The sequence below is a fragment of the Streptomyces sp. NPDC127595 genome (genome assembly GCF_042671685.1).
Lineage (GTDB): Bacteria > Actinomycetota > Actinomycetes > Streptomycetales > Streptomycetaceae > Streptomyces.
Window position 1 is genome coordinate 1 of sequence record NZ_JBHXWK010000004.1, and the last position, 115,343, is coordinate 115,343.

The following is a 115,343-nucleotide window of genomic DNA, read 5'->3' on the forward strand; positions in this document are numbered from 1 at the left end:
CTCGCCGCGGTCTCCACGTACGCCGGGACCGTCACCTCCGCCCGGGACGCCGGCCGCGTCCTGCGCGAGGCGTCCGCCGCCGCGCTCCAAACGGGGCCGGCGGGGCCGCGTGGCCCCCCCCGCCCGCCCCCCGCTCCTGGTTGAGCACGTACGAGGGTCAGACTTCGACGACGACCGGGAGGATCATCGGGCGCCGGCGGTAGTTGTCCGAGACCCACTTGCCCAGCGTGCGGCGGATGAGCTGCTGCATCTGGTGGGGCTCGACGACACCGTCCTGGGCCGACTTCTCCAGGACTTCCCGGACCTTGGGGATCACGTCGGTGAAGGCCGAGTCGTCGATACCTGAGCCGCGGGCCTGGACATGCGGGCCGCCGGTGATCTTGCCGGTGCTGGCGTCCATCACCACGAAGACCGAGATGATGCCCTCGTCGCCGAGGATGCGCCGGTCCTTCAGCGCGGGCTCGCCCACATCGCCGACCGAGAGGCCGTCGACGTACACGTATCCCGCCTGGACCTTGCCGGAGATCTTGGCCTTGCCCCCGATGAGGTCGACGACGACGCCGTCCTCGGCGATCACGATGCGGTCGTGCGGGACGCCGGTGAGGGCGCCCAGCTCGGCGTTGGCCCGTAGGTGGCGCCATTCGCCGTGGACCGGCATCAGGTTCTTCGGCCTGCAGATGTTGTAGAAGTACACGAGCTCGCCTGCGGACGCGTGGCCCGAGACGTGCACCTTGGCGTTGCCCTTGTGGACGACGTTCGCGCCCCAGCGGGTGAGGCCGTTGATGACGCGGTAGACCGCGTTCTCGTTGCCCGGGATGAGCGACGACGCGAGGATCACCGTGTCGCCCTGGACGATGCGGATCTGGTGGTCGCGGTTGGCCATGCGGGACAGCGCGGCCATCGGCTCGCCCTGGGATCCCGTGCAGACCAGCACGACCTCGCTGTCGGGCAGGTCGTCGAGCGTCTTGACGTCGACGACGAGGCCCGGCGGGACCTTCAGGTAGCCCAGGTCTCTGGCGATGCCCATGTTGCGGACCATCGAGCGACCGACGAAGGCGACCCTGCGGCGGTTCTCGTGGGCGGCGTCCAGGACCTGCTGGATGCGGTGCACATGGCTGGCGAAGCTCGCCACGATGATCCGCTTGCGGGCGCCGGCGAAGACCTGGCGCAGCACGTTCGAGATGTCGCGCTCGGGCGGGACGAAGCCCGGGACCTCGGCGTTCGTCGAATCCGAGAGAAGAAGGTCGATGCCTTCCTCGCTCAGCCGTGCGAAGGCGTGCAGGTCCGTGAGGCGGCCGTCCAGCGGGAGCTGGTCCATCTTGAAGTCGCCGGTGTGGACCACCATGCCCGCGGGGGTGCGGATGGCGACCGCGAGGGCGTCCGGGATGGAGTGGTTGACCGCGACGAACTCGCAGTCGAAGGGGCCGATGCGCTCGCGGTGCCCCTCCGCGACTTCAAGGGTGTAAGGGCGGATGCGGTGCTCCTGGAGCTTCGCCTCGATGAGAGCGAGGGTCAGCTTGGAGCCGATCAGCGGGATGTCCGGCTTCTCGCGCAGGAGGAAGGGGACGCCGCCAATGTGGTCCTCGTGGCCGTGCGTGAGGACAATGCCCTCGATGTCGTCGAGGCGGTCTCTGATGGACGTGAAGTCCGGCAGGATCAGGTCGATTCCGGGCTGCTCCTCCTCGGGGAAGAGCACTCCGCAGTCGACGATCAGCAGACGACCGCCGTACTCGAAGACCGTCATGTTCCGGCCGATTTCACCGAGGCCGCCGAGCGGGGTGACCCGCAGGCCGCCCTTCGGGAGCTTCGGCGGGGCGCCGAGTTCAGGATGCGGATGACTCAAAAGACTCTCCTCACCACACGCGCCACGTACCTGGCAAGGCACGTGGCGCGCGTGACGTTCGTGCAGTAGCAGTTGTCATGTGGGCTGCAGGCCCGTGGCCTGCGTTGTCGTGCGTATTCAGTTGTGAAGTCTGTAGTTAGAGCTGTACCCCGCCGGCGGCAAGATCGATCTTGAGCTGGGCGGTCTCCTCGGGTGACAGCTCGACCATCGGGGCGCGCAGCGGTCCGGCGGGCAGGCCCTGGAGGGCGAGCGCGGCCTTGGTCGTGATGACGCCCTGGGTACGGAACATGCCGGTGAAGACGGGGAGCAGCTTCTGGTGGATCTCGGTGGCCTTGTGGACGTCACCGCTCGCGAAGGCGTCCGCCAGGGCACGCAGCTCCGGGGTGACGACATGCCCGACGACGGAGACGAAGCCGACGGCTCCTACGGAGAGCAGCGGCAGGTTCAGCATGTCGTCGCCGGAGTACCAGGCAAGGCCGGAGCGGGCGATGGCCCAGCTCGCGCGGCCGAGGTCTCCCTTGGCGTCCTTGTTGGCGACGATACGCGGGTGCTCGGCGAGGCGCACCAGGGTTTCGGTGTTGATCGGTACGCCGCTGCGGCCGGGGATGTCGTAGAGCATCACCGGCAGTTCGGTGGCGTCGGCGATGGCTGTGAAGTGCCGGTACAGGCCCTCCTGCGGGGGCTTGTTGTAGTACGGCGTGACGGTCAGCAGGCCGTGTGCGCCGGTCTTCTCCGCGGCTCGGGCGAGTTCGATGCTGTGCCGGGTGTCGTTCGTGCCGACGCCGGCGACGATGTGGGCCCGGTCGCCGACCGCCTCCAGTACGGCTCGCAGAAGATCCGCTTTCTCCGCGTCGCTGGTGGTCGGGGACTCGCCGGTGGTGCCGTTGATGACCAGGCCGTCGTTGCCTGCGTCCACCAAGTGGGTTGCGAGCCGCTGCGCGCCGTCGAGGTCGAGCGCGCCGTCCGCCGTGAAGGGCGTGACCATGGCGGTGAGGACCCGCCCGAAGGGGGTCTGCGGAGTGGAGGTCGGAGCCATGGGTAATACGCTACTCGCTGCTCAACGCGGGGTCTGCCCTAGGGGCAGGCGACAAGTCGTGACAAAGGTGGAGCCCGGCACTGCCTGCTCGGGGGTTCAAGCAGTGCCGGGTCCGTTTGATCAGGCTAGATGAACTTCTCGAAATGCCGCAATACGGACACTTCGCTCGGTCCACCCGTACATCTGTGCCGGAAGGCGTGTGGAAGCGCGCTACGGCGCCACGCGCCCATTGGCGTTGAAGGCCGCATACGTGAGCGGCATCAGCTTCGCCCACTCCGCTTCCATCTTCTCCCCGACCATCTCGATCTCGCGCTGCGGGAAAGACGGGACCTTGGCCAGCTCGTGCTGGGTGCGCAGGCCCAGGAAGTGCATCAGCGAGCGGGCGTTGCACGTGGCGTACATCGAGGAGAAGAGGCCCACCGGGAGGACCGCACGGGCGACCTCGCGGGCTACGCCGGCGGCGAGCATTTCCTGGTACGCCTCGTACGCCTGACGGTATGAGTCCTCCATGACGCGGCCGGTGAGTTCCTGCTGCGCGGGGGTGCCCTCGACGAAGACGTACTTGCCGGGGCGGCCCTCCTGGATCAGCTTGCGGGACTCGCCCGGGACGTAGAAGACGGGCTGGAGCTCCCTGTACCGGCCGGACTCCTCGTTGTACGACCAGCCGACCCGGTGGCGCATGAACTCACGGAAGACGAAGATCGGGGCGCTGATGAGGAACGTCATCGAGTTGTGCTCGAAGGGGCTGCCGTGCCGGTCCCGCATCAGGTAGTTGAGCAGGCCCTTCGATCGCTCCGGGTCCTTTTTCAGCTCATCCAGCGACTGCTCACCGAGGGTCGAGACGCGGGCGGCGAACAGCACGTCCGAGTCGGACGCGGTGTGCTTGACCAGCTCGACAGTGACATCGCTGCGGAAGCTGGGCTTGAGGTCGTCGGCGGGGGTGTCGGTCACGGTGGAGAGGGTCCTTCCCATCACAGGCTCGGGCGGCGCCCACTCTACGGCCCGGCACTGACAACGGGGCGTTCGGTGGCGTGCCGCGACATTAGTCCTCGAACTTCTGCGAATTCGGCGAAACAGGGCACCTCTTGGGGCGTTCGCTCGTCTGTATTGGTGACACCGATTCGTTCGAGTCCCCAGAGGAGAAGCAGTCCCCATGCTCCGTCGGCGCGAGCCCGTACCCTTCGCCTTCCTCGCCGAAGCAGACCAGTTCCGCAGCAATGTCACTCCCCCGCCCCGTGAGCGTCCGTCCGCCAGTCAGCTGGTCGGCCGATGGCTGATAGGACTCACCGTGGTCGCGGGGCTCGTGGGTTCCCTGATCATCGGGATGCCCGCGTTGTCCTTGCACAAGTCGTCCGCGGATCAGACGTCCGCGACGACGCAGCAGTCCGAGGCCTCGCACGGCCAATGACTCATCCGGACCCCCAAGGGTGGTGAGCGGGGACCCGGCTCGATAACCTCACCGGGCACAGCCAGCCCATGCGTGGATTGAGTGAGGACCGATCGTGCCCCTGCCCTTCCTGACGGCGGACCGCGCTTTTGACGAGGCGGCGGACGACCTCGCGCTGCCGTTCGACGACCGCGACCACTGGCGGCGTCCCTACCGGCCCGGGCCGTGGCGGGTGGGCGCGGCCGCGCTCGTCCTGCTGCTGGCCTCGTACGTGCTCTTCGCCGCGGTCATCATCGCGGTCACCGGCACCCCGGCCGGCGCCGCGGCCTGCCTCGGCGGGGCCGCGCTCGCCATACTCTGCGCGCTGCGACTGCTGCGAGTGGGTGTGTGGGTGAGCGCTCAGGGGCTGCGCCGGGTGAGCTTCCTCCGTACGAGCACGACGCCCTGGGCGCAGGTCGTCGCCGTACGTACGGTGCAGCAGCCGGTGCGCTGGCTCGGACTGCCGCGCACCGTTCAAGGGCAGGCGCTGGTCCTCGTACGGGGGGATCGTGCGCCCGACGGCCTGCCGCCGCTGCTTACCTCGCACAACCCCGACTTCCTGGCGCGTGTGGAGGCCTTCGACCGGGCGGCGGACGCCATCGAGGTGTGGGCGGACGAGTACCGGCGGGTCTGAGGCCCACGACCTGCGGGACACACGAAGGGGCCGATCCGCGGTATGCGGACCGGCCCCTTCGTCGTACGTCTTCGTCGTACGTCTTCGTCGTACGTCTTCGGGGTCGTCGTACCTCTCAGGCCTCCACCGGTGGCCTGCCCTCGTGCAGGGCGATCGCTCGCTGCATCGCCTTGCGGGCGCGGGGGGTGTCGCGGGCATCGTGGTAGGCGACCGCGAGGCGGAACCAGCTGCGCCAGTCGTCCGGGGCGTCCTCCGTCTCGGCCTTGCGCTTGGCGAAGACCTCGTCGGCCGAGTCGCGGTCGATGCGGCCGCCCGCCGTGCGCTTCAACTCGTCGACGGGCAGGCCGCCTTCGGCGTCGAGCTCGGCGGCGAGGCGGTTGGCCTTGCGGACGAACTGGGTGTTCTTCCAGAGGAACCAGACGCCGATGACCGGCAGGATCAGCACCGCGACGCCGAAGGTGACGGTGAGGAGCGTGCCGGCCTGGATGAGCAGGAATCCGCGCCAGCCGACCAGCACGAAGTAGGCGACCAGTACGGCCGCCGTGATGGCGTATGTGAGCTTCGCGCGCATGGCTTCTAGTTCAGGTCCAGGAAGTGTTCCAGGCCGAAGGTGAGGCCTGGGGTGGTCACCACGCGGCGGGCGCCGAGCAGGATGCCCGGCATGAAGCTGCTGTGGTGCAGGGAGTCGTGGCGGATGGTGAGGGTCTCGCCCTCGCCGCCGAGCAGGACCTCCTGGTGGGCGAGGAGGCCACGGAGGCGTACGGAGTGCACGGGCACCCCGTCGACGTTCGCTCCGCGGGCGCCGTCCAGGGCGGTCGCCGTGGCGTCCGGCTGCGCGGCGCTGCCCGCGCGCTCACGGGCCGCGGCGATGAGCTGGGCGGTGCGCGTGGCGGTGCCGCTGGGGGCGTCCACCTTGTTCGGGTGGTGCAGTTCGATGACCTCGACGGACTCGAAGTACGGCGCGGCGACCTCGGCGAACTTCATGGTCAGTACGGCGCCGATGGAGAAGTTGGGCGCGATGAGCACGCCGGTCTCCGGGGAGCCGGACAGCCAGGTCTTCAGCTGCGCGAGGCGCTCGTCGGTCCAGCCCGTCGTGCCGACGACGGCGTGGATGCCGTGCCGTACGCAGAAGTCGAGGTTGTCCATCACCGAGGCGGGTGTGGTCAGTTCGACGGCGACCTGGGCGCCGGTCTCGGTCAGCGTCTCCAGTTTGTCGCCCCGGCCGAGCGCGGCCACCAGCTCCAGGTCCTCGGCGGCCTCGACGGCTCGTACCGCCTCGGCTCCGATACGGCCCTTGGCACCGAGGACCGCCACGCGCAGCTTGCTCATCTTCTTGCTTCCTTAGTCGAGGACTTACGCGACCGCTTCGTGCAGACGGGAGGCCTGCTTGTCCTTGAGGGGACCGATGACCGACAACGAAGGCCGCTGTCCCAGGATGTCGTGGGCCACCGAGCGGACCTCGTCCGGGGTGACCGACGCGATCCGGACCAGCATGTCGTCGACGGACATCTGCTCGCCCCAGCACAGTTCGCTCTTGCCGATACGGTTCATCAGCGCGCCGGTGTCCTCGAGGCCGAGGACGGTGGAGCCCTGGAGCTGGCCGATGGCGCGGCCGATCTCGTCGTCCGAGAGGCCGTGCTCGGCGACGTGGTCGAGCTCGTCGCGGCAGATCTTGAGCACGTCGTGGACCTGGCTCGGGCGGCAGCCCGCGTACACGCCGAAGAGGCCGCAGTCGGCGAAGCCCGAGGTGTACGAGTACACGCTGTAGGCCAGACCGCGCTTCTCACGGACCTCCTGGAAGAGGCGGGAGGACATGCCGCCGCCGAGGGCGGTGTTCAGCACGCCGAGCGCCCAGCGACGCTCGTCCGTGCGGGCCAGGCCCGGCATGCCGAGGACGACATGGGCCTGCTCGGTCTTGCGGCCGAGCAGTTCGACACGGCCCGCGGTGCGGATGGCACGGCTGCCCTCGCGCGGGGCGAACGGCGTGGCGTCGGGGCCCTTGAGGGCGCCCGCCTTCTCGAAGGCGGCGCGGACCTGGCGTACGACCTTGTTGTGGTCGACGTTGCCCGCGCAGGCCACGACGAGGTGCGTCGGGTCGTAGTGCTTCTTGTAGAAGCGGCGGATGCGGTCGGCGCCGAGGGCGTTGACCGTGTCGACCGTGCCGAGGACCGGACGGCCGAGGGGCGTGTCGCCGAGCATGGTGTGCGCGAACAGGTCGTGCACGCAGTCGCCCGGGTCGTCCTCGGTCATCGCGATCTCTTCGAGGATCACACCGCGCTCGGCGTCGACGTCCGCCTGCTCGATCAGCGAGCCGGTGAGCATGTCGCACACGACGTCGATGGCGAGCGGGAGGTCGGTGTCGAGCACACGGGCGTAGTAGCAGGTGTACTCCTTCGCCGTGAACGCGTTCATCTCGCCGCCGACCGCGTCGATGGCGGACGAGATGTCCAGGGCCGACCTGCGCTGGGTGCCCTTGAAGAGCAGGTGTTCCAGGTAGTGCGTCGCGCCGTTCAGTGTCGGGGTCTCGTCGCGGGAGCCGACGTGCGCCCAGATGCCGAAGGTGGCGGAGCGTACGGAGGGGAGGGTTTCGGTGACGATGCGCAGGCCGCCGGGGAGGGTGGTCTTGCGGACCGTACCGATGCCGTTCTCGCCCTTGATGAGGGTTTGGGTACGGGCGACGGCCCGCGCCTCGGGAGAGGTGCGGGCCGTCGCCGTGGAGCTGGTGGACGTCACTGGTCGGTGTCGTCCTTCTTGTCGTCGCCCTCTTCGCCCTCGACCACGGGGATCAGGGAGAGCTTGCCGCGGGAGTCGATCTCGGCGATCTCGACCTGGACCTTGGAGCCCACGGCGAGTACGTCCTCGACGTTCTCCACGCGCTTGCCGCCGGCGAGCTTGCGGATCTGCGAGATGTGCAGCAGACCGTCCTTGCCCGGGAGCAGCGACACGAACGCACCGAAGGTGGTGGTCTTGACGACCGTACCCAGGTAGCGCTCGCCGACCTCCGGCATGGTCGGGTTGGCGATCGAGTTGATCGTGGCGCGCGCGGCCTCGGCCTGCGAACCCTGCTGGGCACCGATGTAGATGGTGCCGTCATCCTCGATCGTGATGTCGGCGCCGGTGTCCTCCTGGATCTGGTTGATCATCTTGCCCTTGGGGCCGATGACCTCACCGATCTTGTCCACGGGGATCTTGACGGTGATGATCCGCGGGGCGTTCGGGGACATCTCGTCCGGCGTGTCGATCGCTTCCATCATCACGTCGAGGATGTGGAGGCGGGCGTCGCGGGCCTGCTTGAGGGCCGCGGCCAGGACAGAGGCCGGGATGCCGTCCAGCTTGGTGTCGAGCTGGAGGGCGGTCACGAACTCCTTGGTGCCGGCGACCTTGAAGTCCATGTCGCCGAAGGCGTCCTCCGCACCGAGGATGTCGGTGAGGGCGACGTAGTGCGTCTGGCCGTCGATCTCCTGGGAGATCAGACCCATGGCGATACCGGCGACGGGAGCCTTGAGGGGCACACCGGCGTTGAGCAGCGACATGGTGGAGGCGCAGACCGAGCCCATGGACGTCGAGCCGTTGGAGCCGAGGGCCTCGGACACCTGACGGATCGCGTACGGGAAGTCCTCGCGCGACGGCAGGACCGGCACGATCGCGCGCTCGGCGAGCGCGCCGTGGCCGATCTCGCGGCGCTTCGGGGAACCGACGCGGCCCGTCTCACCGACGGAGTACGGCGGGAAGTTGTAGTTGTGCATGTAGCGCTTGCGGGTCACCGGGGAGAGGGTGTCCAGCTGCTGCTCCATGCGGAGCATGTTGAGGGTGGTGACGCCCAGGATCTGGGTCTCGCCACGCTCGAACAGCGCCGAGCCGTGCACGCGCGGGATGGCCTCGACCTCGGCGGCGAGCGTACGGATGTCCGTGACGCCTCGGCCGTCGATGCGGACCTTGTCCTTGATGACGCGCTCGCGCACCAGGGACTTGGTCAGCGAGCGGTACGCGGCGGAGATCTCCTTCTCGCGGCCCTCGAACTGCGGGAGCAGCTTCTCGGCGGCGATCTCCTTGATGCGGTCCAGCTCGGCCTCGCGGTCCTGCTTGCCGGCGATGGTGAGCGCCTGGGAGAGCTCGCTCTTGACCGCGGCGGTCAGGGCCTCCAGGACGTCGTCCTGGTAGTCGAGGAAGACCGGGAACTCGCCGGTGGGCTTGGCGGCCTTGGCGGCGAGGTCGGCCTGGGCCCTGCAGAGCACCTTGATGAAGGGCTTCGCGGCGTCCAGACCGGAGGCGACGATCTCCTCGGTCGGCGCCTCGGCGCCGCCCGCGACCAGCGCGATGGTCTTCTCGGTGGCCTCGGCCTCGACCATCATGATCGCGACGTCACCGTCCTCCAGGACGCGGCCCGCGACGACCATGTCGAAGACGGCGTCCTCGAGCTCGGTGTGCGTCGGGAACGCGACCCACTGGCCGTTGATCAGCGCGACGCGGACGCCGCCGATCGGGCCGGAGAAGGGCAGACCGGCCAGCTGCGTGGACGCGGAGGCGGCGTTGATCGCCACGACGTCGTACAGGTGGTCGGGGTTGAGCGCCATGATCGTGGCGACGACCTGGATCTCGTTGCGCAGGCCCTTCTTGAAGGACGGGCGCAGCGGACGGTCGATCAGACGACAGGTGAGGATGGCGTCCTCGGAGGGACGGCCCTCGCGGCGGAAGAAGCTGCCGGGGATCTTGCCGGCGGCGTACATCCGCTCCTCGACGTCCACCGTGAGGGGGAAGAAGTCGAGGTTTTCCTTGGGCTTCTTGGAGGCGGTGGTGGCCGACAGCACCATGGTGTCGTCGTCCAGATACGCGACGGCGGATCCGGCGGCCTGCCTGGCCAGCCGGCCCGTCTCGAAGCGGATGGTGCGGGTGCCGAAGGATCCGTTGTCGATAACGGCCTCGGCGTAGTGGGTCTCGTTCTCCACTAGCGTTTTCTCCGATACTTTTCGTCTTTAGCCCCGTCCTGCCCGTGTGGCAGGGGGACAGTGGCGGAGAAGCGCTCCTTCTGGTGCTGGCCGGTCTTCGATCGAAGCACCCGGGTTCGTGTTTCCCCGGGGGCCACTACCGAGGACCGGCGGCGGCGAGGTGCGCTTCTCCTCGTTCAGTGTCGTGACGGTGCTCTGCCCGGCGGGCGGGGCGTCGTCACGCTGTGTTCGTACGTACTTCTGTCCTACCTACTGTGTCCTGCGTATTGCGTCGTGCCACCACAGTACAAAGCGTCGGTGACACTCCGCACCTAGAGCACGTACAGCAAAAGGGAGCGGCCCCCCTGAATCGTGGGAACCGCTCCCTCTCACGGCGTCTTACTTGGCGCCCGCCGCACCGCGGCGGATGCCCAGGCGGTCGACCAGCGCACGGAAGCGCTGGATGTCCTTCTTGGCCAGGTACTGCAGCAGGCGGCGGCGCTGACCGACCAGGATCAGCAGACCACGGCGGGAGTGGTGGTCGTGCTTGTGGGTCTTGAGGTGCTCGGTCAGGTCCGAGATACGGCGCGAGAGCATGGCGACCTGGACCTCGGGGGAGCCGGTGTCGCCCTCCTTCTGACCGAACTCGCCGATGATCTGCTTCTTCGTTGCGGCGTCGAGCGACACGCGTACTCCTCGTAGTCTGTGATGTGCCACCGAGTGCCCCTGGTCCACATCTCAGGGGAGCTTCCGATACTCGGGAGGCGGGATCCGCTGGGCGCGGCCTCCAGAGCGCTGGGCTCCGGGGGTGCGTACACAAACGGCCGTTTCACAGGTTACCAGCCCGGAAGGACCCGGCTGACCGGTCCCCGAACCCGCCCGTATGGCGAGGACCAGGCCACTAGGGTGAGCGGACAGGTCTTTCGTATGTGGGGAAGGGGCCGCCGGAACATGGCCGAGGAAGCGGACAAGGACGTCAAGGCGCGCAAGGAGCGGGAGAAGGACGAGCTCTACGCCCTCGACATCTCGGGCGTCGAGTGGCTGAGCGCGCCGGGCACGGAGGAGCACGAGGAGCGGGTGGAGATCGCGTACCTGCCCGAGGGCGCGGTGGCCATGCGTTCCTCTCTCGACCCCGACACGGTCCTGCGGTACACGGAGGCGGAGTGGCGGGCCTTTGTGCTCGGGGCCCGGGACGGGGAGTTCGATCTGGAGCCGGCACCGCACAACGGCGGGACTGCGGCGGAGTAGGGCGGGCGGTTGAGCAGGGCCCGCGGCTCACAGCCGGGCGGGAGGGTGAGGCGGTCGATGCGGCGCGATGCCGCGCCGGCCGCCTTTTTCGTGCACCTGGTGAGGATCTTGCCGGCCGCCCAAGTACCCGGCGCGCGGCGGGACTTGTTCACCGGCCTTTCCAAGGGCTGTTGTCGGCTTGCCGGCGGCCGTCGGCGCGGAGGGGGTAGAAGGGGAGGGCGGGCCGTGGCTCACTCGCGACGGGATCACCTTGATGACACTGTTTGTCCGCATTGCCGGTCAATAGTGCACGTACGTACGCCACTTCTGGGCAGGGTGTGACGTAGCGGGCAGCCGCGGTGGGGCGGACGGGCCTGCCCTATTGACAGTCGTGGTGATTAGGCTGGGGCCGGGCGCGACGCCAGAGCCCATGGACGGATCGACCATGTCCCGCCCCGGCACGGCGCCGCTACAGGGGGCTCGACCACACCAGGAGGAACTGTGAACAGCGATCGGGACGGCATCCGCGGGGGCTGGGCCACACCCGGCGATGACCACTCCGACGCGGAGTCCGCCGTCGAGACGACGGGCGAGTTCACCATCGACTACGCACCGCCGGCCTGGTACACGCAGAACGCCTCGGGGAGTTCGAAGGACGGAGCTTCGGAGCCGAAGCCGGAGGCTGCGGACCCGGAGGGCTCTGTGGATTCGGGGGATCCGGAGGAATCGGCGGGTGCGGGTGCTGGTGCCGATGGCTCCGAAGCGTCCGAGGTCTCGGACGCTTCGGGAGCCTTCGAGGACTCGGAGACTTCGGGTACTTCGGAGGTTGCCGAGGCGGAGGCTTCGGCCTCGGTGGGTTCGGACGCCCCTGCCGCGCCGGGACCAGCTGCTTGGGGCACGTCTTCCGTGCCGCCGGTGGTGGGTCCTGTCGCGGGCGGTCCGGCCGCGCTGCCGAATCTGCCACTCCAGTCGGTGCCCGTCGCGCCTCCGGCATCGCCCGTCGCTGTGCCTGCCGCTGCGCCTGTTGCCCTGCCTGTCGCTACGCCCGGCACTGCTCCCGGCACTGCTCCCGTTACCGCTTCTGAGGAAGCGGAGACAGGCGACGGCGATCTGGAGAGCGGCGCGACCATGCGGATCTCCGCTCGGGCTGTGAAGCGTGAGGTCGCGGAGCGGGTGACACCGGGGGCTGCTGACGCCGCTGCCGACACCCCTGCGGAGGGTGCTCCTGACCCGTCCGACGGCTCGGGCGGCGGCGGTGCCGCAGAGGTGGTCGCGGAAGTGGACGTCGTACCTGACGTGGACGTCGTACCGGTCGTGGACGTCGTACCGGACGAAGCGGCGGCTGACGCCGAGTTGGGCTCCTCCGTTGGCGGCGATGTCGTAGAACTGCAGGGCGCGGGAGCCGACGACGACACAGTCGAAGAGGTCGACGAGGCTGGTGACGCCGGGTCGCGGCAGGACGACGTCAACGACGCGGTGCCCCAGGACGCCGGGTCTCAGGACGTGGTCCACGAGTCCGGGTCGAGCGAGGAAGCCTCCGTGCAGGACGCTCCCCCCGCGTGGGCTCCGCCGCCGCTCCCTCAGGGTGGGTTGCCGCCGTTGCCGCCCGCCTATCAGCCTGCGGCGCCCGCTCCCGCGGCGGAGTGGCCCGCGTCCACGGCCCCCGCTGCGGCGGACGCCGGTCAGGTACAGGAGCCGCCGCGGGCGCAACCGCCCGCGCCCGCACCGGGTCAGCCGTTCCAGCCGCCGGCGCCGTCACCGGCCCCAGGTCAGCCGTTCCAGGCACAGCCGCCCGCGTGGTCCGCCCCCGGTGCGCCCGTTTCGGCCGGGCCGGCGCAGGGGCCCGCACCTGTCTACCCGCCCACCTTCGAGAACCCGGTTCCGGCGCCGCCGCAGGTTCCGTCCCCGGTCGTGGCACCGCCGTCTCCGGCGGCCGACGTTCCGGCGCAGGCGCCCCACCCACAGCCACAGCTTCAGCCGCAGCCGCAGCCGCAGCCGCAGCCGCAGGGAAGCTACGGCTTCCCGCAGCCCAGCGTTCCGGCCCCGAGCCCCACCCCGCAAGGCAGCTACGGCTTCCCGCAACCCGGAGCCTCCGCACCGGCACCGTCACCGTCACCGACGGCGCCCACCCCGCCTGCCCCCGCACCCAGCCAGCCCGCCCCAGCGCCCGGTTACGGCTTCCCTCCCCAGGGAGCACCCGCGGTTCCGCAGCCGGGATACGGCTTCCCGCACCAGCCGTCCGCGCCGCAGGCGCCCAACATCCCCGCGCCCCAGGCCGGTTACGGCTTCCCCCACCAGCCCGCGCCCCCAGCCGATTCACTCCCGCCGACGCAAGCGGCCCCGCCGTACCCGCAGCAGGGGCAGCCCCAGCCGCAGCCGGGCCACCCGCCCGTACCGCAGCAGTACGACGTGCAGCACCCGCAGGGTCCCCCCCTTCCGCCCGCCGCACAGGCGCACGCGCCTGTCGACCCGCGGGCCGGGTCCGCCTGGCCGCAGCCCGTGCAGCACGACCAGCGCCAGCCCATCAACCCCGGTGCTGCTCCGCTGGGTTACACCGCGGCGGTGGAGCTTTCCTCCGACCGGTTGCTCAACAACAAGAGGCAGAAGGCCAAGAGCGGTCGCCCGGCTGCCGCGTCGTCGCGGTTCAAGCTCGGCGGGAAGAAGGAAGAGGCGGAGCGCCAGCGGAAACTGGAGCTGATCCGTACGCCGGTGCTGTCGTGCTACCGGATCGCCGTCATCAGCCTCAAGGGCGGCGTGGGCAAGACGACCACGACCACCGCGCTCGGTTCGACGCTCGCCACCGAGCGGCAGGACAAGATCCTCGCGATCGACGCCAACCCGGACGCGGGCACGCTCGGGCGCCGTGTGCGCCGCGAGACCGGGGCCACCATCCGTGACCTCGTGCAGGCGATCCCGCACCTCAACTCTTACATGGACATCCGGCGGTTCACGTCGCAGGCCGCGTCCGGCCTGGAGATCATCGCCAATGACGTCGACCCGGCGGTGTCGACCACGTTCAACGACGAGGACTACCGGCGCGCGATCGACGTACTGGGCAAGCAGTACCCGATCATCCTGACCGACTCGGGCACGGGTCTGCTGTACAGCGCGATGCGCGGTGTCCTGGACCTCGCCGACCAGCTCATCATCATCTCGACGCCGTCGGTCGACGGCGCGAGCAGTGCGAGTACGACGCTGGACTGGCTGTCGGCGCACGGGTACGCGGATCTCGTCTCGCGGTCCATCACCGTCATCTCGGGTGTACGGGAGACCGGCAAGATGATCAAGGTGGAAGACATCGTCTCCCATTTCGAGACGCGGTGCCGGGGCGTCATCACCGTGCCCTTCGACGAGCACCTCGCCGCGGGCGCCGAGGTCGACCTCGACATGATGCGGCCCAAGGTGCGGGAGGCGTACTTCAACCTCTCCGCATTGGTGGCCGAGGACATCGCGCGCCACCAGCAGTCGCACGGGCTCTGGACCTCCGACGGCAACCCGCCGCCGGTGGCCGCGCCGCCGCTGCCCGGTCAGCAGTACCAGCAGGGGCCGGGCCAGTCGTACCAAGGCCAGCAGTACCCGGCTCAGCCGTATCCCGGACAGCCGGCACCGGGCCAGGCCCCACAACAGCCGCAGCAGCCCGCACAGCCGTATCCGCCGCAGCCCGGCCAGCCCCACTCCCAGCCGCCCCAGCAGCCGGGGCAGGGCTACCCCCAGCAACCCCAACAGCCGGGACAGGGCGGCTACCCGCAGCAACCGCCCCAGCAGTACCCGCCGCACCAGGGACAGCCGTACCCGGCTCAGCCCGGCCAGCCGTACCCGCCCCAGCCCGGTCAGCCCTTCCAGCCACCGGCGCCGCCTCAGCAGTAACCCGATCGGACCCTTTCGGGGGACCGATTCCCGCCAGGGCCCGCACCGTCTCCGTACGGTGCGGGCCCTTCGCGTCTTCGTGTGTCCGCAGGTGTGTTTCGCGCCGTCAGGCCCCCACCTGGAGGGCTTCAGCGGTCTGAACCAATGAGTGAAAAATCCGCGTCAACTCGTTATTTCCGCAGGCCACATGGGGTTCATGCGCCGTTGACGTTCGCAGAGCGCCGCTGGTAGACACACAGATCAACCCCGCCGGCGTCCCCCGATCAACCGTGTTCCATCGGTTCCATCAGTCCCCTTCGGTTCAACAAGCCATCCCTGTGCGAGCGATGACGCGAGGTCACCGACCCATGAACACACAAGACCAGCACGGCAGCCGTGACGTACGCGCCGGATGGCTGCGGCTCATCGCCGCCGCGGGAGCCGCGGCCCTCACCCTCACCGCCGGTCTCGCGACCCCCCTCAACCCGGCGCCCCAGCAGGCCCAGGCCAAGGAGGGCAAGAAGACCCTCACCGTCGCGGTGGCGCAGAGCGTCGACTCGCTGAGCCCGTTCCTGGCGAGCCGCCTGGTCAGTACGAGCATTCACCGGCTGATGTACGAGTACCTGACGAACTACGACCCGGCGGACAACCATGCCATCCCCGGCCTCGCCACCAAGTGGGAACCCTCGGCCGACAAGCTCACCTGGACGTACACGATCCGCTCCGACTCCAAGTGGTCGGACGGCGAGCAGGCCACCGCCGAGGACGCGGCCTGGACGTTCAACAAGATGATGACGGACGACGGCGCGGCCACCGCCAACGGCAGCTTCGTCGCCAACTTCAGGAAGGTCACGGCCCCCAGCCCCACCGAGCTCGTCATCGAACTGAAGAAGCCGCAGGCCACGATGACCGCGCTCGACGTACCGATCGTGCCCAAGCACGTCTGGGAGAAGGTCGGGGACTTCTCGAAGTTCAACAACGACAAGAGCTTCCCGATCGTCGGCAACGGACCGTTCATCCTGACCGACTACAAGGCCGACAGTTACGTACGGCTCAAGGCCAACAAGAGTTTCTGGCGCGGCTCCCCCAAGTTCGACGAGCTGGTCTTCAGGTACTACAAGGACAACGACGCAGCCGTCGCCGCCCTGCAGAAGGGCGAGGTGTCCTTCACCTTCGGTCTGACGCCCGCTCAGGCGGCCACCCTGGAGACCCAGAAGAACATCAAGGTCAACGACGCGCCGGGCCGCCGCTTCTACGCGCTCGCCGTCAACCCGGGCGCCCAGGCCAAGAACGGGCAGAAGTTCGGTGACGGGCATGAGTCGCTGCTCAACGAGAAGGTGCGGCAGGCGCTGTTCATGGCTGTCGACCGCAAGGCCCTCATCGACAAGGTGTTCCAGGGCCACGCCGTCGAGGGCGCCGGCTACATCCCGCCTCGCTTCTCCGACTACTTCTGGGAGCCGTCCGCGAGCCAGGAGCTGTCGTACGACCCGGCCGAGGCGGCCCGGCTCCTCGACGAGGCGGGCTACAAGAAGAACGGGGACGGCAAGCGCGTCGGCAAGAACGGCAAGCCGATCAACTACCGCGTCCTGTGCCACGCCACCGACCCGAACGACAAGGCGGTCGGACAGTACCTGAAAGAGTGGTGGGGCGAGCTCGGTATCGGTGTCACCCTCAACTGCCTGGACAACGTGACCGATCCCTGGCTCGCGGGCACCTACGACCTCGCCTTCGACGGCTGGTCCGCCAACCCCGACCCCGACTTCCTCCTGTCGATCCAGACCTGCGGCGCGCTTCCGGCGACCCCCAAGGACACCGGTGCGACGGACAACTTCATCTGCGACAAGCAGTTCGACGACCTGTACGACCAGCAGCTCGCCGAGTACGACACCGCCAAACGGGCGGACCTCGTCAAGCAGATGGAATCGCGGCTGTACGACACCGGGTACATGAACGTCATGGCGTACCCGAACGCGGTCGAGGCCTACCGCACCGACCAGATCGCGTCGATCGAGACGATGCCGAAGGCGGCGGGCAACATCTACGGCCAGGACGGTTACTGGAGCTGGTGGTCGGCGGTTCCGGCGGCCTCCTCCGGTGAGTCCTCCGACGGTTCGAGCTCGACGGGGGTCATCATCGGCATCGTCGGGGGCGTCGTCGTCCTTGTGGGCGCCGGGACGTTCTTCGCGATGCGACGCCGCTCGACCGCCGAGGACCGCGAGTAGCGACCCACCACCGACCCGCGAGCCGCGAGCAGCCCCCACCAAGTGAGAGTTCATGACCGCTGAAGCAACACCCTCGCCGGCCACGGCGACCGGCGGTCCGGCTGAGGCCGGGCCGTCGGTCCGCGGGCCGCGGGCGCGCAGCAGGACCGCCTATCCGCGGTATGTGGCGGGCAAGTTGGGCGGCGCGGCCGTCTCGCTGCTCGCCGTCCTCGTCACCAGCTTCTTCCTCTTCCGGCTCATCCCGGGCGACCCCGTCAAGTACATGACGGGCGGCCGTCAGGTGTCGGCGGAGCAACTCGCCAACTACCGCAAGGAGTTCGGTCTCGACCTGCCTCTGTGGGAGCAGTTCACGGACTACTGCGCCAAGGCGCTCAGCGGTGATCTCGGCACGTCGTACCAGTTCCGGGCCCCCGTCATCGACAAGATCACCGAGGCGCTGCCGAACACCCTCCTCCTCACCGGCACGTCGTTCGTCCTCTTCACGGCACTGGGTATCTTCACCGGCACCCGCTCCGCGTGGCGCAACGGCGGCATCAGCGACCGGCTCAACACCGGTCTGGCGCTCACCCTTTACTCCATCCCGTCCTTCTGGCTCGGGCTGCTGCTGATCATCGTCTTCTCGGTGGGCATTGGCCCGATCCCCGGCCTGTTCCCGACCGGCGGCATGGAGTCGGGGAACGGGGAGACCGGATTCGCGTACGTCGTCGATGTCGCCCACCATCTCGTCCTCCCGGTGGTGACGCTGGTCGCCGTCGAGTACGGGCAGACGCTGCTGGTGACGCGCTCGGCGCTGCTCGACGAGATGGGCAGCGACTATCTGACGACCGCCCGGGCCAAGGGCCTACGGGACGACCTCGTACGACGCCGCCACGCCGTGCCCAACGCCCTGCTGCCGACCGTGACGCTGATCTTCATCAACCTCGGCCGGACCGTCGCCGGCGTCATCCTCGTCGAGACCGTCTTCTCCTGGCCGGGCCTCGGCGGCCTCTTCTACCAGGCGCTGAGCGTGCCCGATCTGCCCCTGGTGCAGGGGCTGTTCTTCTTCTTCGCGGCGGCGGTGATCGTGATGAACACGCTGGCCGATCTGATCTATCCGCTGCTGGATCCACGGGTGGGCCGATGACAACCGAATCCACCGCGGCCGAGCAGGCAGCACCGGTGTCCGCGAAGAGCCCCCGCGCTCTGACCCGGCAACGCCGCCGCGCCTCCGCCGCCCGCTTCTGGAAGCAGTACCGAAGCCACCGCGCCGGCGTCCTCGGACTCGTCACCCTCGGCCTCTTCGCGCTCCTCGCGCTGACCGCACCGCTGACCGTCGGCTCCGACGTGCAGAGTGTGACGAACGCGCCGGGCGGGCCGATGGAGAGTCCGAGCGCCGAATTCCCCCTGGGGACAGACCAGTTCGGGCGGAATCTGCTCGGCCTCGTGGTCTGGGGCGCGCGCGTGTCGCTTCTCGTCGGGCTGCTCGCCGCCGTGCTCTCCGTCGCGATCGGCGCGCTCATCGGGATCACCGCGGGTCACTTCCGCGGGTGGTTCGCGACCGTCATGATGCGGATCACGGACTGGTTCCTGGTCATGCCGACCCTCGTCCTCGCGATCGCGCTGGCGACCGTGCTGTCCCGTTCGCTCGGCACGATCATCCTGGCGATCGGTGTCACGACCTGGCCGACGACGGCCCGGCTTGTCCGTGCGCAGACCCTGGCGGTGGAGTCACGGCCGTACATCGAGCGGGCGAAGGCGCTCGGCGGCGGGCACTGGCACATCATGTCCCGCCATGTGCTGCCCAATGTGATGCCGCTGGTGCTGGCCCAGACGACGCTGATCATCTCCTCCGCGATCCTCGCCGAGGCGACGCTCGCGTTCCTCGGGCTCGGCGATCCGACGGTCGTCTCGTGGGGCGGACTGCTCCAGGACGCACGGGGGGCGGGCGCGGTCAGCGCCGGGAAGTGGTGGTATCTGGTGCCGCCGGGTATCGCGATCGCGGGGGTGGCGCTGGCGTTCACGCTGTGCGGACGCGCGGTCGAATCGGTCCTCAACCCCAAGCTGGGGGCGGCACGTTGAGCACTCCGACCGAACCGAATGCGACCTCGACCTCGACCTCGACCTCGACCGCGACCGGCCACCGCCTCCTTGAGGTCCGCAACCTCGAAGTGACGTACGCCGGCGGGGCGGCCGCCGTACGCGGTGTGGACCTCGCCCTCGACGCGGGCCAGAAGCTCGGCATCGCGGGCGAGTCGGGATGCGGGAAGTCCACGCTCGCACTCGCGCTGCTCCGGCTGCTGCCCGCCGGGACGCGCACCACCGGCGAGATCCTGCTCGACGGCGAGGACGTGCTGACGATGAAGTGGGGCCGGGTGCGGGCGGTCCGCTGGGCGGGCGCCTCGATCGTCTTCCAGGGCGCCATGCACTCACTGAACCCCGTGCACCGCATCGGCGACCAGATCGCCGAGCCGATCCTGCTGCACAAGAAGGCGACCGCGGCGGGCGCGAAACGGAGGACCGGCGAACTGCTCGAACACGTCGGCCTCCCCGCCGCCCGCGCGGACGCCTACCCGCACGAACTCTCCGGCGGCCAGCGCCAACGCGTCATGATCGCCATGGCCTTGGCCTGCGACCCCCGGCTCGTCATCGCCGACGAGCCGACCACCGCGCTCGACGTGATGATCCAGGCACAGATCCTCCGCCTCATCCAACAGCTCGTCACCGAGCAGGAGTTGGGCCTCATCATGATCAGCCACGATCTCGCGGTCCTGTCCGACACCTGCGACCGGCTGGCGGTGATGTACGCGGGCCGCGTGGTCGAGGAAGGCCCCGCACAACAGGTCTACGAGGATGCCCGGCACCCGTACGGCAAGGCCCTGTCGGCCGCCTTCCCGCGTATCGGCGACACGGCCTCCCGGTTCGCGCCGCGCGGCCTGCCCGGCGACCCGCCGGACCCGTCGGCGCTGCCGTCCGGCTGTACGTTCCACTCCCGGTGCCCGGTCGCCCTGGACTCCTGCGTGACCGAGGACCAGGCACTGCGGGACGCGGGCGCGGGGCGGTGGGCGGCCTGCGTGCACATGGACGCGGCCGCAGAAGCGGAACCAGCGAGGAGCACGCCATGACCACAACTCCCGTTACGAAAGCTCCCGTTACGACAGCGCCGCTGCTCAGCGCCGAGGGCCTGCACATCACCTTCCCCGGGCGCCACGGCGCCGACCCCGCCCGCGCCGTCGACGGAGTCGACCTCGACATCCGGCGCGGCGAAATCGTCGCGCTGGTGGGCGAGTCGGGCTGCGGCAAGACGACGCTGGCGCGCTCGCTCCTCGGTCTCGTCCCGCCGACCGGAGGCCGCGTCACCTTCGACGGCAAGCCCCTCGACTACTCCTCACGCGCGCTGAAGGCGTACCGCAAACGCGTCCAGCTGGTCCTCCAGGACCCGAGCGGCTCGCTCAACCCCCGTCACACGGTGTACGACGCGGTCGCCGAGGGCCTGCGCATCCACCGGTACGGCGGCGACGAGCGGGCGGCGGTCGCGGATGCCCTCTCCCGGGCGGGACTTCGCCCACCGGAACGCTTCTTCCTCCGCTATCCGCACGAGCTGTCCGGCGGACAGCGCCAGCGGGTCGTCATCGCGGGCGCCCTCGTCCTGGAGCCCGAACTCATCGTCGCCGACGAGCCGGTGGCCTCCCTGGACGCCTCGGTGCGCGGCGAGATCCTCGCCCTGCTTCTGCGGCTGCGCACCGAACTCGGCCTGTCCGCCCTGGTGGTGACCCATGATCTGGGCCTGGCGTGGAACATCGCCGACCGGGTCGCGGTCATGTACCTGGGCCGCATCGTGGAGACGGGCGAGGTCGAGCAGGTCCTGACGGCCCCTCAACACCCGTACACCCAAGCCCTGTTGTCCGTCCTGCCGGAAGCCCCGGACGCCCCGGTGGTGCTGACCGGCGAGCCCCCGGACCCGTCCCGCATCCCCTCCGGCTGCCGTTTCCACGCCCGCTGCCAGATCCTGGCGAGCGGGGAGGCGGAGCGGGCGGGGGTGGCGGACGCGTGCCGGAGCCTGGATCTGGCGGTGCTCGGCGGGGGCGCCGAGACGCAGGTGGCGTGCCATTGGGCGGGAGTTCGGGTCGCCACATGAAAAGGCCGGCGCCCTTGAAAGGCGCCGGCCGCACCCACCGACGTACTCAGCAGACCTACTCTCCGCCGTACGCCTCGATCAGTTCCCGCGACCGCTTCACATCGTCCCGGATGGCCACAAGGAGCGACTCGATGGAGTCGAACCTGGCCTGGCCGCGCACGAAGGCGAGGAAGTCGACGGCGACGTGCAGGCCGTACAGGTCGAGGCCGACGCGGTCGATGGCGTACGCCTCGACGGTGCGCTCGGTGCCGTCGAACTGGGGGTTCGTGCCGACGGAGATCGCGGCGGGCATCGCCTCGCCCGCGACGTGCAGCCAGCCCGCGTAGACACCGTCGGCGGGAATGGCGGTGTGCGGGAGGGTCTCGACGTTGGCCGTCGGGAAGCCGAGTTCGCGGCCGCGCTGGGCGCCGCGTACGACGATGCCCTCGACGCGGTGCGGACGACCGAGGATCTCGCGCGCGCCCTCGACATCGCCCTCGGCGACGAGCCGCCGGGTGAGGGTCGAGGAGAAGGGCTCGCCGCCGCCCGCATCGCCGGTCACGTACAGGTCGACGACCTCGACCTCGAAGTCGTAGGTCTCGCCCTGCTCACGCAGGAAGTCGACATTTCCGGCGGCCTTGTGGCCGAAGCGGAAGTTGGGACCTTCCACGACCGCCTTCGCGTGCAGCTTGTCGACGAGAACCTTCGCCACGAAGTCGGCGGGCGACAGCTTCGAGAACTCCTTGGTGAACGGAAGGATGAGAAGGGCGTCCACGCCCAGCTCGGCCATCAGTTCGGCGCGGCGGTGGTGCGGGGCGAGCAGCGGAGGATGGCTGCCGGGCCGCACGACCTCGCTGGGGTGCGGGTCGAAGGTGACGACGACGGAGGGAACGCCCAGATCACGGGCGTGGTCCACGGCATGCCGGATGATCAGCTGGTGTCCGCGGTGCACCCCGTCGTAGGAACCGATGGTGACCACGCTGCGCCCCCAGTCCTCGGGGATGTCCTCCAAGCCACGCCAGCGCTGCACTGTGTCTGCTCCTTGTCGCAAACTCGTCGAACCTGCGTCCGTGATTGCCTCATTCGCAGCTCTAAGAGTGCCATGCCGGGTGCCCTCAGCTTGCATCGGCATCGGGCTGTGACGCATCCCGCACCGCCGCGCGCGGGTCAGGCGGAGACCCGCACTCCGGCCAGGTTCTCGATCATGCGGCGGGTACTCGGGCCGACCACGCCGGCCCACTCCTCGGGTGCGCCGGTCAGCCAGCGGGCCACCAGGGCGGCGAAGCCGGGGACGGTGCGGGCCAGGTCGACGAGGGCGCGGTCGAAGCCGGTCGCGCCGGCCGGAGTACGGACCAGGAGGAGGCCCGTGCGGTGCACGAGCTCGCGGGTGCGTTCCTCCCCTCTGCGGGCCGCACCGGCCGCCGCGGCCCGCAGCAGGGCTTCGAGGACGGCAAGGTCCCGCTCGTGCGCGAGGAGAAGGTCGAGCAGTTCGCGCCGCAGCGGCCGGGAGACCGGGCTGCCCGCCGCTGCCAGCACGCTCGCGAGCGCCGACCGTACCGGTGCGGGGCAGCCGGTGACCAGCCCGGTGACCAGCGGAAAGAGCACCGCACGCGCCTCCGGACCATGATCGAGGTGCCGGTCGACATACGCGGCCACCTGCCCGGCGGCCGCCGGGCGCAGCTCCACCACCTCGCGAACGAGGGCGGCGACGCGACGGGCCAGGGCAGGCGGGGTGACATCGGCGAGAGTACGGAGCATCTCGTCCGTGTCCGGGCCCGCGCCCGGTTGCCACAGCCGGGTCCGGAAGGCGGCGAGCACCGGGTCCGGGTGGGACGGCAGGGCGGCCACCAGCGCACTCGCGGGCAACTGCGGATCGCCCGCTGTGAACCGCTCCAACGCCTGCGGCAGGTACCTGGCCCGGGTCCACGGGTCCTGTACGAGCAGGCCGAGCGCTCCGCCGTGCAGGGTGCAGTCGGCGGGGCGGGCCAGCAGCGCGAGCGCCGCGTAACGCAGCAGCGCGCGGTCGGCCTCGGTCCGTACATGCGGCGCGGCCCGCAACCCGTACGCCACCGCCGCCACCCGCCGTGCAGGGCGCTCGTCATGCGCCCACCGGTCCACCGCCCGGCACACGGCCGACGGTTCCTCCTCGGCGAGTACGGCGAGCAGCTCGTCGCCGCGTTGGTGCGCGACCCCGACGAGCGCCTCCGCGAGATCGTCCAGGGCCCGGCTCCGGTAGGCGTACAGCAGGGCCTGCGCCGCCGTCGCCACGGTCGCGTGCGGGGTCGCGGGCAGCGGGCGGTCGTCGTGGAACCAGGGAGTGAGGTGCGGTTGTACGGCGGTGGGGTCGCCGGTGAGGAGGCGGGCCACGGCGTCCAGGTAACGGGGTTCGCCTTCCTGGCCCGCCGGGTTGGGTGCCTCGTCGGCGACGACCAGGCACCTCAGCAGCTCGAACCGCTCCGCCTCCGGGAGCCGCACCGCCTCCCAGAAGGCCGGCCCGAACTCCCCCGGCACGCCCCGCCCTTGCTCCCGCCAGGTCACGATCCGCTCGGCGAGCAGCCGCAGCACCGCGGCGTACGGGCGCGCGTCCGGCACGCCCAACAGGACGTCGGCGCAGAGGTGCGTCGCCCACCAGGCGGGGTCGCCGAGCGGTGCCGTCCTCGTCGGCAGGAGGTCGTCCAGGGCGTGGACCAGCTCCTCCAGTCGGAGGGCCAGTTCGGCGGGGCCCTGCTGTCGGGCCAGGAGGAGCAGGGCCTGGACGACCGGGCCGATGCGGTGACGGGGGACGGGGAGTGCGCGGGGCGACGAGGAGGCCCTGACCGCCCACGACGGCACACCTCTCCCGGCCGAAGCCCCGTCGGCCCCTCCCCTCCTCGCCGAAGCCCCATCGGCCGCGCCCCTCCCGGCCGCAGCCCCGTCGGCTGTGCTCCTCGGCTTCCGCGACCTGACCGAACTGGCCGAGTCGGCGCGCCCCCGGTGCACCAGCGCGTGCAGGGCGGAGTCCAGGTCGAGGTGGGTGCCCTGGATCCAGTCGGCGAGTTCCTCGTGGGCGAAGCGGTAGCCGTTGCCCGCGGGGACGAGGAGGCCTTCGGTGAGGACGGCGGAAGCCCAGCCGGTGGTGGCGCCGAGGCGGCGTCCCGGGGCGGGTCCCCAGGGGAAGACGGCTTCGAAGGAGGTGCGGTCCAACTCCCCCTGCCCCGGCCCCAGACAGCGCCGCGCGGCCTCGTGCACCTGGCCGGAGACCTGGGCGGCGAGCCGCCGTACGGCCGTGCCCCGCAGCCCGTTCGCCGCGGCGAGCCGGACCGCGACGCGCAGGCACATGAGGTCCAGGTACGCGGCGAACACCTCGTCCCGGTCGAGCGGCCCCGCAGGTGCGTCCGGCAGCGCGGCCCGCACCTCGGACAGCAGCCGCATGGTCAGCGGATGCCGTGCGTCGGCCGCCGCGAGCGCGCCCTCGGGGATCCCCGCCCGAGCCCGGGCCCGCAGCGCCTCCCCCTCGGTCAGATCCCCCAGCCACACACAGGCGGGAAACCGCCCGGCCTCGTACCCGGAGGGACCGGCAAGGGCGAGAGAGGCAACGGCCCGGTGCAGCAACTCCCCCGGGAACTCCGCCCCCACCTGCTCCCAGTACTCGGCCCGGCACGCGACCACCAGTCGTGCCCCGTTCTCCCGCAGCCAGTCCGCCGTGCCCGCCGCCCACTCGGGCATCCGGTGGGCGAGGGCCGGCGGCATCTCCTCGGGACCGTCGAGGAGCAGCAGCAGCGGCCGCCCCGCGTCCCGCGCCACCCGGGCCAGCCGCTCCGGCCCGATGTCGCCCAGCTCACCGTCGTACGCCTCGGGGGGCAGCACGTCCGAGCCGGCCTCACGGTAGCTCCCGGAGAGCGGGCCCTCTCGCGAGGCCGCCACGATCCGCCCCGCCCGCTCCAGGGCGCGTGCCGCCGCGTCCGCCACCGAGAGGTCCATGTCGAGGAGGTCGGCGCCTCGCAGCCACAGGGTGGGCGCCGGTTCCGCGCCTCGGGTGCGGCGTGCGGCGAGGGCCGCCAGTTCCGTCGTACGACCGCTGCCGGGCGCGCCGACCAGCCCGAGCACGGCCGCCGGGCTGTCCACGAAGGTCTCGAACTCCCTTACGGCATCGGCGCGTTCGACAGATTCGGAGTCACCGCCGTCCGAGCCCACGGAAGTCTCCGGCCCGTCCGAGCCCACGGAGGTCGCCGTGAGCTCCAGCACCCCGGCCGGGTTCAGGTCGGCCCCGTACGCGGGCACCGTCGTCGCATTGCGGGCGAGCAGCGCGGCGAGCGGTCCTCCGGCGTCCGGGCCCCGCAACGGGACGGCGAAGCCCGCCACCCGGTGCCCGGCGTGCAGCGCGGTACCGAGGACCGCCACCACGGCCCCGGTCGAGGTGTCGAGGACCGGCCCTCCGGCGGCTCCGCCGCCCAGCCGCAGCGCGTCGGCGCCGGCCGTACCGATCGCCAACTCCAGGGCGTCGCCCAGGAGATGGAAGCGGTCGGTGGCCGTGTAGGTGACGGCGGACGCGCCGAGCACCCGGGCCTCGCGCCAGCCGCCCGCGGCGATCCGGACGTACGTGCCGGCCTCGACGCGGCTCCGCACGGTGACGGGGAGCGGGTCCACGCCGAGGCCTTCGGTGCGTACGAGAGCCAGATCGGCGTCCGGGAGGGGCGTGACGGCGTCGTCGGTGACCACACAGGTGCGGCCGCCGGGGGTGTGCAGGACAAGGCGGGTCAGCCCGTCGACCGCTTCGTGACTGGTGATCACCGTGCCGTGGTGGTCGGCGACGAAGCCCGTGCCACGCGGACGCCCCGCCAGGTCGCAGACGCGTACCAGAGCTTCGTCGGGAGTCTCCCGGCTGTCGTCGGGGCTCTGAGAGATGTCGTCAGGTGTCCGAGGGGTGGCCCTCGCCGACCGGGCATCGGCCCGCGCCGCCCGGATTTCGTCCGCTGATTGCCGGCCGTCGAGTGGTTGTCGGCCGTCGAGTACTTTTCTGCTGTCGACCGGCACGTGCCGGCCCCCGGTCCGCGGGCCCCGTCCCGCCATGCTCGAACCTCCCCGCCGCGCTCCTTCTTTCGACGGTAGGCGCGAGGTGATCAGCGGGACAGATCGCCTGTCGAACGCGCCCCCTTCCGCTCCCCCGCTTCACTCCGAGCGCCTGCCCGAAGGGGTGAATGGGCCAGGGCGGATGGATACACCCTTGGATGGGGGAACCGAGGGGGGACCGTGGAGCGGCGGGCACGAGACCCCGTGACCGCCGCTCCACGGGCGGGTTCCGCACAGCTGCACGGCGCGCTGTCGGCGTCAGCCGAACACCGCCAGGCTCTTCGCCTTGCCCTTCTGGTCCTCGACCAGTGCCAGGAACCGCCCCGCAGGGTCGAAGACCGCGACGGCGCCGCGCCCCGCGTACTCCTCGGGCATCTCCAGCCGTACGCCGTTGAGAAGCAGCTTCGCCCGCCCCTCGTCCACGTTCCAGCGCGGGAACGCGGCCGTGGCGGCGTCCGCGACCGGCATCACGGTCAGCTCCTGCTGGAGCTGGTCGAGGGTGCGCGCGGAGTCGAGCTTGTACGGGCCGACACGGGTGCGGCGGAGCGCGGTCAGATGACCGCCGACGCCCAGGTCCGCGCCCAGGTCACGGGCGAGGGCCCGGATGTACGTCCCGGACGAGCAGACGACCGACACCACCAGGTCGAGCACCGGCGTACCGTCCTCGGCGACCGCGTCGCGCACGTCGTACACCGCGAACGACGAGATCCGCACCGGCCTGGCCGGGATCTCGAAGTCCTCGCCGTCGCGCGCCCGCTTGTACGAGCGCACGCCGTTGATCTTGATGGCGCTGACCTTGGACGGCACCTGCATGATGTCGCCGGTCAGCTTGGCGATGCCGGCGTCGACGGCGTCCCGCTTGATGCCGGACGCGTCGGTGGACGAGGTGATGTCACCCTCGGCGTCGTCCGTCAGGGTGTTCTGCCCGAGCCGGATCGTGCCCAGGTACTCCTTCTCGGTGAGCGCGAGGTGCCCCAGGAGCTTGGTGGCCCTCTCGACGCCGAGGACGAGCACGCCCGTCGCCATGGGGTCGAGGGTGCCGGCGTGGCCGACGCGGCGGGTCTTCGCGATCCCGCGCATCTTGGCGACCACGTCGTGCGAAGTGAAGCCCGACGGCTTGTCGACAATGACAAGTCCGTCGGGCGTCCGGTGCTTCTCGGTCATCCGGTCGCGTCGTCCGTCTCGTCGGCGTCATCCGGCTCTTCGACGGAGTCAGGCTCTTCGTCGGCGTCCGGCTTCTTGTACGGGTCCGCGTCACCGGCGTACTTCGCGCCGGAGGAGACCTCACGCACCTTCTCGTCCGAGGCCCGCGCCTTGTCGAGGAGGTCCTCGATGGTCTTGGCGGTGTCCGGCAGGGCGTCCGCGACGAAGGTCAGCGTCGGCGTGAACTTCACGCCCGCCGCCGCACCGACCGCGGAACGCAGCACGCCCTTGGCGCTCTCCAGGCCCGCGGCGGCCTCCGCCCGCACCTGGTCGTTCCCGTACACCGTGTAGAAGACGGTCGCCTCCCGCAGATCACCCGTGACCCGGGTGTCCGTGATGGTGACGTGGGTGCCGAGCCGCGGGTCCTTGATCCCGCGCTGCAGCTTCTTGGCCACCACCTCTCGGATGAGGTCCGCCAGCCTCTTAGCCCGCGCGTTGTCGGCCACTGGTCCGTCTCCTTCTTCGCCTTGCTTGTTCCGTCAGTCTTCGTCGGACGCCGGCCACTGTTGTCAGTCGTCGCCCGTTTCGTCGGACGCGGCCGCTGTTGCCGGTCGTCGTCCGTTGCGTCGGACGTCGGCTGCTGTTGCCGGTCGTCGTCCGTCGGACGTCGGCCGCTGTCGTCAGTCGTCGTCCGTGTGGAGTCTGCGCCGTACCGACAGCAGTTCCACCTCCGGTCGTGCCGCGACGAGCCGTTCACACCGGTCCAGTACGTCGGTGAGGTGCTCGGTGTCGCCGGAGACCACCGCGAGACCGATCTCGGCCCTGCGGTGCAGGTCCTGGTTTCCCGTCTCCGCCGCGCTCACCGCGTACTTCCGTTGGAGTTCGGCGACGATCGGCCGGACGAGAGAGCGTTTCTCCTTGAGCGAGTGGACGTCGCCGAGGAGCAGATCGAAGGACAGCGTCCCCACGTACATGTGTAACCGGATGTCCCGCCGGTACGGGATAGATGGCCTGCCAATGCGCTTGGCAGGGACATCAGAACCGTACAACGAACCTCCGGCTCGCTCGACGGGGTTTTCGCCCCCGCCGCCCATTCCTTCTGGGGCCGCGCCCCAGGCCCCCTGGTTGTTGTTCGGCTGACTGCCGGTGGGGGCTTGTCGCGCAGTTCCCCGCGCCCCTAAAAGACGCTGAGCTGGTCGGGGTGACTGTGTCACCCCGACCAGCTCAGACCTTCACTTTACGAGCGCGGCTTCTCGCGCATCTCGTACGTCGCGATGACGTCGTCGACCTTGATGTCGTTGAAGTTGCCGAGGTTGATACCACCCTCGAAGCCTTCGCGGATCTCGGTGACGTCGTCCTTGAAGCGACGCAGTCCGGAGATGTTGAGGCTCTCGGCGATGACCTTGCCGTCGCGGATGAGGCGCGCCTTGGTGTTGCGCTTGACCTCTCCCGAACGGACCAGGACACCGGCGATGTTGCCCAGCTTGGACGACTTGAAGACCTCGCGGATCTCCGCCGTGCCGAGCTCGACCTCCTCGTACTCCGGCTTGAGCATGCCCTTGAGGGCCGCCTCGATCTCCTCGATGGCCTGGTAGATCACCGAGTAGTACCGGACGTCGACACCCTCGCGCTCCGCCATCTGAGCCGCGCGGCCCGCAGCGCGGACGTTGAAGCCGATGACGATTGCGTCGGAGCCGGTCGCCAGGTTGATGTCCGACTCGGTGACCGCACCCACACCGCGGTGCAGGACACGGATCTCGACCTCTTCGCCGACGTCGAGCTGGAGCAGCGAGGACTCGAGAGCCTCCACCGAACCGGACGCGTCGCCCTTGATGATGAGGTTGAGTTCCTGCACCAGACCGGCCTTGAGGGCCTCGTCCAGGTTCTCCAGGGAGAACCGGACACCCCGGCGGGCGAAGTTGGCGTTGCGCTCACGCGCCGCGCGCTTCTCGGCGATCTGACGCGCCGTACGGTCCTCGTCGACAACCAGGAAGTTGTCGCCGGCGCCCGGGACGTTGGTGAGACCGAGGACGAGGACCGGGGTCGAGGGACCCGCCTCTTCCACGTTGTCGCCCTTGTCGTCGAGCATCGCGCGGACACGGCCGTACGCGTCGCCGACCACCATGGTGTCGCCGACCCGCAGGGTGCCTCGCTGGACCAGGACGGTCGCGACGGCGCCGCGGCCCTTGTCCAGGTGGGACTCGATCGCAATACCCTGCGCGTCCTGCTCCGGGTTGGCCCGCAGGTCGAGCGAGGCGTCCGCGGTGAGGACCACGGCCTCCAGGAGAGCCTCGATGTTGAGGCCCTGCTTGGCGGAGATGTCGACGAACATCGTGTCGCCGCCGTACTCCTCGGCCACCAGACCGAACTCGGTGAGCTGACCGCGCACCTTGGTCGGGTCGGCACCCTCGACGTCGATCTTGTTGACCGCGACCACGATCGGCACGTCGGCCGCCTTGGCGTGGTTCAACGCCTCGATCGTCTGGGGCATCACACCGTCGTTGGCCGCCACCACGAGGATCGCGATGTCGGTCGACTTGGCACCACGGGCACGCATGGCGGTGAACGCCTCGTGGCCCGGGGTGTCGATGAAGGTGATCCTGCGCTCTTCACCGTTGACCTCGGTGGCGACCTGGTACGCGCCGATGTGCTGCGTGATACCGCCGGCCTCGCCCGCGACGACGTTCGTCTTGCGGATGGTGTCGAGGAGTCGGGTCTTACCGTGGTCGACGTGACCCATGACGGTCACGACCGGCGGACGCGCGACGAGGAACTCCTCGCCACCCTCGTCCTCGCCGAACTCGATGTCGAAGGACTCGAGCAGCTCGCGGTCCTCCTCCTCGGGGCTGACGATCTCGAGGACGAAGTTCATCTCGTCCGCGAGGAGCTTCAGCGTCTCGTCGGAGACGGACTGCGTGGCAGTGACCATCTCGCCGAGGTTCATCATCACGCCGACGAGCGACGCCGGGTTGGCGCCGATCTTCTCGGCGAAGTCGGTGAGCGAGGCACCGCGCGACAGGCGGACGGACTGTCCGTTGCCGCGAGGCAGCATGACGCCGCCGACCGACGGGGCCTGCATGGCCTCGTACTCCTGGCGCCTCTGCCGCTTCGACTTGCGACCGCGACGCGCGGGACCACCGGGACGACCGAAGGCGCCCTGTGTGCCACCACGGCCACCGGGACCACCCGGACGACCACCGAAGCCGGGACGACCGCCGCCACCGCCACCGGGACCACCCGGACGACCGGCGAAGCCACCGCCACCGCCGCCACCGGGACCACCCGGACGACCGGCGAAACCGCCGCCACCGCCACCGGGACCGGCCGGACGACCGGCGAAACCGCCGCCGCCACCGGGACGGCCGCCACCGGCACCGCCGGGTCGACCGGCACCGCCGCCGGGACCGCGGCCGCCGCCGGGGCCACCGCCGGGACGCGGGCTGCTGGCAGCGGGACGCTGCGGCATCATGCCCGGGTTCGGACGGTTACCACCGGGGCCACCGCCGGGACGCGGAGCGCCACCCTGCGGACGAGGCATGCCGCCCGGGGTCGGACGGGCACCGCCCGGACCGCCCTGCGGACGCGGAGCGCCACCGGGACCGCCCTGCGGACGGGGACCACGGTCACCGCGGTCCTGACCCGCGCCCTGCGGACGCGGAGCGCCGGGGGCACCTGCGCCGCCCGGTCGCGGGGCACCGCCGGGACGAGGCGCCTGGGGGCGCGCCATACCGGTGGAGCCACCAGAGGTGAACGGGTTGTTGCCCGGACGGGGACCGGCCGGACGAGCACCGGGACGCGCGCCCTGGCCACCCGGACGCGGGGCGCCCTGACGGTCGGGGCGGTCGCCACGCTCGGGACGGTCCGTCCGCTCGGGACGGTCGCCGCGAGGCTGGCCACCCTGGCCGGGACCGGCCGGACGGGCACCGGCGGGCTTGGGAGCGCCGGGACGGGCAGCCGGACGAGCGGCGCCGGCGGCCGGAGCCGCGGGAGCCGACGGAGGCGCCGTGAACTCGGCGGCGACCGGAGCCGGAGCGGCCACGACGGGCTTCGGCGCGGGCTTGGGACCCGGACGCGGGCCCGAGGCCGCAGTGGACGGAACAGCCGGGGTGACCGGAGCGGCCTCCGCGGGCTTCTCGGCCACGGCCGGCTTGGGAGCCGGCGGGCGCGGGGCTGCCGGACGGGCGGCCTGCGCGGGAGAAGGCGCACCCGGCTTGGCGGGCGCTGCCTTGCGCGGCGCCGGCTTGCCGCCGCCATTGCCCTGCTGGAGGGCATCTGTCAGTTTGCGTACTACGGGCGCCTCGATCGTCGAGGACGCTGAACGGACGAACTCACCGAGTTCCTGGAGCTTGGCCATGACGACCTTGCTCTCAACCCCGAACTCCTTGGCGAGTTCGTATACCCGGACCTTAGCCACTTCGCTCCTTTTAGGTCCGGGTTGCGTCCGGACCGTCGCTACTTCATGGGCGTACTCATCGCGTGCTCATCGAGTGCTCATCGCAATCTCGACCTACTTCCAACTCGCGGGGTACCAGGGCCGCACGGGGGTTCCGTGCGACACGTCTTACGGTGTTACCTGCTCGACGTAGTGGCGCAACGCCTTGCTGTCGAGCGGTCCCGGGACGCGCAGCGCCCGTGGGAACGCCCGGCGGCGGACCGCCAGGTCGAAACAGACCAGGGCGGGGTGTACATACGCACCCCGGCCGGGCAGCGTACCGCGATGATCGGGGACACATTCACCCTCGACCGCCACGATGCGCAGCAGATCCTTCTTGGCCGCTCGCTCCCGGCACCCCACACAGGTGCGCTCAGGGCATGCGCGGGCTCGCGTCCGGCCAGACACTCTTAAGTCTACCTCCCCGCACCGACCTCACCCCTTTGGGGCAAGAATCGAACGGTTGTTGTCGTGATCTCAGCCACCTGCGGCTTGGATCTATTCCCCGGCCTATTCCCGGGTCTATTCCCCGCGCTGCTCGGCAGGCTGTTCGGTGTCCGGGCGGATGTCGATCCGCCAGCCGGTGAGACGGGCCGCGAGCCGGGCGTTCTGCCCTTCCTTGCCGATCGCCAGCGAGAGCTGGTAGTCGGGGACGGTCACCCGCGCGGACCGGGCCGCGAGGTCGACCACCTCGACCTTGGAGACGCGGGCCGGGGACAGCGCGTTCGCCACCATCTCGGCCGGGTCGTCCGCCCAGTCGACGATGTCGATCTTCTCGCCGTTCAGCTCGGCCATCACGTTCCGCACCCGGCTGCCCATGGGGCCGATACAGGCGCCCTTGGGGTTGAGCCCGGAGCGGGTGGAGCGGACGGCGATCTTCGTACGGTGGCCAGCCTCGCGCGCGATGGCGGCGATCTCGACGGACCCGTCGGCGATCTCCGGCACCTCCAGGGCGAACAGCTTCTTCACCAGGTTGGGGTGCGTGCGGGAGAGCGTCACGGACGGACCGCGGACACCCTTGGCGACCCGGACGACGTAACTGCGCAGGCGCAGGCCGTGCGTGTAGGTCTCGCCGGGGACCTGCTCCTGCACGGGCAGGATGGCCTCCAGCTTGCCGATGTCGACGAGGACGTTCTTGGGGTCGCGGCCCTGCTGCACGACACCGGTGACGATGTCGCCCTCGCGGCCCGCGTACTCGCCGAGCGTCGCGTCGTCCTCCGCGTCCCGCAGACGCTGCAGGATGACCTGCTTGGCGGTGGTCGCGGCGATACGGCCGAAGCCGGACGGGGTGTCGTCGAACTCGCGCGCCTCCTGCCCCTCCTCCAGGTCCTCGGGGTCCTCCTTCGCCCACACGGTCACATGGCCGGTCTCCCGGTCGAGCTTCACGCGGGCGTGCCGGCGGCTTCCCTCGGTGCGGTGGTAGGCGATGAGGAGGGCCGACTCGATCGCCTCGACCAGCAGGTCGAAGGAGATCTCCTTCTCCCGCACCAAACCCCGCAGGGCACTCATGTCGATGTCCACGGCTACGCCTCCTCTGCGTTCTCTTCGTGCGTGTCGTGCTCTTCTCGCACGTCCTGCTCGTCCTGCTGTTCGTCTTGTCCGTCGGTCTTGCTCTTGCGGTTGAACTCGACCTGGACGCGCGCCTTGGCGATGTCCTCGAAGGCGAGCCTCCTGGCGGTGGGCTTGCGCCCCTTCACGCCGGGCACCTCGACGTCGACTCCCATGTCGTCCACCTTCAGGATCCGGGCGATCAGCTCGCCGGCCCCGGAGGCTTCGGTCAGCTGGAACTTCACCAGGCGGTCCGTGGCGCGTACGTAGTGACGGTGCTCCTTGAGCTCGCGCTCGGCACCGGGGGTTCCGACCTCCAGGGTGTACTCGCCCTGGCCCATCGCGTCCGTCTCGTCGAGCTTCGCCGAGAGCGCGCGGCTCACATCGGCGATCTGGTCCAGGTCGGCACCCGTGCCCGAGTCGACCACGACACGCAGCACACGCTTGCGCCCCACCGAATCGATCTCGACCTCTTCGAGATCGAGTCCCTGAGAGCTGACGAGCGGTTCCAGCAGTTCTCGCAGCCTCTCGCTCTGGGTCGTGCTCATCCGGGTGACTCCTCGGCCGCGTGTGCTGTTGTGGGTAGGTCTCGCGTGTCAGGTCAAAGGGTATCCGGTCGCCGGGGGTGTTGCCGTCCATCGTGTCGTGGCCGGACGGGGCGGCACTCCCCAGGTGACAGGAATGGGCGGGGGGCGGCGGGAGCGAAACAAACCGGCCGAACCCCGTGGCCGGGGAGAGCCGCTGGCGAGCGATCGACCACGGCGCGGGTACCGTGATCACGGGCGTGCAGCCCTCCCTTTCGTACGAGCCTGTCGAGGACGTCTCCCGTGCCGTTCACCCCGCCGTCGCGCACCCCCTCGGGCCCGCGCAGAAGGACCCTGCTCGCGTCGGCCGCGGGCGTCTTCGCGCTCGCGGGCTGTTCCGCCCCCGAGTCGTCCACCGACAGCACCGGCGGGAGCCCCTCGGCCGCCGACCTGGCACGCGCGCGTGCGGCCGTCGACAGCCAGGCGCTCGCGGAGCGGTACGCGACGGTGATCACCGCCCACCCGTCCCTCGCGGAGCGCCTGCGCCCGCTGCGGGCGGAGGTCGTACGGCATGCGGCGGCGTTCGACACCGGGAACCCCGCGTCGGCATCGGCATCACCGGCCGCATCACCATCCACGTCGCCGACCGCATCACCATCCGCGTCGCCGACCGCATCACCATCCGGCTCGGTGTCCCCCAGCGCCTCCCCCACCTCCCCCGCCGCACCCGTCGACGAAAAGGGCGCCCTCGCCGACCTCGCGGCGGCCGAGCGCACCCTGGCCGACCAGCGTACGAAGGCCCTGCTGGACGTCCCGGGAGAGCTGGCCCGACTGCTGGCCTCGGTCGCGGCGGCCGGGGCGGCGCACGCGTATCTGCTGACGGAGGGGACGAAATGAGCGGCACCGAGGACACCAAGGACACCGAGAAGGCCAGGGAAGCCAAGGCGGCCGAGGTGAAGGCCCTGCAGGCCGCGCTGGGCGCCGAGCATGCCGCCGTCTACGGGTACGGCGTGGTCGGCGGCAAGATCGACGAGGCACGCAGGACGGAGGCCAGGGCGGGGTACGACGCCCACCGGGCGCGGCGCGACGAGCTGGCGCGGGCCGTGCGGGACCTGGGCGGCACGCCCGAGGCATCCGCGGCGGCGTACGCGCTGCCGTTCCAGGTGAAGGACTCCGGCGCGGCCGTGCGGCTCGCGGCCGAGCTGGAGGAACGGGTGGCCGGGGTGTACTCCGATCTCGTACGGGCCTCCACGGGCGACCGGCGGCGCACGGCCGCCGAGGCCCTGCGCGAGGCCGCGGTACGGGCGGTGCGGTGGAGCGGCGAGAGCGTACCCTTCCCTGGGCTCGCCGAGCGGGCGGCCACCCCGTCGACGTCGGCACCCTCACCGACGTAACGCCACCTGGAAGGGAACCACTCGCGCATGGCTTTCGAACCGCCGCAGCGTCTCGTACGAGCACTCGCCGAGACGCAGCGCAACGGAGCCGACGGCGCCGAGGGGACGACCGGTGGGGCCGGCGACTGGCTGGACAAGCTGCCGGTGCTGGCTCAACAGGCAGTTGATCTACGCAAGTTGACCGTGGAGCGGGTGCAGGCGCCCGGCGGGCGCAGCAGTCTGGTGGTCCTGGTCCGGCAGGCGGACGGTACGCCGGCCGTGCTGAAGCTGGCGCCCGAGCGGGCCCGTCCGGAGAGCGAGCGGGCCGCGCTCGCCCATTGGGACGGCCGGGGCGCGGTGCAGCTCCTCGAATCCGGTGACACGCCGGGCGTTCTCCTGCTGGAACGGTTGCGTCCCGACCTGTCCGTACGTTCGCTGCCCGAGCCGAAGGCCCTCCTTGAGGCGGCCGGGACGCTGCGGCGGCTGTGGGTCGAGCCGCCCGCCGGGCAGGTCTTCGAAACCGTCGCCGAGCGGACCGGGCGGCAGGCCGAGGCGATGCGGGCGTCGACAGGTGGAGACGCGGAGGTCGTGGCCCTGGTGGACGCGGCGCTCGCGGCCCGCGAGGAGCTTCTCGCGGGGCCGCCCGAGGAACGGTTGCTGCACGGCACCTTCCGGCAGAGTAAGGTGCTCGCCGGTGAGCGCATGCCGTGGCTGGCCGTGGGTCCCGATCCGGTGGTCGGCGAGTGCGCCTTCGATCTGGCCCGGCTGGTCCGCGACCGGGTGGAGGACCTGATCGCGACACCTTCGGGGTCCTCGACCACCCGTCGACGGGTGAAGCGGCTCGCCGAGTCACTGGACGTGGACCAGGAGCGGCTGCGGGGCTGGACCCTGTTCCGCGCGGTCGAGTCGGGGGTACGGGCGCGGCGGGTCGGACGTCCGCAGGACGCGGAGCTGCTGCTGGAGTTCGCGGGCTGGCTCTGACCCACTCGCGCCTGCGCCTGCGCTGTCAACTGCCTTGCGCCGGGGTGAGTTTGAGGGCCAGGACCGGGCAGTCGGCCTCGGCTCTTCTGGCGCGTTTCAGGGCCCTTCGAGGGAGCGGGCCCAGCGGGAACAAGGGGTAGCCCCACTCGTCGAGCGTGATGTGCTCAGGGAGCAGCTCCGCGCAGAAGCCGTGGCCCATGCAGGCGGTCCAGTCGACGGCGAGTTCCGTGTCGGCTTCCATGTCAGCTCCGGTTCTCGGGGACGCGCAGCAGGGGGCGGTGGTCGGTCGCGGTGCAGCGGCCCCTGGCGTGGGCGTCGAGTTCGGCGGCGAAGGTGGTGAACGCGCTGCGGACCAGCCGGACCGTGCCGTCGGGGTGGTGGCAGGCGCCGCGGCCGTCGACGAGTCCGGCCCAGCGGGCGATGTCCTGACGGCTCGTGCCCTGCGGGCCGGGTGTGGCCAGGGTCTGGAACGCGGCGGCGATCCGGGGCAGGCCGTTGAGGCAGGGCCCGCACTGACCCGCCGATTCCAGGGCGAGGTAGCGCAGTACGTGGGCCGTGTCGGCGAGGCCGCAGCGGTCGGCGGGCAGCGCGATGAGGACGCCCGCTCCGAGTTTGGCGGCGCTCAGCGTGCGGGTCGCGGCCTCGGCGGCCGTGAGCCAGGTGCCGTGGTAGCCCCCGGTCAGCACCGCGCCGACGCCGTCCAGCGGCAGCAGGCGGTGCAGCGGCATCCCGAACGGCGCCTCCACGACTCGTACCTCCCGGCCCGGCGCGTACACCGTGCACAGGGCGCTGCCCGGCTCGGCCGGCGTGCCCGCCGAGCGGAACCAGTCGGCGCCGTAGCGGGCGACCAGGGCGAGGTGCGCGAGCGTCTCGACGTTCTGGACGAGCGTCGGTGCCTTGTGCACGCCCCGCTCACGGACCGGGGGGCGCTGGTCGCGGGGCAGACCGGCCATTCCGGAGAGGTACTGGGCGAGGGCAGACGACTGGCCGGAGAGGAAGCGCTTCGGGACGCGTACGACGCGCACGGGCAGCGGGTCGTGGCGCTCGGCGAGTGCCCTCTCCAGGGGAGTCGCGCCATCCTCGACAGCGAGGTACGCCTCCCCCGCGCCGATCGCCTCGGCCGCCAACTGGATCCCGTCCAGGACGAGATGGGGCGACAGCCGCAGCAGCGTCTTGTCCTTGTGGCTGGCGGGTTCGCCCTCGGCGCCGTTCGCCACGACGACCGGGGCGCGGCCCGCGCGGCGGCCCGCCTCGGCGACGGCGGCCACTTTGCGGTACGTGGGAAACGCGGCGCCGCCACGGCCGGTGAGCCCGGAATCGGCGAGCGTGCGCAGCAGATGTGCCGGGTTGCCGTACGCCACCGGGCCGTAGCGCTGCTGGTGGGTGATGTGGCCGGCCGGGGTGCCGCCGGGGGCGAGCAGACGGGGTGACATGTAGATGTCCGTGAAGGTCATGGTCATGAGCTGGCTCCCGCCCTCGTGCGGAGTTCGGCTGCGCGGAGTTCGGCCGTATGGAGTTCGGCCGTATGGAGTTCGGCTGTGTGGAGTTCGGCTGTGTGGAGGAGGGCCGACGGGGTGCGGCTCGACTCGCGGGCCGCGTGGGCGACGCGGATGCCGAAGGCCGTGAGTGCGGCGGCCACGCAGGAGAGCGTCAGCCACAGCATCCAGGTGGATCCGGTGTCCGTGCCGATGCCGATGCCGTGGATCAGGGCGATCGGCCAGGAGGCGTACGCCAGCCAGTGGACGGCGCGCCAGGTGCGGAGGCCGATCCTTGCCCGCAGCAGGCTGGTCACCAGGACGGCGATCATCAGGTCCAGGGCCACCGTGCCCAGGCCCAGCCAGAGGGGCTGGTAGTCGGAGGCGAAGGGGACGAGGACGTCGAGGACGGTGATGTTGACGTACGTGTCCGCGACGGCGGCTGTGATGTGCAGGGCCAGGAAGGCGAGGGCGGAGAGGGAGAGGGCGCGGTGGAGGGCTACGGTGCCGAAGCGGGGGAGGCCGGGGAGGCGGGTCCGTAGCCGTACGGCTATGCCGAGCAGGACCACGACCGTGAACAGGACCAGGCAGATCGCGCCTGTGGCTCGGTTGGCGTACCAGAGGATCGCGGAGTCGGTCATGCGGCGGCCTCGGTTGTGGCTGGGGTCCAGGGGTTTTCGCCCCCTCCGCCCCTACCCGTCCCCTGTCCCTGGGGGCTCCGCCCCCAGACCCCCGCATCGCGCTGAACGCGCTCGTCCTCAAACGCCGGACGGGCTGAAAATGCCGCCCCGCGGGTGGGTGGGGGATCGGGATGGCGCCGCCTGGTGGTCGAAACACCCGGAGGGGCTGAAACCGGGCGTAGCCCCAACGGATGGGTGGGGGATGCGGCCGGCACCGCCTTGTCCTCGAACGACACCGGACGGGCTGAAACGGGGCGCAGCCCCAACGGGCGGGTGGGAGACGCGGATGCCACCGCCTCGCCCTCGAACGACACCGGACGGGCTGAAACCGGGCGCAGCCCCAACGGGCGGGTGGGAGACGCGGACGGCTCCGCCACGTCCTCGAACGACGACGGGCGGGGTGGAGATGGCGGCCTCGGTCGAGAAGTGGGGGCGTCCTCTCGCGACGCCGGACGGGATGAAAGTGCTCGCCCCGGATCGGAAGGCGGCGTCGGCCAGCCGGGGGTCGTGACGACCGTGCCGTCGTTTGCCACCAGCCTTGCCGGGAGGCCCAGGTGGGTCAGCCAGCGCTCTGCTCCCGCGCCCTTCACCAGGGCCGCGGTGCTCGCGGCGTTGGCGTCGGCGCAGGTCGCTGCCGCTACGGAGACGGTGCGCCAGGGGGGGGGATCGAGGATGTGGTGGAGGTGGTGGCTACCTCGGCGCCAGCGGCGGACGGTGGTGCCGGAGGTGGCGAGGCCGCCGCTGCGGATGCCGATCGTGGCGTACGAGCCGTGCGCCGGGATCTCGTCCACGGCACCGGTGGCGTCCTGGACGCGGATGCGCCACCCGCCGTGCGGTGGTTCGCCCGCGACGGCCGTGTCGCCGCCGAGGCTCACCAGGACTCCGCAGCCCGCCGCCTCGGCCAGCATCGTCGCCGCCCTGTCGGCGGCCCAGGCCTTGGCGGTGGCGCCCAGGTCGAGGCGGATCCCGGCCGGGACGGTGACCGTGTTGGTCGCGCGGTCCAGGGTCACGAGGCGCCGGCCGGGGACCGGGCGCACGGTGAGCCGCACCGGGCGGCCGTTCTTCTGGAGCAGTCGGAAGTCGCGGTCGTAGCCGAGGGCGTTCATGGCCGAGCCGACCGTCGGGTCGACTGCTCCGTCAGTCGCCTCCGCGGCGCGCAACGCGACGGCCAGCGCCTCCGCGAGGAGCGGGCTGACCTTGACCGGCCGGCCCTTGGTGCCGTCGAGTGCGGCCAGTTCCGAGTCCTCGCGGAAGCGGCTGCATGTCACGTCGACCTCGGCGAGATACCGGGCGAGCAGCAGGTTGCAGGAGTCCAGCAGGGCCGGGTCGGTGGTGACCAGGCGGACGCTCGTGCCGAGGGCGCGCCAGTCGGCGGCGGCGGTCATGACGCCCCCGAGGAGGAGTCGGCCCAGCCGCCGCCCGGGGGCGTGGGGTTGTCGGTCGGCGCCTGGAGCGTCGAGTCGGACGAGGAAGACGAAGAAGATGAGGATGACGATGAATCCGAGGGCGAACCCGTCGAACCCGTCGAACTCGACGAAGAGTCCGAGGTGGCGCTCGCCGCCGTATCCGCGTCCGCGTGCATGGTGCCGATCAGGGCGAACATCCCGGCCGCCGCCGCCAGTGTCACGGCCGCTGCCACCGCCGCCGTACGCCGTGTCCCTCTGCGGACCGCCGCGGCGGCCCCCCACTCGCTGCCTGTCATTGGCTGCTCCCCTCCGAATGACGCGCTGTCACGTCATACGTTCGGGGAGCAGCCTCATAGAAGCCTGTGCAGCTGCCATAGGGTCGAGAAGAAGTCTCTGAGAGACGTCTTTAATCTCAGATCTCAGACTTCAGGCAATCGAAGAGCAGTCACGGAAGTCGCGCGTTACGCACGGAAGTCGCGCGTTACGCACGGGAGTCGCGCGTTACGCCGTCAGGCGGGCGATCGCCTCGTCCACCGTGAGCTCCTCGCGCTCGCCGGTGCGGCGGTCCTTGAGTTCCACGACGCCCTCGGCCGAGCGCCGCCCGGCGACCAGGATCTGCGGGACGCCGATCAGCTCGGCGTCGGTGAACTTCACGCCCGGCGAGACGCCGGCGCGGTCGTCCACCAGGACACGGACACCCGCGGCGCCGAGCTTCTCGGACACGTCAAGGGCCAGCTCGGTCTGGAGCGCCTTGCCCGCGGCCACGACGTGCACGTCGGCCGGAGCGATCTCCTTGGGCCAGCACAGCCCCTGGTCGTCCGCCGACTGCTCGGCCAGGGCCGCGACCGCGCGGGAGACGCCGATGCCGTACGAGCCCATGGTCACGCGGACCGGCTTGCCCTGCTGGCCGAGGACGTCGAGCTGGAAGGTGTCGGCGTACTTGCGGCCGAGCTGGAAGATGTGGCCGATCTCGATGGCACGGTCGAGCTTGAGGCCGGTGCCGCAGGACGGGCAGGGGTCGCCCTCCTCGACCACGACGACGTCGAAGTAGTCGTCGACCTCGAAGTCACGGCCGGCGACGACGTTCTTCGCGTGGGTGTTGACCTTGTTCGCGCCGGTGATCCAGGCGGTGCCGGGGGCGACGCGCGGGTCGGCGATGTAGCGGACCTTCTCCAGACCCTGCGGGCCCACATAGCCCCGTACGAGATCCTCGCGGCCCTCGAAGTCCTCGGCCGTCACCAGTTCCACGACGGCGGGCGCGAGGTGCTCGCCGAGCTTGCCGAGGTCGACCTCGCGGTTGCCGGGGACGCCCACGGCGACGATCTCGCCGTCGACCTTGACCAGGAGGTTCTTGAGGGTGGCGGAGGCGGGGACGCCGAGAAGGTCGGCCAGGGTCTCGATGGTCGGGGTGTCGGGGGTGTCCAGCTCCTCGACCGGGCCGTGTTCGCCGGCCACGGGCGTCAGCGCGAAGGTGACCGCCTCGGTGTTGGCGGCGTAGTCGCAGGCGGGGCAGTCCGCGAAGGTGTCCTCGCCGGCCGCGGCGGGTGCGAGGAACTCCTCGGACGCCGAGCCGCCCATGGCGCCGGAGACGGCCGACACGATGCGGTAGTCCAGGCCCAGGCGCTCGAAGATCTTCTGGTAGGCGGCGCGGTGGAGGGCGTACGACTCCGCGAGTCCCTCGTCCGTGGTGTCGAAGGAGTACGAGTCCTTCATCTGGAACTCGCGGCCGCGCAGCACGCCGGAGCGCGGGCGGGCCTCGTCCCGGTACTTCGTCTGGATCTGGTAGAGCATGACCGGCAGGTCCTTGTACGAGGACGCCTGGTCCTTCACCAGGAGGGTGAAGATCTCCTCGTGGGTGGGGCCGAGCAGGTACTCGGCGCCCTTGCGGTCCTTGAGACGGAAGAGCAGGTCGCCGTACTCCTGCCAGCGGCCGGAGGCCTCGTACGGCTCCTTGGGCAGCAGCGCGGGGAGGAGGACCTCCTGCGCGCCGATGGCGTCCATCTCCTCGCGGACGACCCGGGAGACGTTGTCGAGGACCTTCTTGCCCAGCGGCAGCCAGGACCAGATGCCCGCGGAGGTACGGCGCACATAGCCGGCGCGGACGAGCAGCTTGTGGCTGAGCGTCTCGGCGTCCGCCGGGTCGTCACGCAGTGTCTTGACCATCAAACGGGACATGCGCTGGACCTGGGCCATGATTGTTGACTCCTGCTGCTCAAGGGTGATGCCAAGGAGGTTAGCCGGGGGCCCGCCGTCCCCGGAAATCCGTTTCCCCGTCAGCGGCGCCGCAGTGGCAGCGGGGCGCCCATCACGGCGTACGGCTTCGGCGCGCTGGGGAACAGAACCTGCCTGGCCAGATCCTCGTACCCCAGCGAGTGGTACAGGCCGCGGGCCGGGCTGTCCGTGTCGATGGCGGAGAGGATCGAGCGGGGTTCGGCGGCGGTGTCCGTGATGGTGGTGATCAGTGCGCGGCCCACTCCCCGGTTCTGGAAGTGCGGGTGCACATGGAGTTCGGTGATCACGAAGGAGTCGTCGAGCCAGTTGTCGTGGCCCTGGCCGCGCAGATACGGCTCGACGACGGTGGACCACCAGTGCGTACGGTCGTTCGGCATGCCGTAGACGAAGCCGACGAGCCGTCCGTCGGCGGTGGTCGCGCCGAGTGCGCGGGCTCCCGGATAGCTCACGTGCCGCAGCACGATCTGGCGGCGTACGGCGATCTCGTCGGCGCCGAGTCCGAAGGCGAGGGCCTGCACGGCGAGCGCCTCGTCGACGCGCGCGGCGAGATCCAGCGGGCCGATGACCACGTCGTCGGGGGTGTGGGTGCCCTGACCGGGGAAGCGCAGCATGCCGGGGAGACTACAGGTCACGTCCGGAGCTCAGAACTGCCAGCGGTGGCGCGGCCGGAACCGGACGGTCGGGAGATACGCCGGGCTAGAACAGGACGCTCATGAACGCGCCGACTTCCCTGAAGCCCACCCTCTGGTAGGTGCGCCGCGCCGCCGTGTTGAAGTCGTTGACGTAGAGGCTGACGGCCGGGGCGACGTCCGCGAGGGCGTAGCGCAGGACCGCTGCCATGCCCGGGGCCGCGAGGCCCTGTCCTCGGTACTCGGGGGCGACCCAGACGCCCTGGATCTGGCAGGCCCTTGTCGTGGCGGCGCCGATCTCGGCCTTGAAGACGACCTTGCCGTTCCGGTCGAGGCGGGCGAACGAGCGGCCGGAGCCGACGAGTTCGGCCACCCGGGCCTGGTAGAGCAGGCCGCCGTCACCGGCGAGCGGCGAGACGCCGACCTCCTCGGTGAACATCGCCACGCACGCCGGCATGATCGTCTCCATCTCGTCCTTGCGGATGCGGCGGACGTACGGATCCGGGGCGATGTCGGTGGGGAGCCGGTCGGTGACCATCAGCGGCTGGTGCGGGCGGACGTCGCGGGCGGGGCCCCAGTTCGGTTCGAGCAGGCGCCACAGCTGGGCGGTGGCCTCGGCGGGGCCGACGATCGAGGAGCAGCGGCGGCCGGCCCTGCGGGCGCGGTCGGCGAAGCCGCGGACGGCTCGGGGGGTTGCGCAGATCGGCACGAGGTTGGCGCCGGCGTAGCAGAGGGACTGCAGCATGCCGTCCTCGTACCAGCCCCACATCTCGCCGCCCAGGCGCCAGGGGTCGAGGCCGGCGACCTGGACCCTGGATGCGACGAATGCGTTCGTGACCGGCTCGCGGTCGAGGACGGCGAGCGCGGCGTCCAGGTCACTCGGTTCGAGGACCCTTGTGGTGGTCTGCGTCAACACGTGCGGGGGCCTCACCATACGGATCTGCTGATCTCCGCACTGTACCTGCCACGGTTGTGGCGCGCCGCCCCGTTGGGGTGGGGAGGGTTTTTCGCCCCCTCCGCCCCTGCCCGTCCCTTGTTCCTGGGGGCTCCGCCCCCAGACCCCCATATCGCGCTGAACGCGCTCGTCCTCAAACGCCGGACGGGCCAGGGGTTAGACCCTCCGGCGTTTGAGGAGCGGGGGTCTGGGGCGGAGCCCTCAAGTGACGGGAATGGGCAGGGGCGGAGGGGGCGAAGAAAATCAGCCCGCCACCGACACCGACGGCTCGCCCGAGGCGACCCCGTCCGCCTCCATCTGCTCGGCGATCTTCAGCGCTTCCTCGATGAGGGTCTCGACGATCTTCGACTCGGGGACGGTCTTGATGACCTCGCCCTTGACGAAGATCTGGCCCTTGCCGTTGCCGGAGGCGACGCCGAGGTCGGCCTCGCGGGCCTCGCCGGGGCCGTTGACGACGCAGCCCATGACGGCGACGCGCAGCGGGACCTCCATGCCGTCGAGGCCGGCGGAGACCTCCTCGGCCAGCTTGTAGACGTCGACCTGGGCGCGGCCGCAGGACGGGCAGGAGACGATCTCCAGGCGCCGCTGCTTGAGGTTCAGCGACTCCAGGATCTGCATGCCGACCTTGATCTCCTCGACGGGCGGAGCCGACAGGGAGACACGGATCGTGTCGCCGATGCCCTCGCTGAGCAGCGCGCCGAAGGCCACAGCCGACTTGATCGTGCCCTGGAACGCCGGACCGGCTTCCGTGACACCGAGGTGGAGGGGGTAGTCACAGGCCGCCGAGAGCTGGCGGTAGGCGTTGACCATGACCACGGGGTCGTTGTGCTTGACCGAGATCTTGATGTCCCGGAAGTCGTGCTCCTCGAAGAGGGACGCCTCCCACAGGGCGGACTCGACGAGCGCCTCGGGCGTCGCCTTTCCGTACTTCTGAAGGAGCCGCTTGTCCAGCGAGCCCGCGTTGACGCCGATCCGGATCGGGGTGCCGGTGTCCTTGGCGGCCCGCGCGATCTCCTTGACCTGGTCGTCGAACTGCTTGATGTTGCCCGGGTTCACGCGCACGGCCGCGCAGCCGGCGTCGATCGCGGCGAACACGTACTTCGGCTGGAAGTGGATGTCCGCGATGACGGGGATCTGGGACTTCCTGGCGATCACCGCGAGGGCGTCGGCGTCGTCCTGGGTGGGGCAGGCGACCCGGACGATCTGGCAGCCGGACGCGGTCAGCTCGGCGATCTGCTGAAGCGTGGCGCCGATGTCGGACGTACGCGTCGTGGTCATCGACTGCACGGAGACCGGGGCGTCTCCACCCACGGGCACGGTTCCGACCATGATCTGCCGGGTCTTGCGGCGCTCGGCGAGCTTGGTCGGAACGGACGGCATGCCGAGAGAAATCGCAGTCATCTGCTGTGCAACCCCAAGTTGTGGATCAAGGTCCCGGAATCGTGGGCTCCAGGCTTCGAGATTACGGCACGGGCACAGGCCAGGACACATCCCGCAGGTAAACGTACTCATTGGTGGGTGGCCGGGCATGGTGGCCGTCCAGGGAGGACAGGCTCCCCGGACGGCCGTGGAACTTTTCAGGACGCCCGAGCGGCGTCCAGGTCCGTGTGGATCACGAGGGAAGGGACAGCAGCACGCTCAAAGACCGGGGTGCCCTCTCCCTCCTCGTTGAGCAGCCGCATGATGTCCGGCCACACGCCGTCCGCCAGCCATGTGCGCTGCCTCGGACGAACCTTCGCGAACTTGCCGAACCTCTCCGGAAGGTCGGGCCAATGGATTCCGGTACGCAAGCGATGCAGCATCCCCGTGAGAGCCGCCCGCAGGTTCAACGGTGACCGGAAGTGGTGAGCCGGATACTTGGAGCGGAGCAGCCGGTCAACGTGCTCCCATTGACCGTCCGTGGGGTCGGTCGGGACCGGTGTCCCTGTGCGTCGATGCCACTCGGTCGTGGAGCATTCCCGCCCTTCTCGGGACCGGAAAGTGGGATCCGCGATTTCAACACGTACGTCGGACCACTCGACCACACGGCGCCGATCGGACGGTGGGAGAGTCCGAATGTCCGGGGTGTCCGATACAAAGACAGCTTTCAGCCCCGAATCCTTGTGACCCAGATCCTCGAGTTCACGCAGCCAGTCACGCGCATGAGCCAGGATCCGGCCGAACACCTGCATGTCCGATTCGAGCTGACGCATGGCAGCCGCACCGACCAGGTCTCGCTCAGCCCGACTCCGCAGCGCTTCGAGCTCCTCTCCGCACCGCGCGACGAGCCGGTCCAGCGACCTCACCCGTTCCATGCACCCGATCGACGACGTCGCCGACGTAAGGACGCCCGCATTGCCCATGAATCCGCCCGGTGAGCGGGTAATCCCCGTTGGGCCTCTGTCGCGGCCTCGCCAATTTGCCCAGCATTCCCTGAAAATCCTTGATCCGATCCGCCGCGAGAATCGGAGGCAGTGGGATCACCACGCTCTCGCCTTACAGGGGGCGACCGTCACTGCCGAGCCGGGTGGAGTGGCCGCCCCACTGCCTGTCAGGACGGCGAAAGACCACCTCTCCAAGGAAAGTGCCGCTCCGCAGACGCCTGACCAGGTTCGAAGGCGTCCACTGCTTGCCGCTTCGAGTCAGAATGCCTCGATCGTTCAGCTCGTCCCCCAGGCCCTTGAAGCTACGCACTCCGCCGATCACGAGGTCGGCGATGAGCCTCACGACGCCCGCTTCAGCCGGATCCACTTCGAGGGTCGACCCGAAAGCCCCCTTGCCACTGATCCTGTAGCCGTACGGGGCCGGACCACCCGGCCAACCACCGTCGACGGCCTTCAACTGCCGACCCGCCTGGGTGCGGGCGAGAATACGCCGGTAGTCCGCCTTCACGCCCTGCGCCAGCCCGTCTACCGTGAGCAATCGCTCGATGCCGGGCTCACCGAGAGGCTCGGTACAGCACTCCACCCGCGCCCCGGCATCCTCGATCTGCCAGATGCAACGCCAAACAGCAGCCGCAGTCCGCCCCAGCCGGTCGAGTCGATGCACCAAGACCAGCTTCACCCGCCCTGCGGCGATGTCTCCGAGCAGTGCGTCGAATCCAGGGCGTGAATGCGTCGAGCCCGATTCGCCGACATCCTGGCGCCCCACAACGAGACGCCACCGCGGCCGCTGCTCCACGAACGCACGGATGGCCTGCTCCTGGGCGGGAATCCCGTACCTGCCCCGCTGTTCAGTGGTCGAGACCCGCGTGTAGGCGGCGACGTCAGCGGTCTCCGCGTCCCTGTCCTTGCCATCTGCGCACGGCACAGTACCTTGCTGCATGTCAGTCCTTTCCAGACTGGCCAGACCCCAGGGTGTTAGCGCACCGCTGGGGTCACCCATGAACAGCAAGAACGTACGAAGCCCGTGACCATGACGCACGAACAAGCTGCACCCTTCACTCGTTTGAGTTACCCGAGTGAAGGGCGCAGCCATAACGGCACACACATAGAAACGACCGATTCATCAACTCAGGCGCACGGGATTGACAACATCTGCCACGAATACGAGCAAGGTAAAGCAGATGAAGATCCCTGCCACCACATAGGCGACCGGCATCAGCTTGGCGACGTCGAAGGGGCCCGGGTCGGGCCGCCTCAGCACCTTCGCCAGGTTCCGCCGCAGCGACTCCCACAGCGCGCCCGCGATGTGCCCGCCGTCGAGCGGGAGCAGCGGGAGCATGTTGAACAGGAACAGCGAGAGGTTGAAGCCTGCCACCAGGAACAGCATCATCGCGATCTGCTGCGAGGCCGGGATGTCGAGGGTGAACACGTCACCGCCGATGCGGGCGGCGCCGACCACGCCCATCGGGGAGTCGGCCGCACGCGGGCCGTCGCCGAAGGCCGCGTCCCAGAGGGCGGGGACCTTGCTGGGCAGGGCGATCAGCGACTCCACGCCGTTCTGCATCATGTCGCCCATGCGGTCCACGGACTGGCCGAAGGACTGCTCGACGATGCCGGTGGCGGGCGTGAAGCCGAGGAAGCCGGCGGACACGTACTGACCCTCGACATAGCCGCCGTTGCCGTCGGTCTTGCTGACCTGGTTCGTGATCAGGTGGGCGGTGAGGTCGAGCTGCTCGCCCTTGCGGTCGACGGTCAGGGTGACGGTCTTGCCGGGGTTGTCGCGAATGTCTGCCTGGAGGGTCGACCAGTCCTCCACGGCCACGCCGTTGAACGCGACGATCTTGTCGCCGCCCTGGAGCCCGGCGGCCTTGGCGGGCGCGGCCTCGTCGCCGGCTTCGCACTTCGTCCGGTTCTCGCTGCCCTGGATGACACAGTCGGAGACCTTGCCGACGGTGGTGGTCTGGGTCTGGATGCCGAACGTCATCATCACGCCGAGGAAGATCGCGACGGCCAGGATGAGGTTCATGAAGGGGCCCGCGAACATCACGATCACGCGCTTCCACGGCTTGCGCGTGTAGAAGAGGCGGCTCTCGTCGCCGGGCTTGAGCTCCTCGAAGGCGGCCGACCTGGCGTCCTCGATCATGCCGCGGAAGGGGGAGGTCGAGCGGGCCTCGATCCTGCCGTCCGGTCCTGGCGGGAACATGCCGATCATGCGGATGTAGCCGCCGAGCGGGACCGCCTTGATGCCGTACTCGGTGTCGCCCTTCTTGCGCGACCAGATGGTCGGGCCGAAACCGACCATGTACTGGGGCACGCGAATGCCGAAGAGCTTGGCCGTCGACAGGTGCCCCAGCTCGTGCCACGCGATCGAGATGAGCAGGCCGGCCACGAAGACGACTATGCCGAGGATCATCATCAAGGTCGTCATGCACGAGCCTCCGCGGTTGTCGTCTGCGCTGTCTGTTTCGTCTGTGCCGTCAGTTCGCGGGCCCGGGCACGCGCCCAGGTCTCCGCTTCGAGGACGTCCGCGACGGTCAGAGAAGTTCCCGTGACCGGTGTGCCGTGTTCCTCGACCACTCGTGTGACAGTCTCCATGATCCCGAGATACGGCAGTCCGCCGCTCAGGAACGCGTCCACGCACTCCTCGTTGGCGGCATTGAACACCGCCGGGGCCGTGCCCGCGAGCTGCCCGACGTGCCGGGCGAGGGCGACCGACGGAAACGCGTCGTTGTCGAGCGGGTAGAACTCCCAGCTCGACGCCTTGGTCCAGTCGAAGGCGGGCGCCGCGTCGGGCACGCGCTCGGGCCAGCCGAGCCCGATGGCGATGGGCCCGCGCATGTCGGGGGGCGTCGCCTGGGCGATCGTGGATCCGTCGGTGAACTCAACCATCGAGTGGACATACGACTGCGGGTGCACGACCACCTCAATCCGCTCGAAGGGAATGTCGTAGAGGAGGTGCGCCTCGATGACTTCGAGCCCCTTGTTGACCAGGGTCGCGGAGTTGATGGTGATGACCGGCCCCATGGCCCAGGTGGGGTGGGCGAGTGCGGCCTCGGGGGTCACGGCGGCCAGTTCGGATCTCGTACGTCCCCGGAAGGGGCCCCCGGAAGCGGTCACGACGAGTTTCCGTACGTCAGCCCGGGTGCCGGAGGCGAGGGCCTGGAACAGGGCGGCGTGCTCGGAGTCGACCGGGATGATCTGGCCGGGCTTGGCCAGCGCCTTCACCAGCGGGCCGCCGACGATGAGCGACTCCTTGTTGGCGAGCGCGAGGGTGCGGCCCGCCTCCAGGGCGGCGAGGGTGGGCGCGAGGCCGATGGAGCCGGTGATTCCGTTCAGCACGGTGTGGCAGGCGGAGGCGGCCAGGTGGGTGGCCGCGGCCGGTCCGGCGAGGATCTCGGGAAGGGCCTCACCAGGGGCGTACCGCGCCGCGAGGGCTTCCTTCAGCGCCGGTACGACATCCTCGCGCGCCACTGCGACCGCCTGGACGCGCAGCCGGTGGGCCTGCTCGGCGAGCAGTGCGACCCGTCCGCCGGCGGCGGAGAGCCCGGTGACCCGGAACCGGTCGGGGTTGCGCAGCACGAGGTCGATGGCCTGGGTGCCGATCGAGCCGGTGGAGCCGAGGATCACGACATCCCGGACTCCGTCCACGGGGTCGAAGACAAGATGCGGATCAGCGAGGGGCGCTGGACTGTCGCTCATTCCCCCATTGTGGCCGCAATGCGTCGCGCGCAGGACAGCGCGCCCCTCTTCCGGTCCCATTAGCACCTCCGTGTGCCAGAGGAACTGAAATCGCCCTTTGTGAAACCAACGTGAAGATCACGTGATAGCACTACATGACCGGTCGGTGGACGACCGACCGGTGAACAACACCCTGGGGGGTTTCTCATGCGGATCATGCGGATACGCGCTGCCCTGCCCGCACTCGCGGGCGCCGTGGCACTGACAGGCACATTTCTCAGCACTCCGGCTCAGGCGGCCGGCGGTGTGACCATCCACCGGGTCTGGTTCGACAGCCCGGGATCGGACACCGGCTCGAACACCAGCCTCAACGGTGAGTGGGTACAGCTCAAGAACACCAGTTCCGCGGCCATCTCGGTCAAGGGCTGGATCCTGAAGGACGTCGCGAACCACCGGTACACCTTCCCCAACATCAAGATCGGGGCGGGCAAGACCGTCAAGGTGCACACCGGCAAGGGCACAGCCACCTCTGCGCACCGGTACCAGAACCGCAGTTGGTACGTCTGGAACAACACGAGCGACACCGCCACGCTCACCAAGTCGAACGGCAGCAAGGTCGACACCTGCTCGTGGACGACGCGGGATCCCAGCGACAAGGTCTGCTGACCCGCCGTCACCGCCTGCGGCGGCGCCTGGCCTTCGACTTCACGGGCCGGGCGCCGCTCCGCGCGGGCGCCTCCTCCGAGGGCCCGGGAGCGGCGTCGGCCGGGGCGAAGGCACCCTCGACGACTCCCTCCGCCGTGTCCAGCGTGGGCGCGGTGAAGTGCAGCCCGTCGGTCGGCGCGCGCCGGGTCCCGGCGGCCGGAGCCGCGGCGTCGAGGTTGAACACATAGCCGACGGACTCCTCCTTGATGGCCTCGGTCATCGCGCCGTACATGTCGAAGCCCTCGCGCTCGTACTCGACGATCGGCTCCCGGCCGAGCGTCCAGCGCAGGCCGATGCCGTCGCGCAGGTAGTCCATCTCGTAGAGGTGCTCGCGCCATTTGCGGTCGAGGACGGAGAGGACGACCAGGCGTTCCAGGTCACGCAGGGCCTCGGCGCCGAGCTCGGCATCGCGGTCCTCGTAGCGGGCGTGGATGTCCTCCGTGACCGCGTCCAGCAGGTCGGCGGCGGTGAGGTTCGCGCGGTCGCCTGCCGCGTCCTCCAGGCCCTCGACGGTGATCGTCACGGGGTAGAGCTGCCCGAGGGCGCTCCACAGCCGCTCCAGGTCCCACTCCTCGGCGAAGCCCGCGCCGGTCTCCTGCTCGACGTAGGCCCGGACGGTGTCGTCCATGAAGTGCAGGATCTGTTCGCGCAGGTCCTCCCCCGCGAGGACCCGGCGGCGCTCGGCGTAGATGAGGGTGCGCTGCCGGTTGAGGACCTCGTCGAACTTCAGGACGTCCTTGCGGGACTCGAAGTGCTGCTGCTCCAGCTGGGCCTGGGCGGAGGCGATGGCGCGGGTGACCATCTTGTTCTCGATGGGTACGTCGTCGGGGACGTTGGCCATGGACATCACGCGGTCGACCACGTTGGCGCGGAACAGCCGCATCAGGTCGTCCTGGAGCGAGAGGTAGAAGCGGGAGGCTCCCGGGTCGCCCTGGCGGCCGGAGCGGCCGCGCAGCTGGTTGTCGATGCGCCGTGACTCGTGGCGTTCGGTGCCCAGGACGTAGAGACCGCCGAGGCTCTTGACCTCGTCGTGTTCGGCGGCGGCCGTGGTGGTGATCCGGTCGAGGACTTCACGGCGGTCCTCGGGGTCCGCGTCCGCGCCGGACTCGGCGAGCGCCATGGCCTCCGGGTTTCCGCCGAGCATGATGTCGGTTCCGCGGCCCGCCATGTTGGTGGCCACGGTGACCGCGCCCCTGCGTCCGGCCTGCGCGACGATCTGGGCCTCGCGCTGGTGGTTCTTGGCGTTGAGGACCTCGTGCGGGATGCCGTCCCTGCGCAGCCGTGCGGACAGCACCTCGGACTTCTCCACGGAGGTGGTGCCCACCAGAATCGGCTGGCCGGCCTCGTGCCGCTCGGCGATGTCGGCGAGGATCGCGGCGTACTTCGCCTCCTCGGTGCGGTAGATCTGGTCGGGATCGTCGACGCGGACCATCGGCCGGTTGGTGGGGATCGGGACGACGTGCAGCTTGTAGATCTGGTGGAACTCGGCCGCCTCGGTCATGGCGGTGCCGGTCATTCCGGCGAGCTTCTCGTAGAGGCGGAAGAAGTTCTGCAGGGTGATCGTGGCGAGCGTCTGGTTCTCGTCCTTGATCGTCACGCCTTCCTTGGCCTCGATGGCCTGGTGCAGGCCTTCGTTGTAGCGGCGGCCGGCGAGGATGCGTCCGGTGTGCTCGTCGACGATCAGCACCTCGCCGTCCACCAGGACGTAGTCCTTGTCCTTCTTGAAGTGCTCCTTGGCCTTGAGGGCGTTGCTGAGGTGGCCGATGAGCGGGGTGTGGTCGGACTCGTAGAGGCTCTCGATGCCCAACTGGTCCTGGAGGTACTCCACTCCGCGGTCCAGGATCGACACCGTGCGCTTCTTGGGGTCGTACTCGTAGTCGTACTGGGTGCGCAGCTCGGCCAGGCGGTCCTTGTCCGCCGGCGTGGTGAACTGCTCCTCCTGGACCAGGACGCCCTTCATCCGCAGGGCGAACTTGGCGAAGGACTCGTACCAGTGCGTGGGCTGGTCGGCCGGGCCCGAGATGATCAGCGGGGTGCGTGCCTCGTCGATGAGGATCGAGTCGGCCTCGTCGACGATCGCGAAGTGGTGGCCGCGCTGGACGAGTTCGTCCTGCGACCAGGCCATGTTGTCGCGCAGGTAGTCGAAGCCGAACTCGGTGTTGGTGCCGTACGTGATGTCGCAGGCGTACTGGGCGCGGCGCTCGGCCGGGGTCGACTGCGTCTTGATGACGCCGACGGTCAGGCCCAGGAATCGGTAGGCGCGGCCCATCCACTCGGCGTCGCGCCCGGCCAGGTAGTCGTTGACCGTGACGAGGTGAACTCCCTTGCCGGTCAGGGCGTTCAGGTAGACGGGGAGCGTGCCGACGAGAGTCTTCCCCTCGCCGGTCTGCATCTCGGCGATGTTGCCGAGGTGGAGCGCCGCGCCGCCCATGATCTGGACGTCGAAGTGGCGCATGCCCAGGGTGCGGCGCGCGGCCTCGCGCATCGCGGCGAAGGCTTCCGGCAGCAGGTCGTCGAGGCTCTCGCCCTCGGCGTACCGCTCCTTGAACTCCGGTGTGAGCGACTGGAGTTCCTCGTCGGTCAGCTCCTTGAAGTCCTCTTCGAGGGAGCCGACCTGTTCCGCGATGCGCTCCAGGCGGCGCAGTATCCGGCCCTCGCCGGCCCGCATGATCCTGCCGGTGATGGCGTCAAGGCCCTTGGCTGGCATGGGAATTCCCCCACAACTGAGCGGCGTCCATGAGCACCCCTGTCCAGTGGTGGGCCCACCGGAGAATGCGGACGCCCGTTCGCCATTCCACTTATTTCATTGTTGGCGCACAGTTTCGGTGCGGCAAGCGGTGGAATGACGGACGGGGCTGCTGTGCGCTCCTGGGAAAAGGTCAGCGAATGGGGCGGTGGAGGTTTTCCTTCTTGCTCGGGCCTGGCGACGCGTCGGCGATCCACGGTCCTTCGCCCGACGGATCGATGACGCCCTGCTCCAGCCATTCGTAGCGGCCCGCCAGGACGCCCTTGACCACCTTGCGGTCGAGGTCGTCGGTGTTGGTCCAGAGCCGGCCGAAGAGTTCGTCGACGCGGATGCGGGCCTGACGGCAGAAGGCGTCGGCGAGCTGGTAGGCCTCGCGGCCGTGGTCCTCGGTGGTGCGCAGGAGTTCGGCGCGTACACAGGCCGCGCTCATCGCGAAGAGTTCGGCGCCGATGTCGACGATCCGACCAAGGAAGCCCTGCTTGGTCTCCATCCGGCCCTGCCAGCGGGACATGGCGTAGAAGGTGGAGCGGGCGAGCTTGCGGGCGCTGCGTTCGACGAAGCGGAGATGCGGGGAGAGGTCGACGCCGCCCTGGTTGAACTCGGCGTACGCGCGCGGAAGCTGACCCTGGCCCGCGACCAGCTTCGGCAGCCACTTGGCGTAGAAGACACCGGCGTTCGCGCCCGCCTTCGCCTTGTCAGAGAGGGACTTGTCGGGGTCGATGAGGTCACCGGCGACCGAGAGGTGGGCGTCCACGGCCTCGCGGGCGATCAGCAGGTGCATGATCTCCGTCGAGCCCTCGAAGATGCGGTTGATACGGAGGTCGCGCAGGACCTGCTCGGCGGGTACCGCCCGCTCCCCACGCGCCGCCAGCGACTCCGCGGTCTCGAAGCCGCGCCCGCCGCGGATCTGGACCAGCTCGTCGGCCATCAGGCAGGCCATCTCGGAGCCGTACAGCTTGGCGAGGGCGGCCTCGATGCGGATGTCGTTGCGGTCCTCGTCGGCCATCTGGGAGGACAGGTCGAGGACGGCCTCCAGCGCGAACGTCGTCGCCGCGATGAAGGAGATCTTCGCGCCCACAGCCTCGTGGAACGCGACCGGCTTGCCCCACTGCTCACGCGCCGCCGACCACTCACGGGCGATCTTCAGACACCACTTGCCCGCGCCCACGCACATCGCGGGGAGGGAGAGCCGGCCCGTGTTGAGGGTGGTCAGCGCGATCTTCAGACCCGAGCCCTCCGGGCCGATGCGGTTCACGGCGGGCACCCGGACCTGGTGGAAGCGGGTCACGCCGTTCTCCAGGCCGCGCAGGCCCATGAAGGCGTTGCGGTTCTCGACGGTGATGCCCTCGGAGGCCGCCTCGACCACGAACGCCGTGATGCCGCCCTTGTGCCCCTCGGACTTCGGCACCCGCGCCATGACGACGAGGAGGTCGGCGACCACGCCGTTGGTCGTCCAGAGCTTCACGCCGTCCAGAAGGTAGTCGTCGCCGTCCGGCACGGCGCTCGTCGCGAGGCGGGCGGGGTCGGAACCCACGTCCGGCTCGGTCAGCAGGAACGCCGAGATGTCGGTGCGTGCGCAGCGCGGCAGGAAGGTGTCCTTCTGCTCCTGGGTGCCGAAGAGCTTCAGCGGCTGCGGTACGCCGATCGACTGGTGCGCGGAGAGCAGCGCGCCGAGCGCCGGGTTCGCCGAGCCGATCAGGGCGAGCGACTTGTTGTAGTAGACCTGGGTGAGGCCCAGACCGCCGTACTTCGTGTCGATCTTCATACCGAAGGCGCCGAGTTCCTTGAGGCCGTTGATGACCTCGTCGGGGATCAGCGCCTCGCGTTCGATGAGCGCCGGGTCGATCTTCGTCTCGCAGAAGTCGCGCAGCTTGGCGAGGAACTCCTCGCCGCGCCGGGCGTCCTCGTCGGCGGGCAGCGGGTGCGGGTGGATCAGGTCGAGCCGGAAGCGGCCGAGGAAGAGTTCCTTGGCGAAGCTCGGCCTGCGCCAGTCCTGTTCGCGCGCGGCCTCGGCGACCTGCCGTGCCTCACGTTCGGTGACGGTGGGCTTGTGGGGTGTTGCGGTCATGAGGGTCACCTCGCCGCGCATCGGGAACAGGGGTTCGTGTGCCGATCTCGTACGCTCTGGTACCCCGATCTTGTGCGCCCATTTCGCCGGTCTCATGACGCATTTCGCCGGTCTCATGACGCATTTCGGTGATCTTCGGGCGCACGTTACTGATCGGTTCTACTCGATCGTATTTACCTGATTCCGGGTGACCCCACCAGTCCTCGCGCAGCGTTCGGCCCAACGCGCGCGCCGACGACGCAAAGGGCCCGGCACCGGAAGGCATCGGTGCCGGGCCCTTCATCGGGAGCCTATATGAAAATGGTTCCCATGAGCTAGCTTTTCGGGAAGACGGTCAGAGGGCGAGGCCCGTCAGCACCAGCACCCGCTCGTACGTGTAGTCGTCCATCGCGAACTTCACGCCCTCGCGGCCCACGCCGGACTGCTTCACGCCGCCGTACGGCATCTGGTCGGCACGGTAGGACGGCACGTCGCCGATCACGACGCCACCCACCTCCAGCGCGCGGTGGGCGCGGAACGCCGTCTGCAGGTCGTGCGTGAACACACCTGCCTGGAGCCCGTACTTGGAGTCGTTGGCGGCGGCGAAGGCGGCGGCCTCGCCCTCCACCCGCCGTACGGTGAGGACCGGTCCGAAGACCTCCTCGCAGGAGATGGTGGTGTCCTGCGGTACGTCGGCGAGCACGGTCGGCGCGTAGGCGGCGCCGTCCCGCTTGCCGCCGGTGAGCACGCGGGCCCCGGCCTGTGCGGCCTCCTCCACCCACGCCTCTACGCGCTTGGCGGCGTCCTCGCTGACCAGCGGGCCGACGTCGGTCCTGTCGTCCGACGGGTCTCCGGTGACCTGCGCCTCGACGGCGGCGACGATGCGCGGCAGCAGCCGGTCGTACACGGCCGCGTCAGCGATCACCCGCTGTACGGAGATGCAGGACTGGCCGCCCTGGTAGTTGGAGAAGGTGGCGATGCGGGTGGCGGCCCAGTCCAGGTCCGCGTCACTCGCCCAGTCGGCGAGCACCACGGCCGCGCCGTTGCCGCCGAGCTCCAGCGTGCAGTGCTTGCGCGGCACGCTGTCCATGATCGCGTACCCGACCTTCTCGGACCCGGTGAAGGAGATGACGGGCAGCCGCTCGTCCTGCACCAGGGCGGGCATCCGCTCGTTCGCCACCGGCAGGATGCTCCACGAACCGGCGGGCAGCTCGGTCTCGGCCAGCAGGTCGCCGATGATCAGGCCTGAGAGCGGGGTCGCGGGCGCCGGCTTCAGGATGATCGGGGCGCCGGCCGCGATGGCCGGGGCGATCTTGTGGGCGCACAGGTTGAGCGGGAAGTTGAAGGGTGCGATGCCCAGCACGACGCCCTTCGGGAACCGGCGGGTCAGCGCGAGCCGCCCCTGGCCGCCGAGGTCCGTGTCGAGCCGCTGTGCCTCGCCTCCGTTGAACCGGCGGGCCTCCTCCGCCGCGAACCGGAACACCGACACGGCTCGGCCGACCTCGCCGCGGGCCCACTTGATCGGCTTGCCGTTCTCGGCGGAGATGAGCCGGGCGATCTCCTCGGTCCGCTCGACCAGCCGCCTCGACACGTGGTCCAGGGCGGCGGCCCTGATGTGCGCCGGGGTCGCGGCGAACTCGTCCCGTACGGCGTACGCGGCGGCCACGGCTTCCTCGACCTGGGCGTCGGTCGGCACGCTGACCTGGCCGACGAGCCGGCCGTCCCACGGGGAGGTGACGTCGAACGTGGTCTCACCGGTGGCCTGGCGGCCGGCGAGCCAGAAGGCGTGGGTGGAAGTCATGTGAGTCCCGGCCCTTCCGAGGTTGGTGGCGTGGCTTTCGTCGTCAACGGTAGGGGTGGGGCGACCGGGGGTCGTTTGTCCGGGGCGTAGCAGTCGGGGGTGGGGGTGCGCCGGTTTGGCACGGTGGTGGGTGGTGCAGGGGGTGGTTTTTTCGCCCCCTCCGCCCCTGCCCGTCCCGTACCTGGGGGCTGCCGCCCCCAGACCCCCGCTGTCGCGCTGAACGCGCTCGTCCTCAAACGCCGGACGGGCTAAGAATCTTCAGCCCTCCGGCGTTTGAGGAGCGGGCGTTTGGGGGCGGAGCCCCCAAGTGACGGGAATGGGCAGGGGCGGACAGGGCGAAAAAAACCGCCCCTCACTCCCCCGCCGCCGCCGTGGTCTTCAGCGCCAGCCACAGCTCCATCCGGACATCCGGATCGTCCAGGGAGCGCCCGAGGATCTCCTCGACCCTCCGCATCCGGTATCGGAGGGTGTGCCGGTGCACACCGAGGTCGGCGGCCGCCGCGTCCCACTGCCCGTGCCGGGACAGCCACGCCCGCAGCGAGGCGACCAGATCCCCCCGCCCGGTGGCGTCATGCTCGTGCAGCGCCCGCAGCAGCCCGTCCGCGAACGCCCGCACGGCGTCATCGGCGAGCAGCGGCACCACGGACCCCGCGGCGAGCTGCTCGTGCTCGACGAGGAACCGTCCGCGCCGCCGGGCGACGGACAGCGCCTGCTCGGCCTGCTTGTACGCGGCGCCGGCGGCGATCGGCCCGGCGGGCGCCGACAGCCCGACCACGAGCTCGACCTCGTCACCGCCGGACTGCTCCCGCAGGGAGGCACGCTGGACCTCCAGCGCCGTCGCGTGCTCCCCGCAGGCGGCGACCGCCGCGCCCCCGTCCACGGCGAGCACGACGAGCCGCTCCCCGTCGGGTACGACGAGTACGGCCTCACCGGAACGGGCGGCCGCGGACTCCACGACCTCGGCGAGCGCGCCGAGCGGATCACCCACGGTCTCGTGCGCCGCGACGGCGGCGGAGGGGACGGCGGCAGCGGCCACGCGCGCGTGGCCGTCGGCGTGCGCCCGGGCCGCCGACGCGGACGCCGACTCGGCGAGGATCAGCCGGAAGGGCGCGTCGAGGAGTTCGCCGAACAGGTCTCCGGCGACGGCCCTGGCGTGATCGGACTCCCCGGCGAGCAGCATGCGCAGCACCGCCGCGCCGATCCGCTGCTCGGCCGCCTGCAAGGAGCGTGAGCGTTCCGTGGTGAGCGTCAGCAGGGCGATCGCCGAGTGCAGGGCGTACCGCTCAGCCGTGCCGAGGGCGGCGGCGGTACCGACGGCGAGTGCGGCGCGCGGCCGCCGTCCCGTGCCCAGCGAGTGCAGTTCGACCCGGTCCTCGCCGCCGACCACCGAACTCGCGGGAGCCGGCCGGTCCCGCAGTCGCTCCACGTCCTGGGTGAGCCGCGCGGCCCGCCGGCCCGCCCACTCCGGCGCGGTGGCGACGACGGCACCGGAGGCGTCGTACAGCGCCGCCCAGCCGTCGATCTGTCCGGCGAGTGAGGACAGCAGCCCTTCGGGCCCGTCGGTCAGCGCCTGCTTGGTCAGCTCGCGCTGTGCGGCGAAGCCCGCGGTCACGGCGCGGTACTGGTCGGCGGCGATGGCGGCGGAGACGGCCTTGCTGATGGCCAGGAAGGGCGTACGCCGGGGCACTTCGAGGAGCGGCAGCCCCTCTTCCTCCGCCGCGTCGACGAGTGCCTTCGGGATCTCCTCGTAGTGCACCCCGACGGCGAATCCGAGCCCGGCGACCCCGGCTCCCACCAGCCGCTTCACATAGCGCTGCATGACCTCGGGATCGTCCGCGTCCAGCTTGAGCGCGGTGATCAGGAGGAGTTCCCCGCCCTCCATGTACGGCACGGGGTCGGCGAGCTCGCTGGCGTGCGCCCAGCGGACGGGCACGTCCAGCCGTTCCTCGCCCGCGCGCACCGTGAGCTTGAGCGCGGAGTGGTGGACGAGCGAGGCGAGCGTGGGGGGCATGGGACCTTCAGGCCTTCGGGTTCTCAGGTCTTCACAGGATCTTCGACGGTCACTGGCGATGTGATCTTTTGGCCGCGACGTATGAACGACCTATGTCGATTCTGCCTCACCGTACGGTACGGCCGTGACCATATGTCCAGATGTACAGGTCAGCGCCGTAGACCTTAGGAGTCAGCCCTGCAGACCCGCGAGCATCAGCCCCGTAGATCCACCAGCAACGGCGGCGCGTGCTCGCCCCGCACGCTCGTGAGCGACAGCACCGCGTGGCCCGGCGGCACCCCGTGCGCCAGCTCGGACGCGGACCAGCGCTCCCGCTCGACCTGGCGGACGGTGACGGCCCGGGCGGTCGGCGCGTGTCCGGTGATCACCCGCCGCACCATGTGCAGCGCCTTGCCCGCCGGGGTCTCCGCGATGATCTGCCGGTCGGTGACATCGCGCGCCTCGATCCACTCCTTGCCCCAGACCTCGGCGAAGTCCTGCCCGTCCCAGGGCGTGATCCCGGACAGCGCCATCCGGCACCCGATAGCACCGAGCAGCGGGGTCCGCAGCGCCCGCGGCACGTCGTCGAGTGTCCGGAGCGTCAGCACGGCGCCCGCGTTGCCGGACCGCAGCCGCTGGATGCCTCGTACGGCCTCGGGCGTGACGACCCCGGTCGCGTCGTCCAGTACCAGGCAGGCGAACAGCGAGCGGTCCTCCCGTACCGCGACACTCGCCGTGAACTGTGCGAGCACCAGCCGTGCCAGGATCCGCGAGGCGTCGGCGTGCCCGCGCGCCGGCAGATCGATCCGCACCCGTACGGGGTGGTCGAGCGCCCGGAGGGAGAAGGGCCGCGACTGACCCGACGTATCGAAGAACCCCGCGAACGCCGGCCGGTCGAGGAGCGCTACCCGGTCCGCGAGTACGCCCCCCACATCCCCGGGGTGGCCCAACTGCCGTTCCCGTGCGTCGAGTTCGCGCAGCAGCGACTCCTTCCCGCTGTCCTCCAGTGCTTTGCGCAGCGCCCCGAGCGGACCGGGGGAACCGTCGAGGAGCTGCCGCAGCTCGGGCACGGACGGGAAGCGGCCGTGGACGGCCCGGAAGGGTCCCAGGAGCTGGGCGAGAACAGTCGTCGACCGGCGGCTGTCGCCCCCGGGATGCGGATCGGCCAGATCCCCGACGAGCGCCTCGGCCAGTACGGCGGCGGCTTCGTCCGGGTCGGTGGTCCCGCCGTACAGGTCGAGGTCGTACACCGACTCGGGATTCCCGATCCGTACGACGACGTCGTAGGCGTCGACGGCCCCGAGCCCGGCGCCCGCGGCGCCCACCACGACCACGGCGGCCCGCCCGGCGAGCGCGTGCAGACACAGCGACTCGGCGAGCGGCCAGACGATGCCACCCGTCTTGCCGGATCCGGGCGGGCCGACCGCGAGCAGCGAGGTGCCGAGGAGCTCGGGGCCGAGAGCGAGGCCGGTGCCTCGATAGGCGTACGGGTTGCGGGCGTCGTCAGCGGTGGTGCCCAGGCGCACCTGTCCGGTCACCAGGTCGTGCAGCGCGTGCCGTCCTGGCAGGTCGCGCGCCCCGGAGGGGTGCAGACAGGCGGCGGACCCGTCTTTGAGGACCGCGCCGGTGAAGGTGGCGAGGCTGTGCCGCCCGCTCCGTACGCCCTGCCAGGCCCGCGCGATCCGGGCATGGTCGACATCGCGCATCAGCCCCGAGCGGGCCTCGGCGGCGAGCCGGTCGGCGGCGTCGGCCGCACCGGCGGCGCGGAGCTGGTTCCACTGGGCGGGGTCCTCCTCGGGCGCGGGCGGCCGTTCGCTCACGGGAGCGGCGCGGCGCCAGGCGGGCGGCCCGTAGCGCCGCCAGACCTCGCCCCAACGGCCGAGCCGGCCGACGCCGAACATGATGGCGAGGGCGATCAGCGTGTAGTAGCCGTACCAGAGGAACGCGGTCCCGACGCGGTCGTCGCTCCGGCGCCAGGAGTCAGGGGTGAACAGGTCGAGCGGGATGACCCACCAGCCGCCCAGGTAGCCGTTCCAGAGCAGCGACCAGATCAGCCACCCCACCAGGAACGCGATCACGGCGCCGCTCAGGAGCTGCCGCGCCGGGATCTCCTCCGGCTCCTCGTCCGGCCGCTGCCGGTACCCGAACCGCCAGACCCCGGGCGCCGCCTCGGGCCTGGCCGTCCGGACCCACGTCAGGAAGGCGGACCCGTCCGGCAACGGCGGCATCCCCGGTGCCCGTGCGGGCCGGGGTGGTGTCGCCGGCATGTCCGGGGGCCCCGCCGGACGCGGCACAGGACTGGCATGCGTGCCCCGCGCGTCCTGCGTCCCGTCGCTGTCCATCGCCTTTGCCCCCTGACCAGCCGCTCCGTACGTCGTCCGCGAGCCAATCTAGTGCCCCCGCAGGGGGAGTTCACCGCTTACACGGCCGGACCTGGGAGGAGACCCCCTCGCTCAGCACCCACCCCGCTATATCCACCACGGACAATCGACACCCTGAACAACTCCCCCATGGAGCATGCCCACCCCCCTCCCCCGGTCATAACCTGCGAAGAAAGCAGTCAAGCGTCCGAAATCCCCCCGCCCGGTACGCCCCGTCCGCCGGGGACCGTCCGGTTCGCAAGATCATCAGGGAGCCCCTCATGACCGCACTTCCGCAGGAGCGCCGCGTCGTCACCGCCATCCCCGGCCCGAAGTCGCAGGAGCTGCAGGCCCGACGGCTCGCCGCGGTCGCGGCCGGTGTGGGCTCGGTGCTCCCCGTGTTCACCACGCGCGCCGGCGGCGGCATCATCGAGGACGTCGACGGAAACCGGCTGATCGACTTCGGGTCGGGTATCGCCGTGACCAGCGTGGGCGCGAGCGCCGAGGCCGTCGTGCGCCGGGCCTCCGCCCAGCTCCAGGACTTCACCCACACCTGTTTCATGGTCACGCCGTACGAGGGGTACGTCGCCGTCGCCGAGGCGCTGGCGGAGCTGACGCCGGGAGATCACGCCAAGAAGTCGGCGCTGTTCAACTCGGGCGCCGAGGCCGTCGAGAACGCCGTCAAGATCGCGCGGGCGTACACCAAGCGGCAGGCGGTGGTCGTGTTCGACCACGGCTACCACGGGCGTACCAACCTCACGATGGCGCTGACCGCGAAGAACATGCCGTACAAGCACGGCTTCGGTCCGTTCGCCCCCGAGGTCTACCGCGTGCCGGTGGCGTACGGCTACCGCTGGCTGACCGGCCCGCAGAACGCGGGCGCCGAGGCGTCCGCCCAGGCAATCGACATGATCAACAAGCAGATCGGTGCCGAGAACGTGGCCGCGATCATCATCGAGCCGGTGCTCGGCGAGGGTGGCTTCATCGAGCCGGCCAAGGGTTTCCTGCCCGCGATCAGCAAGTTCGCCGGCGACAACGGCATCGTCTTCGTCGCCGACGAGATCCAGTCCGGCTTCTGCCGCACCGGCCAGTGGTTCGCCTGCGAGGACGAGGGCATCGTCCCGGACCTGATCACCACCGCCAAGGGCATCGCGGGCGGCCTCCCGCTCGCCGCCGTCACGGGTCGCGCCGAGATCATGGACGCCGCGCACTCGGGCGGCCTGGGCGGCACCTACGGCGGCAACCCGGTGGCCTGCGCCGGCGCGCTCGGCGCGATCGAGACGATGAAGGAGCTCGACCTCAACGCGAAGGCCAAGCACATCGAGGCGGTCATGAAGGCCCGCCTGGGCGCGATGGCGGACAAGTTCGACATCATCGGCGAGGTCCGCGGCCGCGGCGCCATGATCGCCATCGAGCTGGTCAAGGACCGCGACTCCAAGGAGCCGAACGCCGAGGCGGCCGCCGCACTCGCCAAGGCCTGTCACCAGGAGGGCCTGCTGGTCCTGACCTGTGGCACGTACGGCAATGTCCTCCGCTTCCTGCCCCCGCTGGTCATCGGCGAGGACCTCCTGAACGAGGGCCTCGACATCATCGAGCAGGCCTTCGCCCGCATCTGACCCGCCCCACGCGCCTCACCAGCGGAATCCGGCTGCCCCTCGCAGCGGATTCCGTTTGGCCGCCGGGGTAGGCCGGCGGTCGTCAGGCCGTGTGAAGAAGGTGTGCGAGGTGCATGACGGGAGGCGATTCCGTCTGTCGGACCCGGATCCCCTGTCGTAGGTTCTACCCAGATGAGAGATACACCCCGCCCACAGGGGACTGTGGGCGGCACCAGGTCGGGGCCTCCCCAGCTTCGCCCTGGTCGTGCCCTCGCGCACACACCCGGAGCTTCCAGCTCCGAATCTCCTCACCGATCGGACAGTCGCCCGCCCCAAACCCCCCGGGGCGTGCGACGATCCGATCCGGACGGCCACCCCGGAACTACCCCCCCTGTTCCGGGGTGGCCGACCTTCTCCCTCTTTCTCGGCCTCCCGGCCCTCCTCTTCGCGCTGATCACCTGGCAGGTCGCGGCCCACGGCCCCCTCGCCCGCGCGGACGAACGCCTCAGCGGCCACCTCGTACACCCGGCCCGGATCTACGAACTCCTCGCGGACCTCGGCAACATCGCGGTCGCCGTTCCCGTCCTCGCCGTCGTGCTCGGGTACGTCGCCCTGCGTGCGCGCCGAGCCGGGCGGGACCGCTGGTGGCTGCCCTCCGTCGCCTCGGCGGTGCTGATGGCCGCCGTACCGGCACTGGTCGTGCCGGCGAAAGAACTGGTCGCCCGCCCGGGCCCACCGGTCATGGGCCCGGGTACGGGCTTCTATCCCTCGGGGCACACGGCGACCGCCGCCATCGCGTACGGCGCCGCCACCCTCGTACTCCTCCCCTGGCTCCGCACCGCCCGCGCCCGCCGCGCGCTACTCAGCGCCTGTGCCGTGCTGAACCTCGCGGTGCCCTACGGTCTGGTCCGGCGCGGCTTCCACTGGCCGCTGGACGTGGTGGCGAGCTGGTGTCTGTGCACGGTGCTGCTGTTCTGCCTGTGGCTGCTGCTCCGCCGGAACAGCCGTCAGGATCAGCCGAAGTAGCCGCCAGGATCAGCCGGAACAGGCGCCGGGATCAGCCGAAATAGCTGTCGAAGTTCTTCTGGAACTCCCAGCTTCCGAACCGGTCCCAGTTGATCGACCAGGTCATCAGGCCGCGGAGTCCGGGCCAGATGCCGTGGGTGGCGTACGTGCCGCAGTTGGTCTTCTTGGTGAGGCAGTCGAGGGCCTTGTTGACCTCGGAAGGTGCCACATAGCCGTTGCCCGCGTTCGTCGTCGCCGGCATGCCGATGGCTATCTGGTCGGGGCGCAGGGCGGGGAAGACGTTGCTCGTGTTGCCGGCGACCGGGAAGCCGGTCAGGAGCATGTCGGTCATCGCGATGTGGAAGTCGGCGCCGCCCATGGAGTGGTACTGGTTGTCGAGGCCCATGATCGAGCCGGAGTTGTAGTCCTGGACGTGCAGGAGCGTCAGGTCGTCGCGCATGGCGTAGATGACCGGGAGGTAGGCGCCGGCGCGCGGGTCCTGGCCGCCCCAGGGACCGGTGCCGTAGTACTGGTAGCCGAGCTGGACGAAGAAGGTCTCCGGGGCCATCGTCAGCACGAAGCCGGCGCCGTACTTGGCCTTCAGGGTCTTCAGGGCCGAGATGAGGTTCACGATCACGGGGGTGGTCGGGCTCTTGAAGTTCGTGTCGGTCGCGTCCAGCGAGAGCGAGTGGCCCTCGAAGTCGATGTCCAGGCCGTCCAGACCGTAGGTGTCGATGATCTTCGACACGGAGGTGACGAAGGTGTCGCGGGCCGCGGTCGTCGTCAGCTGCACCTGGCCGTTCGCGCCGCCGATGGAGATCAGGACCTTCTTGCCCGCCGCCTGCTTGGCCTTGATCGCCGCCTTGAAGTCCGCCTCGCTCTCGACGGTCGGGCACTCGGTGACCGGGCAGCGGGTGAAGCGGATGTCGCCCGAGGTGGTGGTGGTCGGTTCACCGAAGGCCAGGTCGATGATGTCCCAGCTGTCGGGGACGTCGGCCAGGCGCGTGTACCCGGCGCCGTTCGCGAAGCTGGCGTGGAGGTAACCGACGAGGGCGTGTTCGGTCGAGCCTCCGCCGCCGCCCGCGGTCGTCGTCGCGGTCACCGTCGCCGACTTCGGCGACTCGCCCGCGTCGTTCACCGCCGCGACCTGGAAGGTGTACGCCGTCGAGGCGGTGAGTCCGCTGACCGTGGCCGAAGTCCCGGTCGCCGTCTGGACTTTCACGCCGTTGCGATAGATCGCGTACCCGGTCGCGCCTGTCACCGGGGACCAGGACAGGGCGACGCTCGACGAGGTGACCGAGCCGGCCGTCAGACCGGTGGGTGCGGCCGGGGGCTGGCCCGGGTCGACGGCGGGACCGACGAGGGAGACGTCGTCGACGTTGTAGGCGCCGGTGCCGTACCAGCCGTGCGTGTAGATGGTGACCCTGGTGGTGGAGGCACCGGTGCGGAAGGACGTGGTGAGCTGCTGCCAGGCGGTCGCGGACTGGGTCCAGGTGGAGACGTCGGTGGTGCCGGTGCCGCTCGCGCCGAGGTAGACGTAACTGCCCCGGACGTAACCGGCAAGGGAGTACTGGGAGTTGGGCTGCACGGCCACCGACTGGGAGCACTGTGCGTAGTCGCTGCCGGCCGGGGTCGCCTGCAGCGCGGAACTTCCGCTCCGTACGGGTGAGTTGACGGTGGTGGCCGCCGTACAGGTCCAGTTGTCCAGGCCCGCCTCGAAACCGCCGTTCTTCGCGAGGTCCGCGTCGGCCGCACGGGCGGCCGACGAGAGCGCGGTCATGCCGGGAACGGCCAGGAAGGTGGCCGTGCACACGGCGAGAAGTCTGTGACGCGTGAGTGATCCGTTGCGTCGGGTGCGATCCACGACTGCCTCCGGGCATGGGGGAATTGGAGGGGTGAAGCGCGCCCAATTTGGTCCAGACCAATCCTGTTGTCAAGACCTCCGGGAATCTCTGGACGTCAGGACCTGAGGAACCTCAAAGCCTCTTGGCGAGTCCTGTGACTGTCACCGGGGTCCGGCCCCGGCACGGCTATCGGTCCTCGTTTCCGGCGCGGCCTGCCGCCGCCTCGTGCATGGCCAGTTCGAGCAGCGCCGGGTCGGTGAGGGTGCCGGAGCCGTCGGGCGGGATCAGCCAGCGAACGCCGCCGCCGGTCGTCCTTCCCGGGTACGGCACCACGATCCAGGTACCGCGGCCCGCTGTGCGCACCCCCGTGCCGAGCCACCGGGCCGCGGTGCCCGCGGGCACGAAGAAACCCATCCGGGCGTCCCCGAAGTCGACGAGCACGGGACCGAGTTGGTCGATCACGCGGGTCAGCACGTCGAGCGTGGGGTAGCCGAGTTCGCCCGGCAGGATGAGTACGTCCCAGGCCTTGCCCGCGGGCAGCAGCGCGATCCCCAGCGGATTGCGCTCCCATTCCCAGCGGCAGGCCTCGGGATCCGGAGCTACGGATGCCAGCCAGTCGACCGCCGTCTTAGCCCCTGTCATGGCGGAACCTCCCTCTCTCATGTCGACGCTGGTCGCGTCACAGGGGAGAGGGATGTTCGGGCCGATCATTACGCGGGTTCTGAATAATTGTTGATAGTGAGCCGGGTCACAGTGACTGAGCAGGGCGTAGGCCGTGGATCCGGAGCCCCGCGGCGGGCCTCAGCTGTCGAACCCGAGCCCCAGCCTGTCCATCGTCTTCAGCCACAGATTGCGCCGCCCGCCGTGCGAATCCGCCCGCGCCAGTGACCACTTGGTGAGCGCGATGCCCGTCCAGGCGAAGGGCTCGGGCGGGAACGGCAGCGGCTTGCTGCGGACCATCTCCAGTTCGGTGCGTTCGGTGCGCTCCCCCGCCAGCAGGTCGAGCATCACGTCCGCACCGAACCGGGTCGCGCCCACGCCCAGCCCGGTGTAGCCGGCCGCGTAGGCGACCTTGCCCTGGTGGGCCGTACCGAAGAAGGCGGAGAAGCGCGAGCAGGTGTCGATCGCACCGCCCCAGGCGTGGGTGAAGCGGACGCCCGCCAACTGCGGGAAGCAGGTGAAGAAGTGGCCTGCGAGCTTCGCGTACGTCTCCGGGCGGTGGTCGTACTCGGCGCGCATCCGGCCGCCGTACGGGTAGATCGCGTCGTAGCCGCCCCACAGGATCCGGTTGTCGGCGGACAGCCGGAAGTAGTGGAACTGGTTCGCCGAATCCCCGAGACCCTGGCGGTTCTTCCAGCCGATGGACGCCAACTGGTCGGCGGTCAGCGGCTCGGTCATCAGCGCGTAGTCGTAGACGGGGACGGTGTAGGCCCTGACCCGCCTGACCAGGTTCGGGAAGATGTTCGTGCCGAGGGCCACGCGCCGGGCACGGATCGAGCCGTACGGGGTGCGTACGGCCATTTCGGCGCCGTGCGGCTTCAGTTGGAGCGCCGGAGTGTGCTCGTAGACGCGGACGCCGAGTTCCTGGCACGCCCGCTTGAGGCCCCAGGCGAGCTTGGCGGGGTGGAGCATGGCGACGCCCCGGCGGTCGTACAGGCCGGCCAGAAATGTCGGTGAGTCGACTTGTTCCCGTACCGCTTCGGCGTCCAGGAACTCGGTGCCGTCCACCAGGCCCTCGCGCCGCAACTCTTCGTGCCACTCGCGCAGTTCGGCGGCCTGGTGCGGCTCGGTGGCGACGTCGATCTCGCCGGTGCGCTCGAAGTCGCAGTCGAGGGAGTAGCGGGCGACGGCCGCCTCGATCTCGTCGAGGTTGCGGGCGCCCAGCTCCTCCAGTCTCCTGATCTCGTCCGGCCAGCGGGTGAGGCCGTTGGCCAGTCCGTGGGTGAGGGACGCGGCGCAGAAGCCGCCGTTGCGGCCGGAGGCGGCCCAGCCCACCTCGCGGCCTTCCACCAGAATCACCTCGCGCCGCGGGTCGCGCTCCTTGGCCAGGAGCGCGGTCCACAGTCCGCTGTAGCCGCCGCCGACGACGAGCAGGTCGCAGGTCTCGGTGGTGGTGAGAGCGGGTTCGGGGTGGGGTTTGCCGGGGTCGTCCAGCCAGTAGGACACCGGCTGCGCGTCGGAAAGAGACTTGGTCCAGCGGGTCATGGCGCTTGGGGCCATGATTTCAACTCCCTACAGCTGAATCACCCTTGTTAAGGGTTATGCCTTTTGCTTGTTGCTGTTACGTCTTCTGCTTGTTTCGGCGGTTGCTGATAACCATTCCGGACAGGACGAACAGTACGGCGACGATGAACATGGCCGTACCGATGACATTGATCTGAACGGGTGTCCCGCGCTGTGCCGAGCCCCAGACGAACATGGGGAAGGTGACGGTCGAGCCGGCGTTGAAATTGGTGATGATGAAATCGTCGAAGGAGAGCGCGAAGGCGAGCAGCGCGCCCGCGGCGATTCCGGGGGCCGCGATGGGCAGGGTGACGCGGACGAAGGTCTGCACGGGTCCCGCGTACAGGTCCTGGGCCGCCTGCTCCAGGCGCGGGTCCATCGACATGACACGTGCCTTGACGGCCGTCACGACGAAGCTGAGGCAGAACATGATGTGGGCGATCAGGATCGTCCAGAATCCCAACTGTGCACCCATGTTGAGGAAGAGGGTGAGCAGTGAGGCGGCCATCACGACCTCGGGCATCGCCATCGGCAGGAAGATCAGCGAGTTGACGGCGCCGCGGGCGCGGAAGCGGTAGCGGACCAGGGCGAAGGCGATCATGGTGCCGAGGACTGTGGCACCGAGCGTCGCCCACACGGCGATCTGGAGGCTGAGCGAGAGCGAGCCGCACATGTCGGCGACGCCGCACGGGTCGGTCCAGGCGTCCGTGGAGAAGTTCTGCCACTCGTAATTGAAGCGCCCCTTCGGTTTGTTGAAGGAGAACACCGTGACGACGACGTTCGGCAGGAGCAGATAACCGAGTGTCAGAAGTCCCGCGATGACGACGAGATGCTTCTTGAACCAGCGTACGAAGGTCATTTAAACCAGATCCTCCGTCCCGGACTTGCGAATGTAGAGCGTGACCATGATGAGGATCGCGGCCATGAGAATGAAGGAGAGTGCCGCCGCCGTCGGGTAGTCGAGAATCCTCAGGAACTGGGTCTGGATGACGTTGCCGACCATCCGGGTGTCCGTGGAGCCGAGCAGATCGGCGTTCACGTAGTCACCGCTGGCCGGGATGAAGGTCAGCAGCGTCCCGGAGACGACACCGGGCATCGACAGCGGGAAGGTGACCTTCCTGAAGGTCGTGAAGGGCTTCGCGTACAGGTCGCCTGCCGCCTCGTGGAGCCGTCCGTCGATGCGTTCGAGCGAGGTGTAGAGCGGCAGGATCATGAACGGCAGGAAGTTGTACGTGAGACCGCAGATCACCGCGAGGGGCGTGGCCAGGACGCGGTCTCCGGCCGTGATGCCGAGCCAGCTCGTGACGTCCAGGATGTGCAGCGAGTTGAGGGTGCCGACGACCGGGCCGCCGTCCGCGAGGATCGTCTTCCAGGCGAGCGTGCGGATCAGGAAGCTGGTGAAGAACGGCGCGATGACCAGGATGAGGACGACATTGCGCCAGCGGCCCGCGCGGAAGGCGATCAGATAGGCAAGCGGGTAACCGAGGATCAGGCACAGGATCGTCGCGGAGCCCGCGTACAGCACCGAGCGCAGGAACTGCGGCCAGTAGTCGGCCAGCGCGTTCCAGTAGGTGGCGAAGTGCCAGGTGACCTTGTAGCCCTCCTCCAGGGAGCCCGTCTGCACGGACGTGGAGGCCTGGTAGACCATCGGCAGCGCGAAGAAGACCAGCAGCCAGAGGATGCCGGGCAGCAGCAGCCAGTACGGGGTGAGCCGGCCGCGTCTGCGGGGCGGCTTCTCGGCGGGTTGCGGCGCCAGGGGTGGCGCCTCGGTGACGGTGGCCATCAGGCAGCCTCCTCGTCCACCGTCTCGACGCCGGCGTCGATGTCCTGGGCCGCGTCGAGGCCAAAGGTGTGTGCCGGGCTCCAGTGCAGGACGACATCCGTGCCGGGCCTGAGCCGGGGGTCGCGGTCGATGTTCTGGGCGTAGACCTCGAACTCGGGGCAGACGGCGCTGTCGATGACGTACTGCGTGGAAACGCCGATGAAGCTGGAGTCGGCGATCTTGCCGGTGATCCGGTTGCGGCTGGCCGGGATCTCGCCCGCGTCGTCGGCGTGGGTGAGGGAGATCTTCTCCGGGCGCACGCCGACCAGCACCTTGCCGCCGGTCGTCGTGGGCGCGGAACATCGCGCCGCGGGCAGCAGGAGCTTGCCGCCGCCCGCCTTGAGGACGATCTCGTCGCCGCTTCTGGAGTCGACCTCGGCCTCGATGAGGTTGGAGGTGCCGAGGAAGTTGGCGACGAACGTGGTGTTCGGGTTCTCGTAGAGGTCGGCGGGCGAGCCGAGCTGCTCGACACGGCCCGCGTTCATCACGGCGACCGTGTCGGCCATCGTCATGGCCTCCTCCTGGTCGTGCGTGACGTGCACGAAGGTGATGCCGACCTCGGTCTGGATGCGCTTGAGCTCCAGCTGCATCTGACGGCGCAGCTTGAGGTCGAGGGCGCCGAGCGGCTCGTCCAGAAGCAGCACCTTGGGGGTGTTGATCAGCGCGCGGGCCACCGCGACACGCTGCTGCTGGCCGCCGGAGAGCTGGTGCGGCTTCTTACGCGCCTGCTCGCCGAGCTGTACGAGCTCCAGCATGTCCTCGACCTGCTTCTTCACCGACTTGATGCCGCGCCGACGCAGCCCGAAGGCGACGTTCTCGAAGATGTCGAGGTGCGGGAAGAGCGCGTAGGACTGGAAGACGGTGTTCACCGGCCGCTTGTAGGGCGGCAGGTTCGTCACGTCCTGCTCCCCCAGGTGCACGGTCCCCGAAGTGGGCTCCTCCAGGCCGGCGATCATGCGCAGCGTGGTGGTCTTGCCGCAGCCCGATGCCCCCAGGAGGGCGAAAAACGATCCTTGCGGGACAGTCAGGTCGAGGGGGTTTACGGCCGTGAAGGCGCCGTACGTCTTGCTGATCCCGGAGAGGCGGACGTCGCCGCTGTTGTCTGTCGTCATCATGGTCACGCCCCTGTGAGCTTCGCGAACTTCTCTTCGTAGGCCGTCTCTTCCTTGCTGCTGAGCAGGCGGAAGGCGTGAGACTTGGCGGCCATGGCCTGGTCGGGAATGATCAGCGGGTTGTTCGCCGCGTCCTTGTCGATCTTCTCCAGGTACGGCTTCACTCCGTCGACCGGACAGACGTAGTTGATGTAGGCGGCGAGTTCGGCGGCCGGCTCGGGCTCGTAGTAGTAGTCCATGAGCCGCTCGGCGTTCGTCTTGTGGCGCGCCTTGTTGGGGATCAGCATGTTGTCGGTCGAGGTCATGTAGCCGCTGTCCGGGACGACGAAGTCGACGTCCGGGCTGTCCGCCTTGAGCTGTACGACGTCACCGGCCCAGGCGATACAGGCCGCGAAGTTGCCGCTGGTGATGTCGGACGTGTAGTCGTTGCCGGTGAAGCGGCGGATCTGGCCCTTGTCGACGGCCTTCTGGAGACGGGCGATCGCCGCGTCGAAGTCGTCGTCCGTGAACTTGGCCGGGTCCTTGCCCAGGTCGAGCAGCGTCATGCCGATGCTGTCGCGCATCTCCGTCAGGAAGCCGATGCGCCCCTTGAGCTTGGGGTTGTCGAGCATGTCGGAGACCGACTTCACCTCGATGCCGTCGAGCGCCTTCTTGTTGTAGGCGATGACGGTCGAGATGCCCTGCCAGGGGTAGGAGTAGGCGCGGCCGGGGTCCCAGTCGGGGTTCCGGAACTGCTGCGACAGGTTCGTGTACGCGTGCGGCAGGTTGGCCGGGTCCAGTTTCTGGACCCACCCGAGGTTGATCAGCCGGCCCGCCAGCCAGTCGGTGAGGACGATGATGTCGCGGCCGGTGTCCTGGCCCGCGGCGAGCTGCGGCTTGATCTTGCCGAAGAACTCGGCGTTGTCGTTGATGTCCTCGGTGTACTTGACCGTGATGCCGGTCCGCTTGGTGAACGCGTCCAGCGTGGGGTGGTGCTTCTCGCTCTCGTCGACGTCCATGTACTCGGTCCAGTTGGAGAAGTTGATCGTCTTCTCCTTGGCCGAGAGGTCGTCGGCGGAGACGCCACCCTGGGTCTTGCCGGCCGCGGGGATCCCGCAGGCGCTCAGCGCCCCGAGTCCGCCGATGGCGAGCGCACCGCCCGCCGAGGCGCGCAGCAGCGAACGGCGGCCGAGGGAGGCCCTGCCGTTCCTGAGGCTGCGCCGCATGGCGGCCAGTTGGACCGGGGACAGGCGTTCGGGCTCGTACTGCTCCATGATCCTGGTGCCCTTTCGGAAGGGTCGCGGCCGTGGTCGCGGCCTGGTCTGCCACTCGGCGCGGGCCGACGTGAATCGGCTAGCTCCGGTCCCCGAAGATCGTGCGGTGCCAGTCCTTCTCGGCAACTCCAGTGTTGTCGAACATGACGTGCTTGATCTGTGTGTACTCCTCGAACGAGTACGCGGACATGTCCTTGCCGAAGCCGGACGCCTTGTATCCGCCGTGCGGCATCTCGCTGATGATCGGAATGTGGTCGTTGACCCAGACGCAACCCGCCTTGATCTCTCGGGTCGCGCGGTTGGCGCGGTAGACGTCACGGGTCCAGGCGGAGGCGGCGAGTCCGTACGGGGTGTCGTTGGCCAGCGCGATGCCCTCGTCGTCGGTGTCGAAGGGCAGCACGACGAGCACGGGCCCGAAGATCTCGGACTGCACGATCTCGCTGTCCTGAGCGGCGTCGGCGACGAGGGTGGGTGTGTAGTAGGCGCCGCTCTTGAGGTCGCCCTGCGGTACGGCTCCGCCGGTGACTACGCGCGCGTAGGAGCGCGCCCGGTCGACGAATCCGGCGACGCGGTCGCGCTGGGCGTGCGAGATCAACGGCCCGAGATCGGTGTCCGGCGCGAAGGGGTCACCTACGCGGACACGTGCCATGAGGTCGGCCGTTCGGGAAACGAACGCTTCGTAGAGAGGCCTTTGTACGTACGCGCGCGTGGCGGCCGTGCAGTCCTGCCCGGTGTTGATCAGCGAGCCGGCGACCGCGCCGTTGACGGCAGCTTCGAGATCCGCGTCGTCGAAGACCAGGAAGGGTGCTTTGCCGCCCAGCTCCAGGTGGAGCCGCTTGACGGTGGCGGTGGCGATCTCCGCGACCCGCTTGCCGACGGCGGTGGACCCGGTGAAGGAGGTCATGACGACATCGGGATGGCCGACGAGATGTTCACCGACATCCTTTCCCGCTCCCGTGACGATGTTGATGACACCGTCGGGGATGCCCGCCGCCGTGGCCGCCTCGGCGAAGAGGAGGGAGGTGAGCGGGGTGAGCTCGGCGGGCTTCAGGACGATCGTGTTGCCGGCCGCGACCGCCGGGAGGATCTTCCAGGCGGCCATCTGGAGGGGGTAGTTCCAGGGCGCGATGGAGCCGACGACACCGATGGGTTCACGGCGTACGTACGAGGTGTGGTCGCCGGAGTACTCGCCCGCGGACTGGCCCTGGAGGTGGCGGGCCGCGCCCGCGAAGAACGCGGTGTTGTCGATGGTCCCCGGGACGTCGAACTCCCGGGTGAGCTTGAGCGGCTTGCCGCACTGCAGGGACTCGGCATCGGCGAGTTCCGCGGCCCGGTCGGCGAGCACGGCGGCGAAGCGGTGCAGCGCGTCGGAGCGCTCGCCAGGGGTGGCACCCGACCAGCCGGGGAACGCCGCGCGGGCGGCCGCGACAGCGGCGTCCACGTCGGCAGTGCCCGCGAGTTCGTACGTGTAGACCTCCTCGCCCGTGGACGGGTCGACGACCGCGAACGTACGGCCGGAGGTGCCCTTGGTCAGCCGGCCCGCGATGTACTGCGCGCCGTCCGCGAAGCGGTCCTGCGCCTGGAAGCGATGGCCCGGTTTGTGCATGTCGCTCTCCTCCGCCGCCCTCCCCGTCCTGCGGGGGTCGGCGTAGCTCCAGCTCGATTTGAGTGCCGATCCTGACAGAGCTAGGGGACTCCAACAAGTGATTCCGTTGTTGCCTTTTGGTTACGCAACGGAATCTGTCGACCAGGTGTCGAGTCCTCTTGGAAAAGCCAGGACGGATTGTCAGTGGTGGATGCCAGACTCGCGTGCATGGGGAAGATCGATTCACGGGACGCGCTGGTCAGCGAGGTCCGTTCCGGCGCGAGGGTGAAGTACCTGCACTTCTGGGGGCACCGGCCGAGGCCGGACGGTCAGGTGAGCGCGAGCTGTCTGAGCCAGTGGTGGCCGTCACCGTTCACCGTGGACGGCGTGGCCTACGCGACGGCCGAGCACTGGATGATGGCGCGGAAAGCGCGGCTCTTCGAAGACCCGGAGGCCGAGCGGCGCGCCGTCGACGCTACGAGTCCCGCGGCGGCCAAGAAGGCGGGGCGGCTCGTGCGCGGTTTCGACGACGCCGTGTGGGAGCGCGAGCGCTTCGCGATCGTGGCCGAGGGCAGCGTCCACAAGTTCGCCGCGCATCCCGGGCTGCGGGCGTTTCTGCTGGGCACGGGCGAGCGAGTGCTCGTCGAGGCCAGCCCGATGGACCGGGTGTGGGGGATCGGGCTCACCGCGGACGACGAGCGCGCGGCGGATCCGGGGCGGTGGCGGGGGCTGAATCTGCTGGGGTTCGCGCTGATGGAGGCGCGGGGGCGGCTCCGGGGGGTGGTCGAGGAGGGTGGAGTCTCGTGGGGAGGGCTTGGTTCACGGGGCCGTTAGGGGGCTCGGTCCGCTGAGCAGGGCGGGGAAGCCCACTGCGGCTCGGCAGCGCCCTGAAGGGACGCGGGGAACTGCGCGACCAGCCACGATGGTGCCGCAGCCGATCGACGGCACGTCCCTGCACTTCCGCGGACCCGTACTTCCAGCGGACCCGTACTCCCAGCGGACCTGCACTTCCAGCGGAGCGCTCAGCCGAGCTGCTCCACGACAAATGACGTGGAGAAGCCGTCCCCGTCCGTGCCCGAGTCGATTTCGGATGAGCTGTCGTCCGCGACGAAGAATATGAGCACGACCAGCGCGATGGCCAGGACGATGCCGACAGCTCCGCAGATGATCCCGGCCAGCGCCTGGCCCGGGTTCGTCGCTTCGCCACGAGCTGCTTTGCGGTGGGCGATCACACCGAAGACCACGCTGAGGATCCCCATCACGAACGTCAGCGGCCACACGCAGAACAGAGCCGCCGAGGCGATACCGAGGACCAGGGCGGCGGTGCCCATGCCGTTGCTCGGCGCCATGGGCATGGCGGGCCAGCCGCCGTACCCGGGGGCACCTGGGTAGTAGGGCTGCTGCGGCGGGTGGGACGGGTAGCCGTACGGGTACGGGGGCGGCTGGCCGGGGCCCCCGGGAGCGAAGGGGGGCGGGGGGATGGGCTGTCCCTGTCCCTGTCCGGGGGCGGGCTGGGGGTAGGGGGTGTAAGCGGCGGGGGGCGCGAAGGGGTTGTGGTTGTCCCACGGCGGGGGGATGGGGGCGCCTGCGGCGGGCGGCGCCGGTGTAGCCGACGTACCCGATGCGCCCGGCATGCCCTGGTCGGGGAACGACGTGACCGTCCGCTGGTCGTACACGGGGGCGGCTGCGGCGCCGTTCCCCCGTGAGCGGGCCTTCTCCTCCGGGGCTGCCCAGGGGTTCGGCTCGGGATGCGGCTCGGGTCGCGGGTCGGCGGCGGGCTTGTCCAAGGGGACCTTCGGAGCATCCGAGGGGACCCTAGGCGCAGGAGCAGGAACGGCAGCGTCGGGTGCGGAACCGGGCGCGTGGATCGCCGACGGTATTGCATCGGACAGCAGCGGCGTCGACTCCGCCGGCTCACCCGACGGGACCCCCGAGACAGGAACGGCAGCCCCAGGCACGGCGCCCTGCACGTCGATCACCGGCGGTATTGCATCGGACAGCAGCGGCGTCGACTCCGCCGGCCCGCCCGACGGGAGCCCCGAGACAGGAATGGCAGCCTCAGGCGCGGCGCCCTGCACGTCGATCACCGGCGGTATCGCATCGGACAGCAGCGGCGTCGACTCCGCCCGCCCGACCGACGGGACCCCCGAGACAGGAACGGCAGCCTCAGGCGCGGCGCCCGACGGCTGCTCCGACGGTGGCGTCGCGTCGGATCGCGGCGGCGAGGGTGTTTCTCCCCCAGAAGCCAACGCCCCCGCACCCGCGCCCCCGTCGTGCTGCGCTCCCGGCGTCTGCGCGTCCTCGGACATGCGTAGGGTCCCCCTCCGTCGTACGTTCCGTCATGCTACGGCCCGAACCTGTACCAGGTGGGCCGCCGCCTACGATGATCCCTGAACCACCGATCAGCCGATCACCCGCGTCCCACCTACCGCGTTGCAGGGACGCCGTTCCGGGGAGGAACCCTTGACCGACCACCACACCCCACGCGATGCCGCCCGTCATCCGCACGCCTTCATCGCCGGACTGCCCAAGGCCGAACTGCATGTGCACCACGTCGGCTCAGCCTCCCCCCGTATCGTGTCCACGCTGGCCGCCCGTCATCCCGACTCCAAGGTGCCGACCGACCCCGAAGCCCTCGCGGACTACTTCACCTTCACGGACTTCGCCCACTTCATCGAGGTGTATCTGTCCGTCGTCGACCTCATCCGCACCCCGGAGGACGTACGGCTGCTGACGTTCGAGGTCGCGCGGGACATGGCCCGGCAGCAGGTCCGGTACGCCGAGCTGACCATCACCCCGTTCTCCTCCACCCGCCGTGGCATCGACGAGCGCGCCTTCATGGACGCGATCGAGGACGCCCGCAAGGCGGCGGAGGCCGAGCTCGGTGTCGTACTGCGCTGGTGCTTCGACATTCCCGGCGAGGCGGGGCTCGAAGCCGCCGAGGAAACGGTACGGCTGGCCACCGATGACCGGCTGCGCCCCGAGGGGCTGGTCTCCTTCGGGCTCGGCGGGCCCGAGATCGGCGTACCGCGACCGCAGTTCAAGCCGTACTTCGACCGTGCGATCGCGGCCGGCCTGCACTCCGTGCCGCACGCGGGCGAGACGACCGGCCCGGAGACGGTCTGGGACGCGCTGAACGACCTGCGCGCCGAACGCATCGGACACGGCACCAGCTCCGTCCAGGACCCGAAGCTGCTCGCGCACCTCGCCGAGCACCGGATCGCCCTGGAGGTCTGCCCGACCTCCAACATCGCGACCCGCGCGGTCCGCACGCTCGACGAGCACCCCATCAAGGAGTTCACCAGGGCCGGGGTCCTGGTGACCATCAACTCGGACGACCCGCCGATGTTCGGCACCGACCTGAACAACGAGTACGCGGTCGCCGCCCGCCTCCTCGACCTCGACGAACTCGGTCTCGCCGCGCTCGCCAAGAACGCCGTCGAGGCGTCGTTCCTCGACGCGCCAGGCAAGGTGAAGCTCGCCGAGGAGATCGACACGTACGCCTCGGCGTGGCTCACGCCCTGACCCGCGCCACAATGAGGCCATGCGCACCGTGACTGCCGTGGCTCATCGCGGCGACCCCTACCGCGTCCGCGAGAACACGATCGACTCGCTGCGTTCCGCGCTCCAACTGGGCGCGGACGCGGTCGAGATCGACGTACGACTCACCCGTGACGGTGTCCCCGTCCTCCTGCACGACTCGACGCTGAAGCGGCTCTGGGAGCATGACCGGCCGCTCGCCTCGCTCTCCTCGGACGAGGTGCGCGGGCTGACGGGTGGCGGGGTGCCGACGCTGGCGGACGCGTTGGCCGCGACCGGCGACGGCCGGATCATGGTCGACCTGCCGGACTCGCCCGACGCCGGGGCGGTACGCCGGATCATGGGCGTCATCCGCGACTGCGGGGCGGAGGAGCGGGTGTACTACTGCGCCGGCGCCGCATCCATGCTTGCCGTGCGCGCCGCCGACTCCGCCGCGGAGATCGCGCTCACCTGGACGTCGTTGGCTCCCCCGCGGCCCGCCCTACTCGACGCGGTGCGCCCCCGCTGGCTCAACTACCGCTTCAGCCTGATCGACCGCGACCTGGCGGCGCGCGTCCACCGCGACGGATATCTGCTGTCGGTCTGGACGCCCGACACCCGGCGCTCGATGCGCCGCCTCCTCGACATCGGCGTCGACTCGATCACGACGAACCGCATCGACACGTTGTGCGCCCTGCGCAAGGGGTAGGGGCCCCGCCCCTCCTCTCCGCGCAACTTCCCAGGGGCCAATTCCGGACACAACTCGATGACTCAGAATTAATGAAGGGATGAGCCCAGTCTCATCCGACCGCATCGGCGCGGGCGCAAACCGGGGCGCGCCAAAAGGAACTTGGTACAACCATTCCTTTCCCTTGGGCGGACCATGTACAGAGCAACTCCTTTCCCTAAAAGGGGAGTTGGCCGGCATTCAGGCGGCGAAGAGGTCTCGGGTCGGCAAGACTTCATTCATCGCAGCGAGCGACTTACCGCCACTCGCTGCGAGGCACCCGATACCGGCGCGCCGGCCTGCGGGCCGGTGCGCCGCCAAAGAACGGAGAACACCATGGGCCTGCTCGGTGAAAAGTACGGATTCAGCCCGGAGGAGACCATTCTGGCCGCCAGCGAGACCAAGGCGCTTGCCGAGCTCGCCGACGAGACGGCGGACGGAGTAGAGGACGTCGAGAACGCCTGACGTCTCCGCCCGGTAGCAGTCGAATGAACACCGCGGCCCGGGACTTTCCTCCGGGCCGCGGTTTCGTCTCCGTTTCCGAACGAGGAGAGAATCCGCATGGGAAAGAGCTCTTCCATTTCTGCTGCCGAGCGACAGTGCGGCGAACGCGCCCTCGCCCTCGCCGAGGCTTTCGACGCCGGCATGCGCGCTGTCTCCGGCCTGGGCCTGACCGCTCGCCTTGAGGCCGTCACCGACGCGGATCCGGGGGCGTGGCTCTGCACCCTGCACCGCGGAGAGGACATAGCGCACGGCGCCTTGGGCATGGGCAAGGGCCACACTGAAGCCTCCCGCGTGGGCGCCGTCTTCGAGGCGCTGGAACACCACCTCAGCGGAGTCGACCGACTGACGGCGGACGACCTGACGCTGCGCTCGGCGTACGAAGTGGCGACCGGAGAAGCGGCGCGGGACAAGGCGGTCGCCCTGCTGGCCGAGGGACCGGACGAGCCGCTGGCATGCCTGTCGTACGACGCGCTGACAGGCGGCCCGGGCGTCTGGATACCGCTGTTCCTCTCGGTACCCGACTACCTGGAGGACCACTCCGCCGCCCTGCGCACCGCGGTCGGCGACGACTACCCCTATGTCTCAGTGGGGCGGTACTCCGTGAACAGCGGGTGGGCAGGAGGCTCCGACGTCACGGAAGCATCCGTACACGGACTGAACGAGATCATCGAACGCGACGCCCTCTCCCTCTTGCTGGTGGACCAGTTCCTCTCCCGTCGGCCCGGGCCCCTGCGTGTGGTCGACCCCGCGACGCTGCCGCAGGACCTGGCCGAGTTGCTCGCAGCCGCGGAGGCGATGACCGGACAGCGCGTCTGGATCATCGACATGACGACGGACGTGGAAGTACCCGCGTACACGGCCTACGTACAGCCCACGCCGGGCGAGCCGTCCCACGTCCGGGGCTGCGGCGCGTCCCTGTCCCGCAGTTACGCGATCGAACGGTCGCTCACCGAACTGATCCAGCAGTACCTGGGCGCACCCCTGAGGGACCGTCTCGCCGACCAGTTGCCCACACGGCGAATCAAGACAGGCGGCCATCCCCGGCTGCACGCCTGCTACCTCGCGGACTTCGCCGAGCCGCTGAGGGAACGGGCCGAGTACGTCGCGTTCCAGGACACCGAGGCTCCCGGTTCACCGCAAGGGCACCTGGACCACCTGCTGGACGTACTGACCCAGCGAGGCTGCGCTGTCTACCGCCGGGAGCAGTACGTGACCGACGACCTTGCCGTGGTGAACCTCTTTGTGCCCGGCATGGAGCGCTTCGCCATCGTCACGGACGGCAACCTCGTCCTCCCCGGCGAGCGCGGCACCGCCCTGCTCCACGACACTCAGGCCGCCCGCTGACCGCGCGACGCGGCTGTGGTGCCGTAGGGGTGATCCCTGACAACACCCTTGTCCAGTAAGGGAGTTGCTCAGGGTCCGCACCAGGGACAGGACCCTTCCCAGAGAGGATCCGGGCGGGCGGGGACGGCCAGAGGATGATCTCAAACGCCCCCGCCCACCAGGAGCAGCCCATGCGTGCACGCACCGTCACAGCTATCGCCGCCACCCTCGTCCTGGGGCTGGCGGCGGGCCCGTTGGCCGTCCCCGCGTTCGCGTCCCCCGTCGGGGTCACCCGGTCCACCGCCGCGGGCCCGGACGCCGACGCCCTGGCCGCCGCGCTCGCCGGGCTGCCGAACGACGACGCGACGGCCGCGCTCGTACGGGTCGGGGGCACCGACGGGAGCTGGCGCGGGAGTGCCGGGGTGCACGATCTCGCAAGCGGCTCGGCGGCGGACCCGGACGGGCTGTTCAGAGCCGGTTCGACGACGAAGGTGGTCACGGCGGCCGTCGTGCTCCAGCTCGTGGCGGAGGGTGACGTGGACCTCGGTCTGCCCGCCCGGCACTATCTGCCGGACCTGATCCCGTCCTCGTACAAGCGCGTGACCGTGCGTCAACTCCTCAACCACACCAGCGGAATTCCGGCGCCCGACTTCCCGGGCGACACCTTCGAGGAGGCGTACGCCCACCGTTTCGACATCCACACGGCCCGCGAGATGGTCGCCTCGGCCACCGCGAAGAAGCCCGAGTTCGCGCCGGGCACCGCGCAGCACTACCTCAACATCGGCTACACCGTCCTCGAGGTGCTGATCGAGCGGGTCACGGGGCACTCCTACGATCAGGAGGCGGCCCGCAGGATCTTCGGCCCGCTGGGGATGCGGAACACGTACTTCCCGGGCACCGACCCGGAGATCAGGGGGCCGCACAATCACGGCTATCAGGCCGTGCCGCGCGCTGACGGGACGACGGAGTTGCGCGATGTCACGGTGTGGGGTGCCACGGACGCCGGGGCTGCGGGGGCCATGATCTCCACGACGGCGGATCTGGAGCGGTTCCTGAAGGCCCTGTTCCGTGGACAGGTGGTGCCGCAGCGGCAGTTGAGGGAGATGTTCACGGTTCCGGCCGGCATTCCCGGGGCCACGATGAGCGCGGGGCTCGAGCGGTATGTCGCCGAGGACGGCACGGAGTTGTGGCTGAAGTCGGGCGGCCGCTGGGGCTACAACACGATCATCGCCGCCACCCGCGACCTGTCCCGGACCCTCGTCTACTCCGTCAACTCGACCGACGCGAAGGGGCAGGGGATGAATGCCGTCGCCGAGCGCATCGTGCGGGCGACGTTCACGCTGTGACGGCGGCCGCCGTCGGAGGTGCGACGGCGGTGAGCGCTTCCAGGCGCTTGATCTTTCTGCGTACCGCGTACAGCGGGATCACGCCGATGATCCCGAACGACATGTCGATGACCGTCCACCACACGGGGATTCCCCTGATCGGTCCGCAGATCAGCGCGAGCGGGATGATCCCGGCGCAGGCGATCATGCCGAACTCGACGACCCAGATGTTGCGTACGGGGTCGCGGTAGGGCCCGTAGAAGGCGACGGCGATCACCAGATGCGCGAACGCCAGCCAGTCCGTGCCGTACAGCACGAAGGGGTACTCCGCGTCGGTGGCGTCGAGCCCCCGGCGTACCCGCTCGATCCAGTCCATCAGCCCGGGGAGGTGGTCGGGCACGGACAGTGCCCTCAACACGTCCTCGGTCCAGTGCAGTTCGTGTACCAGGGGGAAGGCCGTGGCCCCGCTGAGCACCAGGCAGACGACGAAGAGGACCAACCACGCGCGGATGCCCTTCAGAAGGGCGGATCTGTCGCTCATGGCATGAGCGTACGCCTGGAGTTGAACACGTTCAAAACTGACCCTCTCGTGTCCTGCCTCACCACGCGTCCCAGTGCAGCACCTCCTCGCGGGAGACCCTGCGGGCCGGGCGGAAGTCGGTGCCGAGGGTGTACGCGACCGGGATCAGGGCCGCCTGCATGACCTCGCCGTACGGGATCCCGAGGATGCGGGCCGCTGCACGCGACCGCGGCGGGGAAGGTACTGCTGGCGTACGGACACGGCGCGCCTGCCACCGTCGTACGCCACACCCCGTACACCCTGACCGCGCCCGGCCCCCTCCGCGCCCAGTTGGCGCGGATCCGTGAGACCGGTCTGGCCGGAGCTCACGAGGAGTACCGGCTCGGTGAACTCTCCCTGGCCGCCCCGGTGTCACGCGCCGGTCTCACCGTGGCCGCGGTCGCTGTGACCACCGGAACCGCCGCCCCGCAGGATCGGCTCGCTCCCGCCGTACGGGAGGCAGCGGCCGCCATCGGCCGGGCACTCGACGCGCCTCCGGGTGCGGCGGCGCGACTGTAGTCACCCCTGCGGGGCCGCTTGTGTGGGCTCCGCCGTGCCCGGACGCGTCGACGCCTCGGTGGCCGGCTCGGGCGGTGTCTCCGACGGCGCGCGGGTCGGGGTGCTGCGGCTGGTGATCGAGGCCCCCTTGCTGGGGCGGGGGTCGAGGGGGTTGGGCTTCGCCGACGGGGTGGGCGCCGATGAGGGGCTGCTGGTGGCCGGAGGAGCGGACGTGGCGGGGGCGGTGGTCGCGGGCAGCGGGCTGGTCGCCGGGGGCGGGGCCAGGGGGACCGTCGGGGACACGGAGGGCTCGGGGGCCGCCAGGAGGACGGGCAGGGCGATGACGGCGGCGACCGCGCACGACAGGCCGACTCCGGCCGCGGCGCGGAGCAGCCTGCGGCGGGCCGCACCGCGGCGGATCGCCTCGTAGCGGCCGGGGGGCGGGCCGAGGTACTCGGAGGAGGGCCGCAGGATGATGGCGAGCGGGTCGTCGGGGTCGGAGTCCGGACCGTGGTCAGAGTGAGTGATCAAGGCTTCTCCTCAGGTGGGCTCGCAGCAGTTCTCGGGCCGCGTGGAGGTCGGCCTTGATGGTTCCTTCCTTGCGCCCGGTCAGCACGGAAACCTCCCGGATCGGCATGTCAGCGTAGTAGTGCAGCAGGATCGGGACGCGCAGTCGTTCCGGCAGGGACTGCACGAGCAGGCGTACCGAGGGGTCGGCCTGTTCGATCCCCGGGCGGACGGCGGCTTCGACCGTCGCACGGCGCACGGCTCTGCGTTCGCGCTCGGTCTTGCGCCAGTGGTCCCGGACGAGGTTGGCCGCGGTGACGTAGAGGAACCCGCGGGGCTCCTCGACCGACGTCCAGCGTGCCCAGAGCCGGGTGAACGCCTCCGAGGCGATCTCGTGGGCCGTCTCGTCGTCGTCGACCAGGCGACGGCACCAGCCGGCCAGGCGCGGGTAGAGGGCGGCGAACAGCTCGGACGCTGCCTTCTCGCGGGACCGTTTCAACGCTCTCCATGGTCGTGTTGCACTCGTGGGGGAAGGATCCCGGGCCGCCGCTGTCGTACGGGCAACGGCGGCCCGGGGTCCGTGTTCAAGGGGCGCGGGTCAGGGACTTGTGTCGCTCAGCGCCGCGAAGACGATCACGTTGTCGAGGTAGCCGTCATCGGTGAGCGTCCCGCCGCAGGTGATGAGGCGCAGTTCCGGACGGCCCACGTCACCGTAGACGTCGTCCGTCGGGAAGTCCGCCTTGGCGACCGTCCGTATCGACGTGACGCCGAACACCGCCGCTGTGCCGTTCTCCAGGCGCGCCACGATCCTGTCTCCCCGGTGCAGGCCGGCGAGATGGCGGAAGACGCCGTCCCCGTAGTCGCCGACCGTGACATGGCCGAGGATCACCGACGGGCCGGTCTGGCCCGGCGTCGGGGAGTGCCGGTACCAGCCCGCCTGGTCGTGCGCCGTGATCGGCGGGACCTGCACGGTGCCGTCCGCGGCCAACCCGAGCCGCATGACCGGGGTGTCGACCTCGATGGCCGGGATCTGCAGCCTGACCGGCACCGAGGACGCGAGAGCGTGCGTCGCCTGCGCGGAGGACCGCGAGGACGGCGAGGTGCTCCCACTCGTGCTCGGGCGCGCGGTCGTGGGCTGTCCCCCGGCCCCACCGCCACCGCCACCGCCGCAGCTCACGAGCAACGAGGCCAGCGCCGCGGTGGTGAACGCGCGCCTGGAGGGCGAGGTCATGCCCCGGTCGCCTGCCGACGCCGTACGAGATAGAACGCCGCGCCGCCCGCCGCGAAGACCGCGGCCGCGCTCCCGCCGATAAGCGCGCCGTCGGTGCCGGACTGTGTCGTCGCCACACCGGTGTCGGGCGCTCCCTTCGGTACCTCGGCGACCTCGGCCGGGGCGGGCGCGCTGCTCGGTTCGGCGCTCTGGGCAGGGGCCTTGGTCGGTTCGCCGCTCGGGACCGGAGTCGGGGACACGCTCTCGGCAGCGCGGGTGGGGACCGGGCTCGGGGACGTCCCGTCGGCGAACGCGGGCACCGTGCTCGCCAGCACGGCGGTGCACGCGAGTGCCATGGCGCTGAGGACAGTTCGGCGCATGAATCGCTCTCTTTCGTCGGCCCGCCCGCGCTCTTGACCGGCGGGCTGGGTGGTACGGATCGAGAGAAGAGACGAGGCAGCGGTGGAGTGCGTTGTAAAGAGCTGGCAAAGCCGGTTGGCGGACTGCCGAACCGGGGGCCCACGTTGCTCGCCGTACACACGGCCGGCGAGCGACGTGGGGCGTCGCATCGAACGACTGACGTGAGATCAACTGGCGGCGGCCGCCCGGTGTGGAATCAGCCGGCGGCAGCTACCCGACCGGAGATCAGCCGGTAGCGGCGGTGAGGTCGTACAGCGTCGTCGTGCCCACGGTCTGCGGGGTGAAGGTCGTCGTCACCCAGGAGGAGATCTGCGATCCGGTGGTGTCGGTGCCGTCGCGGCTGAAGCCGCCGCCACTGTCCTCGTCGCCCTGGGCCACGAAATAGTGGATCTTCCCGTCGGCGACGTACTGCTTGAACTGCGCCAGGGTCGGCGCCGGGTCTCCGCCGCTGAAGCCGCCGATGGGCATGACCGGTTCGCCGACGGCGAGTTGCAGCCAGGTCTGATTGTCCGAGGCGACGGTCGCGGCCACCCAGGTGTACGCCGAGGCGTCCTCGGCCAGCGTGGCCCGCAGTTGGGGCGTGACCGCGTCGACGCTCCCCAGCCTGCTGCCGCTGCCACCCTTCGCCGTACCGGATGGTGCGTCTTGCCCGGCGGTCTGCTGCCCGCTTTGTGCTGCCCCGCTTTGGGGTGCGCCTGCGCCAGGGGGTCCGCCGTGTCCCTGCGCGTCGGCTGCCGAGGCGGGGCCGGCGAGTGGGGTCTGACCGGTGTGGGCCGTGGTGACCGTGGCCCACGTGTAGGAGGCGGGTCCGGCCAGTACGGCTGCCAGCGCGAGCCCCGTCGCCCCGAGGGCCAGGCGCCGCGGGAGAAGGCGTGCGAGCGCGATCCCGGCTGCGGCCAGCAGCCCTACGACCAGTACCGGCCAGCGCAGTTGGGAGGACCAGCCTTCGGCGCGGCCGAGCAGGACGAACGCCCATCCCGCCGTTGCCGCGACCGTCACCGCCAGGGCCGCCGCCGCAACCCGGCCACGCAGGCGCCAGAGGAGGACCGTGCCCATGGCGACAAGCGCGGCGATGTACGGAGCCAGCGCGACGGTGTAGTACTCGTGGAAGATCCCGGACATGAAACTGAAGGTCACCGCGGTGCATACGAGGGCGCCGCCCCAGGCCAGAAAGCCCGCACGGTGCAGGTCCGTTCGGGCGGCCCTGCGGGTGATCACCAGCGCGGCCACCAGAAGGATCAGGGCCGCGGGCAGGAGCCAGGAGATCTGGCTGCCCAGCGCGCTGTCGAACATCCGGGTGATGCCGCCGGCCTCGTCCCTGCCTCCGGCGCCTCCACCGCCGCTCGGCATGCTGCCCGATGGGGAACCGCCGCCCTTGTCCTCACCGGTGATGCGACCCAGTCCGTTGTAGCCGAGGGTCAGGTCGAGAAAGCTGTTGTTGGTGGAACCGCCCACGTAGGGGCGGGAGTCGGCGGGCCACAGTTCGACGACGGCCACCCACCAGCCGCTGCTGACCACGATCGCGGCCCCGGCCAGCAGGACATGGCCGATCCGCTTGCCCAGCGGCAGGGCCGCGCAGACCAGGTAGACCACCGTCAGCGCGGGCAGGATCAGCCACGCCTGCAAGGTCTTTACCAGGAAGGCGAGACCGAAGCAGACCCCGGTGAGCACCATCCAGCGGACGGCCCGGTTTCCTTCCAGGGCGCGCTGGAAGCAGTACAGCGCGCACACCATGAGCAGGGTCAGCAGCGCGTCGGGGTTGTTGAAGCGGAACATCAGGGCCGCGACCGGAGTCAGCGCCAGCAGCGCTCCGGCCAGCAGACCGGCGGCCGGTCCGTACAGTCGCCGCACCGCCGCGTACAGCACGCCGACAGTGGCGACGCCCATCAGCGCCTCGGGAGCGAGGATCTGCCAGGACCCGAGTCCGAAGAGGCGCACGGAGACGTCTATGGGCCACAGCGCGACCGGTGGCTTGTCCACGGTGATCGAGTTCCCCGCGTCCGAGGCCCCGAAGAAGGCGGCTTTCCAGCTCTCACCGCCCGCTTGGGCGGCCGCCGCGTAGAACTCGTTCCCGAAGCCCGACGCCCCCAGATCCCAGAGGAAGGCCACCGCCGCGACGCACAACAGCGCCCAGAAGGCGGGCCGTTCCCATGACGGACTGGCTACGCGGCCGACTTCCTCAGCCGTCCGAGGTGGCAACGGTCCCTCAAGAACAGAGGGGTTGAGCGTGGTCATGTGTCTCCTTGTGGGGGTGGACGTCGGGATGTGGGAGCGCCTCCTCGGCCTGGCCGTGGAGTCCCCTCCGGCCCGGCCGGCACCCTGCCCGGCAGGCCTCTCACCCTGCCCGGCAGGCCTCTCACCCTGCCCGGCAGACCTCTCAGCCCGCTCTCAGCTCAGCGGCCGGGGCCAGTTGCCCGAGCGCGTCCTTCCAGGGCCGTGGACCATCGCTGACCAGGAAGGAGAGCGCGTCACCGGCGCCGCCGCCGGCCTGGAGCCCTGCTCCGCGCTCACCCCCAGAGCACGTACATCTCAGGCGAATCTCAGAATCGGCCGGTAGTGATGTCCCGGTGACTCCAAGCCCTGCCGACCCCGCGGCCACGGCGCCGCCACTGGTCCGCCCCGACGGCACACGTGTCCGGGTTCTCGTGGTCGACGACGAGCCGGACCTCACCGAGGTGTTGTGCGGCGCGTTGGCCTACGAGGGCTACGACGCACGCTTCGCCGCCGACCGGGCTACCGCGGTGCGGACCACGGCCGAGTTCCGGCCGGACGCGGTGATCCTCGACGTGATGCTCCCCGACGCCGACGGATTCACGGTGCTGCGTGAGATCCGCGCCGAACTGCCCCTGGTCTGCGTGCTGTTCCTCACCGCGCGGGACGCGGTCGAGGACCGGGTCGCCGGGATCCGGGCGGGCGGCGACGACTACGTCACCAAGCCGTTCAGCCTGGACGAGGTCACCGCCCGGCTGCACGGCCTGCTGCGGCGGGCGGGAATGGCCCGCCGGAGTGCGGGGGAGACCGCGCTGACCGTCGGCGATCTGGTACTCGACGAGGACGCCCACGAAGTCACCCGCGACGGTGAGGTCATCGCCCTCTCCCCCACCGAGTACGCCCTCCTGCGGCTGCTGATGCAGCATCCGCGCCAGGTGCTCAGCAAGACGCTGATCCTCGAACGGATCTGGTCCTACGACTACGGCCACCACGCACACGTGGTCGAGCTGTACATCTCGTATCTGCGCAAGAAGGTGGACGCCGGCCGACCGCCGATGATCCATACCGTGCGCGGTGTCGGCTACGTCCTCAAACCCACCTCGTCATGAAGGCGGCGACGCGCTCCCGGCTGAACCGGCTGCGTCCCCGAACGCTCCTCCCCCGAACGCTGCGCCCTCGCATGCTGCACCTCCGCGCGCTCCTCCCCCGCACCCTGCGCGCCAAGCTCACCTGTGGCCTGGTCGTCCTGCTCGCGCTGAGCTGCGCGACCGTCGGTCTGACGAGCGTGTTCGCCCTGCGCAGCTACCTCACCAGCCAACTCGACCATCAACTCGCCGACTCCGGCTGCCTCTTCCCCTCCACGCTGCGACAACTCACGGAACAGCGGACAGTCGGGGACAACGACCAAGGACGCACGATGGTCGACAGGAGCGCCGACACACGGGGGCAGGCGATCGGCACCTTCGGCGCACGGCTGACCGACGCGAGGATCAGCGACGCCGCCGTCGTCCGGGCCAACCGGCGCACCTGGGTCACCCTCGACGCGGCCGACGAAGCGACACTCAACGGCATCCCCACCGACGGAAGCGCCCACAGCGTCACTCTCTCGACCCTCGGCGACTACCGCGTCTACGCCTGCGCGGGCAAGGACGACGACATCCTGGTCAGCGGCCTGCCGCTGGCGCCCCTCCAGAACACGGTGAAGCGCCTGGCCATGGCCTCCTCCGTGGTCTTCGGCGGAGCGCTGGTGATCACCGGAGTCGCCGGTGCCCTGTGGGTACGCCGGTCGCTGCGCCCCCTGCGCCGGGTCGCGGACACCGCTGCGGCCGTCGCCGCCCTAAAGCTGGACAGCGGCGCGGTCACCCTGCCGGGACCGACGGCGGCGGGCGATCCGCACAGCGAGGCGGGCCAGGTGGCCGCCGCCCTCGACCGCATGCTCGGCCACGTCCAGGAGGCCCTGGCCAAACGCCACACCAGTGAGGAACGGTTGCGCAGCTTCGCCGCCGACGCCAGCCATGAACTGCGCACCCCGGTCGCCTCGATCCGCGGCCACGCCGAACTCGCCCTGCGCCACCCCGGCCCGGTGCCCGCCAAGGTGGAGCGGGCCCTCGACCGGGTGGCGGCCGAGGCGGCACGTATGAGTGCGATGGTCGACGACCTGCTGCTGCTCGCCCGCCTCGACGCCGGTCGCCCCCTGCGGCGTGAACCGGTCGACGTGACCCGGCTGGTCATCGACTGCACGGACGACGCCCGGGCGGCGAGCCCCGGCCACAGCTGGGTCCTGGACCTGCCCGAGACGCCGGTCACCGTCACCGGCGACTGCGACCGCCTGGCGCAGGTGCTGACGAACCTCCTGGCCAATGCCCGTCTGCACACCCCGGCCGGCACCCTGGTGACCGTCCGGGTGGACCAACACGACCCGGACCACTGCATCTTGACCGTCACGGACAACGGCCCCGGAATCACCCCGGAGCTCCGGCAGACGCTCTTCGAGCGCTTCACCCGCGCCGACCGCCGCCACCCGGGCAACCCGGGCGCCGGGAACGGCGGTGCCGGAGCCGGTCTCGGCCTGTCCATCGCGGCGGCCATCGTGGAGGCCCACGACGGCACTCTGACCTTCCAGAGCGTCCCGGGTTCGACGGTGTTCACCGTGCTGCTGCCTGAGAAGCCCGCTCACGATGCCACTGTCTGAGAATCCCGTTCACGGTGCCACTGCTTGAGAAGCCCGTTCACGGCGCCACTGCCTGAGATTCCCCTTTAAAAGCGGCTGGAGACCCGGTATTCGCCCTGACCTGAGAGGGAACTGAGAGGTCCGCTCGGGAAGGTGAGCGCAGACCAACGTCAGCTCCCGAGGAGCCCCATGAGCAGACTCCAAAGCCCTACCGACCTGTCGACCGACAAGGCGACCGGCACGGCGACCGGCACAGCGACCGACCTGTCGACCGGCATGGCGACCGGCCTGCCTGCCCGGCACGTCCACGTGGAACACGTCATGGGCACCGTGGTCTCCATCGACCTGCGCAACTGCCGCAGGGAGGACGCCACTTCGGGTACGGACAGGGTGGTGCGCTGGCTGCATGAAGTCGACGCCCTCTTCAGTACCTACCGGCCGGACAGCGCCATCTCCCTTATCGGGCGCGGGGAGTTGTCGCCCGGGCACGCGAACGCCGAGGTGGCGTGGGTGCTGGAGAGATGCGAGGAACTGCGCCGGGAAACAGCCGGATACTTCGACGTATGGGCGACGGGGTCCCTGGATCCGTCCGCCCTGGTGAAGGGCTGGTCGGTGCAGCGGGCCGCCGACGCGCTGGTGGCCTGGGGCATCACCGACTTCTGCCTGACGGCCGGCGGCGACGTCGTGAGCCGCGGCAGCCGCGGGGCCGGACTGCCCTGGCGGATCGGGATCCAGCACCCGAGCGACCGCGGAGCCCTGGTCGCGGTGGTGCACGCCACCGGCCTCGCGGTGGCGACCTCGGGAACGTACGAGCGCGGCGAGCACATCGTCGACCCTCACACCCGCTCCCACCCCACCGGGCTGCTGTCCGTCACCGTGTGCGGCCCCGACCTTGGCACCGCCGACGCCTACGCGACCGCCGCCTTCGCCATGGGTCGCGAGGCCGCCGACTGGACGCTGGGCCTCGACGGATACGAGGCCATGACGGTGCTGGACGACGAACGCGTGTATCTCACTCCGGGCTTCCCTCTTGCCGACAGAGCCGAGGAGTCACCATGACCGCTCCCCGTATCTCCCGGCAGCCCCCGCCCAAGCCTCCGGTCCGCCCCCGCAACTGGCCCCCGCCATCGGCTCCTCCTTCGTCACGGCGCCCCGGGCGGATACGCCGCACGCTGCCCGCACCCCGCCGCCCGCTCGTCGTCGACGCGCTGGCCGCCGCCACCGGTCTCGGCCTCGGCATCTCGCTCGCGCTGGGTATCGGCGCCCAGACCGTCAGCGCGCTGGCCACTCCGGGCGGTGTCGCCACGGCACTCGGCCGCATCACCGGAATGCTCAGCGGATACGCGATGGTCATCACCGTGCTGCTCTCGGCACGCATCCCGCCGCTGGAACGCGCCCTGGGCCAGGACCGGTTGATCGTCTGGCACCGGCGGATCGCACCCTGGGGTCTCTACCTGCTTCTTGCGCACGCCGTGCTGATCACCGTCGGATACGCGCGCGCGGCGAAGACGGGAATCCTGGCGGAGATCGGCCAACTGCTCTGGACCTACTCGGGCATCCTGTCGGCCACCGCCGGAAGCGCCCTGCTGCTGGCCGCCGGGGTCACCTCATACCGGCGGGCACGACGCCGGATGAAGTACGAGACCTGGTGGGCCGTCCACCTCTACACCTACCTGGGCCTGGGCCTCTCGTTCGTCCACCAGGTCGACACCGGTGCGCCGTTCGTGGGGCACTTGCCGGCCACGGCCTGGTGGACCTCGCTGTGGGTGGGCGCGCTGATCGTCGTACTCACCTTCCGGGTGGGGCTCCCGCTGTGGCGGTCCGTACGGCACGACCTGCGTGTCGCCCAGGTGTCCGCCGTAGGACCCAACACCTGGTCCATCGTGCTCAGCGGGCGGCAGCTGGAGCGGCTGCCCACGGCCGGCGGACAGTTCATGATGTGGCGCTTCCTGCGCCGTGAGCTGTGGTGGCAGGCCCACCCCTACTCACTGTCGGCCACTCCTCAAGGGGATCATCTCCGCATCACGGTCAAGGAGTTGGGCGACCACAGCACGGCCCTGTCCCGGCTCACCCCGGGAACCCGGGTGGCGTTCGAAGGCCCCTACGGGGTCTTCACCGCCGACGCACGCCAGTCCCGGAACGTCCTGCTCGTCGGCGCCGGCGTGGGTACGACACCCATCCGCGCCCTCCTCGACGACCTGCCCCGGGACACCCACGTCGTCGTCCTGCTGCGCGGCAGGCGCTCCGAAGACATCGCGCACCTGGACGAGTTCGAGCGTCTGGTCGGCAAACGCCGTGGCCTGCTGCACGCGCTGACCGGGCCGCGGGAGGCGGTTCATCTGAACGCGGCGGCCCTGCACACCCTCGTCCCCGACATCGCCGGCCGGGACGTCTTCGTCTGCGGCCCCGACGAGTTCACCCGTACGGTCATCGCCGCCGCCCGTGGCGCCGGGGTGCCCGAACTCCACATCCACCACGAGGCGTTCGCGTTCTGACGTACCGACCGCCCGGCAGCGGCGGCGGCAGCCTCGGCCATCTCTGGAGAACCCCATGCGACGTGCCCCGATCGTCCTGGTCGCGACCGTTGTCGGCACCACCGGCGTGCTGATGTTCAAGCCGCACGAGGTCGTCCCGACCGTCGCGTCATCCTCTTCGTCCTCCTCGACGGCAGGTCAGGACGCGACCGTCTCGACGAGCGGCTCCACCACCACCGCAACCGGCGCCGTCATCAGCACCCAGTTCGGCAACACCCAGGTTCAAGTCACCATCGAGGCCGGGAAGATCACCGACGTCGAACCGCTCCAGATACCCGGCAACGAACCGCAGTCGGTGCAGATCAGCAACGGCGCGGTGCCGACCCTGCGGGAGAGCGCGCTGTCCAAGCAGAGCGCCGCGATCGACTCGGTCAGCGGCGCGACCATCACCAGCCAGAGCTATGCCGCATCCCTCCAGTCCGCCCTCGACAAGGCCGGTTTCACAGCCGCCGACGGCTCCACCGCACCCACCACGGCGCCCACCGAATCCGAGGAGCGCGGGCACGGCGGCGGATTCGGAGGAGGCGGCGGCTTCGACGGCTAGGCGGTCCCGGTGACTCGAGTCCTGTCCGATGGCCAGACGGTCCCCGTGACTTGATCCTGCCCGATCGCCAGACGGTTCCCATGACCCATGAGCAATGACCAATGAGCAATGACCTGATTCCGGTCCGATAGATGGACGGCCCCGTGACCTGATTCGTGCCCTGCCCGCACCCACTTCCCCGGCACAGGCAACCCACAGGACCCCATTCGCTTCCTTACGAGGCGTGAGGGGCTCCCGGGACGGACGGGACGCCCTCGCCCCAAGTGCGAGGAGGGACCCTTGAACCGAACCCGGCGAATAGGTGTCACCGCCGTGGCCGTGCTCGCGGCCCTGGCGGGCTTACCGGGCCTGGCCCAGGCTCAACAGTCGCCCCAGGCAAAGCCGTTGACGGCAGACGCGGACAGCGGACTGCCGCCCGGCTGGCGCGTCACCGGGGATGGCGGCACGCGTGAACTGGTCTGGCGGTCGGACAGACCCGTGCCCGCGGGTGACGCCCGTGTCGAGTTCCACGCGGACGGCCGGCTGCTCGGCGTACCGAAACCGGCCAAGGACGGCCGCACGTTCCGGCTCGCCGTCAACCGGGCCACGCCACTCGATGACCTCCAAGTCCTGGCGAGCGGACGCCGGTTGGACGCGCCCGCCGACAGCACCGACAAGAAGGCGACGACCTCCGCAGCGGCCGTCCAGCCCCCGGCTCAACTCCCGGCGAACTCCGTGGACCCCGGCAAGCCGGGCTCTTACTCCACGGTCACCGGCGAGTACGACCTCGCCCCGGTGAAGCTGCCCGGGCTGGCCGCGCCTGTCGAGATGGAGGCCGTCGTCGTCGCGCCCAAGGGCGCCACCGGCAAGCGGCCCCTCGCGCTCTTCCTGCACGGCCGCCACCCCACCTGCTACAAGCCGGGCGGGACCGAGGACGACTGGGACATGGAGTGGCCCTGCGCGGCCGGCACGGAGCCGATCCCCAGCCACAAGGGCTATCTGCAGGACCAGAGACTGCTTGCCTCCCAGGGCTATGTGACGGTGTCGATCTCCGCGAACGGCATCAACGGCCAGGACGGGGAAGCCGAGGACGGCGGTGCCCAGGCGCGCTCCTCGCTGGTACGACAGCACCTCGCCAAGTGGGCCGGCTGGGCCGCCAGGCCGGCCACCGCCCCGGCGGGCGTGCCCGGCGCGACGAAGGCCGACCTGTCCAAGGTCCTGCTCGTCGGCCACTCACGCGGCGGCGAGGGCGTCAACCGAGCCGCCCTGGACAGCCTCTACCTGCCGCCCGCCGCACAGGACGGCTACAAGGGCCCCGTGCGCTGGAAGATCCGCGGGACCGTCCTCATCGGACCGACGATCTTCGGCCAGAACCCGGTCGCCGACGTGCCGTCCACGACGATCCTCCCCGGCTGCGACGGCGACGTCTCCGACCTCCAGGGCGAGGTGTACGTCGACGGGACGCGCGGGGTCAGCCAGGGCAGCGCCCTGCACAGCGCCGTCTACGTGGTCGGCGCCAACCACAATTTCTTCAACACCGAGTGGACACCGGGCAAGGCCGCGGCACCCTCCTGGGACGACTTCTGGGAGTTCCCGGACGAGGAGCCCGACGCGGTGTGCTCCCCGGGCACCAGCACCCGGCTGACCTCCGACCAGCAGCACCGGGCGGGCTCCACCTACATCGCCGCCGCGGCCCGGCTGTTCGTCGCCGACGACGACCGGGTGCGCCCGTTGCTCGACGGCACGGGCCGACGCGCCCCGTCCGCAGACCCGGCCCGCGTGCTGACCCACGCGGTCGGCGCCCGCCGTACGGGCGGCTTCCTGCCCGACGCCCCGGTGAAGGTGACCGGTGGCAGGCTGTGCGCGGCGCTCGATCCCGACCCGGCGGTGGCCTGTCTGCCCCCGGACGCCGAGGGTTCCTCGCCGCACTTCCCGTGGTGGTTCACGACCAAGGAGGCCGGCCGCGGCGCGGTCGCACTGAAGTGGTCGGCGCCGGGCACCGCGACCAGGATCTCCCCCGCCGCTCCGGTGTCACTCTCCGGTGCCAAGAGCCTGGCGCTGCGCGTGTTCGTGCCTCCGAACACCACCGGCACCAAGCTCGACGTGACCGTCACCGACTCTTCCGGCCGCCGGGCCAAGCTCGGCCAGGTCCGGGTCGACGGACTGCCGGGCAGCGTGCGTACCGCCTCGTACTGGGCACGCGAACTGCGCGTCCCGCTGACCGCGGCCACCCGTGCCGGACTCGACCTCAAGCACATCAAGTCCCTTGAGCTGACACCGCGTTCGGGGTCCGGACAGGCCTGGCTGATGGACGCCTGGGGCTGGGCTCCCGGCACCCCGACGGTCAGGGCCGCGGCGCTGCCGCGCGTCGACATCGGCCGGCTCACCGTCAAGGAGGGAGACTCCGGCACCCGGACCTACCACGTCCCGGTGCAGGTCTCCGGGCACGGCAGCGGCAAGGTCCGTATCGCCGTCGTCGACCCCGACACCCGGGAGTCCACGAGCAAGGTGGTCACGGTGAGGGCCGGCGGCAACGCCGTCGACGTGCCCATCGGGGTGAAGGGCGACACGCGCTTCAACTATGACGAGCAGTACGACGTCCTCGCGAAGGCCGTACGCGGCGCCGTCATCGGCTCCTACCGGGGCGGGGTCACCGCCCAGAACGACGACCCGGAGCCCACGGTCAGCCTGAGTCCCGTCAAGGACCAGGGGACCGAGGGGGACACGCTGACCTGGCGGCTCACCCTCTCCGAGCCCGCCGAGGTGGACCTCTGGCAGCCGGTCCTGGCGTTCCCGGTCACGGCGGGCGCCGAACTGTCCACCAAGGACGTGGACCCGCAGTGGCTGATGGACCTCGTCGGTGAACTCCCCGACCCGGAGCGCCCCCTCTCCCAGGTGCTCCAGTGGGTGTACGCGACCGTCCCCGCCGGAACCACCGGCACCGACTTCACCGTACCGACGGTGAAGGACCAGCTGACCGAGCCGGCCGAGTCGGTACGCCTCGCGGTGACCGACTACGAGGGCGTGCCGCTGCCCGGCAGCCCCGTGGTCACGGGCACGGTGGTGGACGCGCCGTAGACGGACAAGGTGAGCAATGCCCCCTGCGTACGTCCGCAGGGGGCATTGCTGTCACCCGGTCACCCACCCCCCAGCCCACTACCTACAGCCCCGCGATCGCGTTCCACCGCTTCGCGAACTCCGTACGTTCCGAGGACTCGATATCGCGTGCGATCGCGAGCCGCTTGCGCATGCCGGCGTCAGGGAAGATCAGCGGGTCCTCGGCGAGGGCGGCGGTGTCCTCGTCCTTGGAGGAGGCGAGGACGTCCTGGGCGGCGGGGACGGGGCAGACGTAGTTGACCCAGGTGGCCAGTTCGGCGGCGACCTCGGGCTGGTAGTAGTAGTCGACGAGCTTCTCCGCGTTGGCCTTGTGACGGGCCAGGTTGGGGATCATCAGGGACTCGGCCCACAGTTCGGCGCCCTCCTCGGGGACGACGAAACGGATGTCGGGGTCGTCGGCCTGGAGCTGGATCACGTCTCCGGAGTACGCCTGGCAGGCGAGGACGTCGCCGCTGGAGAGGTCCTTGATGTAGTCGTTGCCGGTGAAGCGCCGGATCTGGCCGTTGTGCACGTACTTCTCGACCTGGTCACAGACCTGGTGGAAGTCGTCGGCCGTCCATCCGGTGATGTCGACGCCGTTGCCCTGCATCAGCAGCGCGAACGCCTCGTCGAGGCCGGAGAGGAGGGTGACCCGGCCCCTTGAGGTCGTCCGCCCACAGGTCGGAGACGTGCCTGATCTCGCGGCCGACCGTGCGGCGGTTGTACGCGATGCCGGTGATCCCCGACTGCCATGGCACGGTGGATCTGCGGCCGGGGTCGAAGGCGGGCGAACGCAGCAGCGGGTCAAGGTACTTGGTGACGTTCGGCTGCTTGGCGCGGTCCATCTCCTGGACCCAGCCGAGGCGGACGAAGCGTGCGCACATCCAGTCGCTGATGACGATCAGGTCGCGGCCGGTCTGCTGATGGTTCATCAGGGACGGGCTGATCTTCCCGAAGAACTCGTCGTTGTCGTTGATCTCCTCGACGTAGTCGACAGAGATCCCGGTGCTCTTCTCGAAGGCGTCCAGTGTCGGCCGCCTCGTCGTGTTCTCGTCGTCCGTGTCGATGTAGAGCGGCCAGTTCGCCCACGTCAGCCGCTTGTCGCGGGCGGAGAGGTCGGCACCGGCCCGGTCGCCCGGCGACACGTACGCGGCGGGCACCCCGCACCCCGCCAGGGCACCGAGCGCCGCGCCACCGCCGAGGGCGCGCAGCAGGGACCGGCGGGGCAGGGTCGAGGTCTTCCGGTTCACGGGCACCCGGGCAGCATCCCGCCCTCGGCTCGGCCGGGACAATGGACGCTGCGTCGAGCGCTCGGGCGCCGAACCGACACCCTGTCGATCACTTCGTACGGCCGACCGCGACCGGCAGCTGAGCGGGCACACCCGGCGGAAACCCGACCCGCACGCTCAGCCCGCCCTCCGGGCGCGACCAAGCCTCGACCGTGCCGCCGTGCGCGGCGACGACGGCCGCGACGATCGACAGGCCGAGGCCAAGACCGTCGCGCTTGCCGACACGTTCGGCGCCGAGGCGGCGGAACGGCTGGAAGAGCCCGGACATCTGGCCGGGCGGGATCACCGGACCGCTGTTGGCAATCCGCAGGACCGGGCGCCCGCCGTCGAGCCCGGTCCACACACGGACCCAGCTCTCCTCGCCGTCGGGGTGGTTGTGCCGTACGGCGTTGTCGGCGAGGTTGACGACCAGGCGCTCGATCAGCTGCGGATCCCCGAGTACGGGGGCACGGCCGAGGTCGGTCTCCACCCGCGGCCCGCCCTCGGGCAGCCGCGCCCGTACGACCTCCGCGAGGTCGACGAACTCCCGCCGCTGAAGCCCCCGCTGGCTGCGCGCAAGGGTCAGCAGCGTCTCGATCAGCCGCTCCTGCTCCCGCCCCGCGGCGCGCACCCGCAGGCACGCGGCCCGCAGACTCTCCACGGAGGCATCCGGATCGTCGAGCGCGACATCCACGATGGCCTGCTGGAGGGTAAGTGCGCACCGCTTCTGAAGGAGGCCGGCATCACCCTTCCGGCCGCACCCGGCAGCCTGCCGGGTATCCCCGACCTGCCCGGCCGCCCGGGCCAGCCCGAAAAGGGCAGAAGCGAGCGCATCGAACCCGGCGACCCCGAGGGCCTCCCCTCGCTCACCCACGCGGTCAAGAACGCCTGACCTTCGCGGAGGGGGGAAGAACGCGGCCCCGGACGGATCAACTCCCGTCCGGGGCCGCGCACTTGATGCGTCCCTGCTACGCGTCCAGCGACGTCATCACGTGCTTGATCCGCGTGTAGTCGTCGAACCCGTACGCCGAAAGGTCCTTGCCGTAACCGGACTTCTTGAAGCCGCCGTGCGGCATCTCGGCGACCAGCGGGATGTGGGTGTTGATCCACACGCAGCCGAAGTCGAGGGCCTTCGACAGCCGCATCGCCCGCCCGTGGTCCTTCGTCCAGACCGAGGAGGCGAGGGCGAACTCGACGCCGTTGGCCCACTCGATGGCCTGCGCCTCGTCCGTGAAGGACTGGACGGTGATGACCGGGCCGAAGACCTCGTTCTGGATGATCTCGTCGTCCTGCTTCAGGCCCGACACTACGGTCGGCGCGTAGAAGAAGCCGACCTCGCCGACCCGGTGGCCGCCCGCCTCGACCTTGGCGTGGGCGGGCAGGCGCTCGATGAAGCCGCAGACCTGCTTGAGCTGGTTCGGGTTGTTCAGCGGGCCGTACAGCACGTCCTCGTCGTCCGGCTGCCCGGTCTTCGTGTCGGCGGCGGCCTTGGCGAGCGCGGTCACGAACTCGTCGTGGATGGCCTCCTGGACCAGCACGCGTGTGGCGGCCGTACAGTCCTGGCCCGCGTTGAAGAAGCCCGCCACCGAGATGTCCTCGACGGCCTTGGCGATGTCGGTGTCCTCGAAGACGACCACAGGAGCCTTGCCGCCCAGCTCCAGGTGGACCCGCTTGAGGTCCTTGGACGCCGACTCGGCGACCGACATGCCCGCGCGCACGGAGCCCGTGATGGAGGCCATCGCCGGGGTGTGGTGCTCGACCATCAGCCGGCCGGTGTCACGGTCGCCGGTGACGACGTTGAAGACGCCCTTGGGCAGGATCGAGCCGATGATGTCGGCGATCAGGACGGTGGAGGCGGGAGTCGTGTCCGAGGGCTTGAGGACGACGGTGTTGCCGGCCGCGAGCGCGGGGGCGAACTTCCACACCGCCATCATCATGGGGTAGTTCCAGGGCGCGACCTGCGCGCAGACCCCGATGGGCTCGCGGCGGACGATGGAGGTCAGGCCCTCCATGTACTCGCCGGCGCTGCGCCCCTCCAGCATCCGGGCGGCGCCCGCGAAGAAGCGGATCTGGTCGACCATCGGCGGGATCTCCTCGGACCGGGTCAGCCCGATCGGCTTGCCGGTGTTCTCCACCTCGGCCGCGATCAGCTCCTCGGCCCGCTCCTCGAAAGCGTCCGCGATCTTGAGGAGCGCCCGCTGGCGCTCGGACGGGGTCTGGTCGCGCCAGGCCGGGAAGGCCGCGGCGGCGGCCGCCATCGCGGCGTCCACGTCCGCCTGGCCGGACAGCGGCGCCGTCGCGTACGCAGCGCCGGTCACGGGGTTGATGACCTCGGTGGTCCGCCCGTCGGCGGCGTCCCGGAACTCACCATCGATGTAGTTGCGCAGACGACGCAGCTCGGTGCTCACTGCCGGCCCTCCAGGTTCGGGTGTCCATTGACTTCAGATGACTGCGGACATCCATGACCTCAGGTGACGGTGACGTCGGGATGTCCATTCACTGAGACACCCACCCTAATCCGTGCGCCCACGTTTTCAACACCCCCGATCGCCCCAGAACTGCGAAATCCGCAACACTCACACCTCTAAACAACGAATTTCATCGCATCGGCCTTGCGGATCCGTCGAGACGTCGTGCACAGTGAAGCCGTGGCCAGTCGAAGCGCAGACCCCAGGGACTCCCGCGAGTCCAGGAACGGCAGTCCCTCGTTGGACACCGTCTCCCTCGCCATCATCGAGCAGCTCCAGCAGGACGGACGCCGTCCGTACGCCGCGATCGGCAAGGCCGTCGGCCTCTCCGAGGCGGCCGTGCGTCAGCGCGTCCAGAAGCTGCTCGACCAGGGCGTGATGCAGATCGTCGCCGTCACGGACCCGCTCACCGTGGGTTTCCGCAGGCAGGCGATGGTGGGCATCAACGTGGAGGGTGATCTGGAGCCGGTGGCCGACGCCCTGACCGCGATGCCGGAAGTCGAGTACGTGGTGATGACCGCGGGCTCGTTCGACCTCCTCGTAGAAGTCGTCTGCGAGGACGACGACCACCTGCTGGACGTCATCAACAAACGCATCCGGGCCCTCCCCGGCGTGCGCTCCACCGAGAGCTTCGTTTACCTGAAGCTCAAGAAACAGACCTACATGTGGGGAACCCGATAACCGTGAGCACCAAGGACCTCAGCAAGACCGCGTACGACCACCTGTGGATGCACTTCACCCGCATGTCCTCGTACGAGAACGCGCCCGTTCCCACCATCGTGCGTGGTGAGGGCACCTACATCTACGACGACAAGGGCAAGCGCTACCTCGACGGTCTCGCGGGCCTGTTCGTGGTCCAGGCGGGCCACGGCCGCACGGAGCTCGCGGAGACGGCGTTCAAGCAGGCGCAGGAGCTGGCCTTCTTCCCGATCTGGTCCTACGCCCACCCCAAGGCCGTCGAACTCGCCGAGCGCCTCGCGCACTACGCGCCGGGCGACCTGAACAAGGTGTTCTTCTCCACCGGCGGCGGCGAGGCCGTCGAGACCGCGTGGAAGCTGGCGAAGCAGTACCACAAGCTCACCGGCAACCACACGAAGTACAAGGTCATCTCGCGCGCGGTCGCCTACCACGGCACCCCGCAGGGCGCCCTGTCCATCACCGGCCTGCCGGCCCTGAAGGCCCCCTTCGAGCCGCTGGTCCCCGGCGCGCACAAGGTCCCGAACACCAACATCTACCGCGCCCCGATCCACGGCGACGACCCGGTCGCCTTCGGCCGCTGGGCCGCCGACCAGATCGAGCAGGAGATCCTCTTCGAGGGCCCGGAGACCGTCGCCGCGGTCTTCCTGGAGCCGGTGCAGAACGCGGGCGGCTGCTTCCCGCCGCCCCCCGGCTACTTCCAGCGCGTGCGCGAGATCTGCGACAAGTACAACGTCCTGCTCGTGTCCGACGAGGTCATCTGCGCCTTCGGCCGCCTCGGCACGATGTTCGCCTGCGACAAGTTCGACTACATCCCGGACATCATCACCTGCGCCAAGGGCATGACCTCGGGCTACTCCCCGATCGGCGCCACCGTCATCTCCGACCGCATCGCCGAGCCCTTCTACAAGGGCGACAACACCTTCCTGCACGGCTACACCTTCGGCGGCCACCCCGTCTCCGCGGCCGTCGCGCTCAGCAACCTCGACATCTTCGAGCGCGAGGGCCTCAACCAGCACGTGCTGGACAACGAGGCGAACTTCCTGCAGACCCTGCAGAAGCTGCACGACCTGCCGATCGTCGGCGACGTCCGCGGCAACGGCTTCTTCTACGGCATCGAACTGGTGAAGGACAAGGCCACCAAGGAGACCTTCACGGACGAGGAGTCGGAGCGCGTGCTCTACGGCTTCGTTTCCAAGAAGCTCTTCGAGTACGGCCTCTACTGCCGCGCCGACGACCGCGGTGACCCGGTCATCCAGCTGTCGCCGCCGCTGATCTCCGACCAGTCGACCTTCGACGAGATCGAGGGGATCGTCCGTCAGGTACTGACGGAGGCGTGGACGAAGCTGTAGACGCCGCGGAACTGATCAGCTGATCAACATCGGCCCCGGTGCCGCCCGTTCGAGTGAGAATGGGCCGCCCGGGGCCGCGTGCTGTCCGGCCTCCCGGCCCCGACTCCCTAGCGTGCCCAGTGACCGATCGGCCTTGCCTTCGTTCCCCCGACCGGGGGACCGAGCGAGCTCGGGGAAGTGCGGACGCACTCCTCCGAAGCCGCTCAGGCAGCGCAAATCAGATCTGAACGAGGTGTACGCGATGGTGGCCCCGCCCGACAACGACGTGATCTGGGCACGCGCCCTGCACGTCAAGCACAACGGCTCGCCGGCGCTCAGCGGTGTCTCGCTCGGCGTCCGGGAGGGCGAGATCCTCGCCGTCGGCGGCCCGCGCGGCAGCGGCAAGACGACACTGCTGCGGTGTCTGGCGGGCCAGCTCCTGCCGGACCAGGGCGAGATCTGGTTCAACAGCACACCCGTGCACACCATGGGACCGCTCACCCGCGAACGGCTGCGCCGCGACCGCTTCGGCTGGATCGACCCGAGCCCGGTCCTCGTCCCCGAGCTGAACGCCTGGGAGAACGCGGCGCTGCCGCTGATGCTGCGCGGCTGCGGACGCCGGGCGGCCAAGACCGCCGCCCTGGAGTGGCTGGAGCGCCTCGACATCGGCAACTGCGCCCGCAAGCGCCCGCACGAGCTGCTCCAGGCCGAGCGCCAGCGCGTCGCCGTCGCCCGCGCGCTCGTCCCCTCGCCCACCGTGCTCTTTGCCGACGAGCCGACCGCCCCGCTGCACCGCGCCGACCGCGCCCATGTGCTGCGTACGCTCACCACTGCGGCCCGTTCGCACGGGATCACGGTCGTCCTGGCCACACACGACGCGGAGACCGCGGCGCTCGCCGACCGCACGGTCTCGCTCCTGGACGGACGGCGCGTGAACACCGTCCACCTTCCCCCGGTCGCCGAGTCGGAAGGCCGGGCCGCGTGCTCGCTCTCCGTCTAGCCCGCAGGGCCGACCCCCTCGTCCAGCTGCGCCGGCTCCTGGTCACCGCCGCGTCGGCGAGCACCGGCTTCCTGCTGCTGTGCACGCTGGGGTACGCGATGGCGCATCCGGACGCCTCGACCGCCTCGGTGCTCCGCCTGACCTGGTGCGTCGCTCCGCTGGCCGCCACCGTGTACTTCGCGGTCGCGGTCGCCCGCACCGACCCGGGCACCCGGCCGCGCCCCGGGCTCTCGGCGATCGGCCTCGGCCCCGGCCGTCTGATGGCCATCGCGGCGGTCACCACCGCCCTGTCCACCACCCTCGGCTCGCTGCTCGCCCTGCTCTTCTTCCTGCACCTGCGCGGCGATCTGACGGGGATGCCCTTCGACGGCGCGGCGGCGGAGTTCCTCGCCGCAGACCAGCCGCTCCCGCTGCCCGCCGCGCTGACCCTGCTCGCACTTGTGCCGCTGGCGGCTTCGGCGGCGAGCGCGGTGGTACTGCGGCCACGGGACGCGACGGTACGCCGCGGGGGCGCATGGCTCGCGGCACGCGCGGGCGCGGTGGGCAGCGCCCCGGCGCGCGCATCCCGGCGCACGCCCCGACATGCGGGGAAAGGCCTCCCGCGAGCCGAAAAGGACACGCGGGCGCACGACCAGTCCGACGCCACCGGGACCATCGACTCCTACGACATCACCGGCTCCACCGAGAACGCGGACACGTACGCCATCGCCGGCGTCGGCACCGCCAGGAACCCGGACACGTACGACATCACCGGCGCCGCCGCGCAAGACGCGACCGCATACGACCGCGCGGGCGGCCCCCGCAGCGACGCGAACCCGGCGGACAGCACCGGCACGAGCACTCACGACGCTTCTTCCCAGGACCCGCGTCTCCTCGAAGTCCCGGGGCTCCCTCCCACCTCGCAGACCACCCCGAGCGGCCTTCCCTGGGGCGCCGCCGTGCTCGCGGCGGGCCTCGCCGTGGAGACGTACGCGAGCCGTTCCGGCACGGCCCCCGGTCTCGCGCTGCCCGGCGGTCTCGCGGGCGGCCCCGCCGGGGTGCTGGTCGGCTGGGCGCTGACCGCTGTCGGCCTGGCTCTTGCCGGGCCTGCGATCACCTACGCCTGCGGGCGGCTGCTCCAGGCCGTCCGGCCGGGCGCGGTGCGGCTGCTCGCCGGGCGGGTGCTGCAGGCGGAGGCGCGGCGGATCGGGCAGCCGCTCGGCGTGGTGTGCGCGGTGGCATCGGGAGGGTACGCCGTGGCCACGCTCTACACCGGCGCACGCCCCGACTTCGGTCCGCTGACCACCCTCGGCGCCCTGGTGGTCGCGGGGTGCACCCTCCTAACCCTGGCGACGGCCGCACTGGAGGCCAGGCAGGAGCGCGCGGACACCACGGCGGCATTGCTACGGCTGGGCGCGCCCGCGACCGTGCTGCGGAGCGCCGCCGCCCTGCGCGTGGGTGCGCTGCTCGCCGTATTCGGCCCGCTGACCTGGGCGGTCGCCGAACTCGCCGCGCTCCCCCTGGTCGGCTGACCGCCCGAAGGAGAAAAGTCCGCGCCGAGCGATGAGTTCCGCGCGGACCCCCGGTCTATCCCTGCGAACGACACCACAGCGCCGTACCGCACCGATGGGAGACCTGGACATGTACCAGCAGATGATCTTCGTGAACCTGGCCGTCGCCGACGTCGACACCTCCAAGAAGTTCTTCACCGAGCTGGGCTACGCGATCAACCCGCAGTTCTCGACGGACGACTGCGCCTGCGTGGTGATCAGCGACACGATCATCGCGATGATGCTGAGCAAGCAGCGCTACGCCGACTTCACGAAGAAGCAGATCGCGGACTCCACCAAGACCAGCGAGGTACTGCTGTGTCTGAGCGCCGAGAGCCGCGAGAAGGTCGACGAGCTCGTCGACAACGCCATCGCGGCAGGCGGCTCGGCCTCCGGCGAGACCCAGGACCACGGCTTCATGTACGGCCGCGCCTTCGACGACCCTGACGGCCACACCTGGGAGGTCATGTGGATGGACCCGGCAGCGGTCCAGGGCTGACCGACCGCGGGCACACGGGCGTCCGAGCCCGCTCGGCAGAGGACATGGGCGGTGTACGGGGCGGGGCGGCGAGGGCGGGCGGGACGTCCGCTGAGGGCAGGCACGGGCCGCAAGCGGCAGGTTGTAGGCGCGGGCGGCACGCAGCCTGCAGCAGGCACAGCCGCAGGTTGCGGACGGCGAACAGCAGAGGCGGCCGGCAGGCACGGCCGCGGGCCGCGGGCGGCGAACAGCAGAGGCGGGCGACAAGCAGTAGGCACGGGCCGCAAGCAGCAGGCTGTAGGCGCGAGCGGCACGCAGCCTGCAGCAGGCACAGCCGCAGGTTGCGGACGGCGAACAGCAGACGCGGCCGGCAGGCACGGCCGCGGGCCGCGGGCGGCGAACAGCAGACGCGGGCGACAAGCAGTAGGCACGGGCCGCAAGCGGTATGTAGGCACGGGCCGCAAGCAGCAGGCTGCAGGCGCGGGCGGCAGGCACGGCCGCAGGCAGCGGGCCGCAAGCGGCAGATGCGGGCGGCAAGCTCGGCCGCAGGCAGCGGACAGCAGAGCCGGGCGCCGTGTCGCGGGCGGCGCAGGACACCCCCAGGCACCGGGCACCGGGCACCGGGCACCGGGCACCGGGCACCGCAACGACCCCGCCCAACCCGAGGCCCAGAGCACCCCACCGCCCGCCGCGATCCCTCAGCCCACGGCCGCCCCGGCGACCCACGGCGGCCCAGGCAGCCCGTCGGCCCCGTCCTCACGACGGCCCCCTCCCCAGCCCGCCCCCGAACCTCGCCGCCCATGCGCCTAGCATGGCCGCGTGCACCCGCAGCCGACCCCCCTCCACGCCTCCCATGACCGTGAGATCGAGTCCCTCGACGAGTTCGACGAGGTCGTCTCGAAGCACGGCTCACTCGCCCACTTCCGTGTTCAGGCAGTCGATCTGACAGCCCGTACAACGGACCTGCTGTCCCTGGACACCGCGGGCGCCGTCTTCCTCGGCTGCCCGATGGACCCCGACGCGGCGGCGAGGATACGCACGGCGGGCGCGCTGGTCTTCCCACCAGTCCCCGGCCTGCCCTTCGACCCCTACCGTGGCCTGCTCTACTCCCCCGGTGAACTCTTCGAACGGCTCGACGCGGGCTACGAGGAAACGCCGGACGCCCGCGCGTACGCCTGGTTCCAGCAGACCAAGGCCGACGGCGACGTCTTCTCGTCGATGCTCCGCGCGATCCACGACGACGCGGTCTCCGACGCGCTCGACGAACTCCTTGTCGGCGCGCGGGTGGTGGGCGTGATGGGCGGCCACGCCATGGCACGGGGCACGCAGGCGTACGAGGGGGCGGCGCGCCTCGGCCGTGAGCTGGCGCGCGCCGGTTACACGGTCGCCACCGGCGGCGGCCCGGGTGCGATGGAGGCGGCGAACCTGGGCGCGTACGCGGCCCCCTTCGACGACGAGATGCTCGGCGAGGCCCTCGAACTCCTCGCGCGGGCGCCGTCGTTCGCCCCCTCGATCACCGACTGGGCGCGCGCCGCCTTCGAAGTGCGCGGACGCTGGCCCGCCGGCGGCCCCTCGGTCGGTATCCCCACCTGGTTCTACGGCCATGAGCCGCCGAACGCCTTCGCCGCACACATCGCCAAGTACTTCGCCAACGCGACCCGCGAGGACGGCCTGCTGGCCCGCTCGAACGCGGGCGTCGTCTTCCTGCCGGGCGCCGCCGGGACCGTACAGGAGATCTTCGACAACGCGACGCCGAACTACTACGAGTCCCGTGGCGAGCCGACGCCGATGGTTCTCGTGAACCGCGCCCACTGGACCGAAAAACACCCCACCTGGCCCCTCCTCCAGTCGCTCGCCCGCGAGCGGGCGATGGAGTCCCGAATCGCCCTTGTTGACCGTATCGAGGACGCTCCGGCCGCTCTCAAACGTCTCGGTGGTTAACGACAAGGTAAAGGCAGCGCCTTGGCAGGGCATATGCATTGACAGCCCTTAGCTGGCGCTTATAAACCAGTGAGGCTACTGGGGGCGCTGTTGTGGCAGCAGAGCAGCAGAACGCCCCTCTCACCCCCCGCAGTTGCGCATCCCCGTGAAGGGCAATCGTGTCCATATCTCGCCGTACCGCACGTTCTGTGCGAATCCTCGGTGTTGCTTCAGCGACGGCCGCGCTCGCGCTCGGTGTCGCCGGCAACGCAATGGCCTGCAACATTAAGGACTTCACCGCCGTCGCCGACTGCGACGACAACGGGAAGGGCATCATCACCGTCAAGGACGTTGACGCCTCGGGCGTCAAGGCCACCGTGTCGGTCTACCTCGAGTCGAACGGCGCCGACGCGAAGCTCGTCGGCGAGGAGACCGTGGTCGGCACCCGCGAGGGCGCCATCGTCACGTTCTCGGAGGACTGGGCTCCCAAGGCCGAGTACCGCGTCCACATCAAGGCGGAGAACAACGCCGTCGACGAGGACATCTCCCCGAACCTGATCACGCCGGACAAGGCGTGCACGTCCACGGAGACCACTCCGCCGGCCTCGACGCCTCCGGCCTCGGAGACGCCTTCCCCGTCGGCGACGCCTTCGGACTCGGCGACCCCGTCGCCCGCCGAGAGCACCACCGCCCCCGCCACGACGGGCAGCAACGCTCCGTCCCCCGCGGCCGGTGAGTCCAACCTCGCCGAGACCGGTGCGAACTCCAACACCCCGGTGATCGCCGGCATCGCCGGTGCGTTCGTCCTGGTCGGTGGCGGATCGGTGTTCTACGGCATGCGCCGCCGTGGCGCGACGAAGGCCTGATCCTCACACCGTACGAAACGTGTGGCCCGCCCCCTCACCGAGGAGGCGGGCCACACGCCTGTGGTGACCCTTAACCCGTGCGAGCACCCGCGATTCGGGGCGTACCCCTGGTGCGCACCCGCGACGCGGGACCCGGACCTGGACCTGGACCTGGACCCGAACCCGGACCTGGGTCCGGACCTGGACCTGGACCCGGACCCCGGACCCGGACCCGGATCTGGACCTACCCGAACGTCGCCCGCTCCAGCCAGAACTCCAGCAGCTCCCGCTCTCCCAGCACCTCCAACCGCCCGCCGTCCAGCGGCAGTCGGCGGTAGAAGCCCAGCAGTACGTCGGTCAGCGGACCCCGCAGCGCGACGGTCGCCTTCTCGTGACCGCGCCGCCATACGACACCCTCCTCGGTGAGTTCGACGACCCACTCGGCGTTCAACTCGGGGCTCGTGTCTGTGGCGTGGAGATGGATGCTGCGCCCCGTTCCGCGCAGCTCCCGTGCCGCCTCGTGCGGCTGAGTCCGCTGCATGTACTCCACGATCCCCAGCCACTCGTCGATCGCGTCGACGGCCACATCGGGATCGACCTCGTACGGCAGCCCCACGGCCAGTGTCGCGTCGGCGCGGTGGATCGCCAACTCGTGCGTCATCCGACGCGCCCAGAAACCGGAGTTGAGAACCCCGGCCCACCCCCAGACCTTCACATCGGGCCCCGCCTCCCGCAGCGTGCCGACGAGCATCTCGCCGGTCTCCGCGAGCCAGGCGTCCAAGGCCGCCGGATCACCGTCGACCTTCGGCCCCGGGGCGAGGGGAGTTTTCTCGTCGGGGGTGTACTCCTGCACCCTTTTACGGACGAGGAGTTCGGCCCAGCGCAGCGCCCCGCCGGTATGCCGAAGCAGCCGCTCCAGCGACCAGTCCGGGCAGGTCGGCACGGTGGCGGACAGCTCGACGCCGTCCGAGGTCACCACATCCCTCAACTGCCGCACCTGCGCCTCGATCGAGTCGCAATAGCGTTCATGCCCGAGCACTCCGAGTGACGTCATGAGCAGCACTTTATGCGGCGGAGGGCTCTGCGAGTACGTCATTTTCGGGCCCGGGCGGTCAGCCGAGGACGACGGTCTCCGCGGCGTCGAACTCGACCCCGACCTGGTCACCGGGGACCGGCGCGTCCCTGAGCGTGCACGCCGCTTCGAGCCGTGGCGCGTCCTCCGGCTGCAGTTGTACGGCGACATGGGTGCCCCGGAAGGTCCGCGCGACCACGGTGCAGCGCAGCCCCTCCGACGCGTCCACCACACGTACGCCCGCGGGCCGCACAAGCAGCGTGCCGGGCCCCTGCGGGGTGTTCTCCGGCACCGGAACCTTCCCCCACGGGGTGTCCGCGGCCACCCCGCTCACCATCGCGTCGACCACGTTGTCGAAGCCGAGGAAGCGCGCCACGAACGCGTCCGCGGGGTGCTGCCAGACCTCAAGTGGCGTACCGGACTGGGCGATTCGCCCCTCGCGCATCACCACCACCCGGTCGGCGAGCGCGAAGGCCTCGCCCTGGTCGTGCGTGACGGCGAGCACGGTCGTACCCAACTCGCCGAACAGCTCACGAAGTTCGACGACAAGGCGTTCGCGCAGCGAGCGGTCGAGCTGGCCGAGCGGTTCGTCGAGCATCAGCAGCCGGGGGCGCGGCGCGAGGGCGCGGGCCAGCGCGACCCGCTGCTGCTCACCACCGGAGAGGGAGGCGACGGCCCTGCGCCCGGCGCCCGGCAACCCGACAAGCTCCAGCAACTCCCGTACTCGTACGGCCTGTTCGCCCTTGTTCGCCCCGTGCATCCGGAGCCCGAAGGCCACATTGCCGCCCACGTCCCGCTGCGGGAAGAGCTGGTGGTCCTGGAACATCAGGCCGACGCCCCGCCGGTGCGCGGGCACCTGCGCCTGGTCCCGGTCGTCGAGGAGCACCCGGCCCGCGTCGAGCGCCTGGAGCCCGGCAACCGCCCGCAGCAGCGTCGACTTGCCACTGCCGCTCGGCCCCAGTACGCACACGATCTCGTGCTCGGCGACCCCGAGGTCGACGGCGTCGAGCACCACCCGCCCGCCGAAGCGTACGGTCGCGGTCTCAAGGCTCAGCAGCATCTAGAACTCCCCGGTCCGGTCGGTCCGTACCCGCTCCAACAGCAGCAGCGCCACCGCGCACACCACCATCAAGATGGTCGAAAGAGCCATCGCCTGGCCGTAGTTCAGGTCACCCGCGCGCCCGAGCAGCCGAGCCACGGCGACCGGCAGCGTCGGGTTGTCGGGCCGTGCGATGAAGACGGTCGCCCCGAACTCGCCAAGGGACACCGCGAAGGCGAAGCCGGCCGCGACCAGCAGCGCCCGCCGCACCATCGGCAGATCGACCTCGCGCCACACCCGCCACGGCGACGCCCCGAGCACCGCGGCGGCCTCCCGCAGCCGCCCGTCCACCGCCCGGAGCACGGGCAGCATCGTCCGTACGACGAAGGGGACACCGACCAGTGCCTGCGCGAGCGGCACCAGGATCCAACTGCTTCTGAGGTTCAGCGGCGGCTCGTCCAGCGCGATCAGGAACCCGAACCCGACAGTCACCGCCGACACCCCCAGTGGCAGCATCAGCAGCGCGTCGAAGCCCCGTACGAGACGGCCCGCACGCCGGGTGAGGGCCGCGGCCGCCAGACCGCCGATCAGTACGGCGATGGCGGTGGCGGCGAATGCGTACTGCAGCGAGTTGCCGATCGCCTCGATCGGCGGGACGAGGAAGATGCCGCTGTCGTCGGACGTCAGTGCCCTGTAGTACCCGAAGTCGGGCGCGTCCAGGGACCGTTGGACCAGGACGGCGAGCGGCAGCACCAGCAGCACGGCAATGGTCGCGAGGACCCCCGCCAGCAGCGCCCACTGCCCGGCCCCACGCGGCCGGCGTGCGGTCGTCTCCGGGGCCACCAGCCGCAGGGCGGTCTCCCGGCGCCGTACGGTCCAGGCGTGCACGGCGAGAATCGCGCCGACCGCCACGAACTGGATGATCGTCAGCACCGCGGCCGTGGAGAGGTCGAAGATCTCCGAGGTCTGCCGGTAGATCTCGACTTCGAGGGTTGAGAAGGTGGGGCCGCCGAGGATCTGCACCACACCGAAGGAGGTGAAGGTGAAGAGGAACACCATCAGCGCGGCGGCGGCCACGGCCGGGCTCAGGGCCGGCAGCGTCACCTTCCGCCAGGCTGCGAACCGGGAGGCGCCGAGCATCCGGGCGGTCTCCTCCTGACGCGGGTCGAGCTGCGACCAGAGCCCGCCGACCGTCCGGACGACGACCGCGTAGTTGAAGAAGACATGCGCGAGCAGGATCGCCCAGACAGTGGTGTCCAGCCGTACGCCCCACAGCTCGTCCAGAAGCCCGCCCCGGCCGACCAGCGCCAGGAACGCCGTGCCGACGACGACCGTCGGCAGTACGAACGGCACGGTCACCACCGCCCGGAGCACTTGCTTGCCCCTGAAATCGAAGCGCGCGAAGACATACGCGCCGGGGAGTGCGATCAGCAGCGTGAGCGCGGTCGAGGCGAGCGCCTGCCAGGTGGTGAACCACAGCACGTGCCGGATGTCGGACTGCGCGAGGACATCCCCGATCCGCCCGAGCTGCCAGACCCCGTTGGCCTTGAGGCCGCGGGCCACGATCGCCGCCACGGGGTAGGCGAAGAAGACGCCGAAGAACGCGACGGGCAGGGCCATGAGCCCGAGCCGCGCCGCGCTTCCCCGACGGGACTGCCTGCGGGAGCCGCTACGCTCCCGGGGCGTCACTTCAGTACGAGTGAGGTCCACGACTTGACCCACTGGTCACGGTTCTCGGCGATCTTGCTGGGGGCCATGGTCTCGGGGTCCTTGGCCTGCGGCCCGAACTCCGTGAACTCGGCCGGCACCTTCGCGCCCTCCACCACCGGGTAGACGAACATGTTCAGCGGCATGTCGTCCTGGAACCTCTTGGTGATCAGGAAGTCGATGAGCGCCTCGCCGCCCTTGGTGTTCTTCGCGTTGCTCAGCAGCCCCGCGTACTCGACCTGCCGGAAGCAGGTGCCGGTCGCGACGCCGGTCGGGGCCGTCGTCGGCTTCGGGTCGGCGTAGATGACCTCGGCAGGCGGCGAGGAGGCGTACGAGACGACGAGCGGCCGGTCCGCCTTGGCCTTCTTGCCGCCCGCGGACCCGGAGAAGTCCTCGTTGTACGCCTGCTCCCAGCCGTCGACGACCTCGACGCCGTTGGCCTTGAGCTTCGTCCAGTAGTCCTGCCACCCGTCGTCGCCGTACTTCGCGGCCGTCCCGAGCAGGAAGCCGAGGCCCGGCGAGGAGGTGGAGGCGTTCTCGGTGACGAGCAGGTTCTTGTACTCGGGCTTGATCAGGTCGTCGAAGGACTGCGGCGGCGTCAGCTTGTGCTCGCTGAAGTAGGCCTTGTCGTAGTTGACGCAGATGTCGCCGGTGTCGATGGGCGTCACCCGGTGCTTGCCCTCGTCGACCCGGTACTCCGGGAGGATCTGGTCCGAGCCCTTGGCGTCGTACGACTGGAAGAGCCCGTTGTCGAGCGCGCGGGACAGCAGGGTGTTGTCGACGCCGAAGAAGACGTCGCCCTGCGGGTTGTCCTTGGTGAGGATCGCCTTGTTGACGGCCTGCCCCGCGTCGCCGTCCTTGAGGACCTTGACCGTGTACCCGGACTCCTTCTCGAAGGCGCTCAGCACGTCCTTGGAGTAGGCGAAGGAGTCATGGCTGACGAGGGTCACGGCCTTGGAGTCAGCGTCACTGCTCCCGCTGTCGGACGAGCCGCACGCGGAGAGCGTGACGAGCCCCAGACCGACCACGACGGCCGTGATCGTCTTCTTCTTGCTCACTGAATTCCTCCTGGGATGACCAGGAAGAGACGCGGCCCTGCCCGGGAACCCCTGAGGGTCCCCGGGCAGGGCGCAACAGCTTGAGTATTGACCGAACTTCCTACCCAGAATGACCTGGGCAAGGTTCTGAGGGTCTGCGGCCCGCCGGTGACCCGGCTACCGCACTCTCAGCGCTGTGGCGCTCCCCTGTCGGAATATGAAGATGTGGATTGTGCGGTTGTTCCCAGTCAGGTTACCGCTCGGTGGCCGCGAGCTGTCCGCACGCCCCGTCGATCTCCTGACCACGGGTGTCGCGAACGGTGACCGGCACCCCGTGGGCCGCGATCGCCTCGACGAACGCCTTCTCGTCCACGGGCCGCGAGGCGGTCCACTTCGAACCCGGCGTCGGGTTCAGCGGGATGAGATTGACATGCACGGGCTTGCCCTTGAGCATCCGCCCGAGCCGGTCACCACGCCACGCCTGGTCGTTGATGTCCCTGATCAGCGCGTACTCGATGGAGAGCCGGCGCCCCGACTTGGCCGCGTACTCCCAGCCGGCGTCGAGCACCTCCCGCACCTGCCACCGCGTGTTCACGGGTACGAGGGTGTCGCGCAGCTCGTCGTCGGGCGCGTGCAGGGAGATGGCGAGGCGGCACTTGAAGCCCTCGTCGGAGAACCGGTTGATCGCCGGGACGAGCCCGACGGTCGACACGGTGATGCCCCGCTGCGAGAGGCCGAGCCCGTCGGGCTCGGGGTCGGTCAGCGCGCGGATCGCCCCGACCACCCTCTTGTAGTTGGCCAGCGGCTCGCCCATCCCCATGAAGACGATGTTGCTGAGCCGCGACGGACCACCCGGGATCTCGCCGTCCCGAAGCGCCCGCATGCCATCGACGATCTGGTGCACGATCTCGCCGGTGGAGAGGTTGCGGTCGAGCCCGGCCTGTCCGGTCGCGCAGAACGGACAGTTCATCCCGCACCCGGCCTGCGAGCTGATGCACATGGTCACCCGGTCCGGGTACCGCATCAGCACGGACTCGACGAGCGTGCCGTCGAAGAGCCGCCACAAGGTCTTGCGAGTGGTCTCCTGGTCGGTCGACAGATGCCGCACGACCGTCATCAGCTCGGGAAGCAACGCCTCCTGAAGCTTCCCGCGCGAGGCGGCCGGGATGTCCGTCCACTCCGCGGGGTCGTGCGCGTACCGCGCGAAGTAGTGCTGCGACAGCTGCTTGGCACGAAACGGCTTCTCGCCGATCGCAGCAACCGCTTCTTTACGCTCAGCGGGCGTGAGATCAGCAAGATGCCGCGGCGGCTTCTTGGCTCCGCGCGGGGCGACGAATGTGAGTTCTCCGGGCTTAGGCATGGCCGTACCAGTGTCGCAGATCAAATTCATGTGACCTGCGGCCCGAGTCACGCGCACTCAGCGGGGGGCTCTGACGGCTCGGCGCCGCACCGCTTCCGTGCCGCCCAGTTCGTCGAGCAGTTCAGCAAGCACCGCCCGGAGCTCGGCCAGTCGCTGCTCACCGACCCGCTCGGCCAGGCGCCGGTCCTGAACCCTCCGCGCACGCCGGGCTGCGTCCACCGCCGAGCGGCCCCGGCCGGTCAGGCGAATGCGACGGATGCGGGCGTCGCGGGGGTCGGGGACGCGTTCGGTGTAGCCAAGGCGTTCGAGGTCGGCCACGGCTTTGGAGGCGCCCTGCTGGGTCATCTCGAGCTTGGCGGCCAGTTCACCGACCGTCGGCTGCCCCTCGATGAGGTGCTGGAAGACGTAACCGTGGGAGATGCGCAGGTCACCGAAGCCCTGGCCGTCGAGTTGCTGCTGGATACGGTCAGCGGCGGCGGAGCCGACGAAGAGCGCGAGCGTGCCGGTGTCCAGGTCCTGCGGTGCGACGGGTTGCTGCATGAGGACATCCTGCATTCGACAACCAAGGTTGTGCAATCATGCTTGTGCAACTAGCGTTGTTTTTATGCCTCCTTTCCAACAGCACCCCGACATCGACACGGCCATCCGCTACCACGAAGCGGTTTCGCGATTCGCCGCCGGCCCGGAGCTCGCCGCCTTCTTCCACGAGGACGCGGTCCACCACGAACTGCCCAACGTTCTCTTCCCTGACGGCGCGAGCCGGAGCGTGGGCGAGCTGACCACGGCGGCGGAAGCCGGCCGGAAGCGCCTCAGCGAGCAGAAGTTCGAGGTGATCAACGCGGTCGCCGCCGGTGGCCAGGTGGCCCTCGAGGTGGTGTGGACCGGCACGCTTGCAGTGCCCTTGGGGGAACTGCCCGCCGGTTACACGATTCGGGCCCACATCGCGACCTTCCTGGACTTCCGCGACGGGAAGATCGCCGGACAGCGGAACTACGACTGCTACGAGCGCCTCGGCCCCACCTGAAGGCCCACGGTCGCCGCCGCTGCACAAACAGAGGGGCTCGCCGCCCAGTGGACGACGAGCCCCTCATGTACAAAACAACAGGTCAGCCTCGCTTGAGCAGGGCTCAACCGGACCCGACGAAGATCACCAGCAGCAACCACACCACCGGAGCCGTGGGCAGCAGCGAGTCCAGCCGGTCCATGATTCCGCCGTGCCCCGGCAGCAGCGTGCCCATGTCCTTGATGCCCAGGTCCCGCTTGATCATGGACTCGCCTAGGTCGCCGAGCGTGGCGCTGGCCGCGACCGCGAGGCCCAGAAGCAGGCCCTGCCACCACGTGCCGTCGTCGATCAGGAACTCCATGCACAGCGCACCCGCGGCCATCGCGAAGGTGACCGCGCCGACCAGGCCCTCGCGGGTCTTGCCGGGGCTGATGCGCGGCGCCAGCTTGTGCTTGCCGAAGCGCCAGCCGATCGCGTACGCGCCCGTGTCACTGACCACGGCGAGCAGCAGGAACGTGAGCACCCGCCGTGAGCCGTCGTCGGCCGCGAGCATCAGCGCGACGAACGTGGCCAGGAACGGGATGTAGAAGGCGGCGAAGACGCCGGCCGTGACGTCTCTCAGGTAGCCCTCGGGGGGCTCCGTCATACGCCAGACCAGGACGGCCAGCGCGGTGAGTGCCATCGCCACCCACGCGCCCTCGGCGCCCCGGACGTAACCGGAGACGACCATCGCCGCACCGCCGAGCGCCAGCGGCACGAGAGGCGCCTTGATGCCCTTGCGTTCCTCCAGCCGGGAGGTGAGCTCCCACAGCCCCACCACCACGGCGACCGCTATCACGCCGATGAACACGGCCTTGACGATGAGCAAGGACACGACGATCACCACACCGAGCCCGACAGCCACCCCTATGGCCGCACCCAGGTCCCGTCCCGCGCTCTTCTTCTGCGGTGGGGGGGCGGGCTGTGGGGCGCTGGACATGGGCTCCTGCGGCTTCTGCGACGGGCTCCCGTAGGGCGGCGCCGTCGCCGGTGTGTCGTCGCGGAACAGGGGACCGCTCAGCCGAGCGGCCCCCCGGTCGTCGTCCTGGTCTCCGCCATGATCGGGTACGTCGGGCACGATGGGCATGGGCCGAGTGTGCTGCGCGTCATACGCAT

At 70.1% G+C, this 115,343-nt stretch carries 94 protein-coding genes, 1 pseudogene and 1 riboswitch (1 of these 96 running past the window's edge); of the genes and pseudogenes, 36 read left to right on the forward strand and 59 right to left on the reverse strand.

Features of this window, described 5'->3' with window-relative positions; translation table 11 throughout:
- Positions 1-157: 157 nt before the first annotated feature.
- The 3 genes from ACFVKT_RS14220 to thyX form a co-directional block, all read right to left on the reverse strand.
- Positions 158-1,843 carry a ribonuclease J gene (locus ACFVKT_RS14220; RefSeq protein ID WP_385731127.1) on the reverse strand — a complete coding sequence of 562 codons (1,686 nt, stop codon included), beginning with the start codon at positions 1,841-1,843 and terminating at the stop codon, positions 158-160.
- A gap of 136 nt (positions 1,844-1,979) precedes the next feature.
- Positions 1,980-2,879 carry a 4-hydroxy-tetrahydrodipicolinate synthase gene (gene dapA / locus ACFVKT_RS14225; RefSeq protein WP_385731129.1) on the reverse strand — a complete coding sequence of 300 codons (900 nt, stop codon included), beginning with the start codon at positions 2,877-2,879 and terminating at the stop codon, positions 1,980-1,982.
- Between the two features lie 210 nt (positions 2,880-3,089).
- Positions 3,090-3,830 (reverse strand): FAD-dependent thymidylate synthase, encoded by a 741-nt coding sequence (gene thyX / locus ACFVKT_RS14230; protein ID WP_266833474.1) that lies wholly within the window; start codon positions 3,828-3,830, stop codon positions 3,090-3,092.
- Between the two features lie 202 nt (positions 3,831-4,032).
- On the opposite strand from thyX, the gene ACFVKT_RS14235 reads away from it, so the two are divergent.
- Positions 4,033-4,287: a hypothetical protein gene (locus ACFVKT_RS14235; RefSeq protein ID WP_385731132.1), complete on the forward strand. Its 255-nt coding sequence runs from the start codon at positions 4,033-4,035 to the stop codon at positions 4,285-4,287.
- 94 nt (positions 4,288-4,381) lie between these two features.
- On the forward strand, positions 4,382-4,939 hold the full coding sequence (locus tag ACFVKT_RS14240) for a hypothetical protein (protein WP_385731134.1): 558 nt from the start codon (positions 4,382-4,384) through the stop codon (positions 4,937-4,939).
- 115 nt (positions 4,940-5,054) lie between these two features.
- Here the strand turns inward: ACFVKT_RS14240 and ACFVKT_RS14245 are convergent, their stop codons facing one another.
- From ACFVKT_RS14245 to rpsO, 5 genes are all read right to left on the reverse strand, one after another.
- On the reverse strand, positions 5,055-5,510 hold the full coding sequence (locus ACFVKT_RS14245) for a hypothetical protein (protein ID WP_385731136.1): 456 nt from the start codon (positions 5,508-5,510) through the stop codon (positions 5,055-5,057).
- Between the two features lie 5 nt (positions 5,511-5,515).
- The gene (gene dapB, locus ACFVKT_RS14250; protein ID WP_385731138.1) at positions 5,516-6,268 is read right to left on the reverse strand and encodes a 4-hydroxy-tetrahydrodipicolinate reductase; all 753 of its coding nucleotides are present in this window, start codon (positions 6,266-6,268) and stop codon (positions 5,516-5,518) included.
- A gap of 24 nt (positions 6,269-6,292) precedes the next feature.
- Positions 6,293-7,672, reverse strand: a complete 1,380-nt coding sequence (locus tag ACFVKT_RS14255; RefSeq protein ID WP_385731139.1) for a M16 family metallopeptidase — start codon at positions 7,670-7,672, stop codon at positions 6,293-6,295.
- Positions 7,669-9,885, reverse strand: coding sequence for a polyribonucleotide nucleotidyltransferase (locus tag ACFVKT_RS14260; RefSeq protein ID WP_385731141.1), 2,217 nt, complete (start codon positions 9,883-9,885; stop codon positions 7,669-7,671). Before ACFVKT_RS14260 ends, ACFVKT_RS14255 begins: the two co-directional genes overlap by 4 nt.
- Before the next feature lie 378 nt (positions 9,886-10,263).
- A complete protein-coding gene (gene rpsO / locus ACFVKT_RS14265) occupies positions 10,264-10,551 on the reverse strand; it encodes a 30S ribosomal protein S15 (protein WP_073494901.1) in 288 nt (95 codons plus the stop codon).
- A gap of 264 nt (positions 10,552-10,815) precedes the next feature.
- Here rpsO and ACFVKT_RS14270 point away from each other — a divergent pair, with 264 nt between their 5' ends.
- The 7 genes from ACFVKT_RS14270 to ACFVKT_RS14300 all read left to right on the forward strand — a co-directional run bounded on the left by ACFVKT_RS14270 (position 10,816) and on the right by ACFVKT_RS14300 (position 21,273).
- Complete coding sequence (locus tag ACFVKT_RS14270) at positions 10,816-11,112, forward strand: DUF397 domain-containing protein (protein WP_385731143.1); 297 nt, start codon at positions 10,816-10,818, stop codon at positions 11,110-11,112.
- Positions 11,113-11,592: 480 nt separating this feature from the next.
- Positions 11,593-14,958 carry an SCO5717 family growth-regulating ATPase gene (locus tag ACFVKT_RS14275; RefSeq protein ID WP_385731145.1) on the forward strand — a complete coding sequence of 1,122 codons (3,366 nt, stop codon included), beginning with the start codon at positions 11,593-11,595 and terminating at the stop codon, positions 14,956-14,958.
- Positions 14,959-15,305: 347 nt separating this feature from the next.
- Positions 15,306-17,159, forward strand: coding sequence for an ABC transporter substrate-binding protein (locus ACFVKT_RS14280; RefSeq protein ID WP_385731147.1), 1,854 nt, complete (start codon positions 15,306-15,308; stop codon positions 17,157-17,159).
- 52 nt (positions 17,160-17,211) lie between these two features.
- Entirely contained in the window at positions 17,212-18,282 is a 1,071-nt protein-coding gene (locus ACFVKT_RS14285; protein WP_385731149.1) for an ABC transporter permease, read from the forward strand.
- Complete coding sequence (locus tag ACFVKT_RS14290; RefSeq protein WP_385731151.1) at positions 18,279-19,217, forward strand: ABC transporter permease; 939 nt, start codon at positions 18,279-18,281, stop codon at positions 19,215-19,217. Before ACFVKT_RS14285 ends, ACFVKT_RS14290 begins: the two co-directional genes overlap by 4 nt.
- A complete protein-coding gene (locus ACFVKT_RS14295; protein WP_385731152.1) occupies positions 19,214-20,260 on the forward strand; it encodes an ABC transporter ATP-binding protein in 1,047 nt (348 codons plus the stop codon). Before ACFVKT_RS14290 ends, ACFVKT_RS14295 begins: the two co-directional genes overlap by 4 nt.
- Positions 20,257-21,273, forward strand: a complete 1,017-nt coding sequence (locus ACFVKT_RS14300) for an ABC transporter ATP-binding protein (protein ID WP_385731153.1) — start codon at positions 20,257-20,259, stop codon at positions 21,271-21,273. The genes ACFVKT_RS14295 and ACFVKT_RS14300 overlap by 4 nt, the downstream gene beginning before the upstream one ends.
- Positions 21,274-21,328: 55 nt before the next feature.
- On the opposite strand, the gene ACFVKT_RS14305 is transcribed toward ACFVKT_RS14300, so the two are convergent.
- The 9 genes from ACFVKT_RS14305 to rimP form a co-directional block, all read right to left on the reverse strand.
- Entirely contained in the window at positions 21,329-22,282 is a 954-nt protein-coding gene (locus tag ACFVKT_RS14305; RefSeq protein ID WP_385731154.1) for a bifunctional riboflavin kinase/FAD synthetase, read from the reverse strand.
- Between the two features lie 137 nt (positions 22,283-22,419).
- Entirely contained in the window at positions 22,420-26,301 is a 3,882-nt protein-coding gene (locus ACFVKT_RS14310; protein WP_385731156.1) for a trypsin-like peptidase domain-containing protein, read from the reverse strand.
- Positions 26,302-26,559: 258 nt separating this feature from the next.
- On the reverse strand, positions 26,560-27,465 hold the full coding sequence (gene truB, locus ACFVKT_RS14315) for a tRNA pseudouridine(55) synthase TruB (RefSeq protein WP_385731158.1): 906 nt from the start codon (positions 27,463-27,465) through the stop codon (positions 26,560-26,562).
- Positions 27,462-27,950 carry a 30S ribosome-binding factor RbfA gene (gene rbfA, locus ACFVKT_RS14320; protein ID WP_385731160.1) on the reverse strand — a complete coding sequence of 163 codons (489 nt, stop codon included), beginning with the start codon at positions 27,948-27,950 and terminating at the stop codon, positions 27,462-27,464. The genes truB and rbfA overlap by 4 nt, the downstream gene beginning before the upstream one ends.
- A gap of 174 nt (positions 27,951-28,124) precedes the next feature.
- Positions 28,125-28,418, reverse strand: coding sequence for a DUF503 domain-containing protein (locus tag ACFVKT_RS14325; protein ID WP_384389723.1), 294 nt, complete (start codon positions 28,416-28,418; stop codon positions 28,125-28,127).
- A 263-nt stretch (positions 28,419-28,681) separates the two neighbouring features.
- Positions 28,682-31,858, reverse strand: a complete 3,177-nt coding sequence (gene infB, locus ACFVKT_RS14330) for a translation initiation factor IF-2 (protein ID WP_385731163.1) — start codon at positions 31,856-31,858, stop codon at positions 28,682-28,684.
- Between the two features lie 147 nt (positions 31,859-32,005).
- A complete protein-coding gene (locus ACFVKT_RS14335; protein WP_385731165.1) occupies positions 32,006-32,284 on the reverse strand; it encodes a YlxR family protein in 279 nt (92 codons plus the stop codon).
- 114 nt (positions 32,285-32,398) lie between these two features.
- Positions 32,399-33,397, reverse strand: a complete 999-nt coding sequence (nusA, locus tag ACFVKT_RS14340; protein WP_365428567.1) for a transcription termination factor NusA — start codon at positions 33,395-33,397, stop codon at positions 32,399-32,401.
- 2 nt (positions 33,398-33,399) lie between these two features.
- On the reverse strand, positions 33,400-33,972 hold the full coding sequence (gene rimP, locus ACFVKT_RS14345) for a ribosome maturation factor RimP (protein ID WP_385731167.1): 573 nt from the start codon (positions 33,970-33,972) through the stop codon (positions 33,400-33,402).
- 279 nt (positions 33,973-34,251) lie between these two features.
- On the opposite strand from rimP, the gene ACFVKT_RS14350 reads away from it, so the two are divergent.
- From ACFVKT_RS14350 to ACFVKT_RS14360, 3 genes are read left to right on the forward strand one after another with little or no spacing between them, the layout of a single operon-like run.
- Positions 34,252-34,845, forward strand: coding sequence for a hypothetical protein (locus ACFVKT_RS14350; protein ID WP_385731169.1), 594 nt, complete (start codon positions 34,252-34,254; stop codon positions 34,843-34,845).
- On the forward strand, positions 34,842-35,342 hold the full coding sequence (locus ACFVKT_RS14355) for a ferritin-like domain-containing protein (RefSeq protein ID WP_385731171.1): 501 nt from the start codon (positions 34,842-34,844) through the stop codon (positions 35,340-35,342). Before ACFVKT_RS14350 ends, ACFVKT_RS14355 begins: the two co-directional genes overlap by 4 nt.
- Before the next feature lie 27 nt (positions 35,343-35,369).
- Positions 35,370-36,302 carry an aminoglycoside phosphotransferase family protein gene (locus ACFVKT_RS14360; protein ID WP_385731174.1) on the forward strand — a complete coding sequence of 311 codons (933 nt, stop codon included), beginning with the start codon at positions 35,370-35,372 and terminating at the stop codon, positions 36,300-36,302.
- A gap of 25 nt (positions 36,303-36,327) precedes the next feature.
- Here the strand turns inward: ACFVKT_RS14360 and ACFVKT_RS14365 are convergent, their stop codons facing one another.
- The 12 genes from ACFVKT_RS14365 to dxr form a co-directional block, all read right to left on the reverse strand.
- Positions 36,328-36,543 (reverse strand): ferredoxin, encoded by a 216-nt coding sequence (locus ACFVKT_RS14365; RefSeq protein ID WP_385731176.1) that lies wholly within the window; start codon positions 36,541-36,543, stop codon positions 36,328-36,330.
- A 1-nt stretch (position 36,544) separates the two neighbouring features.
- On the reverse strand, positions 36,545-37,762 hold the full coding sequence (locus tag ACFVKT_RS14370; protein WP_385731178.1) for an NADH-ubiquinone oxidoreductase-F iron-sulfur binding region domain-containing protein: 1,218 nt from the start codon (positions 37,760-37,762) through the stop codon (positions 36,545-36,547).
- A complete protein-coding gene (locus ACFVKT_RS14375; protein WP_385731180.1) occupies positions 37,759-38,418 on the reverse strand; it encodes a ferric reductase-like transmembrane domain-containing protein in 660 nt (219 codons plus the stop codon). Before ACFVKT_RS14375 ends, ACFVKT_RS14370 begins: the two co-directional genes overlap by 4 nt.
- Positions 38,415-40,145 carry an FAD:protein FMN transferase gene (locus ACFVKT_RS14380; protein ID WP_385731182.1) on the reverse strand — a complete coding sequence of 577 codons (1,731 nt, stop codon included), beginning with the start codon at positions 40,143-40,145 and terminating at the stop codon, positions 38,415-38,417. The genes ACFVKT_RS14375 and ACFVKT_RS14380 overlap by 4 nt, the downstream gene beginning before the upstream one ends.
- A gap of 219 nt (positions 40,146-40,364) precedes the next feature.
- Positions 40,365-42,056, reverse strand: coding sequence for a proline--tRNA ligase (locus tag ACFVKT_RS14385; RefSeq protein ID WP_385731184.1), 1,692 nt, complete (start codon positions 42,054-42,056; stop codon positions 40,365-40,367).
- Positions 42,057-42,136: 80 nt separating this feature from the next.
- A complete protein-coding gene (locus ACFVKT_RS14390) occupies positions 42,137-42,706 on the reverse strand; it encodes a GNAT family N-acetyltransferase (RefSeq protein WP_385732095.1) in 570 nt (189 codons plus the stop codon).
- Positions 42,707-42,791: 85 nt separating this feature from the next.
- Positions 42,792-43,640: a GNAT family N-acetyltransferase gene (locus ACFVKT_RS14395; protein ID WP_385731186.1), complete on the reverse strand. Its 849-nt coding sequence runs from the start codon at positions 43,638-43,640 to the stop codon at positions 42,792-42,794.
- A 282-nt stretch (positions 43,641-43,922) separates the two neighbouring features.
- Complete coding sequence (gene ispG / locus ACFVKT_RS14400; protein ID WP_385731188.1) at positions 43,923-45,080, reverse strand: flavodoxin-dependent (E)-4-hydroxy-3-methylbut-2-enyl-diphosphate synthase; 1,158 nt, start codon at positions 45,078-45,080, stop codon at positions 43,923-43,925.
- 176 nt (positions 45,081-45,256) lie between these two features.
- Entirely contained in the window at positions 45,257-45,871 is a 615-nt protein-coding gene (locus ACFVKT_RS14405; RefSeq protein WP_385731190.1) for a transposase, read from the reverse strand.
- Positions 45,872-46,154: 283 nt separating this feature from the next.
- Entirely contained in the window at positions 46,155-46,982 is an 828-nt protein-coding gene (locus ACFVKT_RS14410; RefSeq protein ID WP_385731192.1) for a recombinase family protein, read from the reverse strand.
- 183 nt (positions 46,983-47,165) lie between these two features.
- A complete protein-coding gene (locus tag ACFVKT_RS14415) occupies positions 47,166-48,470 on the reverse strand; it encodes a M50 family metallopeptidase (protein ID WP_385731194.1) in 1,305 nt (434 codons plus the stop codon).
- Complete coding sequence (gene dxr / locus ACFVKT_RS14420) at positions 48,467-49,741, reverse strand: 1-deoxy-D-xylulose-5-phosphate reductoisomerase (RefSeq protein WP_385731196.1); 1,275 nt, start codon at positions 49,739-49,741, stop codon at positions 48,467-48,469. Before dxr ends, ACFVKT_RS14415 begins: the two co-directional genes overlap by 4 nt.
- Positions 49,742-49,936: 195 nt before the next feature.
- Here dxr and ACFVKT_RS14425 point away from each other — a divergent pair, with 195 nt between their 5' ends.
- A complete protein-coding gene (locus tag ACFVKT_RS14425) occupies positions 49,937-50,386 on the forward strand; it encodes a lamin tail domain-containing protein (RefSeq protein WP_385731198.1) in 450 nt (149 codons plus the stop codon).
- A gap of 7 nt (positions 50,387-50,393) precedes the next feature.
- Here ACFVKT_RS14425 and secA read toward each other — a convergent pair whose 3' ends face one another.
- From secA to ACFVKT_RS14450, 5 genes are all read right to left on the reverse strand, one after another.
- Positions 50,394-53,132, reverse strand: coding sequence for a preprotein translocase subunit SecA (secA, locus tag ACFVKT_RS14430; RefSeq protein ID WP_385731200.1), 2,739 nt, complete (start codon positions 53,130-53,132; stop codon positions 50,394-50,396).
- 172 nt (positions 53,133-53,304) lie between these two features.
- Positions 53,305-55,239: an acyl-CoA dehydrogenase family protein gene (locus ACFVKT_RS14435; protein ID WP_385731202.1), complete on the reverse strand. Its 1,935-nt coding sequence runs from the start codon at positions 55,237-55,239 to the stop codon at positions 53,305-53,307.
- A gap of 334 nt (positions 55,240-55,573) precedes the next feature.
- The gene (locus tag ACFVKT_RS14440) at positions 55,574-57,019 is read right to left on the reverse strand and encodes an aldehyde dehydrogenase family protein (protein WP_385731204.1); all 1,446 of its coding nucleotides are present in this window, start codon (positions 57,017-57,019) and stop codon (positions 55,574-55,576) included.
- 352 nt (positions 57,020-57,371) lie between these two features.
- The gene (locus tag ACFVKT_RS14445) at positions 57,372-59,030 is read right to left on the reverse strand and encodes a PucR family transcriptional regulator (RefSeq protein WP_385731206.1); all 1,659 of its coding nucleotides are present in this window, start codon (positions 59,028-59,030) and stop codon (positions 57,372-57,374) included.
- Positions 59,031-59,224: 194 nt separating this feature from the next.
- On the reverse strand, positions 59,225-61,351 hold the full coding sequence (locus ACFVKT_RS14450) for an ATP-binding protein (RefSeq protein ID WP_385731208.1): 2,127 nt from the start codon (positions 61,349-61,351) through the stop codon (positions 59,225-59,227).
- A gap of 299 nt (positions 61,352-61,650) precedes the next feature.
- Between ACFVKT_RS14450 and gabT the strand changes: the two genes are divergently transcribed.
- The gene (gene gabT / locus ACFVKT_RS14455) at positions 61,651-62,985 is read left to right on the forward strand and encodes a 4-aminobutyrate--2-oxoglutarate transaminase (protein WP_385731210.1); all 1,335 of its coding nucleotides are present in this window, start codon (positions 61,651-61,653) and stop codon (positions 62,983-62,985) included.
- A 327-nt stretch (positions 62,986-63,312) separates the two neighbouring features.
- The gene (locus ACFVKT_RS14460) at positions 63,313-63,990 is read left to right on the forward strand and encodes a phosphatase PAP2 family protein (protein ID WP_385731212.1); all 678 of its coding nucleotides are present in this window, start codon (positions 63,313-63,315) and stop codon (positions 63,988-63,990) included.
- Between the two features lie 31 nt (positions 63,991-64,021).
- On the opposite strand, the gene ACFVKT_RS14465 is transcribed toward ACFVKT_RS14460, so the two are convergent.
- The 8 genes from ACFVKT_RS14465 to ACFVKT_RS14500 form a co-directional block, all read right to left on the reverse strand.
- Positions 64,022-65,749: a chitinase gene (locus ACFVKT_RS14465; RefSeq protein ID WP_385732097.1), complete on the reverse strand. Its 1,728-nt coding sequence runs from the start codon at positions 65,747-65,749 to the stop codon at positions 64,022-64,024.
- A 250-nt stretch (positions 65,750-65,999) separates the two neighbouring features.
- Positions 66,000-66,455, reverse strand: a complete 456-nt coding sequence (locus ACFVKT_RS14470) for a hypothetical protein (RefSeq protein ID WP_385731214.1) — start codon at positions 66,453-66,455, stop codon at positions 66,000-66,002.
- Positions 66,456-66,614: 159 nt separating this feature from the next.
- A complete protein-coding gene (locus ACFVKT_RS14475; RefSeq protein ID WP_385731215.1) occupies positions 66,615-68,033 on the reverse strand; it encodes an NAD(P)/FAD-dependent oxidoreductase in 1,419 nt (472 codons plus the stop codon).
- Positions 68,034-68,094: 61 nt separating this feature from the next.
- On the reverse strand, positions 68,095-68,895 hold the full coding sequence (locus tag ACFVKT_RS14480; protein WP_385731217.1) for an ABC transporter permease: 801 nt from the start codon (positions 68,893-68,895) through the stop codon (positions 68,095-68,097).
- The gene (locus ACFVKT_RS14485; RefSeq protein ID WP_385731219.1) at positions 68,896-69,819 is read right to left on the reverse strand and encodes an ABC transporter permease; all 924 of its coding nucleotides are present in this window, start codon (positions 69,817-69,819) and stop codon (positions 68,896-68,898) included.
- Positions 69,819-70,970 (reverse strand): ABC transporter ATP-binding protein, encoded by a 1,152-nt coding sequence (locus ACFVKT_RS14490; RefSeq protein WP_385732099.1) that lies wholly within the window; start codon positions 70,968-70,970, stop codon positions 69,819-69,821. Before ACFVKT_RS14490 ends, ACFVKT_RS14485 begins: the two co-directional genes overlap by 1 nt.
- A 5-nt stretch (positions 70,971-70,975) precedes the next feature.
- Positions 70,976-72,223 carry a spermidine/putrescine ABC transporter substrate-binding protein gene (locus tag ACFVKT_RS14495; protein WP_385731221.1) on the reverse strand — a complete coding sequence of 416 codons (1,248 nt, stop codon included), beginning with the start codon at positions 72,221-72,223 and terminating at the stop codon, positions 70,976-70,978.
- A 79-nt stretch (positions 72,224-72,302) separates the two neighbouring features.
- The gene (locus ACFVKT_RS14500; RefSeq protein ID WP_385731223.1) at positions 72,303-73,829 is read right to left on the reverse strand and encodes a gamma-aminobutyraldehyde dehydrogenase; all 1,527 of its coding nucleotides are present in this window, start codon (positions 73,827-73,829) and stop codon (positions 72,303-72,305) included.
- 207 nt (positions 73,830-74,036) lie between these two features.
- Here ACFVKT_RS14500 and ACFVKT_RS14505 point away from each other — a divergent pair, with 207 nt between their 5' ends.
- Entirely contained in the window at positions 74,037-74,642 is a 606-nt protein-coding gene (locus tag ACFVKT_RS14505) for an NADAR family protein (protein ID WP_385731225.1), read from the forward strand.
- 188 nt (positions 74,643-74,830) lie between these two features.
- Here ACFVKT_RS14505 and ACFVKT_RS14510 read toward each other — a convergent pair whose 3' ends face one another.
- Positions 74,831-75,595, reverse strand: coding sequence for a DUF4190 domain-containing protein (locus ACFVKT_RS14510; protein ID WP_385731227.1), 765 nt, complete (start codon positions 75,593-75,595; stop codon positions 74,831-74,833).
- Positions 75,596-76,241: 646 nt separating this feature from the next.
- Between ACFVKT_RS14510 and ACFVKT_RS14515 the strand changes: the two genes are divergently transcribed.
- From ACFVKT_RS14515 to ACFVKT_RS14535, 5 genes are all read left to right on the forward strand, one after another.
- Positions 76,242-77,333: an adenosine deaminase gene (locus ACFVKT_RS14515; RefSeq protein WP_385731229.1), complete on the forward strand. Its 1,092-nt coding sequence runs from the start codon at positions 76,242-76,244 to the stop codon at positions 77,331-77,333.
- A gap of 19 nt (positions 77,334-77,352) precedes the next feature.
- Positions 77,353-78,036 (forward strand): glycerophosphodiester phosphodiesterase, encoded by a 684-nt coding sequence (locus ACFVKT_RS14520; RefSeq protein WP_385731231.1) that lies wholly within the window; start codon positions 77,353-77,355, stop codon positions 78,034-78,036.
- A gap of 327 nt (positions 78,037-78,363) precedes the next feature.
- On the forward strand, positions 78,364-78,519 hold the full coding sequence (locus ACFVKT_RS14525) for a hypothetical protein (RefSeq protein ID WP_385731233.1): 156 nt from the start codon (positions 78,364-78,366) through the stop codon (positions 78,517-78,519).
- Positions 78,520-78,615: 96 nt separating this feature from the next.
- Entirely contained in the window at positions 78,616-79,902 is a 1,287-nt protein-coding gene (locus ACFVKT_RS14530; protein ID WP_385731235.1) for a YcaO-like family protein, read from the forward strand.
- Positions 79,903-80,072: 170 nt separating this feature from the next.
- A complete protein-coding gene (locus tag ACFVKT_RS14535; protein WP_385731237.1) occupies positions 80,073-81,227 on the forward strand; it encodes a serine hydrolase domain-containing protein in 1,155 nt (384 codons plus the stop codon).
- Here ACFVKT_RS14535 and ACFVKT_RS14540 read toward each other — a convergent pair.
- Positions 81,217-81,747 carry a hypothetical protein gene (locus ACFVKT_RS14540; RefSeq protein WP_385731239.1) on the reverse strand — a complete coding sequence of 177 codons (531 nt, stop codon included), beginning with the start codon at positions 81,745-81,747 and terminating at the stop codon, positions 81,217-81,219. The genes ACFVKT_RS14535 and ACFVKT_RS14540 overlap by 11 nt on opposite strands.
- Positions 81,748-81,972: 225 nt before the next feature.
- Between ACFVKT_RS14540 and ACFVKT_RS14545 the strand changes: the two genes are divergently transcribed.
- Positions 81,973-82,284, forward strand: coding sequence for an IclR family transcriptional regulator C-terminal domain-containing protein (locus tag ACFVKT_RS14545; RefSeq protein ID WP_385732101.1), 312 nt, complete (start codon positions 81,973-81,975; stop codon positions 82,282-82,284).
- Here the strand turns inward: ACFVKT_RS14545 and ACFVKT_RS14550 are convergent, their stop codons facing one another.
- From ACFVKT_RS14550 to ACFVKT_RS14570, 5 genes are all read right to left on the reverse strand, one after another.
- Complete coding sequence (locus ACFVKT_RS14550; protein ID WP_385731242.1) at positions 82,285-82,794, reverse strand: hypothetical protein; 510 nt, start codon at positions 82,792-82,794, stop codon at positions 82,285-82,287.
- Positions 82,778-83,269 carry an RNA polymerase sigma factor gene (locus ACFVKT_RS14555; RefSeq protein WP_385731244.1) on the reverse strand — a complete coding sequence of 164 codons (492 nt, stop codon included), beginning with the start codon at positions 83,267-83,269 and terminating at the stop codon, positions 82,778-82,780. The genes ACFVKT_RS14550 and ACFVKT_RS14555 overlap by 17 nt, the downstream gene beginning before the upstream one ends.
- Before the next feature lie 99 nt (positions 83,270-83,368).
- Complete coding sequence (locus ACFVKT_RS14560; protein ID WP_385731246.1) at positions 83,369-84,001, reverse strand: class F sortase; 633 nt, start codon at positions 83,999-84,001, stop codon at positions 83,369-83,371.
- Positions 83,998-84,360 carry a sortase-dependent protein gene (locus ACFVKT_RS14565; protein WP_385731248.1) on the reverse strand — a complete coding sequence of 121 codons (363 nt, stop codon included), beginning with the start codon at positions 84,358-84,360 and terminating at the stop codon, positions 83,998-84,000. Before ACFVKT_RS14565 ends, ACFVKT_RS14560 begins: the two co-directional genes overlap by 4 nt.
- Before the next feature lie 265 nt (positions 84,361-84,625).
- Positions 84,626-86,635, reverse strand: a complete 2,010-nt coding sequence (locus tag ACFVKT_RS14570) for an ArnT family glycosyltransferase (protein ID WP_385731250.1) — start codon at positions 86,633-86,635, stop codon at positions 84,626-84,628.
- 332 nt (positions 86,636-86,967) lie between these two features.
- Here ACFVKT_RS14570 and ACFVKT_RS14575 point away from each other — a divergent pair, with 332 nt between their 5' ends.
- From ACFVKT_RS14575 to ACFVKT_RS14600, 6 genes are all read left to right on the forward strand, one after another.
- Positions 86,968-87,720, forward strand: coding sequence for a response regulator transcription factor (locus ACFVKT_RS14575; protein WP_385731252.1), 753 nt, complete (start codon positions 86,968-86,970; stop codon positions 87,718-87,720).
- 71 nt (positions 87,721-87,791) lie between these two features.
- Complete coding sequence (locus ACFVKT_RS14580) at positions 87,792-89,303, forward strand: sensor histidine kinase (RefSeq protein ID WP_385731254.1); 1,512 nt, start codon at positions 87,792-87,794, stop codon at positions 89,301-89,303.
- A 168-nt stretch (positions 89,304-89,471) separates the two neighbouring features.
- The gene (locus ACFVKT_RS14585; protein ID WP_385731256.1) at positions 89,472-90,341 is read left to right on the forward strand and encodes an FAD:protein FMN transferase; all 870 of its coding nucleotides are present in this window, start codon (positions 89,472-89,474) and stop codon (positions 90,339-90,341) included.
- Positions 90,338-91,777, forward strand: coding sequence for a ferric reductase-like transmembrane domain-containing protein (locus ACFVKT_RS14590; RefSeq protein WP_385731258.1), 1,440 nt, complete (start codon positions 90,338-90,340; stop codon positions 91,775-91,777). The genes ACFVKT_RS14585 and ACFVKT_RS14590 overlap by 4 nt, the downstream gene beginning before the upstream one ends.
- Positions 91,778-91,832: 55 nt before the next feature.
- The gene (locus ACFVKT_RS14595) at positions 91,833-92,360 is read left to right on the forward strand and encodes an FMN-binding protein (RefSeq protein ID WP_385731260.1); all 528 of its coding nucleotides are present in this window, start codon (positions 91,833-91,835) and stop codon (positions 92,358-92,360) included.
- 279 nt (positions 92,361-92,639) lie between these two features.
- The gene (locus ACFVKT_RS14600) at positions 92,640-95,417 is read left to right on the forward strand and encodes a hypothetical protein (protein WP_385731262.1); all 2,778 of its coding nucleotides are present in this window, start codon (positions 92,640-92,642) and stop codon (positions 95,415-95,417) included.
- 82 nt (positions 95,418-95,499) lie between these two features.
- Here the strand turns inward: ACFVKT_RS14600 and ACFVKT_RS14605 are convergent.
- The 3 genes and pseudogenes from ACFVKT_RS14605 to ACFVKT_RS14615 form a co-directional block, all read right to left on the reverse strand.
- A pseudogene (locus tag ACFVKT_RS14605) lies at positions 95,500-96,691 on the reverse strand (PotD/PotF family extracellular solute-binding protein).
- A gap of 82 nt (positions 96,692-96,773) precedes the next feature.
- Positions 96,774-97,577 (reverse strand): sensor histidine kinase, encoded by an 804-nt coding sequence (locus ACFVKT_RS14610; protein ID WP_385731264.1) that lies wholly within the window; start codon positions 97,575-97,577, stop codon positions 96,774-96,776.
- 94 nt (positions 97,578-97,671) lie between these two features.
- Positions 97,672-99,111: a gamma-aminobutyraldehyde dehydrogenase gene (locus tag ACFVKT_RS14615; RefSeq protein ID WP_385731267.1), complete on the reverse strand. Its 1,440-nt coding sequence runs from the start codon at positions 99,109-99,111 to the stop codon at positions 97,672-97,674.
- Positions 99,112-99,336: 225 nt separating this feature from the next.
- Here ACFVKT_RS14615 and ACFVKT_RS14620 point away from each other — a divergent pair, with 225 nt between their 5' ends.
- The 7 genes from ACFVKT_RS14620 to ACFVKT_RS14650 all read left to right on the forward strand — a co-directional run bounded on the left by ACFVKT_RS14620 (position 99,337) and on the right by ACFVKT_RS14650 (position 106,991).
- A complete protein-coding gene (locus ACFVKT_RS14620; RefSeq protein WP_384468262.1) occupies positions 99,337-99,852 on the forward strand; it encodes an Lrp/AsnC family transcriptional regulator in 516 nt (171 codons plus the stop codon).
- Positions 99,837-101,219 (forward strand): aspartate aminotransferase family protein, encoded by a 1,383-nt coding sequence (locus tag ACFVKT_RS14625; RefSeq protein ID WP_385731269.1) that lies wholly within the window; start codon positions 99,837-99,839, stop codon positions 101,217-101,219. Before ACFVKT_RS14620 ends, ACFVKT_RS14625 begins: the two co-directional genes overlap by 16 nt.
- A 241-nt stretch (positions 101,220-101,460) precedes the next feature.
- Positions 101,461-102,198 carry an ABC transporter ATP-binding protein gene (locus tag ACFVKT_RS14630; protein ID WP_385731271.1) on the forward strand — a complete coding sequence of 246 codons (738 nt, stop codon included), beginning with the start codon at positions 101,461-101,463 and terminating at the stop codon, positions 102,196-102,198.
- A complete protein-coding gene (locus ACFVKT_RS14635) occupies positions 102,180-103,709 on the forward strand; it encodes a hypothetical protein (RefSeq protein WP_385731273.1) in 1,530 nt (509 codons plus the stop codon). Before ACFVKT_RS14630 ends, ACFVKT_RS14635 begins: the two co-directional genes overlap by 19 nt.
- A gap of 109 nt (positions 103,710-103,818) precedes the next feature.
- Positions 103,819-104,226 (forward strand): VOC family protein, encoded by a 408-nt coding sequence (locus ACFVKT_RS14640; RefSeq protein ID WP_385731275.1) that lies wholly within the window; start codon positions 103,819-103,821, stop codon positions 104,224-104,226.
- Positions 104,227-105,024: 798 nt separating this feature from the next.
- Positions 105,025-106,146 carry an LOG family protein gene (locus ACFVKT_RS14645; protein WP_385731277.1) on the forward strand — a complete coding sequence of 374 codons (1,122 nt, stop codon included), beginning with the start codon at positions 105,025-105,027 and terminating at the stop codon, positions 106,144-106,146.
- A gap of 158 nt (positions 106,147-106,304) precedes the next feature.
- Entirely contained in the window at positions 106,305-106,991 is a 687-nt protein-coding gene (locus tag ACFVKT_RS14650; protein WP_385731279.1) for an LAETG motif-containing sortase-dependent surface protein, read from the forward strand.
- A 223-nt stretch (positions 106,992-107,214) separates the two neighbouring features.
- On the opposite strand, the gene ACFVKT_RS14655 is transcribed toward ACFVKT_RS14650, so the two are convergent.
- The 6 genes from ACFVKT_RS14655 to ACFVKT_RS14680 all read right to left on the reverse strand — a co-directional run bounded on the left by ACFVKT_RS14655 (position 107,215) and on the right by ACFVKT_RS14680 (position 113,725).
- Entirely contained in the window at positions 107,215-108,024 is an 810-nt protein-coding gene (locus ACFVKT_RS14655) for a maleylpyruvate isomerase family mycothiol-dependent enzyme (RefSeq protein WP_385731281.1), read from the reverse strand.
- A 58-nt stretch (positions 108,025-108,082) separates the two neighbouring features.
- Positions 108,083-109,102 carry an ABC transporter ATP-binding protein gene (locus ACFVKT_RS14660; RefSeq protein WP_385731283.1) on the reverse strand — a complete coding sequence of 340 codons (1,020 nt, stop codon included), beginning with the start codon at positions 109,100-109,102 and terminating at the stop codon, positions 108,083-108,085.
- A complete protein-coding gene (locus ACFVKT_RS14665) occupies positions 109,103-110,791 on the reverse strand; it encodes an ABC transporter permease (RefSeq protein ID WP_385731285.1) in 1,689 nt (562 codons plus the stop codon).
- On the reverse strand, positions 110,767-111,846 hold the full coding sequence (locus tag ACFVKT_RS14670) for a thiamine ABC transporter substrate binding subunit (protein ID WP_385731287.1): 1,080 nt from the start codon (positions 111,844-111,846) through the stop codon (positions 110,767-110,769). The genes ACFVKT_RS14665 and ACFVKT_RS14670 overlap by 25 nt, the downstream gene beginning before the upstream one ends.
- 79 nt (positions 111,847-111,925) lie before the next feature.
- A riboswitch (TPP riboswitch) is annotated at positions 111,926-112,044 on the reverse strand.
- A gap of 34 nt (positions 112,045-112,078) precedes the next feature.
- The gene (rlmN, locus tag ACFVKT_RS14675) at positions 112,079-113,185 is read right to left on the reverse strand and encodes a 23S rRNA (adenine(2503)-C(2))-methyltransferase RlmN (protein WP_385731290.1); all 1,107 of its coding nucleotides are present in this window, start codon (positions 113,183-113,185) and stop codon (positions 112,079-112,081) included.
- 57 nt (positions 113,186-113,242) lie between these two features.
- Positions 113,243-113,725 (reverse strand): MarR family winged helix-turn-helix transcriptional regulator, encoded by a 483-nt coding sequence (locus tag ACFVKT_RS14680; protein WP_385731292.1) that lies wholly within the window; start codon positions 113,723-113,725, stop codon positions 113,243-113,245.
- 64 nt (positions 113,726-113,789) lie between these two features.
- Here ACFVKT_RS14680 and ACFVKT_RS14685 point away from each other — a divergent pair, with 64 nt between their 5' ends.
- Positions 113,790-114,209, forward strand: coding sequence for a nuclear transport factor 2 family protein (locus ACFVKT_RS14685; protein WP_385731294.1), 420 nt, complete (start codon positions 113,790-113,792; stop codon positions 114,207-114,209).
- 103 nt (positions 114,210-114,312) lie between these two features.
- Here ACFVKT_RS14685 and ACFVKT_RS14690 read toward each other — a convergent pair whose 3' ends face one another.
- Positions 114,313-115,343, reverse strand: the 3' portion of a protein-coding gene (locus ACFVKT_RS14690) for a phosphatidate cytidylyltransferase (protein WP_385731296.1). Its footprint extends 100 nt past the window's final position; 1,031 of the gene's 1,131 nt are visible here — the last part of the coding sequence; the start codon falls outside the window, past its right edge; the stop codon is at positions 114,313-114,315.

What these genes read in the sequence shown, in the direction of transcription:
- ACFVKT_RS14535 (WP_385731237.1), top strand. Translation starts at nt 80,073, where the DNA reads ATGCGTGCACGCACCGTCACAGCTATCGCCGCCACCCTCGTCCTGGGG.
- ACFVKT_RS14375 (WP_385731180.1), bottom strand. Translation starts at nt 38,418, where the DNA reads ATGACCGACTCCGCGATCCTCTGGTACGCCAACCGAGCCACAGGCGCG.
- truB (WP_385731158.1), bottom strand. Translation starts at nt 27,465, where the DNA reads ATGACCGAGAAGCACCGGACGCCCGACGGACTTGTCATTGTCGACAAG.
- ACFVKT_RS14565 (WP_385731248.1), bottom strand. Translation starts at nt 84,360, where the DNA reads ATGCGCCGAACTGTCCTCAGCGCCATGGCACTCGCGTGCACCGCCGTG.
- ACFVKT_RS14580 (WP_385731254.1), top strand. Translation starts at nt 87,792, where the DNA reads ATGCTGCACCTCCGCGCGCTCCTCCCCCGCACCCTGCGCGCCAAGCTC.
- ACFVKT_RS14290 (WP_385731151.1), top strand. Translation starts at nt 18,279, where the DNA reads ATGACAACCGAATCCACCGCGGCCGAGCAGGCAGCACCGGTGTCCGCG.
- ACFVKT_RS14560 (WP_385731246.1), bottom strand. Translation starts at nt 84,001, where the DNA reads ATGACCTCGCCCTCCAGGCGCGCGTTCACCACCGCGGCGCTGGCCTCG.
- ACFVKT_RS14325 (WP_384389723.1), bottom strand. Translation starts at nt 28,418, where the DNA reads ATGTACGTGGGGACGCTGTCCTTCGATCTGCTCCTCGGCGACGTCCAC.
- ACFVKT_RS14590 (WP_385731258.1), top strand. Translation starts at nt 90,338, where the DNA reads ATGACCGCTCCCCGTATCTCCCGGCAGCCCCCGCCCAAGCCTCCGGTC.
- ispG (WP_385731188.1), bottom strand. Translation starts at nt 45,080, where the DNA reads ATGACTGCGATTTCTCTCGGCATGCCGTCCGTTCCGACCAAGCTCGCC.
- dapB (WP_385731138.1), bottom strand. Translation starts at nt 6,268, where the DNA reads ATGAGCAAGCTGCGCGTGGCGGTCCTCGGTGCCAAGGGCCGTATCGGA.
- ACFVKT_RS14485 (WP_385731219.1), bottom strand. Translation starts at nt 69,819, where the DNA reads ATGGCCACCGTCACCGAGGCGCCACCCCTGGCGCCGCAACCCGCCGAG.
- ACFVKT_RS14465 (WP_385732097.1), bottom strand. Translation starts at nt 65,749, where the DNA reads ATGACCGCGCTCTCGTCGGCCGCCCGTGCGGCCGACGCGGACCTCGCG.
- gabT (WP_385731210.1), top strand. Translation starts at nt 61,651, where the DNA reads ATGACCGCACTTCCGCAGGAGCGCCGCGTCGTCACCGCCATCCCCGGC.
- ACFVKT_RS14390 (WP_385732095.1), bottom strand. Translation starts at nt 42,706, where the DNA reads ATGCTGCGCTTCCCCGGTCAGGGCACCCACACCCCCGACGACGTGGTC.
- ACFVKT_RS14235 (WP_385731132.1), top strand. Translation starts at nt 4,033, where the DNA reads ATGCTCCGTCGGCGCGAGCCCGTACCCTTCGCCTTCCTCGCCGAAGCA.
- ACFVKT_RS14655 (WP_385731281.1), bottom strand. Translation starts at nt 108,024, where the DNA reads ATGACGTCACTCGGAGTGCTCGGGCATGAACGCTATTGCGACTCGATC.
- rlmN (WP_385731290.1), bottom strand. Translation starts at nt 113,185, where the DNA reads ATGCCTAAGCCCGGAGAACTCACATTCGTCGCCCCGCGCGGAGCCAAG.
- ACFVKT_RS14360 (WP_385731174.1), top strand. Translation starts at nt 35,370, where the DNA reads ATGGCTTTCGAACCGCCGCAGCGTCTCGTACGAGCACTCGCCGAGACG.
- ACFVKT_RS14410 (WP_385731192.1), bottom strand. Translation starts at nt 46,982, where the DNA reads ATGCAGCAAGGTACTGTGCCGTGCGCAGATGGCAAGGACAGGGACGCG.
- ACFVKT_RS14365 (WP_385731176.1), bottom strand. Translation starts at nt 36,543, where the DNA reads ATGGAAGCCGACACGGAACTCGCCGTCGACTGGACCGCCTGCATGGGC.
- ACFVKT_RS14520 (WP_385731231.1), top strand. Translation starts at nt 77,353, where the DNA reads ATGCGCACCGTGACTGCCGTGGCTCATCGCGGCGACCCCTACCGCGTC.
- ACFVKT_RS14490 (WP_385732099.1), bottom strand. Translation starts at nt 70,970, where the DNA reads ATGACGACAGACAACAGCGGCGACGTCCGCCTCTCCGGGATCAGCAAG.
- ACFVKT_RS14480 (WP_385731217.1), bottom strand. Translation starts at nt 68,895, where the DNA reads ATGACCTTCGTACGCTGGTTCAAGAAGCATCTCGTCGTCATCGCGGGA.
- ACFVKT_RS14495 (WP_385731221.1), bottom strand. Translation starts at nt 72,223, where the DNA reads ATGGAGCAGTACGAGCCCGAACGCCTGTCCCCGGTCCAACTGGCCGCC.
- ACFVKT_RS14660 (WP_385731283.1), bottom strand. Translation starts at nt 109,102, where the DNA reads ATGCTGCTGAGCCTTGAGACCGCGACCGTACGCTTCGGCGGGCGGGTG.
- ACFVKT_RS14285 (WP_385731149.1), top strand. Translation starts at nt 17,212, where the DNA reads ATGACCGCTGAAGCAACACCCTCGCCGGCCACGGCGACCGGCGGTCCG.
- ACFVKT_RS14435 (WP_385731202.1), bottom strand. Translation starts at nt 55,239, where the DNA reads ATGACCGCAACACCCCACAAGCCCACCGTCACCGAACGTGAGGCACGG.
- ACFVKT_RS14415 (WP_385731194.1), bottom strand. Translation starts at nt 48,470, where the DNA reads ATGACGACCTTGATGATGATCCTCGGCATAGTCGTCTTCGTGGCCGGC.
- dxr (WP_385731196.1), bottom strand. Translation starts at nt 49,741, where the DNA reads ATGAGCGACAGTCCAGCGCCCCTCGCTGATCCGCATCTTGTCTTCGAC.
- secA (WP_385731200.1), bottom strand. Translation starts at nt 53,132, where the DNA reads ATGCCAGCCAAGGGCCTTGACGCCATCACCGGCAGGATCATGCGGGCC.
- ACFVKT_RS14570 (WP_385731250.1), bottom strand. Translation starts at nt 86,635, where the DNA reads ATGACCACGCTCAACCCCTCTGTTCTTGAGGGACCGTTGCCACCTCGG.
- ACFVKT_RS14310 (WP_385731156.1), bottom strand. Translation starts at nt 26,301, where the DNA reads ATGGCGGGACGGGGCCCGCGGACCGGGGGCCGGCACGTGCCGGTCGAC.
- ACFVKT_RS14445 (WP_385731206.1), bottom strand. Translation starts at nt 59,030, where the DNA reads ATGCCCCCCACGCTCGCCTCGCTCGTCCACCACTCCGCGCTCAAGCTC.
- ACFVKT_RS14450 (WP_385731208.1), bottom strand. Translation starts at nt 61,351, where the DNA reads ATGGACAGCGACGGGACGCAGGACGCGCGGGGCACGCATGCCAGTCCT.
- ACFVKT_RS14530 (WP_385731235.1), top strand. Translation starts at nt 78,616, where the DNA reads ATGGGAAAGAGCTCTTCCATTTCTGCTGCCGAGCGACAGTGCGGCGAA.
- ACFVKT_RS14475 (WP_385731215.1), bottom strand. Translation starts at nt 68,033, where the DNA reads ATGGCCCCAAGCGCCATGACCCGCTGGACCAAGTCTCTTTCCGACGCG.
- ACFVKT_RS14440 (WP_385731204.1), bottom strand. Translation starts at nt 57,019, where the DNA reads ATGACTTCCACCCACGCCTTCTGGCTCGCCGGCCGCCAGGCCACCGGT.
- rimP (WP_385731167.1), bottom strand. Translation starts at nt 33,972, where the DNA reads ATGAGCACGACCCAGAGCGAGAGGCTGCGAGAACTGCTGGAACCGCTC.
- ACFVKT_RS14505 (WP_385731225.1), top strand. Translation starts at nt 74,037, where the DNA reads ATGGGGAAGATCGATTCACGGGACGCGCTGGTCAGCGAGGTCCGTTCC.
- ACFVKT_RS14300 (WP_385731153.1), top strand. Translation starts at nt 20,257, where the DNA reads ATGACCACAACTCCCGTTACGAAAGCTCCCGTTACGACAGCGCCGCTG.
- ACFVKT_RS14595 (WP_385731260.1), top strand. Translation starts at nt 91,833, where the DNA reads ATGCGACGTGCCCCGATCGTCCTGGTCGCGACCGTTGTCGGCACCACC.
- ACFVKT_RS14270 (WP_385731143.1), top strand. Translation starts at nt 10,816, where the DNA reads ATGGCCGAGGAAGCGGACAAGGACGTCAAGGCGCGCAAGGAGCGGGAG.
- ACFVKT_RS14630 (WP_385731271.1), top strand. Translation starts at nt 101,461, where the DNA reads ATGGTGGCCCCGCCCGACAACGACGTGATCTGGGCACGCGCCCTGCAC.
- ACFVKT_RS14385 (WP_385731184.1), bottom strand. Translation starts at nt 42,056, where the DNA reads ATGGCCCAGGTCCAGCGCATGTCCCGTTTGATGGTCAAGACACTGCGT.
- ACFVKT_RS14370 (WP_385731178.1), bottom strand. Translation starts at nt 37,762, where the DNA reads ATGACCATGACCTTCACGGACATCTACATGTCACCCCGTCTGCTCGCC.
- ACFVKT_RS14405 (WP_385731190.1), bottom strand. Translation starts at nt 45,871, where the DNA reads ATGCGTCAGCTCGAATCGGACATGCAGGTGTTCGGCCGGATCCTGGCT.
- ACFVKT_RS14245 (WP_385731136.1), bottom strand. Translation starts at nt 5,510, where the DNA reads ATGCGCGCGAAGCTCACATACGCCATCACGGCGGCCGTACTGGTCGCC.
- ACFVKT_RS14355 (WP_385731171.1), top strand. Translation starts at nt 34,842, where the DNA reads ATGAGCGGCACCGAGGACACCAAGGACACCGAGAAGGCCAGGGAAGCC.
- ACFVKT_RS14425 (WP_385731198.1), top strand. Translation starts at nt 49,937, where the DNA reads ATGCGGATACGCGCTGCCCTGCCCGCACTCGCGGGCGCCGTGGCACTG.
- ACFVKT_RS14685 (WP_385731294.1), top strand. Translation starts at nt 113,790, where the DNA reads ATGCCTCCTTTCCAACAGCACCCCGACATCGACACGGCCATCCGCTAC.
- ACFVKT_RS14680 (WP_385731292.1), bottom strand. Translation starts at nt 113,725, where the DNA reads ATGCAGCAACCCGTCGCACCGCAGGACCTGGACACCGGCACGCTCGCG.
- ACFVKT_RS14585 (WP_385731256.1), top strand. Translation starts at nt 89,472, where the DNA reads ATGAGCAGACTCCAAAGCCCTACCGACCTGTCGACCGACAAGGCGACC.
- ACFVKT_RS14640 (WP_385731275.1), top strand. Translation starts at nt 103,819, where the DNA reads ATGTACCAGCAGATGATCTTCGTGAACCTGGCCGTCGCCGACGTCGAC.
- ACFVKT_RS14280 (WP_385731147.1), top strand. Translation starts at nt 15,306, where the DNA reads ATGAACACACAAGACCAGCACGGCAGCCGTGACGTACGCGCCGGATGG.
- ACFVKT_RS14500 (WP_385731223.1), bottom strand. Translation starts at nt 73,829, where the DNA reads ATGCACAAACCGGGCCATCGCTTCCAGGCGCAGGACCGCTTCGCGGAC.
- ACFVKT_RS14540 (WP_385731239.1), bottom strand. Translation starts at nt 81,747, where the DNA reads ATGAGCGACAGATCCGCCCTTCTGAAGGGCATCCGCGCGTGGTTGGTC.
- dapA (WP_385731129.1), bottom strand. Translation starts at nt 2,879, where the DNA reads ATGGCTCCGACCTCCACTCCGCAGACCCCCTTCGGGCGGGTCCTCACC.
- ACFVKT_RS14470 (WP_385731214.1), bottom strand. Translation starts at nt 66,455, where the DNA reads ATGACAGGGGCTAAGACGGCGGTCGACTGGCTGGCATCCGTAGCTCCG.